At 67.6% G+C, this 93,662-nt stretch carries 88 protein-coding genes, 3 tRNA genes and 1 pseudogene (1 of these 92 cut by a window edge); 48 read left to right on the top strand and 44 right to left on the bottom strand.

Annotated features, from left to right (window positions below; genetic code table 11):
- The 9 genes and pseudogenes from tuf to ACI8U3_RS09685 all read left to right on the top strand — a co-directional run.
- Positions 1–1,191: elongation factor Tu (gene tuf / locus ACI8U3_RS09725; RefSeq protein WP_415014674.1), on the top strand; the 1,191-nt coding region annotated here is incomplete at its 5' end.
- A 346-nt stretch (positions 1,192–1,537) separates the two neighbouring features.
- Positions 1,538–1,622, top strand: a tRNA-Leu gene (locus ACI8U3_RS09720).
- Positions 1,623–1,857: 235 nt separating this feature from the next.
- Positions 1,858–3,273, top strand: a complete 1,416-nt coding sequence (gene mgtE / locus ACI8U3_RS09715; protein WP_415014673.1) for a magnesium transporter — start codon at positions 1,858–1,860, stop codon at positions 3,271–3,273.
- Positions 3,274–3,372: 99 nt separating this feature from the next.
- Positions 3,373–4,755 (top strand): glycoside hydrolase family protein, encoded by a 1,383-nt coding sequence (locus ACI8U3_RS09710; protein WP_415014672.1) that lies wholly within the window; start codon positions 3,373–3,375, stop codon positions 4,753–4,755.
- Positions 4,756–4,797: 42 nt separating this feature from the next.
- Positions 4,798–5,958, top strand: coding sequence for an isovaleryl-CoA dehydrogenase (locus ACI8U3_RS09705; protein ID WP_415014671.1), 1,161 nt, complete (start codon positions 4,798–4,800; stop codon positions 5,956–5,958).
- Positions 5,958–6,572, top strand: a complete 615-nt coding sequence (locus ACI8U3_RS09700; protein ID WP_415014670.1) for a hypothetical protein — start codon at positions 5,958–5,960, stop codon at positions 6,570–6,572. Before ACI8U3_RS09705 ends, ACI8U3_RS09700 begins: the two co-directional genes overlap by 1 nt.
- Before the next feature lie 50 nt (positions 6,573–6,622).
- A complete protein-coding gene (locus tag ACI8U3_RS09695; RefSeq protein WP_415014669.1) occupies positions 6,623–6,811 on the top strand; it encodes a DUF3008 family protein in 189 nt (62 codons plus the stop codon).
- A 75-nt stretch (positions 6,812–6,886) separates the two neighbouring features.
- Positions 6,887–7,528 carry an exopolysaccharide biosynthesis protein gene (locus ACI8U3_RS09690; RefSeq protein ID WP_415014668.1) on the top strand — a complete coding sequence of 214 codons (642 nt, stop codon included), beginning with the start codon at positions 6,887–6,889 and terminating at the stop codon, positions 7,526–7,528.
- A 253-nt stretch (positions 7,529–7,781) separates the two neighbouring features.
- Positions 7,782–8,177: pseudogene (locus tag ACI8U3_RS09685) on the top strand (methyltransferase domain-containing protein); the annotation flags it as partial.
- Positions 8,178–8,409: 232 nt separating this feature from the next.
- On the opposite strand, the gene ACI8U3_RS09680 reads toward ACI8U3_RS09685, so the two are convergent.
- The 6 genes from ACI8U3_RS09680 to ACI8U3_RS09655 form a co-directional block, all read right to left on the bottom strand.
- Positions 8,410–10,296, bottom strand: a complete 1,887-nt coding sequence (locus ACI8U3_RS09680; RefSeq protein WP_415014667.1) for a patatin-like phospholipase family protein — start codon at positions 10,294–10,296, stop codon at positions 8,410–8,412.
- A gap of 85 nt (positions 10,297–10,381) precedes the next feature.
- Complete coding sequence (locus ACI8U3_RS09675; RefSeq protein ID WP_415014666.1) at positions 10,382–11,389, bottom strand: arginine N-succinyltransferase; 1,008 nt, start codon at positions 11,387–11,389, stop codon at positions 10,382–10,384.
- A gap of 4 nt (positions 11,390–11,393) precedes the next feature.
- Positions 11,394–12,644 (bottom strand): hydrolase, encoded by a 1,251-nt coding sequence (locus tag ACI8U3_RS09670; RefSeq protein ID WP_415014665.1) that lies wholly within the window; start codon positions 12,642–12,644, stop codon positions 11,394–11,396.
- 67 nt (positions 12,645–12,711) lie between these two features.
- Complete coding sequence (locus tag ACI8U3_RS09665) at positions 12,712–16,944, bottom strand: translocation/assembly module TamB domain-containing protein (protein WP_415014664.1); 4,233 nt, start codon at positions 16,942–16,944, stop codon at positions 12,712–12,714.
- Positions 16,941–18,731: an autotransporter assembly complex protein TamA gene (locus tag ACI8U3_RS09660; RefSeq protein ID WP_415014663.1), complete on the bottom strand. Its 1,791-nt coding sequence runs from the start codon at positions 18,729–18,731 to the stop codon at positions 16,941–16,943. Before ACI8U3_RS09660 ends, ACI8U3_RS09665 begins: the two co-directional genes overlap by 4 nt.
- Before the next feature lie 82 nt (positions 18,732–18,813).
- On the bottom strand, positions 18,814–19,074 hold the full coding sequence (locus ACI8U3_RS09655) for a hypothetical protein (RefSeq protein ID WP_415014662.1): 261 nt from the start codon (positions 19,072–19,074) through the stop codon (positions 18,814–18,816).
- Positions 19,075–19,244: 170 nt separating this feature from the next.
- Here ACI8U3_RS09655 and ACI8U3_RS09650 point away from each other — a divergent pair, with 170 nt between their 5' ends.
- From ACI8U3_RS09650 to ACI8U3_RS09600, 11 genes are all read left to right on the top strand, one after another.
- Positions 19,245–20,996 carry an ATP-binding protein gene (locus ACI8U3_RS09650; RefSeq protein ID WP_415014661.1) on the top strand — a complete coding sequence of 584 codons (1,752 nt, stop codon included), beginning with the start codon at positions 19,245–19,247 and terminating at the stop codon, positions 20,994–20,996.
- A gap of 149 nt (positions 20,997–21,145) precedes the next feature.
- Positions 21,146–21,721 (top strand): hypothetical protein, encoded by a 576-nt coding sequence (locus tag ACI8U3_RS09645; protein WP_415014660.1) that lies wholly within the window; start codon positions 21,146–21,148, stop codon positions 21,719–21,721.
- A 234-nt stretch (positions 21,722–21,955) separates the two neighbouring features.
- Positions 21,956–22,579, top strand: a complete 624-nt coding sequence (locus tag ACI8U3_RS09640) for a hypothetical protein (RefSeq protein WP_415014659.1) — start codon at positions 21,956–21,958, stop codon at positions 22,577–22,579.
- 94 nt (positions 22,580–22,673) lie between these two features.
- A tRNA-Lys gene (locus tag ACI8U3_RS09635) sits at positions 22,674–22,750 on the top strand.
- Positions 22,751–22,820: 70 nt separating this feature from the next.
- A complete protein-coding gene (locus ACI8U3_RS09630; protein WP_415014658.1) occupies positions 22,821–23,570 on the top strand; it encodes an ATP12 family chaperone protein in 750 nt (249 codons plus the stop codon).
- Between the two features lie 79 nt (positions 23,571–23,649).
- Positions 23,650–24,096: a hypothetical protein gene (locus tag ACI8U3_RS09625; RefSeq protein ID WP_415014657.1), complete on the top strand. Its 447-nt coding sequence runs from the start codon at positions 23,650–23,652 to the stop codon at positions 24,094–24,096.
- A complete protein-coding gene (locus ACI8U3_RS09620) occupies positions 24,093–24,386 on the top strand; it encodes a winged helix-turn-helix domain-containing protein (protein ID WP_415014656.1) in 294 nt (97 codons plus the stop codon). The genes ACI8U3_RS09625 and ACI8U3_RS09620 overlap by 4 nt, the downstream gene beginning before the upstream one ends.
- Before the next feature lie 219 nt (positions 24,387–24,605).
- Positions 24,606–26,138 (top strand): acyl-CoA carboxylase subunit beta, encoded by a 1,533-nt coding sequence (locus ACI8U3_RS09615; RefSeq protein ID WP_415014655.1) that lies wholly within the window; start codon positions 24,606–24,608, stop codon positions 26,136–26,138.
- A gap of 4 nt (positions 26,139–26,142) precedes the next feature.
- Complete coding sequence (locus tag ACI8U3_RS09610; protein ID WP_415014654.1) at positions 26,143–26,937, top strand: hypothetical protein; 795 nt, start codon at positions 26,143–26,145, stop codon at positions 26,935–26,937.
- A gap of 561 nt (positions 26,938–27,498) precedes the next feature.
- On the top strand, positions 27,499–27,849 hold the full coding sequence (locus tag ACI8U3_RS09605) for a GIY-YIG nuclease family protein (RefSeq protein ID WP_415014653.1): 351 nt from the start codon (positions 27,499–27,501) through the stop codon (positions 27,847–27,849).
- A gap of 98 nt (positions 27,850–27,947) precedes the next feature.
- Positions 27,948–29,651, top strand: coding sequence for a bifunctional protein-serine/threonine kinase/phosphatase (locus tag ACI8U3_RS09600; RefSeq protein WP_415014652.1), 1,704 nt, complete (start codon positions 27,948–27,950; stop codon positions 29,649–29,651).
- A 54-nt stretch (positions 29,652–29,705) separates the two neighbouring features.
- Here ACI8U3_RS09600 and rpmG read toward each other — a convergent pair whose 3' ends face one another.
- Positions 29,706–29,873, bottom strand: coding sequence for a 50S ribosomal protein L33 (rpmG, locus tag ACI8U3_RS09595; protein ID WP_021695965.1), 168 nt, complete (start codon positions 29,871–29,873; stop codon positions 29,706–29,708).
- 139 nt (positions 29,874–30,012) lie between these two features.
- Between rpmG and ACI8U3_RS09590 the strand changes: the two genes are divergently transcribed.
- The gene (locus tag ACI8U3_RS09590) at positions 30,013–30,843 is read left to right on the top strand and encodes a hypothetical protein (protein WP_415014651.1); all 831 of its coding nucleotides are present in this window, start codon (positions 30,013–30,015) and stop codon (positions 30,841–30,843) included.
- 65 nt (positions 30,844–30,908) lie between these two features.
- The gene (locus ACI8U3_RS09585) at positions 30,909–31,517 is read left to right on the top strand and encodes a hypothetical protein (RefSeq protein ID WP_415014650.1); all 609 of its coding nucleotides are present in this window, start codon (positions 30,909–30,911) and stop codon (positions 31,515–31,517) included.
- Positions 31,518–31,524: 7 nt separating this feature from the next.
- Here the strand turns inward: ACI8U3_RS09585 and ACI8U3_RS09580 are convergent, their stop codons facing one another.
- The 4 genes from ACI8U3_RS09580 to ACI8U3_RS09565 all read right to left on the bottom strand — a co-directional run bounded on the left by ACI8U3_RS09580 (position 31,525) and on the right by ACI8U3_RS09565 (position 35,529).
- Positions 31,525–31,875 (bottom strand): type II toxin-antitoxin system PemK/MazF family toxin, encoded by a 351-nt coding sequence (locus ACI8U3_RS09580; RefSeq protein ID WP_415014649.1) that lies wholly within the window; start codon positions 31,873–31,875, stop codon positions 31,525–31,527.
- The gene (locus ACI8U3_RS09575) at positions 31,862–32,077 is read right to left on the bottom strand and encodes an AbrB/MazE/SpoVT family DNA-binding domain-containing protein (RefSeq protein ID WP_415014648.1); all 216 of its coding nucleotides are present in this window, start codon (positions 32,075–32,077) and stop codon (positions 31,862–31,864) included. The genes ACI8U3_RS09580 and ACI8U3_RS09575 overlap by 14 nt, the downstream gene beginning before the upstream one ends.
- A gap of 23 nt (positions 32,078–32,100) precedes the next feature.
- Complete coding sequence (parE, locus tag ACI8U3_RS09570; protein ID WP_415014647.1) at positions 32,101–34,176, bottom strand: DNA topoisomerase IV subunit B; 2,076 nt, start codon at positions 34,174–34,176, stop codon at positions 32,101–32,103.
- A 63-nt stretch (positions 34,177–34,239) separates the two neighbouring features.
- Complete coding sequence (locus tag ACI8U3_RS09565) at positions 34,240–35,529, bottom strand: O-antigen ligase family protein (RefSeq protein ID WP_415014646.1); 1,290 nt, start codon at positions 35,527–35,529, stop codon at positions 34,240–34,242.
- Positions 35,530–35,705: 176 nt separating this feature from the next.
- On the opposite strand from ACI8U3_RS09565, the gene ACI8U3_RS09560 reads away from it, so the two are divergent.
- A complete protein-coding gene (locus ACI8U3_RS09560) occupies positions 35,706–36,470 on the top strand; it encodes a hypothetical protein (protein ID WP_415014645.1) in 765 nt (254 codons plus the stop codon).
- On the opposite strand, the gene ACI8U3_RS09555 is transcribed toward ACI8U3_RS09560, so the two are convergent.
- On the bottom strand, positions 36,471–38,801 hold the full coding sequence (locus ACI8U3_RS09555) for an ATP-dependent helicase (RefSeq protein WP_415014644.1): 2,331 nt from the start codon (positions 38,799–38,801) through the stop codon (positions 36,471–36,473).
- A gap of 138 nt (positions 38,802–38,939) precedes the next feature.
- Here ACI8U3_RS09555 and ACI8U3_RS09550 point away from each other — a divergent pair, with 138 nt between their 5' ends.
- Positions 38,940–39,122, top strand: a complete 183-nt coding sequence (locus ACI8U3_RS09550; RefSeq protein ID WP_415014643.1) for a hypothetical protein — start codon at positions 38,940–38,942, stop codon at positions 39,120–39,122.
- A 12-nt stretch (positions 39,123–39,134) separates the two neighbouring features.
- Positions 39,135–39,458, top strand: coding sequence for a hypothetical protein (locus ACI8U3_RS09545; RefSeq protein ID WP_415014642.1), 324 nt, complete (start codon positions 39,135–39,137; stop codon positions 39,456–39,458).
- Between the two features lie 47 nt (positions 39,459–39,505).
- Here ACI8U3_RS09545 and ACI8U3_RS09540 read toward each other — a convergent pair whose 3' ends face one another.
- Positions 39,506–39,730, bottom strand: a complete 225-nt coding sequence (locus ACI8U3_RS09540; RefSeq protein WP_415014641.1) for a ribbon-helix-helix domain-containing protein — start codon at positions 39,728–39,730, stop codon at positions 39,506–39,508.
- A 75-nt stretch (positions 39,731–39,805) separates the two neighbouring features.
- Positions 39,806–40,684 (bottom strand): oxygen-dependent coproporphyrinogen oxidase, encoded by an 879-nt coding sequence (gene hemF / locus ACI8U3_RS09535; protein ID WP_415014640.1) that lies wholly within the window; start codon positions 40,682–40,684, stop codon positions 39,806–39,808.
- Between the two features lie 112 nt (positions 40,685–40,796).
- Between hemF and ACI8U3_RS09530 the strand changes: the two genes are divergently transcribed.
- On the top strand, positions 40,797–42,035 hold the full coding sequence (locus ACI8U3_RS09530) for a dipeptidase (RefSeq protein WP_415014639.1): 1,239 nt from the start codon (positions 40,797–40,799) through the stop codon (positions 42,033–42,035).
- Here the strand turns inward: ACI8U3_RS09530 and rsmA are convergent.
- The 6 genes from rsmA to ACI8U3_RS09500 all read right to left on the bottom strand — a co-directional run bounded on the left by rsmA (position 42,032) and on the right by ACI8U3_RS09500 (position 50,004).
- Complete coding sequence (rsmA, locus tag ACI8U3_RS09525; RefSeq protein ID WP_415014638.1) at positions 42,032–42,841, bottom strand: 16S rRNA (adenine(1518)-N(6)/adenine(1519)-N(6))-dimethyltransferase RsmA; 810 nt, start codon at positions 42,839–42,841, stop codon at positions 42,032–42,034. The two genes, ACI8U3_RS09530 and rsmA, sit on opposite strands and share 4 nt — an antisense overlap.
- Positions 42,838–43,860, bottom strand: coding sequence for a 4-hydroxythreonine-4-phosphate dehydrogenase PdxA (gene pdxA / locus ACI8U3_RS09520; protein WP_415014637.1), 1,023 nt, complete (start codon positions 43,858–43,860; stop codon positions 42,838–42,840). Before pdxA ends, rsmA begins: the two co-directional genes overlap by 4 nt.
- Positions 43,861–43,863: 3 nt before the next feature.
- Entirely contained in the window at positions 43,864–45,210 is a 1,347-nt protein-coding gene (locus ACI8U3_RS09515) for a peptidylprolyl isomerase (protein WP_415014636.1), read from the bottom strand.
- A 91-nt stretch (positions 45,211–45,301) separates the two neighbouring features.
- Complete coding sequence (locus tag ACI8U3_RS09510; RefSeq protein WP_415014635.1) at positions 45,302–47,497, bottom strand: LPS-assembly protein LptD; 2,196 nt, start codon at positions 47,495–47,497, stop codon at positions 45,302–45,304.
- A gap of 258 nt (positions 47,498–47,755) precedes the next feature.
- The gene (gene lptG, locus ACI8U3_RS09505) at positions 47,756–48,862 is read right to left on the bottom strand and encodes an LPS export ABC transporter permease LptG (RefSeq protein ID WP_415014634.1); all 1,107 of its coding nucleotides are present in this window, start codon (positions 48,860–48,862) and stop codon (positions 47,756–47,758) included.
- Complete coding sequence (locus ACI8U3_RS09500) at positions 48,859–50,004, bottom strand: LptF/LptG family permease (RefSeq protein ID WP_415014633.1); 1,146 nt, start codon at positions 50,002–50,004, stop codon at positions 48,859–48,861. The genes lptG and ACI8U3_RS09500 overlap by 4 nt, the downstream gene beginning before the upstream one ends.
- Before the next feature lie 137 nt (positions 50,005–50,141).
- Between ACI8U3_RS09500 and ACI8U3_RS09495 the strand changes: the two genes are divergently transcribed.
- Genes ACI8U3_RS09495 through ACI8U3_RS09475 form a run of 5 tightly spaced genes read left to right on the top strand, consistent with a single transcriptional unit; the run spans position 50,142 to position 53,054 of the window.
- Positions 50,142–51,617, top strand: coding sequence for a leucyl aminopeptidase (locus ACI8U3_RS09495; protein ID WP_415014632.1), 1,476 nt, complete (start codon positions 50,142–50,144; stop codon positions 51,615–51,617).
- A 1-nt stretch (position 51,618) separates the two neighbouring features.
- Entirely contained in the window at positions 51,619–52,083 is a 465-nt protein-coding gene (locus ACI8U3_RS09490; protein WP_415014631.1) for a DNA polymerase III subunit chi, read from the top strand.
- A complete protein-coding gene (locus ACI8U3_RS09485) occupies positions 52,065–52,436 on the top strand; it encodes a hypothetical protein (RefSeq protein ID WP_415014630.1) in 372 nt (123 codons plus the stop codon). Before ACI8U3_RS09490 ends, ACI8U3_RS09485 begins: the two co-directional genes overlap by 19 nt.
- Positions 52,437–52,452: 16 nt before the next feature.
- Positions 52,453–52,755 (top strand): hemolysin, encoded by a 303-nt coding sequence (locus tag ACI8U3_RS09480; RefSeq protein ID WP_415014629.1) that lies wholly within the window; start codon positions 52,453–52,455, stop codon positions 52,753–52,755.
- Positions 52,746–53,054, top strand: coding sequence for a hemolysin (locus ACI8U3_RS09475; protein ID WP_415014628.1), 309 nt, complete (start codon positions 52,746–52,748; stop codon positions 53,052–53,054). Before ACI8U3_RS09480 ends, ACI8U3_RS09475 begins: the two co-directional genes overlap by 10 nt.
- On the opposite strand, the gene ACI8U3_RS09470 is transcribed toward ACI8U3_RS09475, so the two are convergent.
- Positions 53,051–53,302: a DUF2164 family protein gene (locus ACI8U3_RS09470; protein ID WP_415014627.1), complete on the bottom strand. Its 252-nt coding sequence runs from the start codon at positions 53,300–53,302 to the stop codon at positions 53,051–53,053. The two genes, ACI8U3_RS09475 and ACI8U3_RS09470, sit on opposite strands and share 4 nt — an antisense overlap.
- A complete protein-coding gene (locus ACI8U3_RS09465) occupies positions 53,299–55,197 on the bottom strand; it encodes an ABC-F family ATP-binding cassette domain-containing protein (RefSeq protein WP_415014626.1) in 1,899 nt (632 codons plus the stop codon). Before ACI8U3_RS09465 ends, ACI8U3_RS09470 begins: the two co-directional genes overlap by 4 nt.
- 155 nt (positions 55,198–55,352) lie before the next feature.
- On the opposite strand from ACI8U3_RS09465, the gene ndk reads away from it, so the two are divergent.
- Both ndk and ACI8U3_RS09455 read left to right on the top strand, forming a co-directional pair.
- The gene (ndk, locus tag ACI8U3_RS09460) at positions 55,353–55,772 is read left to right on the top strand and encodes a nucleoside-diphosphate kinase (RefSeq protein ID WP_415014625.1); all 420 of its coding nucleotides are present in this window, start codon (positions 55,353–55,355) and stop codon (positions 55,770–55,772) included.
- Positions 55,773–55,841: 69 nt separating this feature from the next.
- Complete coding sequence (locus ACI8U3_RS09455; RefSeq protein WP_415014678.1) at positions 55,842–56,039, top strand: glycine zipper 2TM domain-containing protein; 198 nt, start codon at positions 55,842–55,844, stop codon at positions 56,037–56,039.
- Between the two features lie 38 nt (positions 56,040–56,077).
- On the opposite strand, the gene purN is transcribed toward ACI8U3_RS09455, so the two are convergent.
- A complete protein-coding gene (purN, locus tag ACI8U3_RS09450; RefSeq protein ID WP_415014624.1) occupies positions 56,078–56,710 on the bottom strand; it encodes a phosphoribosylglycinamide formyltransferase in 633 nt (210 codons plus the stop codon).
- 7 nt (positions 56,711–56,717) lie between these two features.
- Entirely contained in the window at positions 56,718–57,755 is a 1,038-nt protein-coding gene (purM, locus tag ACI8U3_RS09445; RefSeq protein ID WP_415014623.1) for a phosphoribosylformylglycinamidine cyclo-ligase, read from the bottom strand.
- An 81-nt stretch (positions 57,756–57,836) separates the two neighbouring features.
- On the opposite strand from purM, the gene rnd reads away from it, so the two are divergent.
- Positions 57,837–58,988: a ribonuclease D gene (rnd, locus tag ACI8U3_RS09440; protein WP_415014622.1), complete on the top strand. Its 1,152-nt coding sequence runs from the start codon at positions 57,837–57,839 to the stop codon at positions 58,986–58,988.
- 6 nt (positions 58,989–58,994) lie between these two features.
- On the opposite strand, the gene ACI8U3_RS09435 is transcribed toward rnd, so the two are convergent.
- Genes ACI8U3_RS09435 through topA form a run of 4 tightly spaced genes read right to left on the bottom strand, consistent with a single transcriptional unit; the run spans position 58,995 to position 65,755 of the window.
- Positions 58,995–59,357: a VOC family protein gene (locus ACI8U3_RS09435; protein ID WP_415014621.1), complete on the bottom strand. Its 363-nt coding sequence runs from the start codon at positions 59,355–59,357 to the stop codon at positions 58,995–58,997.
- Between the two features lie 13 nt (positions 59,358–59,370).
- Entirely contained in the window at positions 59,371–60,894 is a 1,524-nt protein-coding gene (locus ACI8U3_RS09430; RefSeq protein WP_415014620.1) for a Ppx/GppA family phosphatase, read from the bottom strand.
- The gene (locus ACI8U3_RS09425) at positions 60,875–63,094 is read right to left on the bottom strand and encodes an RNA degradosome polyphosphate kinase (protein WP_415014619.1); all 2,220 of its coding nucleotides are present in this window, start codon (positions 63,092–63,094) and stop codon (positions 60,875–60,877) included. The genes ACI8U3_RS09430 and ACI8U3_RS09425 overlap by 20 nt, the downstream gene beginning before the upstream one ends.
- 45 nt (positions 63,095–63,139) lie before the next feature.
- Complete coding sequence (topA, locus tag ACI8U3_RS09420) at positions 63,140–65,755, bottom strand: type I DNA topoisomerase (protein ID WP_415014618.1); 2,616 nt, start codon at positions 65,753–65,755, stop codon at positions 63,140–63,142.
- 166 nt (positions 65,756–65,921) lie between these two features.
- Here topA and ACI8U3_RS09415 point away from each other — a divergent pair, with 166 nt between their 5' ends.
- Entirely contained in the window at positions 65,922–66,128 is a 207-nt protein-coding gene (locus ACI8U3_RS09415; RefSeq protein WP_415014617.1) for a hypothetical protein, read from the top strand.
- Position 66,129: 1 nt separating this feature from the next.
- Here the strand turns inward: ACI8U3_RS09415 and dprA are convergent, their stop codons facing one another.
- The 6 genes from dprA to ruvX are packed head-to-tail and all read right to left on the bottom strand — an operon-like array spanning position 66,130 to position 71,560.
- Positions 66,130–67,215, bottom strand: a complete 1,086-nt coding sequence (dprA, locus tag ACI8U3_RS09410) for a DNA-processing protein DprA (RefSeq protein WP_415014616.1) — start codon at positions 67,213–67,215, stop codon at positions 66,130–66,132.
- Positions 67,212–67,850 carry a glycerol-3-phosphate 1-O-acyltransferase PlsY gene (gene plsY / locus ACI8U3_RS09405; protein WP_415014615.1) on the bottom strand — a complete coding sequence of 213 codons (639 nt, stop codon included), beginning with the start codon at positions 67,848–67,850 and terminating at the stop codon, positions 67,212–67,214. Before plsY ends, dprA begins: the two co-directional genes overlap by 4 nt.
- A gap of 12 nt (positions 67,851–67,862) precedes the next feature.
- Positions 67,863–69,149, bottom strand: a complete 1,287-nt coding sequence (pyrC, locus tag ACI8U3_RS09400) for a dihydroorotase (RefSeq protein ID WP_415014614.1) — start codon at positions 69,147–69,149, stop codon at positions 67,863–67,865.
- Entirely contained in the window at positions 69,146–70,120 is a 975-nt protein-coding gene (locus ACI8U3_RS09395; RefSeq protein WP_415014613.1) for an aspartate carbamoyltransferase catalytic subunit, read from the bottom strand. Before ACI8U3_RS09395 ends, pyrC begins: the two co-directional genes overlap by 4 nt.
- Positions 70,121–70,175: 55 nt before the next feature.
- Entirely contained in the window at positions 70,176–71,096 is a 921-nt protein-coding gene (locus ACI8U3_RS09390; protein WP_415014612.1) for an AEC family transporter, read from the bottom strand.
- Positions 71,093–71,560, bottom strand: a complete 468-nt coding sequence (gene ruvX / locus ACI8U3_RS09385) for a Holliday junction resolvase RuvX (protein ID WP_415014611.1) — start codon at positions 71,558–71,560, stop codon at positions 71,093–71,095. The genes ACI8U3_RS09390 and ruvX overlap by 4 nt, the downstream gene beginning before the upstream one ends.
- A 73-nt stretch (positions 71,561–71,633) precedes the next feature.
- Here ruvX and ACI8U3_RS09380 point away from each other — a divergent pair, with 73 nt between their 5' ends.
- Positions 71,634–72,170, top strand: a complete 537-nt coding sequence (locus ACI8U3_RS09380) for a hypothetical protein (RefSeq protein ID WP_415014610.1) — start codon at positions 71,634–71,636, stop codon at positions 72,168–72,170.
- Positions 72,171–72,179: 9 nt separating this feature from the next.
- Here ACI8U3_RS09380 and ACI8U3_RS09375 read toward each other — a convergent pair whose 3' ends face one another.
- Complete coding sequence (locus tag ACI8U3_RS09375; RefSeq protein ID WP_415014609.1) at positions 72,180–72,482, bottom strand: helix-turn-helix domain-containing protein; 303 nt, start codon at positions 72,480–72,482, stop codon at positions 72,180–72,182.
- 163 nt (positions 72,483–72,645) lie between these two features.
- On the opposite strand from ACI8U3_RS09375, the gene gatC reads away from it, so the two are divergent.
- The 4 genes from gatC to gatB all read left to right on the top strand — a co-directional run bounded on the left by gatC (position 72,646) and on the right by gatB (position 76,422).
- The gene (gene gatC, locus ACI8U3_RS09370; protein WP_415014608.1) at positions 72,646–72,933 is read left to right on the top strand and encodes an Asp-tRNA(Asn)/Glu-tRNA(Gln) amidotransferase subunit GatC; all 288 of its coding nucleotides are present in this window, start codon (positions 72,646–72,648) and stop codon (positions 72,931–72,933) included.
- Between the two features lie 3 nt (positions 72,934–72,936).
- Positions 72,937–74,415, top strand: a complete 1,479-nt coding sequence (gene gatA / locus ACI8U3_RS09365) for an Asp-tRNA(Asn)/Glu-tRNA(Gln) amidotransferase subunit GatA (protein WP_415014607.1) — start codon at positions 72,937–72,939, stop codon at positions 74,413–74,415.
- A gap of 72 nt (positions 74,416–74,487) precedes the next feature.
- Positions 74,488–74,874: an endonuclease domain-containing protein gene (locus ACI8U3_RS09360; protein WP_415014606.1), complete on the top strand. Its 387-nt coding sequence runs from the start codon at positions 74,488–74,490 to the stop codon at positions 74,872–74,874.
- 45 nt (positions 74,875–74,919) lie between these two features.
- A complete protein-coding gene (gene gatB / locus ACI8U3_RS09355; RefSeq protein WP_415014605.1) occupies positions 74,920–76,422 on the top strand; it encodes an Asp-tRNA(Asn)/Glu-tRNA(Gln) amidotransferase subunit GatB in 1,503 nt (500 codons plus the stop codon).
- Positions 76,423–76,528: 106 nt separating this feature from the next.
- On the opposite strand, the gene ACI8U3_RS09350 is transcribed toward gatB, so the two are convergent.
- Both ACI8U3_RS09350 and ACI8U3_RS09345 read right to left on the bottom strand, forming a co-directional pair.
- Complete coding sequence (locus ACI8U3_RS09350) at positions 76,529–77,524, bottom strand: RcnB family protein (protein ID WP_415014604.1); 996 nt, start codon at positions 77,522–77,524, stop codon at positions 76,529–76,531.
- Between the two features lie 162 nt (positions 77,525–77,686).
- A complete protein-coding gene (locus tag ACI8U3_RS09345; RefSeq protein WP_415014603.1) occupies positions 77,687–78,262 on the bottom strand; it encodes an RcnB family protein in 576 nt (191 codons plus the stop codon).
- 179 nt (positions 78,263–78,441) lie between these two features.
- Between ACI8U3_RS09345 and ACI8U3_RS09340 the strand changes: the two genes are divergently transcribed.
- Entirely contained in the window at positions 78,442–79,161 is a 720-nt protein-coding gene (locus ACI8U3_RS09340) for a glutathione S-transferase N-terminal domain-containing protein (protein WP_415014602.1), read from the top strand.
- A gap of 171 nt (positions 79,162–79,332) precedes the next feature.
- On the top strand, positions 79,333–79,641 hold the full coding sequence (locus ACI8U3_RS09335) for an SEL1-like repeat protein (RefSeq protein WP_415014601.1): 309 nt from the start codon (positions 79,333–79,335) through the stop codon (positions 79,639–79,641).
- 12 nt (positions 79,642–79,653) lie between these two features.
- On the opposite strand, the gene ACI8U3_RS09330 is transcribed toward ACI8U3_RS09335, so the two are convergent.
- A complete protein-coding gene (locus ACI8U3_RS09330; RefSeq protein ID WP_415014600.1) occupies positions 79,654–80,370 on the bottom strand; it encodes a polysaccharide biosynthesis/export family protein in 717 nt (238 codons plus the stop codon).
- Between the two features lie 114 nt (positions 80,371–80,484).
- On the opposite strand from ACI8U3_RS09330, the gene ACI8U3_RS09325 reads away from it, so the two are divergent.
- Positions 80,485–81,942 carry a GumC family protein gene (locus ACI8U3_RS09325; RefSeq protein WP_415014599.1) on the top strand — a complete coding sequence of 486 codons (1,458 nt, stop codon included), beginning with the start codon at positions 80,485–80,487 and terminating at the stop codon, positions 81,940–81,942.
- Positions 81,943–82,129: 187 nt separating this feature from the next.
- Entirely contained in the window at positions 82,130–82,831 is a 702-nt protein-coding gene (locus ACI8U3_RS09320; RefSeq protein ID WP_415014598.1) for a hfsB, read from the top strand.
- A gap of 536 nt (positions 82,832–83,367) precedes the next feature.
- Here the strand turns inward: ACI8U3_RS09320 and ACI8U3_RS09315 are convergent.
- The 5 genes from ACI8U3_RS09315 to ACI8U3_RS09295 are packed head-to-tail and all read right to left on the bottom strand — an operon-like array spanning position 83,368 to position 88,997.
- A complete protein-coding gene (locus ACI8U3_RS09315) occupies positions 83,368–84,306 on the bottom strand; it encodes a glycosyltransferase (protein ID WP_415014597.1) in 939 nt (312 codons plus the stop codon).
- Positions 84,303–85,055, bottom strand: a complete 753-nt coding sequence (locus ACI8U3_RS09310) for a polysaccharide deacetylase family protein (protein WP_415014596.1) — start codon at positions 85,053–85,055, stop codon at positions 84,303–84,305. The genes ACI8U3_RS09315 and ACI8U3_RS09310 overlap by 4 nt, the downstream gene beginning before the upstream one ends.
- The gene (locus ACI8U3_RS09305; RefSeq protein WP_415014595.1) at positions 85,055–85,984 is read right to left on the bottom strand and encodes a glycosyltransferase family 2 protein; all 930 of its coding nucleotides are present in this window, start codon (positions 85,982–85,984) and stop codon (positions 85,055–85,057) included. The genes ACI8U3_RS09310 and ACI8U3_RS09305 overlap by 1 nt, the downstream gene beginning before the upstream one ends.
- Entirely contained in the window at positions 85,981–87,432 is a 1,452-nt protein-coding gene (locus ACI8U3_RS09300; RefSeq protein ID WP_415014594.1) for a polysaccharide biosynthesis C-terminal domain-containing protein, read from the bottom strand. Before ACI8U3_RS09300 ends, ACI8U3_RS09305 begins: the two co-directional genes overlap by 4 nt.
- Positions 87,432–88,997 (bottom strand): exopolysaccharide biosynthesis polyprenyl glycosylphosphotransferase, encoded by a 1,566-nt coding sequence (locus ACI8U3_RS09295; protein ID WP_415014677.1) that lies wholly within the window; start codon positions 88,995–88,997, stop codon positions 87,432–87,434. The genes ACI8U3_RS09300 and ACI8U3_RS09295 overlap by 1 nt, the downstream gene beginning before the upstream one ends.
- 109 nt (positions 88,998–89,106) lie before the next feature.
- On the opposite strand from ACI8U3_RS09295, the gene ACI8U3_RS09290 reads away from it, so the two are divergent.
- Together ACI8U3_RS09290 and ACI8U3_RS09285 are read left to right on the top strand one after the other, a co-directional pair.
- Positions 89,107–89,198 (top strand) — tRNA-Ser (locus ACI8U3_RS09290).
- Positions 89,199–89,357: 159 nt separating this feature from the next.
- Positions 89,358–89,834 carry a hypothetical protein gene (locus ACI8U3_RS09285; protein WP_415014593.1) on the top strand — a complete coding sequence of 159 codons (477 nt, stop codon included), beginning with the start codon at positions 89,358–89,360 and terminating at the stop codon, positions 89,832–89,834.
- Between the two features lie 6 nt (positions 89,835–89,840).
- On the opposite strand, the gene ACI8U3_RS09280 is transcribed toward ACI8U3_RS09285, so the two are convergent.
- Positions 89,841–91,133 (bottom strand): dicarboxylate/amino acid:cation symporter, encoded by a 1,293-nt coding sequence (locus tag ACI8U3_RS09280; RefSeq protein ID WP_415014592.1) that lies wholly within the window; start codon positions 91,131–91,133, stop codon positions 89,841–89,843.
- 215 nt (positions 91,134–91,348) lie between these two features.
- Here ACI8U3_RS09280 and ACI8U3_RS09275 point away from each other — a divergent pair, with 215 nt between their 5' ends.
- Together ACI8U3_RS09275 and ACI8U3_RS09270 are read left to right on the top strand one after the other, a co-directional pair.
- A complete protein-coding gene (locus tag ACI8U3_RS09275) occupies positions 91,349–92,560 on the top strand; it encodes a putative DNA modification/repair radical SAM protein (protein ID WP_415014591.1) in 1,212 nt (403 codons plus the stop codon).
- Positions 92,560–93,662, top strand: partial view of a UdgX family uracil-DNA binding protein gene (locus ACI8U3_RS09270; protein ID WP_415014590.1) — the 5' portion only. It continues 286 nt past the right edge of the window; the window shows 1,103 of its 1,389 coding nt (coding positions 1–1,103); it begins with the start codon at positions 92,560–92,562; the stop codon falls past the right edge of the window. Before ACI8U3_RS09275 ends, ACI8U3_RS09270 begins: the two co-directional genes overlap by 1 nt.

The following is a 93,662-nucleotide window of genomic DNA, read 5'->3' as shown; positions in this document are numbered from 1 at the left end:
ATGGCCAAGGAAAAGTTTGAACGCACCAAGCCGCACTGCAACATCGGCACGATCGGCCACGTTGACCACGGCAAGACGACCCTGACGGCGGCGATCACGATGACGCTGGCGAAGGCCGGCGGCGCCAAGGCGATGAACTATGCGGACATCGACGCTGCGCCGGAAGAGAAGGCGCGCGGCATCACGATCAACACGGCGCACGTGGAATATGAGACGGCCAACCGTCACTACGCGCACGTGGATTGCCCGGGCCACGCCGACTACGTGAAGAACATGATCACGGGCGCGGCGCAGATGGACGGCGCGATCCTGGTGTGCTCGGCCGCCGACGGCCCGATGCCCCAGACCCGCGAGCACATCCTGCTGGCCCGTCAGGTCGGCGTGCCGGCGCTGGTGGTGTTCCTGAACAAGGTCGACATGGTCGACGACGAGGAGCTGCTGGAGCTGGTGGAGATGGAAGTGCGCGAGCTGCTTTCGTCGTACCAGTTCCCCGGGGACGACATCCCGGTGGTCAAGGGTTCGGCCCTGGCGGCGGTGGAAGGCCGTGACCCGCAGATCGGCGAGGAGCGTATCCTTGAGCTGATGGCCCAGGTGGACGCCTACATCCCGCAGCCGGAGCGTCCGGTGGACCTGCCGTTCCTGATGCCGGTGGAAGACGTGTTCTCCATCTCGGGCCGCGGCACCGTGGTGACCGGTCGTGTGGAACGCGGCATCGTCAAGGTGGGTGAAGAAGTCGAGATCGTGGGCATCCGTCCCGTTCAGAAGACCACCTGCACGGGCGTGGAAATGTTCCGCAAGCTGCTGGACCAGGGCGAGGCGGGCGACAACGTGGGCGTGCTGCTGCGCGGCACCAAGCGTGAGGACGTGGAGCGCGGCCAGGTGCTGTGCAAGCCGGGCTCGATCACCCCGCACACCAAGTTCGTGGCCGAGGCCTACATCCTGACCAAGGAAGAGGGCGGCCGTCACACGCCGTTCTTCACGAACTACCGTCCGCAGTTCTACTTCCGCACCACGGACGTGACCGGCATCGTGCACCTGAAGGAAGGTGTCGAGATGATCATGCCCGGCGACAACGCCGAGCTGAACGTCGAGCTGATCACCCCGATCGCCATGGAAGAGAAGCTGCGCTTCGCTATCCGCGAAGGCGGCCGCACGGTTGGAGCAGGTGTCGTCGCGAAGATTACGGAGTAATCTGCGCGACGAGCGCCGTGCGCGGAAACCGCACACGGAGGCGGCGCCGGTGTCGTCGCGAAGATCACCGAGTAACAAGCTCGGTCTTCTGACCAAATGAAATGCAGACCCCCGCTGGAGCAATCCGGCGGGGGTTTTGCTTTGCGGGCTCAAGTGTCTCTCTCCCGCAGGGTGAGGGTCGGAGCACGTCCCGGCAAAACACGACCCGCATAGAACGACGCCGCTTCGCGCTTTCGTGCGCGGGTTTTCCTTCTCCGGCCGGGAGAAAAGCGGAACAAGGGTCTTACCCTGTAACTGCCCCTTTCCTTTCGGGTCATCCTCGGCTATTGCCCCCGCTCCGATGCGAGCGGTCGTGGCGGAATTGGTAGACGCGCAGCGTTGAGGTCGCTGTGGGGCAACCCGTGGAAGTTCGAGTCTTCTCGACCGCACCATCACCTTGAGGGACGAGTGATCGCCCCTTGTTCCCGTATTCGTCATGCCCGGCCCTGTGCCGGGAATCCATGATCACGGAGCAGTCCGGGTTCGCCCGGCAGCGTCGGCGCGTATGGATCGCCGGGACAAGCCCGGCGATGACGGGTAGGGTGAGGGTTCGTATCGGTAAACCAGAGCTTGCAGGTTTTGCCCGGAAGCCGAAACAGGACGCCAGAGGCGAAGGGGAGGACGCTCGTGACCATTGACGACGTGCGCGACGCCCCGGCCGGTCCTGACCCGGAACACGACGAAGACGAACACCTGGGCGAGGACTACGCCCTGACGGCCGCCTTTGTGGAGAAGGTGGTTGACGCGGCCGACGCCGGCGACGGCGAGCGGCTGCACGATCTGCTGGAAGACCTACACCCCGCCGATATCGCCGACCTGATGGGCTTCCTGACGTCCGAGCACCGCTCGGTGCTGGTGCTGTGGCTGGCGCCCGACGTGCTGGCTGAGGTGCTGCCGGAGCTGGACGACAGCATCCGCGAGCAGGTGCTGGAGCGGCTGCCCTCGGGCGCCCTGGCCGAGGCGCTGCAGGAACTGGACTCCGACGACGCCGCCGCGGTGGTGGAGGAAATGGAGGACGACCAGCGCCGCGCGGTGCTGGCCGCCATGCCCGAACAGGACCGGGCCGCCATCGAGAGCTCGCTGGGCTATGAGGAGGACTCCGCCGGGCGCCTGATGCAGCGCGAGGTGATGGCGGCGCCCGAGTTCTGGAGCGTGGGCGACACCATCGACCACCTGCGGGCCCAGGGCGAGGACCTGCCGGAGCTGTTCTTCGACATCTACGTGGTGGACCCGCAGTACCGGCCCGTGGGCGGGGTGGCGGTGAGCCGCCTGCTGCGCTCGGCCCGGGACGTGAAGCTGGCCGCCCTGATGGAGCCCATCAACGAGATAGAGGTGCATCAGGACCAGGAAGAGGTGGCCTACATCTTCGAGAAGTACCACCTGATCTCGGCGCCGGTGGTGGATTTCGGCGGGCGGCTGGTGGGCCAGATCACCGTCGATGACATCGTCAACATCATTCAGGAAGAGAACCGCGAGGACATCCTGCGGCTGGCCGGCGTGTCGGACGAGGGCCGCGACGCCAGCGTCATGGGCGTGGTGCGATCGCGCATTCCCTGGCTGATCATCAATCTGGGCACGGCGGTGGCCGCCTCGCTGGTGATCGGTGTGTTCTCGGAACAGATCGAGGCGCTGGTGGCGCTGGCCATCCTGATGCCTATCGTGGCCTCCATCGGCGGCAACGCCGGGGTGCAGGCCATGACGGTGGCGGTGCGCTCGCTGGCGGCGCGCGAGCTGTCGGCGGCGAACGCCGTGCGCATCGTGCGGCGCGAGGCGCTGGTAGGCTTCATGAACGGGGCGACCATCGCGGTCCTGCTGGCGGCCATCGCGGCGGTGTGGTTCGGCATGCCCATGCTGAGCTTGGTGATCGGGTTGGCGGTGACCATCAATCTGGTGGCGGCGGCGCTGGCGGGGGCGCTGATCCCCATGATCCTGGACCGGCTGGATCGGGACCCGGCGGTGGCCTCGCCCGTATTCGTGACATGGATCACCGATACGGTGGGGTTCTTCACCTTCCTGGGACTGGCGGCGGTGATCCTGCTCTAGGAGAGCGGCCCGGAGCTTGCTGGTTCCCGCTCAGGGCGAACCCGCCCGTCTCATTCTGGGTCAGGACCGTTGCCGCAGATCGACAAGCCGAAGCTGAAGGTGTCCCGCGGGGGCCTGGAGCTCATCAAGAGCTTCGAGGGCTTCCGGTCGCGCGCCGAGCGTCTGGCGGACGGACGTTGGGTGGTGGGCCATGGACATACGCTGTCGGCCCGCGAGGGCGCCGAGGTGTCGGCGACGGACGCCGAACTGCTGCTGCAATACGATCTGCTGCCCATTCTGAACGCGATTTCCGAGCGGGTCAGCCTGCCGCTGAACCAGCATCAGGTGGACGCCCTGGCCAGTTTCGGTCAGGCGGTGGGGCTGGAGCGTTTCCTGGCGTCTGACGTGTTGGTCTGGGTCAATGCGGGGGAGCCGGAGGATGCGGCGCGGGCGCTGGGGACCTGCGACGCCGAACCGCTGACGCCAGCGCCGGATGCGGTCGCGCGCCGCAGGGCGGCCGAGAGCGCGCTGTTCCGGCATGATCCGGAACAGGAGGCGAATCTGGCGGCGCTGCTAAGTGCGCCGGCTACTGCGCCGCCGTCGACGGAAGCGGCTGTGGAGACCCCGGTCGTGGCCGCTGAAGAGAGCGGCGACGCCCGCGCCATGGCCGTGGCCCACCTGCTGGGCGAAGCGGCGGATGATGCGCCCGAAGACCGTCCGGCCGAGCCTGCGGCCGAGGCCGAGCAGGACGTGGTGGTCGAGCCCCAGCCTGACCCCGAGCCTGAACATTCTGAAGAGCCTGTGGTGACGCCCGTATTCGCGGCGCCGGTAGAGCCTGCGGTGGAACCTGACGGGCCTGAACCGGCGGTGGTGGCCGCCAACGAGAACGGCCAGGACGCGCCCGAGTCCGACCCTGACCCTCAGGTCCAGCTTGGGCCCGAGCCGGTTCCAGAGGCCGCCGTGCCCGCGCCGAAACCGTCTGCGGCCATGGTGATGGCCCTGCAGCGGTACACGCCCTACGTAGTGCCCGGCGGCGCGGTGTTCCAGCCCCTGGGGCAGACGGGGACGCAGACCGAGGCGCCGGGTGCGGGGGTCCTGGTCCTGACGCCGCCGCCGGAGGTGGAGCCGGAACCGCCAACGCGTGAGGTCTGGCCCGAGGCCGAGCGGCCCGGTCCTGCGGTGGAGGAGGAGCCGCTGTTCATCGAGGACCCCATCGTGCGCGCGGGCGGCCAGCCGGTGTTCATGCCGGAGTCGTTCGAGCCGGAACGGCGCGGGCGGCTGGACTGGAGCGAGACGGGCGCCTTTCTGGGGATGGGGGCGGTGGGCCTGACCGCGTTCGGGGCGGCGGTCGTGGGTTTCACCATGGCGGCGGATCGGCCGGTGCATTACGGCGTGGACCAGACCGCAGTCGCGTCCGGCGTGCTGGCGCTGATCGGCGCGCTGTGCGTGGGGATTTCGGCCTATAATCTGTATCTGCACTGGGCCCGGCGCGGCGAGGACTGAGCGCGGCTTTGCGAACGGGCCGGGCGGTGCTAACCCGCTGGCATGAGCATTCCCAACGCCCCCCAATCCATGAACTTCGGCCTCGGCGAGAACGCGGACATGATCCGCGAGACCACCGCCAGATGGGCCGCCGACCGGCTGGCGCCGCGCGCCGCCGAGATCGACGAGACCAACACCTTTGCTCGCGACCTGTGGCCCGAGATGGGCGAGCTGGGCCTGCACGGCATCACCGTCGAGGAAGAACACGGTGGGCTGGGCCTGGGCTACCTTGAGCATGTGGTGGCCATGGAGGAGGTGTCGCGCGCCTCGGCCTCCATCGGCCTGTCCTACGGGGCCCACTCGAACCTGTGCGTGAACCAGATCCGCCGCTGGGGCACCGAAGAGCAGAAGCGCAAATACCTGCCCGGCCTGATCAGCGGCGAGCATGTGGGCTCGCTGGCCATGTCGGAGGCGGGCTCGGGCTCGGACGTCATGTCCATGAAGACGCGGGCCGAGAAGAAGGGCGACCGCTACGTCCTGAACGGCACGAAGTTCTGGATCACCAATGCGCCGCACGCCGAGACCCTGGTGGTCTATGCCCGCACCGGCGACGGCAACGGCGGGGTCACGGCCTTCCTGATCGAGAAGGGCATGAAGGGCTTCAGCGTTTCGAAGAAGCTGGACAAGATGGGCATGCGCGGCTCGGACACGGCGGAGCTGGTGTTCGAGGACTGCGAGGTGCCGGAAGAGAACATCATGGGCGGCGAGGGACGCGGCGCGGCGGTGCTGATGAGCGGCCTGGACTATGAGCGCGCGGTGCTGGCGGCGGGGCCGCTGGGCATCATGCAGGCGGCGCTGGACGTGGTGCTGCCGTATGTGCGCGAGCGCAAGCAGTTCGGAAAGGCCATCGGCAGCTTCCAGCTGATGCAGGCCAAGGTGGCCGACATGTACGTGGCGCTGAACTCGGCGCGGACCTACGTCTATTCGGTGGCGCGGGCGTGTGACGCGGGCCAGACCACGCGATACGACGCGGCGGGCGCCATCCTGCTGGCCAGCGAGAACGCGGTGAAGGTGTCGCTGGAGGCCGTGCAGGCGCTGGGCGGCGCCGGCTATACCAAGGAATGGCCGGTGGAGCGGCTGGTGCGCGACGCCAAGCTGTACGACATCGGCGCGGGCACGAACGAGATCCGGCGCTTCCTGATCGGGCGGGAGTTGCTGGGCTAGTGGAAGAACGCGAGTACCGTCGGGCCTTCTCCAGGACAGCGAAGGACGCGCTCGATCGGGCGTGGCTCACTCGCAATTTCGAGATCGAGCTCTACTGGAAACGCGCGACCTACTTCTGGGCGACCATCGGCGTGGCTTTTGCTGGCTTCGTGGCCGCACAGTCTAACAGCGGCGCAAAGCCGCTCGCATTCCTGATCGGGATGATCGGCCTGATTTTCAGCCTCGCCTGGTACCTCGTAAACCGCGGAAGCGCAGCATGGCAGCGCAACTGGGAAAATCACGTGGATATGCTTGAAGACGGCGTCACCGGCCCGCTCCACAAGACGGTTACCGATGCGAGGGCTCTATACCGGTTTGCGGACTTGCTCGGCCCATTACCGATATCTCCGTCGCGCGTGAATGCGGTCGTTTCGCTCTATGTTGTGGTAATTTGGGTTGGACTGATTGTCTACGCCTTGCCGAACTCCATGCTGACTGCTCCTTGCAGCCATCTCGGCCACTGGCTCGCCGTGGCCGCGACTGTCGGAGCGACGGTGTGCTTGGTTGCCGGAGGGCGCTCCCGATCCACTGATGACGGCTACGCGTTCCGCAAACGGCAACGTAAATGGCGTTAGGGAACCTCACCACTGTTTTCAGGATTGCTCCTCAAAAGAGGAGCCCGCCCATGCCCGCCAAATCCGCAGCCCAACAGAAAGCCGCCGGGGCCGCCCTGTCGGCCAAGCGTGGGGACACGCCGAAGTCCGAGTTGAAGGGCGCGTCGAAGTCGATGGTCGAGTCCATGAGCGAGACGGAGCTGGAGAAGATGGCCGGCACGTCGCGCAAGGACAAACCCGAGCACAAGAGCGACAGTTGACGGCCCGCGCGGGCGCCCCATCTGTGAATCGGCGGCGGGATCGGCCCGGCGCCTCCCGCACATGATGGACGCGTGATGACGTCGACGGCCCTGACCGCTCCGCCCGAACATCGCCGGACCTTTTCGGAGGTTCTGGAGGATCTGGCGCGTGGGGACGGGGCGAAGCTGACCCTGCGCGAGATCGTCGAGGCGTTCGGGGAGCGGGGGTTCGGGGCGCTGATCCTGATCGTCGCGCTCATCAGTTTGTTTCCCTGGCCGCCGGGGTCCAAGGCGATCCTGAGCGTGCCCATCATCCTGCTGTCGCTGGAGCTGGCGCTTCAGCGGGATCGGGTGTGGCTGCCCAGCTGGACGCTGAGCCGGGGTCTGCCGCGCGAGACCTTCGCCCAGGCGTTGGCCCGGGTGAGGAAGCCGATCCGGTTCGTGGAGCGGCTGTCGCGCCCGCGCATGCCGTGGCTGACCGGCGAGGTCGCCGACGTGGTCACGGGCCTGACCTGTGTGTTCCTGGCGGTGATGATGGCCTTGCCGGTGCCGTTCGGCGATCTGTTGCCGGGGGTGACCCTGATCGTGCTGGGGCTGGGCGTGATGCAGCGGGACGGGGTGGCGATCCTGCTGGGCGCCCTGGGGGCCGTGGCCTGCGTGATCTATCTGTTTCTGGTGTGGGCGGCGGTGACGGCCGCCGTCGAGGCGGTCGGCGACTGGGCCGGGCGGCTGTTCTGAAACCCTGTTCCGAAACAATTGAGGCCGCCGGATCGCTCCGGCGGCCTCGCATTGTCGGACCGCATCGCGGCCGATCAGAGCCTTGCCTGAAAGGTCAGGCGCGGGCCTCTCTAGAGGTCCGGGTTCCGATCTCCGCTAGCGTCGAGTGACAATGAGACACCGGATCACCTCCTTTCAGCTGTTTAACAGGGACTCACGAGGTTAGAAGGCAACGGCGACTTCGCAAGGCCTTCTTCCGCATGGTGACTGTTTCGTGATCGACGCGCCCGTCTGGGACCCCGACCAGTATCAGCGGTTTCGCGCCCAGCGGGACCGGGCGGCGCTGGATCTGCTGAGCCGGTTGCCGGAGATGGCGCCGGGCGAGATCTGGGATTTGGGCTGCGGCACGGGCGAGCACGCGGCCATGTTGAAGCGGCGCTGGCCGGAGGCGGCGGTGCACGGACTGGATTCCAGCGGCGAGATGCTGGCGCGGGCGCGGGCCTTGCCCGATGAGGTGGACTGGATAGAGGGCGACGCGGGGGCGTGGGCGCCGGAGCGGCCGGCGGATCTGATCCTGGCCAATGCGTCGCTGCAGTGGCTGCCGGACCATGAGGCGCTGTTCGGGCGGATCGCGGAACAACTGGCGCCCGGCGGGGTGTTGGCGTGCCAAATGCCCATGGCGTTCGAGACGCGGCATCACACCATCATGCGCGAGGCGGCGGCCGCGGGGCCGTGGGCCGGGGCGCTCGAGGGGATAGACACGATCGCGCCGCTGCTGACGCCCGAGGGCTATTATGACGCACTGGCGGGCGTTTGCTCCGACATCGACATCTGGTCGACCACCTATCTGCAGGTGCTGGGCGGGGAGGATGCGGTGCTGGAGTGGATGAAGGGCACGGCGCTCAGGCCGTATCTGACGGCGCTTTCCGGCGAGATGCGGGACGCTTTTCTTTCGGCGCTTTCGGGGCGGCTTTCGGACGCTTTCCCGAGGCGGGCGGACGGGACGACCCTGATGCCGTTTCCGAGGCTGTTCGTGATCGCGCGGCGCTGAGGGCGGCCTTGCGGGCGCGGCGCAGGCGCAGGTGGGTGACGGGGCCCTCAAGGTCCGCCAGGGCGGTCGTGGCGGCGGTCCAGCCGGCCTTGATGGCGGGCTCGAAGGCCTTCCAGTCGCGGATCTCGACGCCGCCAAGTTCGGGCATGACCAGCATATCCGTGGCGGCGCGGGATTCGGCCAGGTCTGCGGCGCTGGTGATGGTGGCCGAGCGCATCAGGATGGAGACGATGGGCGGGCCCTGTTTCCAGTCGCCGGAGATGATCCAGCGCCACCAGGTCTTGGGATTCTCCACCACGCTGGGGTCCACGGTGTGGGTGCGCGAGACGTCCACGGCGACCACGGGGCCGGGCTGCCAGGCGCGCATGGTGTCGGCGGGCAGGTTTCGCATCACCGCGCCGTCCACCAGCACCTGACCGTCGATCACGGCGGGCGGCAGGACGCCGGGCAAGGAGATGGAAGCGCGCAGGGCCTGCCTCAGCATGCCGCGCCGGTGGACCACATAGCTGTTGGCCGTGAGGTTCGACGAGCCGCAGAAGAAGGGCAGGGGCAGGTCAGCGATGTCGATGTCGCCATAGGCGTCAATCAACAGTTGATTAACCTTACGCCCGTGGGTCATGGCGACGATGGGGAAGGCGATGTCGGACAGGGGGCTGTGTTCAACGAAGGCCTTGCGGATGCGGTCCTCCAGCTGCTCCTGAGTCCAGCCCAGGGCGACGCCGGCGCCGATCACCGCGCCCATGGACGAGCCGCCCACGAAGTCGAAGGGCACGCCTGCTTCGCGCAGGGCCGCGATGGCGCCCAGATGGGCGTAGGCGCGGGCGCCGCCGCCGGACAGGACCAGGCCGACGCAGGTGGCGGTCAGGACGCGGGCGACGCGGGCCTCGTCATCGGCCAGGCCCTCGCGGATGTGGAACCAGCGGGCCGGGTCGACGGCCTTGAGCCAGCGGGCGGTATCGCGGGGCGGCGGACCGTCGGCGGGGCGCAGCAGGATCAGGTCGGTGAGCTGGTGCTCCTCCAGCGAGCCGCTGCGCTGGACCGGGGGCATGCGGGCCGGGCCGCCCATGTCGCCGACCACGAACAGACGGTCCACCTGGCGGGCGCACAGTCCGGCCCAGGCGGCCTCGTCCTGCTCGGCGCAATACAGGACGAAATCGTGGGTCTGTTCGATCAGGGACAGCCATTCGGCGGCGGAGTTCAGGGCCGAGGAATCGATGACACGGGCGGTGAAGCCCAGGCGGCCGATCTGGTCGCGCACCCGCTCGACGAACGCGCGGATGGGCTGTTCCCGGGCCGAGACGAAGCCGAACACGCTGGGGTCTGCGGCGCGGGGCGAGGTCTCGCGTGAGCGCCGCACCATCAGACTGGCCAGTTCGACCATCACGTCGGGATGGGCGCGGGCGGCGTCGAGGAAGGCTTCGCGTGGCAGGGCCAGGATCTCGCTGTCGCGCAGGGCGACGGCGGTGGCGGTGTGGGGCGTGCCGGCGATCAGGGACATCTCGCCGGCCGGTTCGCCGGGACGAATGACGCCGAGAAACTGGCTCTCGGTCTCGCCCTCCTGATGGCGGAAGACGCCGAGGCGGCCGGAGCGGACCAGATAGAGGGTGTCGGCGGGCTGGCCGGCGGTGAACAGGCGCTCACCCCCGGTCAGGGCGAACCAGCTTGCCCGCGTCTCGCCCTCGGCGGCGAAGATATGGGCCAGGGCCGCTTCCAGACTGGCGTCGCGGGGGGTGTTCATGATCCGCGAGACTAACGGGATTCTGTTGCGGTTTGGGTAACGGCGTCGACCGCCTTAACGCCGCGCCACCCGGGCGTCCGAGGAATCAGCTTTTGACCCGAACGACAGCGCCCGGTTTGAGTTTCAGGGCGTCGGCGGCTTCCTTGCTCATGTGGGCCGTATCCCCGTCGATGGCCACCTTGGTGCGCACGGCGCGGAAGGCGGTGACGCTGTCGGTGGAGGCGAGGGAGACCAGCTCGGCGTCAACCTCGTCGGCGACGGACAGGGTCAGGGTACGGGCGTCGCGGACGGTGCGGATGTTGTCTCGCTGGCAGGCCACCGTGGGGCCGCCGTCGAAGATGTCCACCAGCCCATTGGGGCGGAAGCCCTCGGACTCCAGCAGGGCCATGGCGGGCACGCCCTGGGGGTGCACCTTGCCGATCACGGCGCGGGCTGGCTCGGGCAGCAGGTTCACATAGATGGGGTGGCGCGGGGCCAGATCGACGATGAACTGCTTGTCGGTGGAGCCGGTCATGCGGTCGGCGTCGTCGAACTCCATGGGGAAGAATTTGTGCGCCACATGATCCCAGAACGGGCAGGCGCCGTCGGGGGTGAAGACGCCGCGCAGCTCGGCCAGCACATTGTCGGCGAACAGCTCGGGGTCGGCGCCGATCAGCATGTAGCGGGACTGGGACAGCAGGCGGCCCGCACCGCCCTTGCGCCGGTCGGCCTTGAGAAACAGAGAGCCCACCTCGGTCCAGCCGGTGCATTCATTGACCAGCACCAGGGTCTGGTGATCCAGCCGCAGGTTCAGCGAGGGCGAGGACTGGGTGTGGTTGACGATGCGCAGGGAGAAGAAGGGCCGTTTCAGCCCCACCGCCGCCTTGACGCTGCCGACGCCGTCCACGTCGCCGGTGGACGTGTCCTCCAGCATCAGGGTGTACCAGCGCTCTTGCGGCTCGAGCTTGCCGGTGAAGCTGTCGCGGCTGATGTCCAGCCGTTCGGACAGGACGTCGGCGTCCTCGGGCAGGCTGGTGAAGCCGGGGCCGGAGAGGATGGCCAGTTCGAGCAGGGAGTCCAGGTCGGAGGGCCCGGCGGGGCGGACGACGAGCATGCGGTTACAGGGTCTCCAGTCGAAGGGATTTGAGGCGGTGGGCGTCGATCTCGCCCGAGGCGGTCTTGCACAGGATCAGGGCGGACAGCTGGGCGCGCTCGACGAAGCTGTCGGGCCAGGCGAACTCGTCCTCGGAATGGATGTCGCCGCCCAGCACGCCCAGGGTGTCGATATTGGGCAGGCCCGCCGCGTGCAGGTTGTTGCCTTCGCAGACGCCGCCTGATGACTTCCAGGCGATGGTCTGGCCCAAGAGGGCGCCGGTCTGGCGCACGGCCTCGAACAGTTCGGTCTGGGCCGCGTCCATGGGCTTGGGCGGGCGGGTGAAGCCGCCGTGCAGATGCAGGGTCAGGCCCTCGAACGGCGGGGCCGAGGCGATTTCGGTGACCGCGTGTTCGAGCCAGGCGGCGGACTGGGCGTCGGGCACGCGGACGTTGAAGCGGACCACGGCGTTGTCGGCGACGACGTTGAGCGCCCCGCCGCCGGAGATCTTGGCCACATTGACGCTGACGCCCTCGCGCTGGCCGTTCAGGCCGTGCAGGGCGGCGGCGAGGATGGCGGCGCCGGCCACGGCGTTGCGGCCCTCGTCGAAGGCGCGGCCCGCGTGGGCGGCCTTGCCGGTGACGATCAGGTGCCAGTTGCCGCTGCCCTTGCGGGCGCCGGCGAGGGTGCCGTCGGCCAGCGCCGGTTCATAGGTCAGACCCAGATGCCCGCGCGCGCCCATCTCGGCCAGCAGGGGCGCGGAGGCGGGCGAGCCGATCTCCTCGTCCGGGGACAGCAGGACGGTCCAGCCGACGCGGTCCTTGTCCGGGTGCGCCTCGAACGCCTCCAGCGCGCCCAGCAGGACGGAGATGCCGCCCTTCATGTCGGCCAGGCCGGGGCCGTTCAGGGCGCCGTCGGCGCGTTTGGTCACGGTCTGGAAAGCGGTCTCGGCGGGAAAGACGGTGTCGTAGTGACCGGTCAGGACCACCTGGATCGGAGCCTCGGGGCGGGCGGTGATCTTCAGGCAGTCGGCGTGAGCCTGTTCGATCACCCGGCCGTCGTCGCCGACGATGGAGGAGGGGGACGTGGGAATACGCTCGACGGCGGCGGGCAGGGTCCGGGCCTCGGCCTCCAGCACGTCCAGCATGCGCGCCAGGCCGGCGTCATTGCGACTGCCGGAGTTGATCTCGCTCCAGGCCACCGCGCGCGAGAGGATGCGGTCGCCGGCCTCGGCGACGCGATCCAGAACGACCTGATCGTGGGGGTGAATCTTCATGCGCGCGGACCCTACGCGCCCGGCGGGACAAAAGCCAAGTCGGGCAATATTCGTGCGCCGTTCGCGTCTACTCGTCCCGGTTCGGGCGACGATCACGCCGTCCGGCGCCGGGCTGGCGGGTCTGGTTCCGCCAGCGGATGGCCAGTCGCGCGTCGCCGTCGCCCTCCACGCGGGAAGTGACGGCGATATTGCGGCGGACCTGCCACTCCAACTGGACGGCGCCGCCCGCCTCGCCGCCGCCGATGACCTCGAAATAGACGTTGTCGGTGAGGTAGCGCCCCCCGGCCACGGTGAGGGCCGAGGCGTCGCCGCCGAAGGACAGACGGTCCAGCCCCGCGAACTCGCGCAGGTTGCCCAGCACGTCGAAGCCGCCGCCACCGGCCAGCGACGCCACGCCGGACGCCAGCTGGGCCGCCTCGAAGGCCGACAGCTGGGACGCCGAGCGGCCGAACAGGACCTGGGACAGGATTTCGTCCTGGGGCAGCTGGGGCGTGGAGGTCAGCTCGATCTCGGGCGAGGCGGCGGTTCCGGTGACGCGCACCTCGGCGGTCAGGGCCGGGTCGTCGCGCACGGCGCGCAGGTCCAGACGGATGCGGTCGATGTCGGTGGACAGGGTGACCGTGCCGCGCTCGTCGAACACGAAACGCTTGCCCGCGAAGTCGTAGTCGCCGCGCACCACCCGGGCCGTGCCGGTCAGCTGGGGATCGGACAGGGTTCCGCGAACCCGGGCGTTGACGTTCATCTCCACGTTCAGGCCGCGCCCGCGCACCCAGACCTGGCCGTTTGGCGAGCGCAGGTTGATGTCCAGGCCGATGGAGGGGCCGCGACGTTCGGCGTCGGTGTCTTCCTCATCCGTGTCGGGATCGCCGCCGGGGCGGTTCACCTCGATCACGTCCATGCGCACGATGCCGTTGCCGCCGACCGGATTGGCCGCGATCTCGGCCTCGTCGATGTTCAGGCGGCCGCGCAGCTCGATATTGCCGTCCTCGCCGCGGGTGACGGTGATGGGCCCCGAGGCGTCGGCGGTGGCGATCTCGTTGTCGATCAGGCGGAAGCTGGACAGATCCAGGGTGAAGCTGGAGGCCGAGCCCTGCTGCAGGTTCATGCGGCCGGACCCGGACACCGTGCCGCCGGAGCCGTCGTTGGCGGTGAAGGTCTCCACGGCGGCGGATTCGCCGTCGAAGCGTGCGGCCAGGGTCAGGTCATTCAACCGGACCCCGGTGACCGTGTCGCGGAAAGACCCCTGGCGCACATCCAACGTGCCCCGGATCTGCGGCTCGTTGATGGAGCCGGCGATGTCCGCGCGGCCCTCGACCTGCCCGGCCAGGCGCTGTTCGCCGCCCAGGAAGAGGTCCCAGATGGGCTGGATCTGGCCGCTGAGTGAGACGTCGCCGGACATGGGGCGGGTGCGGTTTATCGCCAGCCGCAGGGGCGCGGCGGACGCCTCGACCGGCAAGGTCAGTTCGGCGGTCGCCTGAACCGTATCCGCATCCACGGCGCGGGCGGTCAGTTGCAGGGTGTTGTCCATGAGGCGCGCGTCGAGGGTTCCGTCCACGGCCAGGCCTTCGGCCGCATCGACGCTGCGCAGGTCGGCCAGGGTCATGTTGGCGGAGCCGGTGAGGTCGTCGCCCGCGCCGCGCAGGGACACGCGGCCCGTGACGCGGCCGCGCAGGTCGGGGGACAGGGAGCCCAGGTTCACACTGGTCAGATTGGCCTCGATCAGGGCGGCGTTGCTGTCCTGACGCAGTTCGCCGACGAGAACGCCGCCGCCGACGCCCAGATCCACCCGGGCCACGCGGCCGTCGCCGGCGAGGGCGATCACGGCGGGACTGCGGGTGTTGAAGGCGATCTCGCGCACGCGGCCGTCGCCGGACAGGGTGACGGTCTGGGCGTCGTCGGTGCGCGCATAGACGCCCGAGCCGTCGAACTCCACCGGCGTGTCGCCCGCCACGTCGGCGGTGAGGGTGAAGGGCAGGCGGTTCAGCGTGCCCCGGCCGTTCAGGTCCAGGGTGCGGATCAGATAGCCGGAACCGGCGAAACGGACGTTGCGGCCTGTGACGTCGAGGATGGCCGTGTCGGCGCCCGCGCCCTCGGTGAGGCGCACCCGGCCGTCCGCCTCGCCCGAGGCGAGGAAGGCGCCCTGGCGAGCGGTGAAGGTCAGGTCCGCGCTGGCGGGGGCGCCGCCGACCAGGGCGATGTCGCCTTGTGCTTCTACACCGCCGGCGTTCACGTCCACGCCGGACAGGCGCACGCCGCCGTCAGCCAGGAAGAAATCGCCCGAGGCGCGGGCAGGGCCATAGTTGCTGTCGGCGGTCACAGCGACGCGGCCGTCGGACGCGTTGGCCCCGCGCCGGAAGCTCAGCACCAGATCGGCGTCGGTCAGGGAGAGGGGACCGGCGGCCACCTCGGCGAACTGGGCCGTGAGGTCGGCGCGGGGGCGCGAGAGGGTCCCGGTGAGGGCGCCGTCGCCGGTCATGGCGCCGTCGATGGCCACGGGGCCGACGCCGAAGGGACCCTCGGCGTTCCAGTCCAGAGCGAGGCGCAGGCCGCCGTCGCCGCCGATCAGGCCCCGGGCGTTGGCGCGGCCGGCTGCGCCGGTCAGGTTCGCGCGGTCGATGGCGATCCGGCCCTCGTCATAGGCGGCGGTGACGGCGAGGCGGGGGCTGGCGCCCAGCAGGCGGTCCAGCTCGGCCATGCCGGTGGCGAGGCGTCGGCCGCGACCGTCGAAGGTGACGCGCCACGGCTGACCCGGCTCGGCCTGACTGGCGCGGATGGGGCCGCCGAAGGCGCCGCGGGCGCCGGGGCGGACGAGACCGGCGTTGGTGACTTCGGCACGGCCGGAGAAGCGCAGCGAGCCGTTCATGCCGCGCGCGCCGGAGCCCTCGACGATCAGACCCTGTCCGCGCAGGTCGATGTCCTGAAGCAGGAAGGCGCCGTCTGGGGTGCGGGCGCTCTCGAACGCCAGACGGGGTTGGGCGCCCAGCAGGCCGCCGATGACGCCCGAGCGTGATCCGCCCTGCACAGCCAGATCGCCGTCCAGCGCCATATGACCGCCCCGCACCTGTACATTCAGCGGGCCGGCGAGACGGGCTGCGCTGTAACTGGCGGCCGAGAGGTTGCGGACGCTGACCGCGCCCTCCAGCGACCAGGCGCCGCCGTCGCCCTGGAACACGCCCACATAGGCGGCCGGTCCGGCCAGACTGGTTCCGGTCAGCCGGGTGAGGGAGGGGGTGGCGACGCTGAGGCGGATGCCGTCCGGCACCGCGCGGTCGGTGGAGCGGACGAAGCCGCGGGCGGTGGAGGTGAAGTTCTCGGCCCGCAGGTCCCAGGCCATGGCCTCGAAGTCGGGCCGGGTCGGATCAGCGACGGTGGCCAGGCCGAAGCGGGCGGTGCGGCCTATACGGCGCACGAACGGCTCCAGCAGGTCCGAGCCGGAGAAGTCGGCATAACCGGAGATTCGCGTGCCGCCGCCCTGGCGGAAGCGGCCATCAATGGTCAGGGGGGTGAAATCGCCGGTGCGGACCATGGCGTCGACGCCCTCGCCGTCGATGCGGGCGCGCAGGCGGAAAGGTTCGTCAGGCGAATAGCCCAGCGCGCCGGCCAGCGGTCCGCCGCCGGCTTCCTGGGCCAGGGCGTTGACGCGCAGTTCGTCGATGCGGTCGCCCCATCGCACGTCGCCATAGAGGAAATCGCCCCGGCGCGAGAGGCTGAAGGCCGTCACCTCGGCCGACTTCAGGCCGATGCGCCCGATGTGGGTCTGACCGGCCAGGGTCCAGCGGCCGTATTCCTGGCTGAAACCTTCCTCCAGATCGATGTTGGCCGCGAAACGGTCGATGTCGATGGTCAGGGGCAGGCCGCCGCCGGGCGCGTCGTCCGACGCCTCGACCAGAGGACGACGGATCAGGCGGATCCGTTCGGCCTCGATCTCGCTGGCGTGAAAACGACGGGTGATCAGGGGCCAGTAGGTCCAGTCGACCCGCACGTTCGTGGCTTCCAGCCAGACGCCTTCCGCGTCGGTGACGGTGACGCGGGCGATGGTGAAGTCATCCCACAGGTCGCCGGACAGCCCCTCCACATTGATGGCGCCGTAGTCGCCCAGCTGCTTGCCCGAGACGAAGCCCACCACCAGATCGCGTCCTGCGGGCGACAGCACGAACAGGCGTCCGCCCACCAGCACCAGCAGAACCACCGCGATCAGGCAACCGGCGACCATGCCCGCGATCAGGGCGGCCCACTGGCGGCGCGTGCGGCGGGCCTTCGCCTCTTTCGGGGTTTCTGATTCCGGGGGCGTGTCGGTCAAAACGCCTGTCCGATGCTGATGTAGAGCTGGAAGTCGGCGTCGCCGTCGCGCTTGTTCAGGGGGAAGGCCACGTCGGCGCGGATGGGGCCGAAGGGCAGGCGATAGCGCACGCCGAAGCCGGCGCCGTAGCGCATGTTGCTGAGGTCCGGGGTCTCCTCGAAGCCCACCGCGCCGCCGTCAACGAAGACCACTGCGCCGAAATTCTCGCCAATGTCGCGGCGCACCTCGATGGAGGTTTCGAACAGGGACAGGCCGCCGCGCGGGGTGTTGTCTGTGAGGCGCGGGCCGACGCCCTGATAGGAATAGCCGCGCACAGAGCCGCCGCCGCCGGAATAGAACAGCCGGTCTGACGGAACGAGGAATTCCTCGGCGCCGATGATCGAGCCGATGCGAACGCGGCCCGCCAGCACCGTGCGGCCTTCGTCCTGAAGCGGCAGATAGCCTGTGCCTGTCACGTCAGCGCGCAGAAAATAGACGTCTTCGTCGCCGGTCACGGCCGTGGGCTGGGCCGATCCGGACAGGCGCCAGCCCCGGCGTGGGTCCAGCGGGTCGTTGGAGCGGTCCAGATAGACCCCGCTGCGGCCGGTCAGGATCACCAGATCGCGCTCCACATCCAGCGGGCCCCGGGTGACCGGATCGAAGCGGGTCTCGTTGTACAGGCCGCCGTCCAGGGCGACGCCGTAGCTGTACCAGGAGGTGCGGTCGAAACGCTGACGCAGGTCGGCGTTCAGGGTGATGGCGGTTCGCTCGTAGGCGTCGGTGTCTTCGTAGAGGGCCGCTCCGCCGAGGCTGAGCGTCTGACCGGCCCGGCGCCAGTGCGGCAGGGACAGGTCGGCGCCGATGCGGCTGTCGATGCGCGCGGCGCGGGCCAGGAAACGCAGGGTGTCGGCCCGGCCGAAGCGGTTGTGCCAGGTCCAGATGCCGTCGACGCCCGGGCCCTCGGTGGTGGAATAGCTGACGCCCGCTTCCAGAATTCGGCGGGGGCGGTCGGTCAGGGTGACGATGACGGGGCGCAGGCCCTGCTCGTCCGTCTGTTCGGTCGGGGCCAGGGCGACACCGACGCCGTCATAGACCCCGGTCTCCAGAAGCCGACGTTCCAGCTCGGCGACGTCATCGGGGTCGTAGACATCGCCCTGGGGCCATGGCGAGAGGCCGGCGACCCACTCGGCCCGGGTCGGTCCGCGCGTTCGTACGCGGACGCCGTCCAGGCGCACTAGTTCGCCGGCGTTGATGCGGTAGGTGGGCTGGACCTGCAGCACGGCGTGGTCGACCACCACGCGGCGGGGCTCTGTGGCCGCGTCGGCGTAGCCCCGGCGGTTGAGGTCCGAGACGATGCGCCCTTCCATGGCGATGACGTCGGTTGCGCGGCCGGGGGCGTCGGGCTTGACCTGAAGGTCCGTCTGGACGTCGCGGAGGGTGTCTTCGTCGGGCGGATTGTCCAGCCAGTCGACGCGGGGCTCGCTGAGCACGAAGCGGGGGCCGGGCGTCACCACGATGACGGCGCTGGGCGGGCTTTCGCCCTCCACCACTTCCTCGATTACGGACTGATAATAGCCTTCGGAGCGGAGCAGGGCCTCGGCGTGCTCGGCGGCTGCGGCGGCGCGGCGGCGGGCGTGGAAGCGGTTCTCGATGGGAGCGTCGGTTTCGCCCACAGCGGTTTCGATGGCCTCGCGCAGACCGCCTTCCATTTCGCCGCGAACCAGGGCGCGCGGTTCAGCGTGAACGGCCGTCGCCGCCAAGGCCGAAACGGCGGCAGTCATCAAGGCCAGCGGGCGTCTCAAGCGCACATTACTCCGATCCGCCACGCGGGGTCAGGTGTTCGCGAACAGCCTCAACCACCGCCGTGTGGCGGCTTCGAGGCCGCGCGCATCAATAGAACAGCGTCTCGCTTTCGGGCTGCACGGTCTCTTCCGAGCTTTCCGGCGGCGGGGGCAGCTGCGAGTAGTCGGTCGGCGGCGTATCCGGGCTCGTGGCGGCGGCGTCCTCGCCCGAGTCCTCGGCTGCCGGGGCGGTTTCCATCGCCGGCGGCGGCGGCATGTCCGCGTCCACGGGCTCGCGATAGGCCTCATCGTCACAGGCGGCCACAGCCGCCAAAGCCCCCACGATCGCGATCAGCTTGAATTTGTTCATCTTAGAGTCCCCAACCCACGCTGGCTTTCTTCAGGCCAGCAACGCTTGATATGCCAACGCTTGATATGCAGGCTCGTTCCATCTGGCAGGGCCGCGCCCGCGTCAAGCTGCGGAAACCATTCGTTTGCACAGTCCAGCTAGTCTTCCACGCAAAGGGAGGCGGATGGACCATGGTCACGTCCGGGTACGCTGCGGTCGCCGCCGTGCGTCACAGGGAATTGCCGACGCGGATCGGTCTGGCGCTGTTCATCGGCGCCGCCGCCATGCTGATGGCGCCGTCGGCATGGCCGGTGATCTGGTTCTGCGCTGTTCTGGCGGGCCAGGCCTTCGACTGGTTGGCGTTCCGGCCCCTGAGACTGGCGCCGAAAAGGGCCGCCGGATGGGTTCGCGGCCTGTGCATCACGTCGGCCGCGCTGAACACCGCCATCTATTCGGCGATCTCGGTTTACCTCTGGACGCGGGGCGGCGAGTTCGGGCCGCTGTTCGCCCTGGTGCAGGTGGCCGGAGGCCTGCTTCATGTCAGTCTGCACATGCATCATGTGCGAGGCCTGCTGTTCGCCTCGGTCATCCCCCATGCTGCCTATTTTCTGGGTTTGCCGATCCTGACTCTGGTGGTGACGCGCAATCCGGCGGTCCTGGCGGTGGTTCTGGCGGCGCTCCTTTACGTGATCCATCTGGTGGTGGCGGTGCGTCAGTCCATGACAACGACCCGCGAGCTGCGCGAGGCCGAACTGGAAGCCGTGACGCTGAGAAAACGCGCGGAGAACGCCAGCGCGGCCAAGTCCGAGTTTCTGGCCGTCATCAGCCACGAGATCAGGACGCCCATGAACGCGGTGATTTCCGCTGCGAACATGCTGCGTCGGACCCGCCTGGACACGCAGCAGCGCGAACATGTGTCCATGCTGCTGGATGGCGGGGACATGCTGCTGGGTCTGCTGAACGACGTGCTGGACTTCTCCAAGATCGAAGCCGGCAAGATGCGGCTGGAATCCGCCGAGATGAATGTGCGCAACAAGCTGGGGGCCCTGCGCCGCCTGTGGGAGCCCAAGGCGGCGTCGCGCGGCGTTCGCCTGAGCGTGGGGGTGCATGAGGCCGTGCCCGAAACGGTGCTGACCGATCCCCTGCGGTTCCAGCAGATCCTGTTCAATCTGCTGTCCAATGCGGTGAAGTTCACGAAAGACGGGGCCATTCGCGTGGACGTTTGCTGGGACGAGGCGACATCCACACTGACCGCAGAGGTTCACGACACGGGATGCGGTATCCCGGCGGACCAGATCGACAGCATCTTCGACAGTTTCGAACAGGTGTCGGCGGGGGACACGCGGCGATACGGCGGCACGGGCCTGGGCCTGGCCATCAGCCGTCGCCTGGCCCAGGCCATGGGCGGCGACCTGACCGTGACCAGCGCGCCGGGCGAGGGGTCAACCTTCACCCTGACGGTGCGGGTCGAGGCGGTCGAGGACGCCGTTGTCGAGGCGGCGCCTGCCGCCCGGGCGGCGGCGGTGACATTGCAGGGTCGCAGCATTCTGGCGGTGGACGATCACGAGGTGAACCGGCGAATCCTGGCGCTGTTGCTGGAGCCGCACGGCTGTCGCCTGACCCTGGTGGAGAACGGCGCCGAGGCGGTTGAGGCGGCGGGGGCGGAGACTTTCGACGCCATCCTGATGGACATGCAGATGCCGGTCATGGACGGGCTGGAGGCCACGCGGCGCATTCGCACCGGGGCGGGCCCCAACGCCGACACGCCGATCATCGCCCTGACCGCCAACGCCATGGACGTGCACAAGGCCGCCTGGGACACAGCGGGCGTCCACGCCTTTCTCACCAAGCCCATCGATGCGCCGCTTCTGGCCCGCACCCTGGGCGAGGCCTGCACGGAGCGGAGCCCTGGCGGGCAGGAGAAGGCTCACGCGGCGGCCTGAGAACAGAATCTTCAACCGCAGAGCGCAGCGCTTTCCTGTGCCGTTACAGCGTCGACTTCTAAAGCACTCAACACGACTTGACCGTGTATGAGCAGGTCCGCCAAACTAATCCCGTAAATGAAAGATTTTGCGGCCCGGAGACGGATCAAGTGAAGACGCTCATAGGAATAGCCGCAGCTGTATTGCTGCTCAGCGGATGTGCCAGGCCGTTCCCGGAACGGCTTGATTGGTATGGGCATCATCCGTCACTTTATTCCATGGCGTTTCGCGCTGCCGCAGAAGAAGCCCTGGTTCGGTCTATGACCGGGCTTGGCTACTACGAACACATGGGGGATGCGGCATACACCCTGATCAGGGGCGGCGTTTGTGATCGGCGGGCGCTTGAAGCCTATTTGGTCCGCAAGGAGCGGGCGTGCCGCTTGATCGGGGGTCCTCCAGCGCCAGACTGCGCCAACGCCGACGCCTGCGCGAGTTTTCACTACAATCGGGAGCTGTTCGCCGATCCTGCTATTCGCAGCGTTGTGGAGGCCGCATTGCGGCGTCCATGCGATTTTTTGACGCGACCGAGCGAAGTTACGCATTGGAATGCTCCAGCCCGCTTCGGCATGTCAGCCAGTGAGAACTGGCGAATTTTTCAATGCAATGGAACGGGCGTGGTTGGTCGATCTATTGTTTTCGACAACAACGATGCGGTTCTTCGTGTGAATTTTGAGATGGAAAGTTAGTGTGGGCGAATACACAGTTACAGTAAATGTATTTGATGGATCATGGACTGGGCATGTCAATGTGACGCTCACTGGCCCTGACGGTTGGAGTATTACAGTCGGGAATAATACAAGTGATGGAATTTGGGGGGGGTAAGAGAAGAGGATAATGCAGAGAGAAGTGATATTCACAGTACGAGTTATGATGTCACTTACGAGCAGATGACGGCCATATATGATTGGGTTACCGGGATCATGAACGATTCTGGCAACTCTTATGGTCTTCTGGGGCGCAACTGCGTGGATTTTGTTCGGGACATATTCAACGTCGCTGGGTTGGGAAATCAGATTTCTCACATGATGCAATGGCTGAGTGCGCCGGTTAATTTCTATGCTCAGATTACCGATTGGCTTGAGATGAACGGATTCGCCGGGATCATGGACGGGATCGGGGAGGTGCTCGGATTCTTTGGCGAGGTCGCTGAATTGACCATGGACGCAGCGGAGGCCGCTTGGGACTGGACGGGCGACATGGCCAATGCGGCCTGGGATTTTGTGGGGTACCTGGGCGACGTGGTCGGCGGCTTTGTCGGTGATCTGGCGCAATCCATAGCGGACTTCTTCAAACCCTTCGGCAAGGGGAACGACGCGGGTGATGGCGACATGGGTACAGTGGATCAACTGGCGTTCGTGTCCGGTGACGACTTCGTCCTTGGACCGGACATGCATATCGCGCCGCCGCAGGAGGTGGCCGCGAATCCCGTGTTCGACATCGGCCAGCGGTCCGACGGCATCAAGTTTCTCCTGCCGCTGAATCCCATGGAGGAGGCGCAGTTCACTCTGTTCGATCCACCGATCGAGGACTATCTCTTTGCCTGAGGCCGCGGCCTGATCCGGTGTGAAAAAAGAGCGCGCGGACCGTCTTGCCCCGGCGAGGCGACATCCGTATGGTCCGCGCCGCTTCAAGGTGTGGGAGCCCCTAGCTCAGTTGGTTAGAGCATCTGACTTTTAATCAGAGGGTCCTCGGTTCGAACCCGAGGGGGCTCACCATTCCCACGGCGCCGATTTTTCAGGGCGCGCGTTACCGAAGCGAGATCATCCTTTTCGATTGGACTGGCCGATGGCCGATACGCCGTCAAAGCGCCCCACGGGCTTCGTGGATTTCGCCCCGGACCAGGTGCGCCGGTTCTGGAAGACCGTCAGCGTAGAGCCCGACGGCCAGGGCTGGGCCGTCAGGCTGGACGGCAAGATGCCCAAGTCCCCGGCGGGCCACAGCCTGGTGCTGCCGACCCGGGCCGCCGCGCAGCTGGTGGCTGAGGAATGGGCCGGGCAGGGCGAGGCCCTGATCCCCGCCACCATGCCGGCCACGCGGCTGGCCTTCACCGCCATCGACCGGGTTCGCGAGGCGCGCCGCGCGGTGGCCGACGAGATCGCCGCCTACGCCGGCTCGGACGTGATCTGCTATCTGGCCGAAACCCCGGACACCCTGGTGCAGCGGCAGGCGCGGGACTGGACGCCGTGGCGGGACTGGGCCGAGCGGGAGCTGGGCTGTGTGCTGGTTCCGGTGGCGGGGATCGTCCATCGGCCACAGGCGGATGACGCCCTGACGGCGGTGCGCGAGGCGGCGCTGAAGCTGGACGACTACGCCCTGACCGGCCTGGCCATGGCCACGCCGCTGTTCGGATCGGCGGTGCTGGCCTTTGCGGTGCAGCGGGGCGCGCTGTCCGGGGCGGAGGCGTACGACCTGTCGCGGCTGGACGAGGCCTTCACCGAGGAGCGCTGGGGTGTGGACGCCGAGGCGGCCGAGCGCGCCGAGGGCCTGCGCGCCGAGGCGGTGATGCTGGAGCGGTGGTTCGCGGCGCTGCGCTGATTTTCCAATCTGGAAAATAATGACTTGACGATGTGGAAAGTCACGCTCATTTTCCGATCTGGAAAGTGAGGAGTTCGCCATGACCAACCAACCGGACCCGCGAGAGGCGCTGGACGCCATCGCAAGCGCCCGCCAGGCCGTGCCCGGCGAGATGAAATACCCTGTCGGCTATGACCTGATGTACGGGACGGTGTGCGGTCTGCTGGTGGCGGGGCAGGGGATGCCTCAGCCCTGGTCGGCCCTGGTGCTGGTCGTGTCCATGCTGGGGCTGGTGCTGATGATCAACTGGTGGAAGCAGAAGTTCGGCTGGTGGGTCAGCGGCTATTCGCCGAAGCGCGCCCGATGGATCGCCATCGGGCTGGCCGTGGTGCTGATCGGGCTGATGGGCCTGTCCATCTGGGGCAAGGCGGCCGGGATCGCCTGGACGCCGCTGGCCACCGGGGCGGCGGGCTTCGTCGCCGCCATCGTCGGCGGGCGCATCTGGATGGCGGTGTGGAAGCGGGAATTGGCGGAGGCGGCGGGATGACCGCCGTTCCCGTCTTCGATCCGGTGATCCACGCGCCGGGGCGACTGCAGATCTGCGCCATCCTGTCCCGCATCGACGAGGCCGAGTTCGCCATGATCCGCGACGCCATCAAGGTGTCGGACTCGGTGCTGTCCAAGCATCTGAAGCAGCTGGAGGAGGCCGGCTATCTGAAGCCCCGCAAGGCGGCGGTGGACGGGCGCCAGCGCACCTGGCTGTCGCTGACGCCTGCCGGCCGCAAGGCCTTCGCCGCCCATGTGGCGGAACTGACCCGGCTGGCGGGGATGGCGTAATCCTCCCCCGCCGGGGGAGGGGGACCATGCGCAGCATGGTGGAGGGGGTCTGTCCGCTTCGCCCCTCTGAAACCTCAACAGCAAGCAAGCCAGTACTGCGCGGCGGAAACACCCCCTCCACCGCTTCGCGGTCCCCCTCCCCCGATGGGGAGGATTGCTTGCCACCGCCCGCGTCGGCTCCTAAGCCTTCCCGCAAGGAAAACGCTCAGGAGCCCGCCCATGCAAGACATCCTCGAACAGCTGGAAAAGCGCCGCGAAGCCGCCAAGCTCGGTGGTGGTGAAAAGCGGATCGCGGCCCAGCACGCCAAGGGCAAGCTGACGGCGCGCGAGCGCATCGACGTGCTGCTGGACGAGGGCTCGTTCGAGGAGACCGACATGTTCGTGGAGCACCGCTCCCACGACTTCGGCATGCAGGATCAGCGCATCCCCGGCGACGGGGTGGTGACGGGGCGCGGCACCATCGGCGGGCGGCTGGTCTATGTGTTCTCCAAGGACTTCACGGTGTTCGGCGGCAGCCTGTCGGGCGCCCACGCGGCCAAGATCGTCAAGCTGCAGACCATGGCCCTGACCAACGGGGCGCCCATCATCGGCATCTTCGACGCCGGCGGGGCGCGCATTCAGGAGGGTGTCGAGAGTCTGGCGGGCTATGCGGACATCTTCCTGCAGAACACGCTTGCCAGCGGCGTCATTCCCCAGGTCAGCGTCATCATGGGCCCGTGCGCGGGGGGCGACGTCTATTCGCCCGCCATCACCGACTTCATCTTCATGGTGAAGGACACCTCCTACATGTACGTCACCGGCCCCGACGTGGTGAAGACGGTGACCAATGAGGTGGTCAGCCACGAGGATCTGGGCGGGGCCCGGGTCCACGCCAGCAAGTCCGGCGTGGCGGACGGGGCGTTCGAGAACGATCTGGAGGCGCTGTCGGAAGTGCGCCGTCTGGTGGGCTTCCTGCCCCTGTCGAACCGCGAGAAGCCGCCGGTGCGCGACAGCTATGACGAGCCCCAGCGCGACGAGCCCAGCCTGGACACCCTGGTGCCCGCCAATCCGAACCAGCCCTATGACATGAAGGAGCTGATCCTGAAGGTGGTGGACGAGGCGGAGTTCTTCGAGATCTCCGAAGGCTTCGCCCGCAACATCATCACCGGCTTCGGCCGGCTGGACGGCCAGACCGTGGGCGTGGTGGCGAACCAGCCTCAGGTGCTGGCGGGGGTGCTGGACATCGATGCGTCGCGCAAGGCCGCGCGCTTCGTGCGGTTCTGCGACGCGTTCGGCATTCCGCTGCTGACCTTCGTGGATGTGCCCGGTTTCATGCCCGGCACGCGCCAGGAATACGGCGGCCTGATCAAGCACGGCGCCAAGCTGCTGTTCGCCTATGCCGAGGCCACGGTGCCCAAGCTGACCGTGATCACCCGCAAGGCCTACGGCGGCGCCTATGACGTCATGAGCAGCAAGCACCTGCGCGGCGACGTCAACTACGCCTGGCCCACCGCCGAGATCGCGGTCATGGGCGCCAAGGGGGCGGTGGAGATCATCTTCCGCAAGGAGGCCGGCGACCCGGAGGCGCTGGCCGCGCGCGAGGCCGAGTACAAGGAGCGCTTCGCCAACCCGTTTGTCGCGGCGTCACGGGGCTATATCGACGACGTGATCATGCCGCACGGGACGCGGAGACGGCTGATCCGGGCGCTGGGGACGCTGGCCAACAAGCGTCAGGAGAACCCGTGGAAGAAGCACGATAATATTCCGTTGTGAGTGGATGCTGAAGCTCACGCCCCTCCATTTCGACAAGGCAGAACTGGATTTGGTGCCAGCTGAGCATCGGCTCGCCTACTTTGGTTTGGGTCAGCTAGCGAATGAAACCGCGATCCTGCTCCGAACGGCGATTAGCGCGATCAACTGCCTTGAGGGCACCCCCGCCTTGCATGTGAAAGACATGGCCAACGCAACGGCCTTGTTCGCCACCAGAATGTTGGCAGGGCGTCTGCACGAAGGAAGGCTTTTTATAAACAGTCGAGAGGTTGCAGCGGCATTCCGCGAAGTGACTGCTGTTGCAGTTCAGAAAAACCCGATGTTCCAGAAGGATTATGCCGATGCCGTTCAAGGGCGGGCTCGGCTGGCCCAACTCATCGATCAATCCCAGCTGATTGAACCCATTCGGAACCGAGCCGCTTTTCATGCGGAGGCACGGTTGATTGCCGAGGCCTACGACCATCTTCCCGATCAGGTTGATTTCGTTGACCATATCGCTCCGACTAGCGGAAACTCAATATTTGGAGCAGCTGAGAGCCTACATTTGACAGCACTGTCGGCGTTGTTGGGGCAGCAGCCCAATGAGCTGGACTATGAAAGTGCACTGGCGCAGGCGATCACGGAGATTGGTGAAGGAGTCGGCTATCTGAGTGATTTCGGCTCGGGTTACATGATCGGGTTTGTGATCGCGTACTTCGGCGTAGAACGTCTTCAGGGTGAGGGGATCGAGGTCCCAGAAGCGGTGCCAATCGACGAGATGAAGCTTCCACTATTTTCCATTCCTCCCGTCGAGCCAAACTGACCAACCTCCTCTTCCTCTGTTCCCGCAACCGTCTGCGCTCGCCCACGGCCGAGCAGGTGTTCGCGAACCGGCCCGGCGTGGAGACCGCCTCTGCCGGTCCCGGATCAAGTCCGGGATGACAAGGTGGAATGGGCCGACATTATCTTCGTGATGGAGCGCGCCCACCGCGCGAAGCTCCAGCGCCGTCCCGGATAGCGCCTGGCGGCGCTTCCGGGATGACAAGGTGCTTCGATTGGCAGGGATCACGGCGTTTGACCAAGGGCCCTCCTTGTCATCCCGGCCGAAGCGAAGCGGAGAGCCGGGACGGGTGGGGCGCTGAGCCCTCCGCCCGGACAGCCGGGAGGCTGAGCCGGGCGACAGGTGCGGGCTGCCGGCGTTGGCCCGGATCGGCGCGTGGCGCCGTCCGGGCCTCCTGACGAGGAGTGCGTGCTGTCCCGTCCCGGATAGCGCCTTCGGCGCTTCCGGGATGACAAGGGGTGGTTCTGCGCCGCCGTCGCGTTGCACGACGGGCTTTTCATCCAACAATGTTCTTTGTATGTTCCTGCGACACGGGAGGCGGACATGCGGGCGCACGGCTACTGGGTTTACATCCTCGCGAGCGGGCCGTGCGGGTGGCTGTATGTGGGGATGACCAATGATCTGGTGCGGCGGGTGGAGGAGCATAGGCGCGGGCAGGTCGATGGCTATACGCGGGAGAAGGGCATCGACGGGCTGGTCTGGTACGAGGCGCACCAGTACGTCGATCAGGCGATCCTGAGGGAGAAGCGAATCAAGCGGTGGCGGCGGCCGTGGAAGTTCGCGCTGGTGGAGGCGGGGAATCCGCAGTGGGTGGATCTTTACCCTGCCCTAGTGGCGCGCGGCGTCCCGTCCCGGATAGCGCCTTGCGGCGCTTCCGGGATGACAAGGGGGTAGCTTGGCGCCGACCGCGCAATGGCCCCCATTGCCATCCCGCACTGCACAATCCATGCTCGCTCCCCTGACTTCTCCAGCGAGGGGGCCAGCGAGGGGATATGCCGGACGACAGGCTGGAGGTCGCGGCAGGGTTCGCTACGGAGCGGGGGCCGCGGGCGGATAATCAGGACTTCGGCGGGGTGCATCTGGGTTCGCCCGAGGAGCAGCGCCTGCATGGGGTGATCGCGGCCATCGCCGACGGGGTCGGCGGGGCCCGGGGCGGGCGCGTGGCGGCCGAGCTGGCGGTGCGCAGCTTCATCGACGGCTATCTGGACCAGAAGCCCCTGTCGGGGGTGGCGGCGTCGGCGACGGCGGCCCTGCGCGGGTTCAACCGCTGGCTCCATTCCACCGGGCGCAGCGATCCGAAGATGGAGGGCGCGGCGGCCACCTTCACGGCCATGATCCTGCGCGGGCGCGAGGCCACGGTGGTCCATGTGGGCGACAGTCGGGCGTGGCACTGGCGCGACGGGGTTCTGACCCGGCTGACCGACGACCATGTGCTGAACCGGCCGGGGCAGGACCACATGCTGTTCCGGGCCGTGGGCATCGAGGCCGACGTGAAACTGGACGTGCGGGTGCAGGCGCTGGAGCCGCACGACCGGCTGCTGCTGACCACCGACGGGGCGCACCGGGCGCTGAACGAGGGGGAGATCGGCCGCATCCTGGCCCGCCGCGCCTCGCCCGACGCCGACGCCCAGGCTATCGTGCAGGCGGCGCTGGACGCCGACGGGCAGGACAACACCACCGCCATCGTCATCGACGTGATCCGAACGGGGGCGCTCGACTGGGCGTCGCTGGGGGCGCAGAGCGAGGCCCTGCCCATGCCGCCGCCGCCCAGGGCCGGCGAGATCGTGGACGACTGGCGGCTGGAGCGGCAGCTGGCGGACGGGCGGCACACGCGGCTGTTTCTGGCCCGCGACGCGGGGCAGGGAGGCGACCCCGTGGTGCTGAAGTTTCCCAAGCCCGGAAAACTGCCCGAGGCGGACCTGCGGGCCATCCTGCTGCGCGAGGCCTTCATCGGCCAGCATGTGGACAGCCCCCATCTGGGGCGGACGTTGCCGGTGGACCCGGCGCGCCAGAGCCGGCTGTACAACGTCCAGCCGTTCTATGAGGGCGGCACCCTGCACGGGCGCCTGTCGCGGGGCGAGCCGATCCCCATGGCCGAGGGTGTGGGGATCGCCGCCTGCATCGCGCGGGCGGTCATGGCCCTGCACCGGCAGGGGGTGATCCACCGGGACATCAAGCCGGACAATGTGATCCTGACGGTCGACGGCGGGGTCAAGCTGATCGATCTGGGCGTGGCGAAGGTGGAGCGGGTGGAGGAGACCGGTGCGCGGGCGCCCGGCACGCCGGGCTTCGTGGCGCCGGAGATGTTCGCGGGCGACAGCGACGGGGACGAGAAGACCGACCAGTTCGCCCTGGGGGTGACGCTGTACCGGCTGTTCGCGGACGAGGCGCCGTGGGGCCAGGTGGACCCGGACAGTCGCCCGCCCTACGAGCGGCCCACGCCCCTGACGCGGCGCCGGCCGGACGCGCCGGCCTGGCTGGAGGCGGCCATCATGCGGGCCATCGCGCCGGACCCTGCCCACCGCTGGGCCGACGTGCAGGATCTGGTGCAGGCGCTGGAGAGCGGCGGGGCGCTGGCGGTTGAGCCGCCGCGCGAGATGTCGCTGCTGGAGCGGGACCCGGTGCGCTTCTGGCAGGGGGTCAGCCTGGTCCTGCTCATCGCCCTGATCGTGTCGCTGGCGCTGGGCCAGGCATAGAAAAACGCCCGGTCGGGCGACCGGGCGCTTTCAATTCGTCAGCAGATCAAGGGATTACTTGATCTTGCCTTCCTTGAATTCCACGTGCTTTTTCGCGACCGGATCGTACTTACGAACGACCATCTTCTCGGTCATGGTGCGGGCGTTCTTCTTGGTGACGTAGAAGAAGCCGGTGTCCGCCGTGGAGTTCAGGCGGATCTTGATGGATGCCGGTTTGGCCATCGGAGGACTACCTTAGTGCAAACGGCCGGAACGGATCGGTCCCGGCCGCGGAAATCGGAGCGGCGGAACATACTCAGGCGCGCGCCAAAGTCAACGGCGCGAAGCCGAACCGTCATCCAAGGAGAAAGGAGGCTCTTGAATGCGCTCTCGACACATCGGGATATGCACCTGGCTGACAGCGACTTTCGGGTGGCTTGTGCTGGTCATCGCTGCTGGACCGGCCAACGCCCAGTGGGAGCATCGCACAAGTCGGGGAGCGACGGGAGACGCCTTCGCCCGCCTGGACGCCGGACGCATTCTCGAGGAGACGGGCATGGCCTGCGATATCTCCGGGGCCGAGTTTCGGGGGCGAGATCATCGTGGCGTGGGCCAGTATGAGGTCTCGTGCAACGGCGCCCCCGGCTATCTGTTGATCGACGAGAGCCCGCCGCGCGCTCTCGACTGCTTCGCTCTGGCCGGTTCCCGTATGCGCAATCCCAACCGGGGCGCACCCGCCTGCGGGCTGTCGGGCAACCAGAACCCCGCGCCCTATGTGATCGGCCTTGCGCGAAAGGCCGGGATCATGTGCGCCATGGACGAAGGCGCCGTCATCGGCCGGACGTTCACGGGCTCCATGCTGTACGAAGTCGGGTGTGAGGGGGAGGAAGGTTACTGGCTGGAGCGGTCCCGATCTCGATGGAGCGTGAAGGGCTGCATGAGGATCAACACCGAGGGCCAGGAGTGCCTGTTCACCAGCGAGGCCGAAAACGTGGCGACCGTCCAGGCCTGGCTACCTCCGGAACAGGGCTGTCAGGTGGACCGCGCGCGTTACATGGGCGCCAATGCTCGCGGCGCATTCTACGAAGCGCTGTGTCGGTCCGGCGATGGCTACGCCGTCCGCGTCGATGCGCAGAGGGCGGTGCAGGGCGTGGTCCCATGCGACGAGGCTCGGAGGTTAGGCGACGGCTGTCGGTGGACGGGCGGCGAATAGTCGGCCGCAGGCGGCCGCGATCGGTTTTCCTTGTGCCGGCCAGCTTGGCCGCTACGCTGTCCGGTATGGAAAACACCCTGAAGGCGTTCAGCGCCCCCGTCGCCATCCTGTCCGCCCTGGCCCTCGCCGCGTGCTCGCAGCCCGCCAATGACGCGGCCCCGGCGACGGAAACCGAAACCGCCGACGCCCAGGACGCCTTCTTCGCCAATCTGACCGAGCTGTGCGGCCAGCGGTTCGAGGGCGAGGTGGTCACGGACGACCCCGTGGACGACGATTTCCGCGCCCAGCGCCTGCTGATGCACGTGCGCGACTGTTCGGACACGGAGATCCGCATCCCGTTCTGGGTGGGCGAGGACCACAGCCGCACCTGGGTCATCACCCGCAACGACGACGGCGGCCTGACCCTGAAGCACGACCACCGCGACCCCGACGGCACGGAGCACACTTTGCACTGGTACGGCGGCGACACCGAGACCGAGGGCACGGCCACCCGGCAGGCGTTCCCGGTGGATCAGTTCTCCATCGACCTGTTCAACGCCAATGACGCGGCCGTCTCGACCACCAACGTCTGGGCCGTCGAGGTGAACCCCGGCGATACCTATGTCTACGAACTGGCCCGCGAGAACCGCCTGCTGCGCGTCGCCTTCGACCTGACCGAGCCGCTGGAGGAGTAGGGGAGGGTCAAGGCGCTGAAGCTCTCAGCGCCTTTTCCATTTCCGTCCTGACTGCGACGAGCAGATCACCCGGCAAACGGCCTATGGGCGACACCTTGTTCGTTTCGACAGTGGCGATCTTGGCCGTACGCACAAGCGAAGGGGATGGCAGACCGGCTTCTTGATGCCTGCCGTCCATATCAATATCTCCGGGCCACCTGCGGTGCTCGGCGCTGGTAATCATCAGCGCCCATAGGAACCGCTCACCGTCGCCCATTGGACCGTTCGAAATGATCAAAGCTGGCCGGTATTGGCGAACATCACGGTCAGTATAGGGAAACGGAACCCTGACGATGTCGCCAGCTCTATAGGTCGGCATAGGCTCGCCGGTCAGCGTCGCTGTCCCACTCATCAAAAGTGGCGAAGGGATCGTCTTGAACCGGCGCTCGCGCCTTGATCAGGGTGACGCGCCCATCGGTGATCTCATAGGCCAGTTCATCGCCCTCCTTCAGACCCAGAGCGTTGCGAACGGCCTGTGGAATGGTTGTCTGGGCCTTGCTGGTGAGACGGCTCGTGATCATGATGTAAGGATAATCCTTACACGCTATACGTCAAGCTCCGCCACGGCGAAGCGGGCGTTCTGCTGGATGAAGTCGAAGCGGGCTTCGGCCTTGCGGCCCATCAGGCGCTCGACCAGGTCCATGATTTCGTCCTCGCTCTCGGGCAGGGTGACGCGGGCCAGGGTGCGCTTCTTCGGGTCCATGGTGGTCTCCTTGAGCTGGGCGGCCATCATCTCGCCCAGGCCCTTGAAGCGCCCGATCTCGACCTTCTTGCCCTTGAAGGTGGTGGCCAGCAGCTCGTCCCGGTGCGCGTCGTCGCGGGCGTAGTCGCTGAGCGGCCCGGCGCTGATCCGGTAAAGCGGCGGCAGGGCCATGAACAGGCGCCCCTGGCGGATCAGGTCCGGCATGGAGCGGTAGAAGAAGGTGATCAGCAGGGCGGCGATGTGGGCCCCGTCCACGTCGGCGTCGGTCATGATGACGATGCGCTCGTAGCGCAGATCATCGACGCTGAACCGGCTGCCCGCCTGCACCCCGAGCGCCAGCATCAGGTCGGTCAGCTCCACGTTCTGGCGCAGCTTGTCGGCGGTGGCCGAGGCGACGTTCAGGATCTTGCCGCGCAGGGGCAGGATGGCCTGGGTGGTGCGGTCCCGCGCCTGCTTGGCCGAGCCGCCGGCCGAGTCGCCCTCGACAATGAACAGCTCGGTGCCGGCCGCCGCCTGGCGGGAACAGTCCGACAGCTTGCCGGGTAGGCGCAGCTTGCGGGTGGCGGCGGCGCGCTGGACTTCCTTGTCCTTGCGGCGGCGCAGGCGATCCTCGGCCCGGTCGATGACGAATCCCAGCAGGGTCGAGGCCTGTTTGGGGCTTTCGGTCAGCCAGTGGTCGAACGGATCGCGCACCAGCTGTTCGGTCAGGCGCTGGCCCTCGGGCGAGGACAGACGGTCCTTGGTCTGGCCCTGGAACTCTGGATTGCGGATAAACACCGAAACCATGGCCCCAGCGTTGGCGATCACATCCTCGGCGGTGATCAGGTTCGCGCGCTTCTCGCCCGACATCTCGCCGTAGGCCTTCAGGCCCTTGACCAGGGCGGCGCGGAAGCCCGCCTCGTGCGTCCCGCCGTCCGGCGTCGGTACCGTGTTGCAGTAGGACGAGACGAAGCTGTCGGCGTCGCCGAAGCCGATGGGCGACCAGGTCACGGCCCATTCCACGGCCCCGGCCTCACCCTTCTTCTCTACCCGGCCCGCGAAGGCGGGGGTGACGGTGTCGATCTCGCCGATGCGCTCGGCCAGGGCGTCGGCCAGACCGCCGGGGAAGTGCAGGGTCGCCTCGGCGGGCGTGGCGTCAGTGATCCGCTCCGGCGCGCAGGTCCATTTGATCTCCACGCCCCGGAACAGATAGGCCTTGGACCGGGCCATGCGGTACAGGCGCGCGGGCTTGAACGCCGCCCCGTGGCCGAAGATTTCCTCGTCCGGCCGAAAGCGGATCAGGGTGCCCTTCTTGCGGCTGGTCCCGATCTGTTCGATGGGCCCCAGCGGGTGCCCCCGGCTGAAAGACTGACGCCATTCGTGCCCGTCGCGCCAGACGGTGACATCCAGCCGTTCCGACAGGGCGTTGACCACCGACACGCCCACGCCGTGCAGTCCGCCGGAGGTTTCATAGGCCTTGCCGGAAAACTTGCCGCCCGAGTGCAGCACGGTCATGACCACTTCCAGCGCCGACTTGCCCGGATGCTTGGGGTGCGGGTCCACCGGAATGCCCCGGCCGTCGTCGCGCACCGACAGGAAGCCCTCGGCGTCCAGATCCACGGTGATCAGCTTGGCGTGGCGGGCCACCGCCTCGTCCATGGCGTTGTCCAGCACCTCGGCGAACAGGTGGTGCAGGGCCCGTTCGTCGGTGCCGCCGATGTACATGCCGGGCCGCTTGCGCACTGGCTCCAGCCCTTCCAGCACCTCGATGGACGAGGCGGAATAGGCGTTGGCCGCCCCGCCTGTCGGGGCCGGATGCGTCTCCACCGGCGCGGCCACAGCCTCGGGCGCGGCGGGGGCCTGCACCTTCAGTTCGGGCGTGTCCGCCTTGGGGGCGGGCTCGGGGAGATCGTCAAACAGGGAAGCAGAAGAAGCCATGCGCCAGTCTTGCCGCGATTCGGGGAGCGATCAGCTAAGCCTCGACGCCGCCCGTAGCAAGCGTCAGCGGTTCAGCATACGGGCATGGGCGGGCAGGGGCCTCGCCGTAGGCCGTCGTGCGGGTGCTCGACGCCTTGGCTCGTCGATGACTTCCGGCGGCGTCAACGGCGCAAAGGCCCGCGCCAGCACCGCCATGAACAGCACCCACGGCAGGTCCTGGTGCCGCAGCAGCACGCTTTCCGACAGGCTCAGCAGCAGGAACGCCGCCAGGTAGCCCGCCGCCCAGAAGCCTTCCTGACGGCCCGCCACCGGCAGGCGCAGGAAGCTGCCCATGACCCCGACCACCACCACGGCCCCCACCGACCACACCCCGATCCAGCCCAGCTGGATCAGCACCTCCAGCCAGCCCTGGTGCGCCGAGGGCACGTCCCACTGGTTCTGCACGCGGATATAGTTGGCCGGGTCCGAATGCAGGCCCCAGAAGGCGGCGTAGCCATAGCCGGTCATGGGCCGCTGCTCGCTGAACCGGCCGATGGCCTCCCAGATTTCGGTCCGCCCGGTCAGGGAAGGGTCCTTGCCGAGCGCTTCGAGAATGAACTCCGGCGCGGCGAACAGCACGCCCACCAGCGCCGCCACCGCCACCACGCCGGTCCAGACCCCGGCGACGGCCAGGGCCGGTCCGATCTTTCGCAGCACCCACAGCCCGCCGATCACCGCGCATGCGGCCATCAGGCAAAGCAGGGCGGTCTTGGACTGGGTGCCCAGGATCATCAGCACGCAGAACGGAAAGGCGATCATGGCCAGCAGGCGGTGCGGTCCCGGCGAGGCCAGCACGGCAGCGGCCGCCACGGCCCCGGCCACCATGACCCAGCCCATGGTGTTCTTCTCGTACCAGACCCCGCGCCACAGGCCGGCGTTGACGTCCTGGTGAATGCCGATGGAGGGCAGGGCGACGACGAAGATCAGGCTCAGCACCGCCAGGATCAACGCCGTCTGGGTCAGCAGGATCGGCAAGCGCCGACCCGGCCAGGCGGCGGCCAGATAGACCGCGAAAAAGGTGCTCATCACCAAGGCGATCACCCGCCGGATGGTGATGTCCGGCGCCAGCGACCAGTAGCGCGACGCATAGGCCAGCAGGGCCAGCAGAAGCAGCAGCAACAGCGGAAACCACAGCCGCGCCATGGCTTCGTATCGGCTGGCCATCAGGCCCAGGATCGCCGCATAGGCCGGCAGCCAGGCCAGCCTCAGGATCGCCGAATCCGCGCCCCCGCCGCTGGACGGCGCGAACACCGGCCCCAGAATGGCGCCCGACAGCATGATCAGCAGGATGATCGACGCCACGCGCTCCCACATGGCCGGCTCCCGATAGCCGGGCGGCGGCGTCCTGTGCGGGGGCTGGGCGGGTGCGTGAGTCACGCGGTGGAGGTTGCGCGCGGGGCGTTAAGGATTGGCTTACCGGGAAAGCGTGGCCGCTGGTCGGCGGTAGCCACCTGTGCAACTCTTCACAGGTTCAGGAGGGGAGGGGCTTCATGCTGAAGCGGCTGTTTGGCAAGGGCACGTTTCTCGACCCTGACGTGGAGGACTGGCACCTCCAGACGTGGGGGCTTTTGCTCCAACGGCTCGGTGCGCAGGTTTCTCTGGCGGAAACGCCCGTCGCCCTGCCCACGCGCGAGTACTTTCCGCCGACTGAAGCAACCGGCCATGCCCGCGCCGAGCACGTGTTCGCCTGTGTGAAATCCGTCATGGGCATGGAGGCGTGGCCGGTTTCACTTGAATCCCAGACGGAACGACGGGGAGGCGAGCGGATCGCCGAGTTCGCGTCTACGGAGGCGGTTGACGCGCCGGCGGGAACATTCCGTATCGAGGCGGACGGACGGGTGGTGATCACCTACTCACCGGAGCTCGTTGATCGGCCCGGTGATCTGGTTGCGACCCTGGCTCATGAACTGGCTCACTACCTGCTCGCCAGCCACGAGGAACTTGTCGAGGACGAGACCCACGAGCTTATGACCGACCTTGCGGTCGCCTATGCCGGCCTGGGTCTGTTCGGGGCCAATGCGGCGTTCAGCTTCGGCCAGCACGGTGACGCCTTCAGTCAGGGATGGTCCTCGCAATCTTCGGGCTATCTCTCACCACGAAGCTGGGCCTTCGCCCTGGCTGTGTTCGCGCGGCTGCGCGGCGACGATGGCGGCATCGAGCCGTACCTGAAGCCGGAGATCGCGTCGCTGCGCCGGGATGCCTTGCGGTATCTCGACAAGCATCCCGATTTGCTGGCCACCTTGCGCCCGGCCTGATCAGGTCTTCTCCACGAACGTATCGATCACCTTCTTCTCGCCGGCCTTTTCGAAGTCCACCACCAGCTTGTTGCCCTCGATGGCGCGGATGGCGCCGTAGCCGAATTTCTGGTGGAACACGCGCTCGCCTCGTGACCAGTCGGACGAGGCCTTGGGATCGGCGGTGGCGATCAGGCGGCCCTTGCCCTCGATGACGGCGTTGCGGGCCATGCGGTCACGGGGTGTGGTCGAGGCGGTGAAGCTCTGGGCGCGCTTCCAGCCGGGACTGGAGTATCCGGCGCCGAACACCGGCGTGTCGTCCCAGCGGGATTTCGCCTCTTTCAGGCCCGGCCCGGCGCCGTAGTAGCCGGTGTCGCTCTCGGCCTGCACATGGTCGATGGGCAGTTCGTCCACGAAGCGGCTGGGCAGCTGGCTGGTCCAGCGACCGTAAACGAGACGGTTGGCGGCGAAGCTGATGCGCGCGTCCTCGCGGGCCCGGGTGACGCCCACATAGGCCAGCCGCCGTTCCTCCTCCAGACCCTTCTCGCCCTTCTCGTCGATACTGCGCTGGGACGGGAACACCCCTTCCTCCCAGCCGGGCAGGAACACCAGCGGGAACTCCAGCCCCTTGGCGGCGTGCAGGGTCATGATCTGCACCGCATCCTCGCCTGCGCCCCGGTCCAGATCCATGACCAGAGAGACGTGCTCCAGATAGGCCTGCAGGCTGTCGAACGCCTGCATGGACTGGGTCAGCTCCTTGAGGTTGTCCAGCCGCGTCTGCCCGCTGGCCCGGTCGGCGCGCTGCATGTCGGTGTAGCCGCTTTCCTCAAGGATGGTCTCGGTCAGCTCCCAGTAAGGCACGGTCGCCGCCATGGCGCGCCAGCGGTCCACATCGCGCACGAAATTGGACAGGGCCGTGCGGGTGCGGGCCTGAAGCTCATCGGTGTTGATCAGGCCGCGCACGGCGGTCAGGGCGGACAGGTTGTGCTGGCGCGCGATGGCCAGAATCTTCTGCACCGAGGTGTCGCCGATGCCGCGCTTGGGCGTGTTGACGATGCGCTCGAACGCCAGATCGTCGTCCTCGGACTGGATCAGCCGCAGATAGGCGTGGGCGTCGCGAATCTCGGCCCGTTCAAAGAAGCGCGGCCCGCCCACCACGGTGTAGGGAATGGCCAGCAGGACGAAGCGCTCCTCGAACGCCCGCATCTGGAACGAGGCGCGCACCAGAATGGCGATGTCGCTGTATTTGCGGCCCGCGCGGCGCTGGGTCTCGATCTCGTCGGCGATCAGGCGGCTTTCGGCCTCGCCGTCCCAGACGCCCTGCACCCGCACCTTCTCGCCGCCGTCGGCCTCGGTCCACAGGGTCTTGCCCAGACGCCCCTTGTTGGCCTCGATCAGGCCCGAGGCGGCGCCCAGGATGTGCGAGGTGGAGCGATAGTTCCGCTCCAGCCGGATCACCTTCGCGCCCGGGAAATCCCGTTCGAAGCGCAGGATGTTGTCCACCTCGGCGCCGCGCCAGCCATAGATGGACTGGTCGTCGTCGCCCACGCAGCAGACGTTGCCGGTGGAGGACGACAGCAGCCGCAGCCACAGGTACTGGGCCACGTTGGTGTCCTGATACTCGTCCACCAGAATGTATTTGAAACGCCGCCGGTACTCCTCGGCCAGATCCGGGTTTTTGCCCAGAATGGTCAGATTGTGCAGCAGCAGGTCGCCGAAATCGCAGGCGTTCAGCGAGACCAGCCGCGCCTGATAGGCGGCGTACAGGCCCTTGCCCTTGCCGTTGGCGAAGTCCTCGCCGGACGGCAGGGTGTCAGGCGTCCAGCCCCGGTTCTTCCAGTGGTCGATCATCCCGGACAGGGACCGGGGCGTCCAGCGCTTGGTGTCGATGTTGGCCGCTTCCAGCAGCTGCTTCAGCACCCGCTCCTGATCGTCCATGTCCAGGATGGTGAAGCTGGACTTCAGGCCCACCAGCTCCGCATGGCGGCGCAGGATCTGGGCGGCGACGCTGTGGAAGGTGCCCAGCCATCGCAGGCCCTCGGCCGACGGACCGATCAGATGGGTGATCCGCTCGCGCATCTCGCGCGCCGCCTTGTTGGTGAAGGTGACCACCAACAGTTCCCACGGCCGCGCTTTTCCTGTCGCCAGGATGTGCGCCAGCCGCGTGGTCAGAACCCGCGTCTTGCCGGTGCCCGCGCCTGCCAGAACAAGCACCGGCCCCTCGGTGGTCTCGACCGCCAGTCGCTGTTCGGGATTGAGCCCGGCCATGTAGTCGCCGGCGCCTTGCGGGGCGCCCTCGGGCGGACGGGCGCGGGCCAGGTCGGAAATGCGGGGAGACGGAAGATCGGTCACGAAACGAAGGGCTGCCTGATGCGGATTCGAAAGGGGAGAACATAAGTAGCACGCGCCGACGCGCCAGCGCGACCGCAGGGAACCGCAAGGCTTCGATTCCGTTTCGGCTCCATCGGAAATCAATGGGAGGACTCAATCATGGCGGAAGACGGCAAGGGAGGCGGTAACTCCGGCCTGGCGTTCATCGTCGGCGGACTGGTCGTGGTGGTGATTGTCATCGCCTGGTTCCTGTTCGCGGGCGGCGGCATGCCGGGCGGCGAAAAGGACGTGGATATCGATGTCAGCATGCCAGAGGCGCCCGCCGCGCCCGGCGGCGAATAAGGAATACGCTTCATGACCGACCCCAATCTGCCCCCGACCTCGGCCCCGCCGCCGGAAGAGCCCCGGTCCCAGACCACCATCCACAACAACGCGCCCCCGCCCCAGAAGTCGGGTGGGAGCAGCGGCTGGCTGATCTTCATCGTCGGCGGCCTGGTTGTGCTGGTGGCGATCCTGGCCTGGGTGTTCTGGTCCGGCGGCGCCATGACCCCGACGCCGGAGGACCGCGACGTGGACATCAGCATCGAGGCGCCCGATCTGCCCGACATGCCCGAGCCCCCGGCCAACCCGCTGCCGGACGCCCCGGCCCCGGAACCGGCCCCCGCCCCGGCAGAGTAAGTCTGATATGAAGATGACGCCCCGGCCCCAGCGGCCGGGGCGTTTTTCTATGGCGCGATCGGATGACGCCCGCGCCAGTCCAGCGCCGTCAGCCGACAGGCTGAGGCCAGCGGCCGCCGCCCCCGCTGCGTATCGATGCGCGCCACCAGCCCTGCGGCGGTGAGGCCGTCATGGGCCGCGATCTCGTCCAGCACCGCCCAGAACTCCGGCTCCAGCGCCACAGAGGTGGCGTGGCCGGCGAGCAGGACGGAGCGTTTCTTCAGGGTCGACACGTCAGGCTTCCATCCACGCGGGCCAGTGGCGGCAGGTTAGACTGCAAGTCCGCGCTGGTCATCACCGCAGGCCGGTCAGGGCCACTTCACCTCGGGCGGCATGGAGCTGAGGATGGAGTCCACATTGCCCCCGGTCTTGAGGCCGAAAGTGGTGCCCCGGTCGTAGAGCAAGTTGAATTCCACATATCGTCCACGCCTTACCAACTGCTCCTCGCGTTCGGCCTCCGTCCAGGGTTCGCCCATCCGCCCGCGCACCAGGCGGGGATAGACGTCCAGAAACGCCAGGCCCACGTCGCGGGTGAAGGCGAAATCCCGATCCCAGTCGCCGCTGTCGTGGTGGTCGTAGAAAATGCCGCCGATGCCACGTTGTTCGTTGCGGTGGGGCAGGAAGAAATACTCCTCACACCAGGCCTTGTACTTGGCGTGCCAGTCCGGGTCGTGGGCGTCGCAGGCGGCCTGCATGGCGGCATGGAAATCCGCCGCGTCGGGGAAGTCTTGTTGTCGCTGATACGCCAGCAGCGGGGTCAGGTCGGCGCCGCCGCCGAACCAGCTTTTGGTCGTGGCGATGAAGCGGGTGTTCATGTGCACGGCGGGCACGCGCGGATTGCGCATATGGGCGATCAGGCTGATTCCCGTGGCGAAGAAGCGGGGATCGTCCGCCGCGCCCGGCACCTGTTTCGCGTAGTCGGCGGGGAACTCGCCGTGGACGGTGGAGACATGCACGCCCACCTTTTCGAACAGGCGGCCGTGCATCATGCCCATGACGCCGCCGCCGCCCGCCTCGCGCGTCCACGGGGTGCGGACGAACCGGCCCGGTTCGCCCGGATAGAGGTCGGCGGGGGCTTCGTCCTCCAGCGCCTCGAAGGCGGCGCAGATGCGATCGCGCAGCTCTTCGAACCAGGCGCGGGCGCGGGACTTGCGGTCTTCCATGACGGGATCGGTGGTGTCGGTCATGGGCCGATTGAAACCACGGTTGAGGTGCGCGCAACAGACCCAGCGTTCGCGGGCGCTTGTGTCGCAGGGACGAGGCGGACACTCTGGCGCCGTCCGAACAGGGAGTCGCGTCATGAACCGTTTCGCCGCCGCCGCCGTTCTCAGCCTCATGATGGCTGTACCCGCCGCATCCCAGACGCCTGAACAGGCGCGCGCGATCCTTGCGACCACGCCGCTGATCGACGGCCATAACGACCTGCCCTGGGCCCTGCGCCAGCGGTTCGGCTCGAATGTTCACGCGGTTGATCTGACGCAGGATCAGTCGGGACTGACGCCGCCGCTGCATACGGACATCCCCCGCCTGCGATCCGGCGGGGTGGGGGCCCAGTTCTGGTCCGTTTATGTGCCCGCAAGCATGGAGCCGCTGGAGGCCGCGCGCGCCACCTTCGAACAGATCGACGTGGTCAACCGCATGCTGGCCGCGCATCCGGACGCCTTCGAATTCGCCGCCACCGCTGACGATGTTGAGCGCATCCATCGTGAGGGCCGTATCGCGTCGATGATCGGCATCGAGGGCGGATATTCCATCGCGGAGTCCATGGGCCTGCTGCGCCAGTTCTTCGAGGCGGGCGTGCGCTACATGACCCTCACTCATTCGGCGACGATCAGCTGGGCCGACTCGGCCACCGACGCGCCGCAGCATGACGGCCTGACGCCCTTCGGCGAAGAGGTGGTTCGCGAGATGAACCGGCTGGGCATGCTGGTGGACCTGAGCCATGTGTCCGAGGCCACCATGATGGACGCCATGCGCGCATCCGCGGCGCCGGTGATCTTTTCCCATTCCTCGGCCCGCGCCGTGACCGATCATCCGCGTAATGTGCCCGACAGCGTGCTGCGCCTGATGCCCGAGGACGGCGGGGTGGTGATGGTGACCTTCGTGCCCAGCTTCGTGAACGAGGACGTGCGCGCCCACGGGGCGGCCATGACGGCGGAGCGCGCGCGGCTGCAGTCGCTCAACCCCGGCGACCCGGATGCCGTGACGGCGGGTCTGGAGGCGTGGCGAGATGCGAACCCGGCGCCGGTCGCCACCATTTCCGACGTGGCGGATCACATCGACCATATTCGCCAGATGGCGGGCGTGGATCATGTGGGCCTGGGCGGTGATTTCGACGGGGTCGGCTCGCTGCCCGAGGGCCTGACCGGTGTGGAGACCTATCCCGCCCTGCTGGCGGAACTGATGCGGCGCGGGTGGTCGGAGGCGGACATCCGCAAGCTGGCGGGCGAGAACGTGCTGCGTGTCATGCGGGCGGCGGAGGCGACGGCGGCCAGCATGGCGGACCAGCTCCCATCCCTGGCGCGCATCGACGGCTAGATTTCGGCCCGGGCCAGACGCAGGAAGCCGGCCACATCCACGGTCTCGGCCCGCGCGTCAGGCTCGATCCCCGCGGCTTCGCACAGAGTTGCGCCGCCAAGGGATTTCAGGCTGGATCTCAGCATCTTGCGGCGCTGGCCGAAGGCGGCGGCGGTGACCTGTTCCAGGCGTTTCAGCACTGCCGGCTCGGGCCGATCGGCGCGCGGCGTCAGATGGACCACAGCCGAATCCACGCGGGGCGGCGGGGTGAAGGCGCGGGCCGGCAGATCCATGACCACGCGCGCCTCGCACACCGCCTGGCTGATCACCGCCAGACGGCCATAGGCGTCGTCGCCCGCGTCGGCGGCGACCCGCTCGGCCACCTCCTTCTGGAACATCAGGGTCAGGGCGTGGGGCGTCCACGGGCCCGTCAGCCACTTGATCAGCAGGGGCGTGCCCACATTGTAGGGCAGGTTCGAGACCAGATGCGCCGGACCATCGACCAGTTCGGTCTCCCTCACCTTCAGGGCGTCGGCCTGGATGATCTGCAGCCTGCCCGATCCGTCGTCCAGCTCGGTCAGCAGCGGGACGAAGCGCGGATCCTTCTCGACCAGAACCACCTTGCCCGCATCGCTCTCAAGCAGGGCGCGGGTCAGGCCGCCGGGGCCGGGGCCGACCTCGATCACCGTGCGACCCTCGAACGGCCCGGCCAGACGCACGATCTTCCGCGTGACGTTCAGGTCCAGCAGGAAATGCTGGCCGAAGCTCTTCTTGGCCGAAAGCCCGTGGGCGTCCAGCGTTTCGCGCAGGGAAGGAAGGTTGGTCATGACGCGGTGCGGCGGGCGTCGGCCATTTGAGCCGCCAACCGAATGGCGGCGATCAGGCTGTCGGGCCGGGCGACGCCCTTGCCCGCGATATCGAAGCCCGTGCCGTGGTCCGGCGAGGTGCGGATGATCGGCAGGCCCAGGGTGGCGTTCACCCCGCCCCAGAAGTCCAGCGTCTTCACCGGGATCAGGGCTTGATCGTGATACATACAGATGGCCGCGTCATAGCCGCGCCGCGCCTCATCATGGAACAGGGTGTCGGCGGGCAGGGGGTCGGTGATGTGAATCCCTTCGGCGCGCAGGGCCTCCGCCGCAGGTTTCAGGATTTCGACTTCCTGCAGACCCAGGGCGCCGCTTTCACCCGCGTGCGGGTTCAGGGCCGCCATGGCCAGGCGGGGCCGTGCAATGCCGAAGTCCCGCTTCAGGCACTCATGCACCACCGTCGCCGTGCGGCGGATGCGAGCGGCGGTCACCAGTTCCGGAACCTCGTCCAGCGACACGTGGATCGTGACCAGGCAGGCACGCAGGTCCCTGGCCGTCAGCATCATGACCGGACCGCGTGTGCCCTTGTAGGGACTGTCTGCGGTCAGTTCGGCGATGAACTCGGTATGGCCCGGAAACCGGAATCCGGCGGCGTACAGCGGCGCCTTGGCGACGGGGGCGGTCACCAGTCCGGAGACGTCCCCGGCCAGCGCCAGATTGACCGCCTGTTCGATCCAGTCGGCCACGGCGCCGGCGTTGGCCGCATCCGGGACGCCGGGGCGCACCTTTACGGGCAGGGGGTGATCGATCACCGGGATCCGGGTTTCAAAAACCTTCGCGGCGCTTTCCGGTGAAGCGATCACCTCCACCGGGGCATGGGCGCCGAGCAGTTGTGCGTCTCCGATGACCGCGAAGGTCATGTCGTGCTGTCCGCGAAGGCTGTCCCACGCCCTGGCGATGATCTCGGGGCCGACGCCCGCCGGTTCACCGAGGGTCAGGGCCAGCGGCGGGCGCACCGTCGTGGCGGGCCCTCCGCTCATGACTCAGCTCTTGAAATCGATATGCGCGTCTTCCCGGAGATCGCGGATATAGCGACGCGCCAGCATGGAGAGTTGCTGTCCGCGCAGGCGGTTCTGGATCTCGTTGAAGTTGGGCGTCTCGGTCCCACCGGCGCGGCGACCGCAAACCGCGAGAAGATGCACGCCGAGCGGCGTCCTGACCGGAGCACTGATCGTGTTGACCTCCGCCGAGCGCGCCACCTGCTGGAACTGGGGCGCCAGATCGTCCACGTCCGACTCACCGAGATCAGCGCCCAGCAGGCCGTCTTCCTGCCGCGAGCGTTCGATGATGTTGTCGCAGGTCAGTTCGGAGCGAAGGGCGTTGAGGCGCTCGGTCGCGGCGGCGACGGCCTCATCGGAGGCGTCTGCGTCGGCCTCGATCATGACCTGCCGAAGGTTGACGAGACTGGTCGAGGAACCGTCCCGCTTGTCCCGCAGGTAGATGATGTACACCCCGCCTTCCACCGGTATGGGTCGCGAGAGCTGGCCGGGCTCCATGTTGTTCAAGGCGGTCTGCAAGCCCTGGGGAACCTCGCCTTCGATCAGCCAGCCGGCGTCGCCGCCGCTGGCGGCCGACGGGGCGGCCGAGAACTGGCGGGCCACCGCCATGAAGGGCGCGCCCTGGATGATCTGCTGCACCAGTTGGTTGGCGCCGTTCATGGCCTCCTGCTGCCCACCCACACGCGATGCGTCGATGAAAATCTCGCCCACGAGATACTGCGGGCGACTGGCGGCGGCGGAAATCCGTTGAATGGTCTGTTCGACCTGATTGCGGCCGACACGGGCGCGGGGGCCGAAGCGGCCGCTGACCAGCGCCTGCCAGCCGGTCTCGACGCGAATCTGTTCGCGGACTGTTTCGGGGCGAACGCCGGCCTCCGAGAGATAGCCGAGATAGGCGTCGGGGGTGATGCCGACCGACTGGGCGACGAGCGCCAGTTCGGAGTCCACATCCGCGTCGGGAATCTCGACCTCATAGCGGGCCAGTTCCTGCCGCTGCAGCTTTTCGTCGATGAGGTTGTTCAGCGCCTGCTGCTGAATGGCCGGCAGGTTCTCCGCCGTGGGCTCAACCTGCGTCATGGCGATGAGCAACAGCATGCGCTGGCGCAGTTCGAAGCTGGTGATCGGATCGTCGTTGACAAGGACCACCAGGCCCTCCGCCAGATCGAAATCCGGCGCCGCGGCGGGTCTTTGCGGCGACTGTTCGGAGGACGGGTTGACCTGGCCCGCAACGGGCGTATCCGGCGCGGTCTGCGCCGAAGCCTGTTGAACCGGCGCCGCCGAAACCAGAATGGCCGCGACCGCGACCCCCGCCGTGTAACGCTTGAAAGGCATGTCTCGTCTTTATCCCTGGATCCGCTCGATGCTCATTTGGCCGAGCGTAGCGATGAATGGCGCCCATATCATGGTTCGGAAGTTGATCCGATCACCACATGTCATCGCCTTGATAGCCTGTACCGCCCAATGTGGCGAGGGTTAGGCGCACATAGGCCCCCGTGCTGGGGCCCGACGGGTCCACGCGCGTGTTGTCGCGGCGATAGCCGATCTCGAAACGAATGCAGTCGTCCTCGAACAGCAGGCCGACCTCCGCCCGCGTGAATCGATCTTCACGCAGATCCATGATGCCGCGTCCCGCGACGCCCCAGTTTCCGGCGACGAATTGCTGACCGCTGAACTGGACGAATTCATAGTTGCGGTAGCTGCGGCCGGCGGCGGACGATGGGTCCGGGTCCAGGGGATTGGAGCGGTCGATGATATAGCTGACCGTCGCCAGATTTCGCTCGCCCCAGGCCCCATCCATCATGATCTCCGCACGCCGGACGTCCCCGTCGTCGTCGATCTGGGCGTGAGCCCATCCCCGAATCTGCCGTCCCGGAGAGAAGGTCGCCGAGACGACCCAGTCGGAAGCCCGATCCGCCAGGCCGGTCGGATCAAACAGGCTTTGCGCGTCGTCGTCGGCCGGGACGAGATAGCGGTCCTCGCGTTCGTCACGCCAGCTCCGGCCCAGAAACAGGCTGGCGGTACGGTCGTTGCCCCACCGCAAGCTGGCCCTGCCGCCCGCCACGAGGCGCAGGCCGCCCTCATAAAGGTCACCACCGGTGAAACGGTCGATGGCGAACAGGGAGGTCTCGTCCAGGTCGGTCACCTGGCTGTCCTCATTGGGAAGGCGAGGATCAAGATCGGCGCGATTGGAGATCGACACCTGGGCCAGAGGCTCCAGCACGAGATCGGCGCCGTTCTCGAAGCGCCGGATCAGCGGATAGCTGACATCGACGCCAGCGGTGGCCCGGACCCTTGTCGTAGTGACTGCATCGTCATCGGCAGAGGGCAGATCCTCCACCGCATAGGCGTCGGCGCGCAGATTGACGAAGGGCTCCCACCTCAAGCCGATGGGCGAGGTCATCACGCGTCGCCAGTCCGCCGTCACCACAATGCGTGCGCTGTCCACGCCCGGGTACCCGGAGAAATCGGGGTCCGTGGGATCGGCGGGTGGGCGTTGATCCGGCGCCAGGACCGGCGCGCCCACATAGTTTTCCCTGATCAAGACAGCGGCGTTTGCGTTCAGACGGAGGCGACCGTTCAGGATATCCTGCCGGGGCTCCCACATGGCCTCTATGACCGGCGCCGCGACCGGCGTGACCCCATCGCGTTCAAACAGGTTGTTGGCGGGATTGGCCCGATCAACCTGCAGCACCCGCAGGCTCTGGATCGTGAAGGCGGCCGCCGACACATAGGATCGTTCCGTCTGGTGTTCGGCGTAAAGCTGGGAAATCAGGCGTCGGCGATCGCCGTAATACAGACCGTTGTCCTGATAGGGATCGTCCGTGCCATAGCGATCAAACAGGGTCTTGTCTGAAGCGCGCTCGGCCGTGAAACCCCAGCGCCACGGGCCGGCGGGATCAAAGACGCCGTGGGCCAGCAGATAGGCGCGGTGATCCTCGTCCTCGACGCCCGGGATATCGTCATAGCCGTAACCGGCTCTCGCCTCGACGACCCCCACGCCGAAATGGCGGCGCCATTGCACGTTGAGGAACGGGTTCACCTCGGTGTTTATCTGGGGGCTGACGACCCAATCCTCGGACGGCGAAACCACGATCAGATAAGGCTGCTCATAAGACAGGCCGCGGGCTTCGTCATATTCGATGCGCGGGACCAGAAAGCCCGAAGCCCGCTCCACCGTGGGATCAGGGTGCGCGAAGAAGGGCAGCCACAGCACCGGCACGCCGCCCACGCGGAACAGGGCGTTCTGGTACAGAATGGCGCGAAGATTCTCGTCCTGAACGACCTTCTGGGCCTGGATGGACCAGGTGGGTTCCTTGCGCTGGCCATCGTCATCACAGATGGGGCAGGGCGTGAACAAGGCGTAGTTCAACTCGTTCACGGTCGCCGAGCGCCGGACAGCGGTGGCGGCCATCAGATGACTGCCGTCTGCCCCGCGCAACGCCAGGTTCACCGCCACCCCGGTCTGGAGGTTCTCATCCAGCTCCAGCAGGTCGGCGTTCACGACCGTGCCGTCCGGATCGACCAGCTCCACATCGCCGGAGGCGGTCGCGACGCCGGTGTTGAGATTATAGGTGACTTCGCGGCCCCGCAGGTTGCGGCCCTCGAAACGCGCAAGCACTCTTTCTTCATCGCCACGCGCTGAAATCTGTCCGCTTTCGTCGCGAACGACATCTTCGGCTTCGATGTAAAGAGCGCGCGGGGGGACGCCGCCCGAGGCCGAGTCCTGGGCAAGGCAGACCGCCGGGCTGAAAAGAAGGACCGCGGCGCCGGCAAGCAAACGCAAGCGCGTGGATCCGCTGTTCAAACCCCAGGCCTGTGGCATGCTCACCAAGTCTCGCTCCAGACCAATCGAAGACGCTTTCGTTCCGTCGTCCGGTTACCCGTCTTCGGTATAGAAGAGCAAGGTAAAGGCGGACAGCGCCGTCAGGATCGGCGGCAACCAGGCGGCGAAGAAGGCCGGAATCGCCTCGGCCGCGCCCAGGGCCGCAGTGAACTGATTGATGAAGAAGAAGGCGAAACCGAGGACCACCGCCGCGACGCTCATGCGGGCGAGATCGCCGAGCCTCATGAGCCTGAGGGAGAAAGCCGCCGCCAGGATCGACATGGCCGCGAACATGAGGGGCGTGGCCAGCAGTTGCTGAAACTTGAGTCGATGGGCCGTCGCCGAGAATCCGGCCGACTCGATTCGCGAAACCTGAGCCGGCAGCGACCAGAAGGGTGTGGAGTCCGGATCGGCGAACTGGTTGAACGCGTCATCATCCGCGATGCTGGAGGGAAGATCGAGCGATGCGTAGGCGCGCGCGCGCTGCCCCACGGACGCGCCGCGCGCGTCATCCAACCGCCAGCTTCCCGAAGAGAGCGTCGCCATGTCGGCATCGATCCGCTCGGAGAAACGTCGACTGCCGTCCTCGCCCACGGTGTAGATGAAGAACGACACGTCGTTCAGTCGCCCGGTTGCGCGATCGCGACCTTCCGCCCTGATCACGATCTGGCGATTGTCATCGCCTTCCCGCAGCCAGACGACGGATTGCTCAGCATCCGGCGTTCCGCCCCTGATTCTGGCCCTTTCCCGCTCATAGGCGCCGTCCAGCGAGGCGGCGATCGGGTGCAGAAGCGTGACGCTGATCACACCGATCAACAGAGCTGCCCCCGCGGCGGGAAACACGAACCGCCAGGCCGACACCCCGGCCGCGCGCATGGCCACCAGCTCGCTGCGTCGATTTAAGCCGACGAACGAGGCGAGCGTTCCGAACAGGAACACGAAAGGCAGCAGCTGGAGGATCACGGCTGGAGACTTCATCGCGGTCAGGCCGACCAGACGCATGGCGCCGAGATCAGCATGGCCGCTGACCGAGCGGGACACCTCGACGAAATCGATGAGCAGAACGAGGCTGGCGATGACGGCCAGCGACATGCCGAGCGACTTCAGCGTCTGAAACAGTACGTACCGCTCGATGCGCGTTATCCGGAATGCGCCGATCATGAGCCGCTTCCGACCATGCGCGGGCGGGGCAGGGCGGTGACCGCGCGCTTGACACGAGCGATGGGGCTCGACTGGCGAAACACCATGCGCAGCGCCAGGACCGTCACGCCCAGGGGGATCAGATACTGCAAGGGGGCCAGCCAGACGTTCCAGGCCGAGGCGGCCACCACGCCATAGCCTGCCACGCGCGCCACAAGAAAGGCGGCAGCGGCGCTCGCGACCCGGCCGCCGTAGCCGGTGCGGCGGAACTGCCCCCCCAGAACGGCCGCCAGGGCCAAGGCCATGGCCGTCAGCGCGTAAAGCGGTGATGCGATGCGCGCGTGCGCCTCGGCCAGCAATTCCGGACCACTGCCGGTGCGCTCCAGCATGTCGGCGCTGGGCCGAAGCAGCTCCGACAACCACAGGTCCGATTCCCTGAAGGCCAGAACCTCCTCGGAGCCGGTGAAGGGGGTCAGGTCGAAGGCGTACTCATCGAAGGACAGGAAATTGAGCACATCCCGGTTCGAGAACTGCTGCATCGAGCCGGGCCCCATCAGAAGGGCGGGCGCGCCGTCGATGCGGGTGAATCTCGCGGTGGTGGCGTCCCAGGTCGTGACCTCGTCGCCATCCTTGATGTGCACGAACAGGTTTCGAATGAGGCCGCTTTGCTCGATCTGCTGAACATAGACCGTCAGACCGCCTCCCGCCTGGACGAACTGACCTTCCTGAACGAGCAGGGACGCCAGGTCGGTGCGGATGGCGAAGGCCGTTTCTCGCGCTTCACGTTGGGCGGCGGGCTGGATGTAGAGCGACACGAACAGGCTGAACACAGCCACCATCACCGCCAATCGCATGGCCGGCGCGATCACTCGCCACCGCGAAAGTCCGCCGGCGAAACACGCGGTCAGCTCCTGTTCCCGCTGAAGACGGGTCAGCGCCATCAGCCCGCCCACGAGTACGCCGATGGGCAGAACCACGCCCAGCAGCTGAGGCGTCGCCAGCAGGGTCAGTTTCATCATGACCCAGGCGCTTTGACCGCGCTCGACGATCACCTCGAGCTGATTCAGGCTCTGGCTCAGGATGCCTATGCCGCACAGGGCCGCGCACGCCGCCGCAACGGGCAGGGCGATCTGGCGGAAGAGGTAACGGCTGATAAGGTTCATTTGCAGGATCAGCGCCGGTTGCGGCCCGGCGGTTTGGGGGGCATGTAATACAGCATCCTTGCGCGCCGGGAAGCTCAGCCGGTGCGTGTTCGCTTATCCCAAGACCGGGACTGGAACCCGGCCAGGAGTTCGTTTCCATGAAAGTAGAGTTCGTCGCCGACACCGGCGCCGCCGAGATCGTCGCGCTTCTCGTCCATGAGGGCCGCGTGTTCTCGGGCGACACCGCCGGATACGACACGGCGTCATCGGGCGCCCTGACCAAGGCCATGAAAGCCAGCCGTTTCACCGGCGGTGCGCTCAGCCATCTGGCCGTCGCGGCCCCGGCGGGCGTGGATGCCGGTCAGGTGCTGCTGGTCGGCGCAGGCGACGAGGCCAAGCTGGACGACCAGGCCATCGAGAAGGCGGCGGCCCAGGCCTATTCCGCCGTCAAGATGTCCGGCGCCGAGGCCCTGACCCTGGACCTGAAGCACCTGTCGGCCGAACAGGCCGCCCGCGCCGCCTTCGGCGCGGTGCTGGGCGCCTACCGATTCGACAAGTACCGCACGACCCTGAAGCCCGAGAAGATCCCGTCCATCAAGACGGTGCGCGTCGTCGCGGCCGATCCCAAGGCCGCCGAGACCGCGTTCGAGCCCATGTCCGCGGTCGCCGACGCGGTGATGTTCGCCCGCGATCTGGTCAGCGAGCCGGCCAACGTCCTTTATCCCGCCGAGTTCGCGCGCCGGGTCAAGGAACTGGAAAAGCTGGGCCTCGAAGTCGAGATCCTTGGCGAGGCCGAGCTTGAGAAGATCGGCATGCGCACCCTGCTGGCCGTGGGCCATGGCAGCGAGCGGGAAAGCCAGGTCGCCATCATGAAGTGGAACGGCGGCAAGTCCGGCGACCAGCCCCTGGCCTTCATCGGCAAGGGCGTCTGCTTTGACACCGGCGGCATCTCGCTCAAGCCCGCCGACGGCATGGAAGAGATGAAGTGGGACATGGGCGGCGCCGCCGCCGTCTCGGGCCTCATGCACGCCTTGGCCGGACGCAAGGCCAAGGTGAACGCCATCGGGGTCATCGGCCTGGTCGAGAACATGCCCGACGGCAAGGCCCAGCGCCCCGGCGACGTGGTGAAGTCCCTGTCGGGCCAGACGGTGGAGGTGATCAACACCGACGCCGAGGGTCGCCTCGTGCTGGGCGACTGCCTCTGGTACGTGCAGGAGCAGTTCAAGCCGAAGTTCATGATCGATCTGGCCACCCTGACGGGGGCCATGATCGTCGCCCTGGGCCATGAATATGCGGGCGTCTTCGCCAATGACGACGCGGTGGCCGACGCCATTCTGGCCGCCGGTCCCAAGGTGGACGAGCCGGTGTGGCGTATGCCGCTGCCGGACCGTTACGACCGCCACGTGGACAGCCAGATCGCCGACATGCGCAATGTCGGCAACGGCCGCGCCGGCGGCTCGATCACGGCGGCCCTGTATCTGCAGCGTCACGTGAACAAGACGCCGTGGGCCCACATCGACATCGCGCCCACCGCCTGGGTGAAGGATTCGAAGAACCCGGTGGTGCCGGACGGCGGCGTCGGCTTCGGCGTGCGCCTGCTGGACCGCATGGTCGCGGATTCCTACGAAGGCTGACGTGAGCGAGGCGGGGTCCGGCGAAATCTGGTTCTATCATCTGGAGCGGTCCACGCTCGATCAGGTGCTGCCGGAGTTGCTGGACCGGACCCTGCAACGGGGCTGGCGGGCGCTGGTGCGCGTCGGCGATCCGGGCCTTATGGAGAATCTGGACGAACGGCTGTGGGCGTGGCGGGAAGACGCCTTCCTCGCCCACGGCCGCGCGGACCAGTCCCATGCGGATCGTCAGCCCATCCTGCTGACCTCGGACGCCGCCAACGGCAACGGTGCTCAGGCCCTGTTCATCGTCGATCGCTCAGACATGGATGCATCCGAACCGTTCGAGCGGTGTTTCATCATCTTCGACGGCCGGGACGAGGAATCGCTCCAGCATGCTCGGGGGCGTTGGAAAACCTTGAAGGAGGCCGGGGCGAACTTGGCCTACTGGAAACAGACGGAGCAGGGACGATGGGAAAAGGCGGCCTAGGAATGGTCATCGGCGCGATTATGGTGCTGGCGTCCTGCTCATCAGCTCCGACCCCCGACGCGCCTGTTCAGACCCCCGTGGCCTCGCCCCCGGCTAGCGAGGTGGTCGACTACGCCGCGGCGACCCAGCCGATCGGCACCCGCATGCCCCAGATCGATGGGGACCTCTGCCACGCGGCCGAACTTCAGACCCTGGTCGGGCAACCCCGGACCGAGATTCCCGTTCCTGTGGATGTGATCAATCGGCGAGTGACCTGCACCACATGCCCGATCACCGAGGATTATTCGCCTTACCGCCTCAACATCTTCTACGACCAGGACACCGGCATCGTGGAAGAGGTCCGGTGCGGCTGAACCTGAAAGGGACGCCATGAGAACCGCCTTCGTCGCCGCGCTGATCGTCGCCGGCTCCGCCGTATTCGCCGCCTGCTCCGCACTGCCCGAGCATGAGGGCGGTTCGGGCCTGCCGCCCTCGACCGAGGACCAGTGCCGCGCCAGCGAGTATCAGAACCTGGTCGGACAGAACCGCAGCGCGATTCCCGAAGCGCCCGCCGGCGCGACCTGGCGTGTGACCTGCACCCGCTGCCCCGTCACCATGGATCACCGACCCGACCGCCTGAACATTCTCTTTGATCAGGACACGGGCGTGGTGGAGGATGTGAAATGCGGCTGATCCGCTCGGCGATCATCGGCGGCGCCCTGGCTGTCATGACGGCCTGCGCCCAGCAACCGGCCACGGCGCCTGAGGCTCCCGTCTCGGCGCCGGAGGGCGACCCGCCCGCGTGGCGCTGTGACGCCGAAGACGCGCGCTCGCTGATCGGATCGCACGTCGGGGCGGTGACCTTCCCGCAGAACTCCAATGTTCGTATCGCCTGCACCACCTGTGCGGTGACCCAGGACTATCAGGAGAACCGCCTGAACCTCTTCTTCGATCAGGAGACAGGGATCATCGAACGGGTCAGCTGCGGCTAACGCAGGCCAGTCTCACGCTCGAGACCGTACAAGGCTTCGTCCAGGTCTTCCGCCCGCGCTGCGACGACGGCGCGAGCGTCAGCCACACCCCGATTGTAGAAGAGCGGGCCGATCTCCGCCGACAGCGCATCCAGCAGGGTTTCGGCCTGGAGTCCGCCGATGTCCTGGTCCAGCTCATCGCTGAGCCAGGTCCTCAGACGGGCGGTCGCGGCCGCTCGCGCTTCTCGCGAAAGCTCCACGGGTTTCATGCCGACGCCTCAACCAGCGCTTCTTCGGTCCGCAGCCATTCGGCCTCGGCGGCGTCCAGATCGGACTGAGCTTTGGCGCGGGCGCGGGTCAGGCCCTCCAGCCGGGCCGGCTCGCTGACCGCCGCATTGGCCAGATCGTCGTCGATGCGCGCCAGTTGCTCGGTCAGGGCGGCCATACGCTCCTCGGCCTTCTTCGCCGCGTGACGCAGGGTGGAAGGGGAGGGGCCGCCCTTTTTCTGGCCCTTGCCACTCGCGCCGGGAGCGCTCGCTGCTTGAGGGGTAGGCTCAGGCTCGGGTTCATCGCGCTTCTGGGCCGGTTTGGCGCCCTGTTTCGCTCGCTCCAGCACGAAGGCGGCGTAGTCGTCCATGTCGCCCTCGAAGGGCTTCACCGTACCGTCTGCGGCCAGCCAGAGACGGTCGGCGACCAGCTCCATCAGCGAGCGGTCGTGGGTGATCAGGATCACGGCGCCGGTGTATTCGTTCAAGGCGTCCAGCAAGGCGCGGCGGCTGTCGATGTCCAGGTGGTTGGTTGGTTCGTCCAGGATCAGGATGTGCGGCGCATCCATGGCCACCAGATTCAGCAGCAGGCGCGCCCGCTCGCCGCCGGAAAGAGCGGCCACCTTGGTTTCCTGTTTCTCGAACGGCAGGCCGAACTGAGCCAGTCGCGAACGGCGGCTGGATTCCGACGCGTCGGGCATCTCGCGCCGGATGATCTCCAGCGGGGTGTCGTCGGGGTCCATGGCCTCGATCTGGTGCTGGTGGAACCAGCCCACACGCATCTTGCCGTCGCGGTGAAACTCGCCGGTCTCAATTTTCAGGGCCTTGGCGATCAGCTTGGCGAAGGTGGATTTGCCCGCGCCGTTGACGCCCAGCAGACCAATGCGATCGTCCAGATCCATGCGCAGGTTCAGGTTTCGCAGCACCGGCTTGCCCGGCTCATAGCCCACATTGGCCTTCTCCAACCGGATCAGGGGCGGGGGGAGGGGGCGGTCGGGAGACACCAGGGTGAAGGGGGCCACGCGCTCTTCGGGCGGAAGATCGATGCGCTGCATCTTCTCCAGCTTCTTGACCCGGGACTGGGCCTGGGTGGCCTTGGAGGCCTTGGCCTTGAAGCGGTCGATGAACTTCTGCAGGTGGGCGCGCTCCGTATCCTGCTTGGCCTTGTTGGCCTCCATCAGGCGCAGCTTCTCGGCGCGGGTCTTTTCGAAGGTGTCGTAGTTGCCGGTGTACAGCTCCAGCTTGCGGTTCGACAGGTGCAGGATGTGGGTGCAGACCTCGTTCAGCATCTCGCGGTCGTGGGAGATGATGAGGGCGGTGGCCGGGTATTTCTTCAGCCGCGCCTCAAGCCACAGGGCGCCTTCCAGATCCAGATAGTTGGTGGGTTCGTCCAGCAGCAGCATGTCCGGCTCGGCGAACAGGGCCGCGGCCAGGGCCACGCGCATGCGCCAGCCGCCCGAGAAGTGGGACATGGGGCGCTGGATGTCGTCCTGGCTGAACCCGAGGCCGACCAGGATTTCCGACGCCCGCGCCGGCGCGCTCTCGGCGTCGATGTCGATAAGACGGGCCCAGATTTCGCCCATCTCCTCCGGATCGGCGGTTTCGAGGCGCGTCATCAGGTCGTGGCGCTCGGTGTCGGCTTCCAGGATGGTTTCCAGCACGCTGACAGGCGTGGCCGGATGCTCCTGATCCACCGAACCGATGCGGGCCTGTTTCGGCAGGGTGATTTCGTCGCCGTTGCCCGCCAGCTCACCCAGGATCAGCTTGAACAGGGTCGATTTTCCGATGCCGTTGCGGCCCACCAGCCCCACCTTGGCGCCGGGCGGCAGGCTGACCGAGGCGTGCTCCAGAAAGGAACGGCCCCAGGCGTTGAAGGTCAGGTCGTTGATCTGGAGCATTGGCTGGGTCAGTCACGCGAAACGCCCTCAAGCAGCGAGGCGCAGCGCGCCGAGCGTCAGGGCAGAAAAATGGAAAAACGCGCCAGTTGGAAACCGGCGGCGGCGCGTCTATAAGCCCGCGACCCTCAAACCACCAAACCCAAGAAGTCACTCCCATGACCGAACGCACCTTCTCGATCATCAAGCCGGACGCCACCCGCCGCAATCTGACCGGCAAGGTCAACGCCGTGATCGAGGACGCCGGCCTGCGCATCGTCGCCCAGCGCCGCATCCAGATGACCGAAGACCAAGCCAAGAAATTCTATGAAGTCCACGCCGAGCGGCCGTTCTACGGCGAACTGGTGGAATTCATGACCTCCGCCCCGGTGGTGGTGCAGGTTCTGGAAGGCGAGAACGCCGTGGCCCGCTACCGCGAAATCATGGGCGCCACCAACCCCAAGGACGCCGCGCCCGGCACCATCCGCGCCCTGTACGCCGAGAGCGTCGGCGAGAACTCTGTGCACGGTTCGGACAGCCAGGAGAACGCCAAGCTCGAGATCGCGCAGTTCTTCACGGACGCCGACATCGTCGGCTGATCGCCGGTTTTCGAGGAACCGTCGCGGCGGAGGATCGTTTTTGTGGCCTCTCTCACGGAGGACTACGCCATGAAGACGATCATCAAGTTCATCCCCGTCGCGGGCGCCGTGGCGCTTCTGGCCGCCTGCGGCGCGACGATGGAACAGCGCGCCGCTACCGGCGCCATCGCGGGCGCTGCGGCTGGTCAGGCCATCGGCGGCGATACTGAGGCCACCGTGGCCGGCGCCGTCATCGGCGGTGCGGCGGGCGCGGCCCGTCCCGACTAAGCGTCGGACAAACCTTCAGAAGGGAAGCGGCGCCGGTTTCAGACCGGCGCCGTTTTTCTTTGCCGGATGAAGGCGGCCAGGGCTTCGGGATAAAGGCGATGCTCCGCAACGCGGACCCGCGCCGACAGGGTTTCCGGCGTGTCCCCGGCTTCCACCGGGACGCGGGCCTGACCCAGAACCGGACCTTCATCCACGCCCTCGGTCACCAGATGCACGGTGCAGCCCGCTTCCGCATCCCCTGCCGCGATGGCTCGGGCATGGGTGTCCAGGCCGGGGTATTTTGGAAGCAGGCTGGGGTGGATGTTCAGCATCCGCCCTTCCCAGGCGCGAACCAGATGGGCGGTCAGGATGCGCATATAACCGGCCAGAACCACCACCTCGACGCCGTGCGTGCGCAGGGCCGAGTCGATGGCCAGCTCGTGGGCGTGGCGGTCCTTGCCGAACGGCCGGTGGTCGATGGCCAGCGCCTCGACAGCCGCCGCCCGGGCCAGCGCCAGACCGGGCGCTTCCGGATTGTTGGAGATGACCAAGGCGACATCAGCCGGATAGTCCGTCGCCTTTGCCGCCTCGATGATCGCAGCCATGTTGGAGCCGGCGCCCGAAATCAGGATGCCGACCCGCGCCTTGCCCTGCCGCGTGGCAGCCGGATGAACATGGTCACCGCCGGACATGCCAGGGTCAGGCCGCTTCCAGCTGGCCGCAGATGAAAGCGGTCTCGCCTGCGTTCAGCAGCGACGCGAGAACGGGCTCGGCGTTTTCGGGGCTGACGATCAGGATGAAGCCCACGCCGCAGTTGAAGGTGCGGCGCATCTCGTGGTCGCTGATGCCGCCGGTCTCGGCCAGCCACTGGAACACGTGGGGCAGGGGCCAGGCGTCCCAGTCGAACGCGGCCTTCAGACCTTCGGCGATGCAGCGGGGCGGGTTCTCGATCAGCCCGCCGCCGGTGATGTGGGCGCCGCCCTTGATCAGCCCGGCCTTCATCAGCGGCACGATGGACTTCACATAGATGCGCGTGGGCGCCATCAGGGCCTCGGCCAGGGTATGGCCTGGCGAGAAGGGGGCGTCGTCGCTCCACTTCAGACCCGACTTCTCCACCACCTTGCGGACCAGCGAATAGCCGTTGGAGTGCGGACCGGACGAGCCTAGGGCGATGATCACATCGCCGGTGTTCTGTAGATCAAGCCGCGGCAGCACCTGTCCCCGCTCCACCGCGCCCATGGAGAATCCCGCCAGATCATAGTCGCCGTCGCCGTACATGCCTGGCATCTCGGCCGTCTCGCCGCCCACGAGGGCGCATCCGGCCTGACGACAGCCCTCGGCTATGCCCGCCACCACCTGGGTCGCGGCGTCCACGTCCAGCTTGCCGGTGGCGAAATAGTCCAGGAACAGCAGTGGCTCCGCGCCCTGGGCCAACAGGTCGTTGACGCACATGGCCACCAGATCGACGCCCACGCCGCCGTGCAGCCCGGTTTCGATGGCGATTTTCAGCTTGGTCCCGACTCCGTCCGTGGTCGAAACGATCAACGGATCAACGAATCCGGCCGCCTTCAGGTCGAACAGCGCCCCGAAGCCGCCCAGCGAGGGCTCCGCGCCCGGCCGCGCCGTGGATTTGGCCAGCGGCTTGATGGCCTGGACCAGACGCTCGCCCGCGTCGATGTCCACCCCCGCCTCCGCATAGGTCAGGCCGTTGGGGCGGGTGTCGTTCGATGCGCTCATGTCACGCGGGCCTTCGAATTCGTGTCGGAATGTGGGTCGCGCTCTTGCCACGACCGGCTAGCGCCGGGCTATAGCATCCCCATGACGCCAATCACCACAAATGAGGCGCTGGCCGAGTTCTGCGACCAGCTGTCCGGTTCCGAATTCATCACGGTCGACACCGAGTTCATGCGGGAAACGACCTATTGGCCCAGGCTCTGCCTGATCCAGGCGGCGACGCCCACCGTGGCCGGCATCATCGATCCGATGGCGGAGGGTCTGGACCTGACGCCGTTCCTGGACCTGCTGCGCGACCCGAAGATCATCAAGGTTTTCCACGCGGCGCGGCAGGACGTGGAAATCTTCAACAAGCTGGGCGCCATGCCCAGGCCGCTGTTCGACACCCAGGTGGCGGGCATGGCGGCGGGCTTCGGCGATCAGGTGGCTTATGATTCGCTGGTCCGGCAGATGCTCAAGAAGGACGTGGACAAGGGCAGCCGCTTCACCGACTGGGCGCGCCGTCCGCTGTCGGACTCGCAGCTGACCTATGCGCTGGGCGACGTGACCCATCTGGCGGCGCTTTATCCGCGTCTGCGCGACCGTCTGGCGCGTGAGGGCCGGCTGGACTGGGTGTCGCAGGAAATGGAGGCGCTGACCGATCCGGCGCTTTACGACACCAATCCGGATAATGCGTGGAAACGACTGAAGCCAAAGCGCTTCTCCGCCAAATACCTCGCGGCGTTCCAGGCGACCGCCGCCTGGCGCGAGCGCGCGGCGCAGGAACGGGACCAGCCGCGCGGTCGCATCCTCAAGGACGACGCCATCGACGAGATCGCCACCCAGGCGCCGACCGATGCGGACGCCTTCAACCGCCTGCGAGCGCCGCCCAAGGGATTCGGCGGGTCGCGGCTGGGTCAGGACCTGATCGAAGTGCTGCGGGAGGTTTTGAAGAACCCTGAGGAGCACGCGCCCGACATCCAGAAGCCCGCCGGCCGCGAACCGGCCCCGGCTTCGGTGGTGGAACTGCTGAAGGTGCTGCTCAAGGCCAAGTCGGAACAGGCCAATGTGGCCACCAAGCTGCTGGCCAACGTCTCGGATCTGGAGAAGATCGCGCTCAGCGACGACGCCGACGTGGATGCGCTGAAGGGCTGGCGGCGCCAGTTGTTCGGCGAGGACGCGCTCAAGCTCAAGCGCGGCGAGATCGCCCTGGTGCTGAACGGCGCCAAGGTCGAGGTGGTCGAGATCGAGGGCTGACACCCTCTATTCGGCCGCCGGCTCCCACAGCTCGATCGGATTGCCTTCCGGATCGTGGATGCGGGCGAATCGCCCCACCTCCGGCGCGTCCCACTCCGCCTTCGTCAGCACCTCGATGCCGGCCGACTTCAGCGAGGCGATCAGGCCGTCCAGGTCGTCGACCCGGAAATTGATCATCCACTGGCGGTCGGCGGGGAAATAGTCGCTGTCGGCCTTGAAGGGCGCGAACACCGTCGGTCCGGCCTGTTGCGGCCAGATCCACGGATTGTCTGCGGTCGGGCCCACGCCCAGATGTTTCACATACCAGTCGGCCAGCGCCTTCGGATCCTTCGACCGGAAGAACACGCCGCCTATGCCCGTCACCGCCATGATCTTTCCTTCGTCAGCCGATTTCGAGCGTCGCGTTCAGCAATTCAGCCAGCGCCTTGGCGCGCCTTCTTGTCTGCTCACCCAGCAGGGCGTCGGCGTGATCGGTTGATGCTTTCAATTTCAAGACGCCGCCCTTCAGGCTGACGACTGTACTGGCCAGAATCTGGGGTGATCGCACCGACATGTCGCTGCCCAGCCGCATCGCCAGGCCGAGCGCGCGGGCCCGCAGGCGCTGGTCGTCATTCAGCAGACGATCCATGACATGCGGCGCCGGGGTCTCGTTCGAGCCGCCGTATCGGGCGTTGATGGCGCAGGCCAGGAAGGCTCGCTCCGCGTGGGTCTGGCCCGGCGCCGGCGCCCGCAGCACCTGATCGAACGCCAGCTCGACCCTGTGGTCGGGATGCAGTCGGGCGCCCACGTCGGCCAGCCGACAGGCCGCGGCGGTGATTACGCCGTCGCGCTCCTCTCCGAAGGCGGCGGGCAGGGCGGCCATGACGCCTGTCAGCCAGCCCTCCAGAGCGCCAGGCAGGCCCGGGGACACCCCTTGACGCAGGCCGATGGCCTCGCAACTGGCCAGCAGGGGATCCGCCGACACCAGCGACGGCGCCAGGCTTTCGAACAACAGGCCTTCGCGCAGGCCCCAGGCGGAGAACTCGACCCGCTCGAAACCGCAATGTTCCAGCAGGCCCTCCAGCACCAGAGCGGCGTAGGGCAGGGTTTCCACCCGCCGCTTGGACACGCCCGGCGTGCGCGCCAGCGAGGCCGGCGACTGGTGCGCCACCAGATGCGCGGTGTCGCGGGCCTGCTGGGCGGTCATGGCGTACTGATGAACGATCCGCAGGGGGTGATCGACCATGGCCATGTGGATCTGGGCCAGGCTGCGCCAGCCGCCGCCAACCGCATGCAGCACGGCGCCGGAATACTCCTTCGCCATGGGCTTCAGGCGCTCGGCGATCAGGGCCCGGGCGTGATCGGCGTCAAAGCCGTCGGGCGTGGACAGCGAGAACGGGCCCAGGGGCAATGTGACGCCGCCTTCGACCTTGCCGTCACCCACCCGGCACAGCTCAAGGCTTGCTCCGCCAAGGTCCGCGGCGATCCCTTCGGAATCAGGCGCGCCCGCCAGAACGCCGAGGGCGGCGTAGCGGGCTTCCTCCTCGCCCGTCAGCACGCGTACCTGCAGGCTGGTTTCGGCAGCCACCCGCTGGCGGAACTCCTCGCCGTCCTCGGCGTCGCGGACGGCGGCGGTGGCGGCGGTGAGGACGGCGGCGGGACGAACGCCCTCCACGATCGCCGCGAAGCGGCGCAGCGCGGGCAGGGCCATCTTGACGCCTTCCGGCGACAGGCGGCCGGTGGCGGCGATGTCGCGGCCGAGGCCCGCCAGAACCTTCTCGTTATAGACCGTCCAGATTGCCCGGCCCTCCAGCCGGTACATGACCAGGCGCACCGAGTTGGAGCCCACGTCGATGACGGCCACGTCGTCGCGGCCGTCGCGCCCGTCCACCTTGCCCGGCGGGGGCCTATCGATAGGGACGGTCAAACGTGATCACCTTGGGCAGCACCTTCACCTTGCGTCCCCGGCCCGACAGGCTGGGATTCTTGATGAAATAGTCGTGGGCCGAGAAGGGCCGTTCCGGGTCAGCGGGTTTCACCCGGTGATAGTTCCCATCGGCGTCCAGCACCCAGCTCTGGGCGTCGTCCTTCAGATTGGCGACCATGATCTGGTCCAGCACCTGATCGTGCACCGTTGCGTTGGTCACGGGGGCCATCACCTCGACCCGGCGATCCAGATTGCGGGTCATCCAATCGGCCGACGAGATATAGACCCGGGCCTTGTCGCTGGGCAGGGCGTGGCCGTTGGCGAAGGCCACGATGCGGCTGTGTTCCAGGAACCGGCCGATGATCGACTTGACCCGGATGTTCTCCGACAGGCCCGGCACGCCGGGGCGCAGGCAGCAGATGCCCCGGATGACCATGTCGATGCTGACCCCGGCCTGGCTGGCGCGATAGAGAGCGTCGATGATCTGGGGATCGACCAGCGAGTTCATCTTGACCCAGATGGCGGCGGGTTTGCCGGCGCCGGCTGCCTCGACCTCCTGCTCGATCATGCGGATCAGCGACGGCTTCATCCGCAGCGGCGAGACGATCAGGCGCTCCATCTCGCCGGGCTGGGCATAGCCGGTGATGTAGTTGAATACCTTGACCGCATCGCGCCCGATGCCCGGGTCGGTCGAGAACAGGGACAGGTCCGTGTAAACCTTGGCCGTCACCGGGTGATAATTGCCCGTGCCCGCATGGACGTAGGTCTTCAGCCCGTCGGCCTCGCGCCGCACCACCACGCTCAGCTTGGCGTGGGTCTTGTACTCCACGAAGCCGAAGACCACGTGGACGCCCGCCCGTTCCATGGCGCGAGCCCAGCGAAGGTTGGCTTCCTCATCGAAGCGCGCCTTGATCTCCACCAGGGCGGTGACGTTCTTGCCGTTCTCCGCCGCCTCGATCAGGGCCGCCACGATGGGGCTGTCCTTGGAGGTGCGGTACAGGGTCTGCTTGATGGCGATGACGTTGGGGTCGCGGGCGGCCTGACGCAGGAACTGGACCACCACATCGAAGCTCTCGAAGGGGTGGTGGATCAGGATGTCCTTTTCGCGGATGGCCGCGAAAACGTCGCCGCCCTGATCCCGGACCCGCTCGGGATAGCGCGGCTCGAACGGCGGGAATTTCAGCTCGGGCCGGTCGCTGGGGATCAGTTCCGACAGCTGGGCCAGACCCAGCATGCCGTCCACCATCACCACGTCCTGCGGCGCGGCGTCCAGTTCGCGGATGATGAAGTTCTTGAGGTCCTCCGGCATGGACGCCTCGATCTTGACCCGCACCACCGAGCCCAGACGGCGCTGCTTCAGCGCCTCCTCGAATTCCAGCACCAGATCCTCGGCCTCTTCCTCGATCTCGATGTCGGAGTCGCGGATGAGGCGCAGCACGCCTTTTTCAAGGACTTCGCAGCCAGGGAACAGGTGATCGATGAACAGCAGAAGCAGCGCTTCCAGCGTCACGAAGCGCCGCCGCCCTTTCACTGACCGTCCGTCGGTGGCCAGTTCCCAGAACCGCCGCACCTGCGTCGGCACCGGGACGAGGGCGTAGAGGATGCGGTTGTCCCGTTCCCGACGCAGCTTTAGCGCCAACGAGAATCCCAGGTTGGGCAGGAAGGGGAAGGGATGCGCCGGGTCGATGGCCAAGGGCGTCAGGACTGCGAACAACTGGTTCAGGAACTCGGGCTCCAGCCGCTCGCGTTCGGTCTTGGTGATCTTCGACGGATCGACCAGCTCGATGCCGGCGTCTTTCAACTCCCGCCACAGCGCGCGCCACTGGGCCTGCTGTTCGGCCATCAGGGCTCCGGCGGCGGTGTTGATGCGCTCCAGCGTCTCGGCAGGGGTCAGGCCGTCGGCGGAGACCACGCGCAGTCGCTGCCGCACCTGACCCTTCAGACCCGCCACCCGGACCATGTAGAACTCGTCCAGGTTGTTGGCCGAGATGGACAGGAACCGCACCCGCTCCAGCAGGGGGTGAGCGGGGTTTGCCGCTTCCTCCAGAACCCGGGCGTTGAATGCCAGCCATGACAGTTCGCGGTTGAAGAACCGCTCGGGCGAAGCCAGCAGCGCCTCATCCAGCTCAAGCGGGCGAGCGTGGGAGGAGGGGACCTCCTGGCCGGTGGTGCGGTCGGCGATGGGAGAGGCGTCACTCATGCCGCTGGTTGTGGCAAGTCGGTGTGACGGCTGCAAGGCGAAGCGTCAGTCGCCGCCGGCCTTCTTCTTCGCCGCGGGCTTTTTAGCCGCCGTTTTCTTGGCCGGAGCCTTCTTCGCCGCAGTCTTTTTAGGGGCCGCCTTCTTCTTGGCCGGCGCGCTTGCCGCCTTGGCGGCCAGCAGAGGCAGGGCGGCCTCCAGCGTCAGGTCCTCGGGCGCGGTTCCCTTGGGCAGGGTCGCATTGATCTTGCCCGACTTCACATAGGGGCCGTAGCGGCCCGCCATGACATGGATTGGATCGCCCGTCTCAGGGTGCGCGCCCAGATCCTTCAGCGGCGCCATGGCCCCGCCGCGTCCTGCGCCCCGGCTGGCGCGCTTCTCGGCCAAAAGGGCGACGGCGCGGTTTAGACCCACGTCGAACACCTCCTCAATGTCCGACAGGTTCGCATAGGTGCCGTCGTGCGCCACGAAGGGCCCGTAGCGGCCCAGACCAGCCGTGATCAGCTTGCCGTCTTCCGGGTGCGCCCCGACCTCGCGCGGCAGGCGCAGCAGGCGCAAGGCCTTCTCCAGATCGACGGAGGCGGGCGACCATCCCTTGGGCAGGGACGAGCGCTTGGGCTTCTCGGCCTCCGGCGGCGTGGTCTCCACATAGGGACCGAAGCGCCCGATCTTCAGGTGCACCGGCTGGCCGGTCTCGGGATCGAGACCCAGTTCGCGGTCGCCGCCGGCCTCGCCGTTCTCGCCCGCGTCGGGGGAGGCGACGGGGCGGGTGTAGCGGCAATCCGGATAGTTCGAGCAGCCGATGAAGGCGCCGAACCGGCTGGTCTTCAGGCTCAGGCGGCCGTCGGCGCAGGACGGGCAGGCGCGCGGGTCGGTCCCGTCGCCCTTGTCCGGGAAGATGTGCGGCCCCAGGGCGTCGTTCAGATGATCCAGAATGGCGGTGGTGCGCAGTTCACCGGCCGCCTGGGTGGCGGCGTGGAAGTCATCCCAGAACCGGCGCAGCAGCAGCTTCCAGTTCAGTTCACCGGCGGACACCTCGTCCAGCTGGGTCTCCAGCGCGGCGGTGAAGTCGTACTCCACCCAGCGTGCGAAGAACTGCTCAAGGAACGCTGTGACCAGCCGTCCCTTGTCCTCGGGATAGAACCGGTTCTTGTCCATGCGGACATATTCGCGGTCGCGCAGGGTGGTCAGGATCGAGGCGTAGGTGGACGGGCGCCCGATGCCCAGCTCCTCCAGCTTCTTGACCAGGGTGGCCTCGGAATAGCGCGGCGGCGGCTCGGTGAAATGCTGTTCCGTGCGGATGGCTTCGGGTTTGGCCGCGGCGCCTTCCTTCAGCGCGGGCAGGCGACCGCCGTCGTCGTCCTCGTCCTCGGCGCCCTTGACCCGCTCGTCGCGGCCTTCCTCATAGACGGCGATGAAGCCGTCGAAGGCCACCACCTGACCGGTGGCGCGCAGGCCGGTCAGGCCGTCGGGCGTCTCGATATCCACCGTGGTGCGGTCCAGCCGCGCCTGCTCCATCTGGCTGGCGACCATGCGCTTCCAGATCAGTTCGTACAGCCGCTGCAGATCGCCATCCAGACGCAGGGTCTCCGGCGCGCGGGCGATGTTGGTGGGGCGAATGGCCTCGTGCGCTTCCTGGGCGTTCTTGGCCTTGGTCTTGTAGTAGCGCGGCTCGGACGGGACATAGGCGGGGCCGAAGCGTTCGCCGATGACCTCGCGCGCCTGGGCGATGCCCTCGGGGGTCACATAGACGCCGTCGGTCCGCATATAGGTGATCAGGCCGCCCTGATCGTCCACGCCTTCGTACAGCTTCTGGGCCGCCTGCATGGTGCGCTGGGCGGTGAAGCCCAGCTTGCGCGAGGCTTCCTGTTGCAGGGTCGAGGTGGTGAACGGCGGCGACGGGTTGCGCTTGACCGGCTTCTTCTCGATCGAGCTGATAGTGAAGGCGCCGGTTTCGATGGCGGCGCGGGCGGCCTGGGCCGTGGCCTCGTCGGTGATGTCCAGACGCTGCACCCGCTTTCCGGCATGCTTCACCAGACGGGCGGTGAACGGCGGGCTGTCGGCGACCAGATCCGCCTCGACTGACCAGTATTCCTGCGCCTTGAACCGCTCGATCTCCATCTCGCGGTCCACGACGATGCGCAGCGCCACGGACTGCACCCGGCCGGCCGAGCGCGCGCCCGGCAGCTTGCGCCATAGAACCGGCGACAGGGTGAAGCCCACCAGATAGTCCAGGGCGCGGCGGGCCAGATAGGCCTCGACCAGCTCCATGTCGATGTCGCGCGGCTGGGCCATGGCCTCGAGCACTGCGGACTTGGTGATGGCGTTGAAGGTGACGCGCTGGACGACGGCGTCCTTCACGGCCTTCTTCTTCTGAAGGATCTCCAGCACGTGCCAGCTGATGGCCTCGCCCTCGCGGTCGGGGTCGGTGGCCAGGATGATGCGGTCGGAGGACTTGGCGGCCTCGGCGATCTCGCTCAGACGCTTGGACGCCTTGGCGTCCACCTCCCACGACATGGCGAAGTCCTCGTCCGGCTTCACCGATCCGTCCTTGGACGGCAGGTCGCGCACATGGCCGTAGGAGGCCAGCACATGGAAGTCCGGCCCCAGGTATTTGTTGATGGTTTTGGCCTTGGCCGGGCTTTCGACGATGACGAGGTTCATGAAGTCGCAGTCTGGGAGGAGGGGAGCGCGAACGTGGTGGGGTCCGGGTCCGGTGTCAATCGCCAAGCCGCAGCGGCCGCCGGGCCCAGAACAAATCGTTGTCAATCGCGTTAATGGTGCATTATCCTAATTTTGACTACTTAAACGAGTGTCATGGGAGGGGCCGATGCAAAACCATCAGGGGCAAGTCGGAGTCGGCGAACGCGCGAATCCAAGGCGACACGACCGCAGCACCGCTGACTTTCCGGTCCGGGAGTATGTGGGGGCGATGGCCGCCGAACTGGCCCAGATGGCCCGTTGGGACGGCGACGAGCATCTTGGCGAATTGCTGGATGCGGCGGCGGAAGCAGCCAGCCGCGTTCCTGGAAAATAGATCACCCTGAGGCGACCATGCCGCCGGGAAGCAGGGCGGCCCGTCCAGCAAGACTTAGTTCCAGCAGCGCCGCATTCGCCTCGCCGATGGAGGCCCCGGCGGCCCGGGCCAGTTCATCCCGAGGCGCCGGAACGGGCGAGAGCAGGGCGGCCAGGCGCTCGATCAGGTCCAGATCCGCGTCCACGGCGCCCGGCTCCCAGGCGGGAACCTCGGGTTCGAACAGGGTCCGCAGTCCGCCGAGCGCGTTCAGCACGTCCTCGACGCCCTCGCACAGAATGGCGCCCTGGCGCAGCAGTTCGTTCGGGCCCTTTGAACGGGGATCGAGCGGCGAGCCGGGGACGGCGAACACGTCGCGGCCCTGTTCGCCCGCCAGCCGTGCGGTGATCAGCGAGCCGGACCGCAGTTCGGCTTCCACCACGATCACGCCCTTGGCCAGACCGGAAATAATGCGGTTGCGGCGAGGAAAATCGCGGGCCTGCGCTCGGGCGCCCATGGGGCTTTCCGAGACGACGCAGCCCTGATCGATCAGGCGCTCATAGAGGCTGGCGTGCTCCGCCGGATAGATGTCGTCCACCCCGCCGCCCAGAACGGCGATGGTTCCGGTGGGTAGGGCGCCTTCGTGCGCGGCGCCGTCGATGCCCCGCGCCATGCCGGACGCGACGACGAACCCTGCCTGTCCCAGACCGGCCGCCAGTCCGCGCGCGATCCGTTGACCGCCCGCCGAGGCGATGCGCGCACCGACGATGGCCAGGCTGTCGCGGTTGAGCAGGGCGGGGTCCCCCCGCGTCCACAGCAACGGCGGCGGCGGATCCAGCGCGGCCAGTTGCGGCGGATAGTCCGGATCACCGAGCAGGAGCAGTCGCGCGCCTGCCGCTTCGCCCGCTTCAAGTTCGGCGTGGATGACGCCCTCGTCGGGCAAGACGTGTCCGCCGCCGCCGCGCCGCGCCAGATCCGGCAGGGCCTCCAGCGCCTCGCGGGCCGTGCCGTATCGCTGCATCAACTGGGAGAAGGCGACCGGGCCGACGCGGTCGGCGCGGGCCAGACGCAGGCGGGCGAAGCGTTCGGCCTCGTCCGCCGCCGGGATCACTTGGACTTCGACCCGATGCGGGACTCCGTCCCCTTCAGCAGGCGGCCGATGTTCTCGTGGTGCCGGATCCAGATCAGCACGGCGGTGAACACGCTCAGGAACAGCACAGGCGCCGGGGCCGGCAGACCCAAAAGCGCGAGTGGCAACAGGGCATAGAGCGGCGTGGCGGCCGAGGCGATCAGGGCCGCCAGTGACGAATATCTCAGGGCGAAGGCCACGATCAGCCAGGTGGCACCCGCCATCAGCCCCAGCGGCCAGGCGGCGGCGATGATCAGGCCGAAGAAGGTGGCGACGCCCTTTCCGCCCTTGAAGCCGAGCCAGATGGGGAACAGGTGGCCCAGAAACGCCGCGCCGCCCGCGATGACCGCCGCCACATCATTGTCGAACAGCCAGCGCGCGATCAGCAGCGCTGCCGCGCCCTTGCCCGCGTCCAGCAGCAGGGTGGCCAAGGCCAGATCCTTGCGGCCGGTGCGCAGCACATTGGTCGCGCCAATGTTGCCCGAGCCGATATTGCGCACGTCTCCGGCGCCCGCCGCACGGGTGATGATCACACCAAACGGAATGGAGCCCAGCAGATATCCGCCAAGGGCCGTGAGCCCCAGCGTCAGCATCGCCGGTCCGACCAGATCCTGCACCCGAATGCCCCTTTAACGTGCGTCGTGCACGATGCGCCCGCCGACGACGGTGAGCAAGACCTTGCCCTGCAAGACGCGCCCGTCGAACGGCGAATTTTTGGACTTGGAGCGGAGCTTGTCGGCGTCGACCACCACCGGCGCGCCGGGGTCGAACAGCACCAGATCAGCCGGGGCGTCCGCCTCCAGCCCGCCCGCGTCCAGCCCCAGCAGGGCGGCCGGGCCGCTGGTCAGGGGCCGCAGGATGTCGATCAGGTCCAGCCCCGCCTCGTGGTGCAGGCTGAGCGCGGCGGGCAGCAGGGTCTCAAGCCCCACGGCGCCGGGCGCCGCTTCGCTGAACGGACGCCGCTTGTCCTCGGCCGGGGCGGGCGTGTGGGCCGAGGTGATGACGTCGATCAGCCCCTCGCGCACCGCCTCGATCATGGCCTGCCGGTCGCTTTCCGCCCGCAGGGGCGGGTCCAGCCGGTAGAAGGTGCGGTAGTCGCCGATGTCCACCTCGTTGAAGCACAGGTGATTGATCGACACGCTGGCGGCGACTTCCAGTCCCCGGGCGCGGGCGCGGGCGAGGCAATCCAGCGCCGCCTCGGTGGAGATCTGGTCGGCCAGGAACCGGGCGCCGGTCTGTTCGACCAGGGCCAGGTCGCGCTCCAACTGGATGCGTTCGGCGATGGCGGGCGCGCCCGACAGGCCAAGCCGCGTGGCTAACTCGCCCGACGTGGCGCAGGCGCCTTCCGACAGCCATGGGTCCGCCGGGCGGTGCGCGATCAGGGCGTTGAAGGCCGAGGCGTAGCTCATCACCCGCTGCAGGGTGCGGCTGTTGGCGATGACCCGGTCGCCGTCGGTGAAATACAGGGCGCCGGCTTCGGCCATCAGGCCGATCTCGGCCATGCGCTCGCCGTCCAGCCCGCGCGTGGCGGCGCCGGCCGCGCGCACATTGACCAGGTTGAGGGCCGCGCCCCGCCGCTGGATGAAGTCGATCATGGCCGGGTCGTCCACCGCCGGATCGGTGTCCGGCTGAATGACGATGGTGGTCACGCCGCCCGCCGCCGCCGACAGGCTGGCCGACTTCAGCGTCTCCTTTGGCTCTGCGCCCGGCTCGCCGGTCTTGACCCGAATGTCGATCAGGCCGGGGGCCAGAACCATGCCGCCCGCGTCGATGACCTCGACCCCCTCCGGCGTCCGGGTGGCGGCGCCGTGGATGACCTCGACGATGCGGCCGTCCTGGATCAGCACCGCGCCGGGGCCGTCATAGTCGCCCGCCGGGTCGACTAGCCGGGCGTTGATGATAGCGAGGCCGCTCATCGCTCCGCCTCCTGCCGTGCGGACAGCGAGGCCAGCACCGCCATGCGGACAGCCACGCCCATCTCCACCTGATCCTGGATCAGGGAGACGGCCGGGTCGTCGGCCACGCCGGAGTCTATCTCGACGCCCCGGTTCATGGGGCCGGGGTGCATGACCTTGGCGCCGGGCGCGGCCCAGGCCAGCTTCTCGGCGTCCAGCCCCCAGAAGCGGTAGTATTCGCGGGTCGAGGGGGCCAGGGCGCCGTCCATGCGCTCCAGCTGCAGGCGCAGCATCATGACCACGTCGCAGCCCTTCAGCCCCTCACGCATGTCGTGAAACACCTCGCAGCCCCAGCGGTCGGCGTCGCCGGGCACCAGCGTCGGCGGGCCGATCAGGCGCACTCGCACCCCCATCATGGACAGCAAGGCCACATTGGAGCGCGCCACACGGCTGTGGGCCACGTCGCCGCAGATGGCCACCGTCAGCCCGCCCACCTCGCCGAAGGCCCGGCGCAGGGAAAGCATGTCCAGCAGGGCCTGGGTCGGATGCTCGTGACGGCCGTCGCCCGCGTTGACCACGGCGCAGCCCACCTTCTGGGACAGCAGTTCCGCCGCGCCCGACGCCGAGTGGCGCACCACCAGAATGTCCGGCTTCATGGCGTTCAGGGTCATGGCCGTGTCGATCAGGGTCTCGCCCTTGGCCACCGACGAGGTGCGCGGGTTCATGCTGACCACGTCGGCGCCCAGCCGCCGGGCCGCGATCTCGAACGAGGCCGAGGTGCGGGTGGAGTTCTCGAAGAACAGATTGACCACCGTGCGCCCGCGCATCAGGTCCAGCGCCTTGGCCCCCTGACGGTTCACATCCACGCAGGCGTCGGCCAGATCCAGCAGCGCGGTCAGCGTCACGGGATTCAGATCGCCGGCGGAATTGAAGTGGGCCCGGGGAAACGGCGTCAGCCGTGAACGGACAAGATCGGTGACAGCCTGGGTCATCGAGGCCTCGCTATAGGGCTGAGTCCCGCCGAACGCCAGCGCTGCGACGCGCAGGTCACAGGAATCCGAACAGGAACAGCATCAGCGGCATGGTGAACAGGGCGCCCAGGGTGGTGAAGGCCACCACCGCCGCCATCAGGGGCGCGTCGCCGCCCATCTGGCGCGCCAGCACGTATGAGGCCGCAGCGCCCGGCGCCGATCCGGCCAGCAACACGATGCCCAGCGCCGTGCGGTCAGCGCCCAGCAGGATGGCGAAACCGGCCATGATCAGGGGCAGGACCAGCAGCTTGGCCGCCGTCACCAGTCCCACCACCACCGGCCGTCCCGCCGCATCGCGGAAGCTTAGCCCCGCGCCGGCCACCATCAGCCCCAGCACGATGGCCGCGCCGCCCAGCATGTCGAAGGGCGTCATAAGGATGTCCGGCAGACGCAGGCCGGTCAGGTTCAGGGCCGTGCCGATGACGCAGGACCAGATGATCGGATTGACCCACAGCGAGCGTCCCACCATGCGCCAGCCGCCGCCCTGACCCACGCCCCACTTGGCCAGCACCAGCACGCAGACGATGTTGATGGACGGGATCAGCGCCCCCAGCGCCACGGCCGCCAGCCCGACGGACTCCTGACCGAAGATGGACGCGGCCACCGGCAGGAAGACGAAACCGTTCCAGCGGATCACGCCCTGGAACACGCTGGTGTAGGCGGCGTCGGACACCCTGATCAGCGGCTTGGCCAGGAAGGTGATCAGGGCCATCAGCATGGCGCCGGCCAGGGTCGCCAGCGCCACCACCCCCGCGCCGCCGCCAGTGAAGTCTGCGTTCCAGATGCCGGGGATCAGAAAGGCCGGATAGAAGACGAAATAGGTCAGCCGCTCCACCGGCCGCCAGCCGTCCTCGGGCAGGAAGCGGGCCACCTTCAGGCCCCACCCCAGGGCGATCAGCGAGAAGACCGGCAGGAAGCCGGACAGCAAGGCGTTCATGCGGGCCTCAGCCGGTCCAGCGCCCCTTGCAGGATCCAAGCGGCGGCCGTGCGGTCGATCACCCCGGCGCGCCGTTTCCGGTTCAGGTCCAGATCCTCGATCAGGAACCGCTCCACCGCCGAGGTGGACAGCCGCTCGTCCCAGAAGGCCACATTGACCGGCCGGATGCGCTCCAGATTACGGGCGAAGGCGCGGACCGACTGGACGCGCGGCCCCTCGGTCCCGTCCATGTTCACCGGCAGGCCGATGATCAGGGCGGACACCTTGCGGTGGTCCATGATCTTGAACAGATGCGCCGCGTCGGCGGTGAACTTCGTCTTGCGGATCAGCTCCAGCGGGCTGGCGATCATGCGGGTGGCGTCGGACGCGGCCACGCCGATGGTCTTCTCGCCCAAGTCCAGCCCCAGCCACGGAGTGTCGGGCGGGCAGGCGGCGGGCAGGTCGGAAAGGTCAAAAACAGGCACGAAACGGGCGGTAGGACTGGCGTAAGGCCGTGTCAAAGGCGAAACTGATTTCCACTGGCTGACGGAGGGACTGATGATGAGCAGAAATCTGGCGATTGCGGCGGCCCTGGGCCTGATGATTTCGGCCTGTGACGCCTTGCCCGAGGAAGAACACGCGGTGGACCGCGCGCGCGAACCGGCGACCGCCTCAACCGTGCCCACGCCCGAGCCGGCGGACACGCGGGCTGAGCCGGCCGGCGAGCCGGAGACCATCGAGATCGCCGAAGACGAAGACCTGCAGTGGGCCGCCTCGGTCATGCAGATTCATCCCATGGAAAACCAGAACGCCAAGCTGTTCGCGGTGTCCGGCGGCGATCCGGCCATCAACGGTCTGGTCACCTATCTGGGCCTGTTCGCGGGCCCGGCCGAGGGCTGGCGCGTTTACCGGATCGGCGACTTCGAGGAATGGACTGTGTCCGAGGAGGGCCGCCGCCGCGTGGTGCTGGACGCCCGTGAAAGCCGCATGGGTGAAGAGGACGACATCGTCACCGAAGACCGCCGCCTGATCGTGGAGTTCCGCATGGGCGAGGACGGCGAGTCCGACCGTGTGACCGTCACGCCGGCGCGCTGACCGGTTCCGTCAGACGTCGTCGTCGCCGACGGGACCGCCCTCGCTTTCCAGACGGTTGATCTGTTTGGCGTCCTTCTTCGTGAACTTCAGCCGCACGCCGGCGCCCTGTCGGCTATCCTCGGGAATGAAGACCGCGCCGCCGCTTTCCAGCGCAGCCTTTATCGCCGTGCGCGTCGTGTCGCCGGGGTCGATCTTGCCGCGCTCGAAGGCCGCCAGAGTGTTTAAGTCTACGCCGGACAGCCGGGCCACGTGATCGCGGGGCCATTCCACAAGGACGCGGGCGGCGAGGGCCTGGGGGCCGGTGATGGGCATGGCGGTTTCCTCATGGTCAGGCGTTGGCGCAGCCTAGTCCGGCCCGCTCGGGAATACAGCCGTCGCGATGACCTGAACGGCTGGACGCGCGCCGCTTGTGCAACCGCGAAGGGGCGGCTAATCCCGACGTGACATTCACTTTTCTCGTGATTTGGAGGGCCGCATGGCCATCGACGCCGCGACGGTGAGGCGCGTCGCCCACCTCGCCCGCATCAAGACGCCGGAAGATCGGCTTGAGCCGCTGGCCCAGGAGCTGAACGGCATCCTCGGTTGGATCGAGCAGTTGAACGAGGTGGATGTGGACGGCGTGGAGCCCATGACCTCCAACGTGCACCAGCCCCTGCGCTTGCGCGAGGACGTGGTCACCGACGGCGGCAAGGTGGATATGGTGCTGTCCAACGCCCCCAAATCCGCCGACGGCTTCTTTGTCGTGCCCAAGGTGGTCGAGTAAGCCATGACCGACCTGACCAAACTGACCCTCAAGGCCGCGGTGGACGGCCTTAAGGCCCGCGACTTCTCCTCCGAGGAGATTACCGGCGCCTTCCTCAAGACCATCGAGGCCGCCAACCCGGCCCTGAACGCCTATGTCCAGATCACGGGCGACAAGGCGCTGGAGATGGCGCGGGCGTCCGACGCGAAGCTGGCCAAGGGCGAGGGCAGTGCGCTGGAAGGCGCGCCGCTGGGGATCAAGGACCTGTTCTGCACCGACGGGGTCCAGACCACGGCCGGCTCCAACATGCTCAAGGGCTTCGTGCCGCCGTATGAGTCCACCGTCACCGCCAATCTGTGGCGGGACGGGGCGGTGATGCTGGGCAAGCTGAACATGGACGAGTTCGCCATGGGCTCGTCCAATGAGACCAGCGCCTTCGGTCCGGTGGTGAACCCCTGGAAATCCAGCGGCTCCAATGCGGAACTGACGCCGGGCGGGTCTTCGGGCGGCTCGGCCTCGGCGGTGGCGGCTGATCTGTGTCTGGCGGCCACGGCGTCGGACACTGGCGGCTCGATCCGCCAGCCCGCGGCCTTCACCGGCACGGTGGGCATCAAGCCCACCTATGGCCGCGCCAGCCGCTTCGGCATGGTGGCCTTCGCCTCGTCGCTGGATCAGGCCGGGCCGATCACGAAGACGGTGGAGGATGCGGCCATCCTGCTGCGGTCCATGTGCTCGTTCGACACGAAGGATTCCACGAGCCTGGACGTGGAGACGCCGGACTGGACCGCCAACCTCGGCAAGGGCGTGAAGGGCCTGCGCATCGGAATTCCGAAGGAATACGTAGTCGACGGCATGCCCGCCGAACAGCTGGAGCTGTGGGAGAAGGGCAAGGCCTGGCTGAAGGACGCCGGCGCCGAGATGGTCGAGATCAGCCTGCCGCACACCAAATACGCCCTGCCAGCCTATTACATCATCGCCCCGGCCGAGGCGTCTTCGAACCTGGCCCGCTATGACGGCATGCGCTTCGGCCACCGGGCGACCGAGGCCAAATCCCTGACGGACCTGTACGAGACGAGCCGCGCCGAGGGCTTCGGCAAGGAAGTTCAGCGCCGCCTGACCATTGGCGCCTATGTGCTGTCGGCCGGATTCTATGACGCCTATTACGTCCGGGCCCTGAAGGTGCGCCGCCGCATCGCCCAGGACTTCGACGATGTCTGGGGCAAGGTCGACGCCATCCTGACGCCGTCCACGCCCTCGGCCGCCTTCGCCATCGGCGACAAGCAGATCGACCCGGTGACCATGTACCTGAACGACGTGTTCACGGTGACCGCCAATCTGGCCGGCCTGCCGGGCATCTCGGTCCCCGCCGGCCTGGACAAGGGCGGCCTGCCGCTGGGCCTCCAGGTCATAGGCAAGGCGCTGGACGAGGCGACGGTGTTTCAGGTGGCCGACACTCTGGAACAGGCCGCCGGGTTTGTGGCGCGGCCGGACAAGTGGTGGTGATCTCAACCCTCTCCCATCGGGAGAGGGAGGGGCCCGACCGCGCAGCGGGCGGGAGGGTGAGGGGTTACGCTCGTGGATAGCGAAGCCCGCACCGAACGCGCCCGCACCCTTCGTCAGCGCGAGACCCGCGCCGAAGCGATACTGTGGACCGCGCTGCGGAGCCGCCGCCTCGATGGCCTGAAGTTTCGTCGCCAGCAGCCCATTGGTCGCTACTTCGCGGACTTCGCCTGTGAGGATCTGCGGCTCGTGATCGAGTTGGACGGCGAGGTCCATGATGACGATGACCAGATGCTGTATGACCATCACCGGCAGGCGGAAATCGAAGCCCTCGGTTGGTCGGTCATCCGCTTTCGCAACGACGAGGTGACGGCCTCGCTTTCCAGGGTTATGGACGCGGTCCGGGCTCAGGCCAGGCTGGCCGGCGCCGTAACCCCTCACCCTCCCGCTCAACTTCGTTGATCGGGCCCCTCCCTCTCCCGACGGGAGAGGGGTAGAGCTATGTCCATGACCGACACCAAACCGAACTCGAAGCTGATTGAGGGTCGCACCGGCCCTTGGGAAATCGTCATGGGGCTGGAGATCCACGCCCAGGTGGCGTCGAAGGCCAAGCTGTTTTCCGGCGCGGCCGTGGGCTTCGGGGCGGGGCCGAACGAGCAGGTGTCGCTGGTGGACGCCGGCTTCCCCGGCATGCTGCCGACCCTGAACAAGTTCTGCGTGGAGCAGGCGGTGCGCACGGGGCTGGGGCTCAATGCCCGGATCAACACCTTCAGCCAGTTCGACCGGAAGAACTATTTCTATCCCGACCTGCCCACCGGCTATCAGATCAGCCAGCTGTATCACCCCATCGTGGGCGAGGGCGTGGTGGAGGTTGAGGCCGAGGACGGCGGTTTCTTCAATGTGGGTATCGAGCGCCTGCACCTGGAGCAGGACGCCGGCAAGCTGATCCACGACCTGTCGCCGACGGAATCCTATGTGGACCTGAACCGCTCGGGCACGGCCCTGATGGAGATCGTCTCCCGCCCGGACCTGCGCAGCCCTGAGGAGGCGGTGGCCTACGTCAAGAAGATCCGGACCATCCTGATCTATCTGGGCACCTGCGACGGGGACATGGAGAAGGGCAACCTGCGGGCCGACGTGAACGTCTCGGTCTGTCGCGCCGGGAACTATGAAAAGTTCAAGGCTACGGGCGATTTCAGCCACCTGGGCACCCGCTGCGAGATCAAGAACGTCAACTCGTTCCGCTTCATCTCCCAGGCCATCCAGTACGAGGCGCGCCGCCAGATCGAGATCCTCGAGGACGGCGGATCCATCGTTCAGGAAACCCGTCTGTTCGACCCGGTGAAGGGCGAGACGCGGTCCATGCGCTCCAAGGAAGAGGCGCACGATTACCGCTACTTCCCCGACCCGGATCTGCTGCCGCTTGAGATCGAGCAGGCCTGGATCGACGAGATCAAGGCGTCCCTGCCGGAACTGCCCGACGAGAAGCGCAAGCGGCTGATGAGCCAGTACGGCCTGTCGCAGTACGACGCCGTGGTGCTGATCTCGGAACAGGCCAAGGCGGACTATTTCGAGGCGGCGGCGAAGGGGCGCGACGCCAAGCTGGTCGCCAACTGGGTGACCAACGAGCTGTCCGCCCGGCTGGCCGCCGACCATCTGGACTTCGACCAGAGCCCGGTCCCGGCCGCCCATGTGGCCGAGCTGGTGGAGTTGATCGAAAACGGGACCATCTCGTCAAAGATCGCCAAGGAGGTCTTCGACCACGTCTGGAACGGCGAGGGCTCGCCGTCCGAAGTGGTGGACAAGCATGGCCTGAAGCAGGTCACCGACACCGGCGCCATTGAGAAAGCCATCGACGAGATCATCGCCGCCAATCCCGACAAGGCCGAAGCGGTGAAGGACAAGCCCCAGGCCCTGGGCTGGTTCGTCGGCCAGGTCATGAAGGCTACCGGCGGCAAGGCCAACCCGGCGGCGGTCAACGAGATCCTGAAGGCCAAGCTGGGGGTTTGATTTTTAGCGCGCTATCACTCGGCGCGCGGCGCCTCGCTGCTTGAGCGCAGATGTGAAAAGGCCCCGGCGGATCGCTCCGCCGGGGCCTTTTTTCGTCTGAACGGATCTACCAGTTCCAGGCGTCGTAGATCACCTCGATGATGTAGCCGTCGGTCTGGTCGATCAGATAGATGTGGTTGTCCACGTGCACCCACATGGTTCCGGCCGGCGGATAACCCAGGCCATAGAACCGGTAGTCGTTCACCTGATAGCGCCAGAACACGCTGGGCAGATAGTCGCCCTCGGACCAGCGGCGGCCCCAGTACTGGCGGGGGACCTGATAGTAGCCGTAGCTGGGGGCGTAGTAGAACCCCACCCGCAGGCCTGAATAGCCCCGGAACCAGCTGTTGCTCCGCCACCAGTCGGCGCGATAACGACGGTTCCAGTCCCGGCGCCAGTGGTCGCGGTTCCAACGCTGGCGGAACTCGCGATATTCGCGGCGATCCCGGCGGGCTTCGCGCCGGTCATCACGACGGTCCTCGCGCCAATCCCGGCGATCTTCACGCCTGTCGCGGCGGTCTTCGCGCCGGTCGTCTCGCCGGTCATCGCGACGGTCGCGCCAATCCTGGCGACGGTCCGGCGTCCAGTCGCGCCGGTCCTCCCGTCGATCCTCCCTGCGGTCGCGTCGGTCTTCGCGCCGGTCCGTGCGGCGATCCTGGCGATCCTCCCGGCGATCCGCTCGCGTATCGGGCGACGGTCGGTTGGGACGATCCGTCCGCCTGTCAGGGGTCGGTCGATTGGGGCGGTTCGGGCGTGTGTCGGGAGCCGGACGGTTGGGGCGGTCCGGGCGTGTGTCGGGCGTCGGCCGGTTGGGGCGTTCCGCCCGTCGATCGTCCCGACGTTCGCGCCGCTCCTGTCGTCGCTCCTGGCGGCGCTCCTGACGTGCTTCGCGTCTCTGGGGCGCGGGCCGCATCGAGCCGGAGGGGTCAGGACGACGCGCCTGTTCCCTGCTCATTTCCGCCTGCCGGTTCGGGCGCTCTTGCGCCAGGGCCTGACCCGCCGGGGCCAGGATCGGCACGACGAGCGACGCGATCGCCGTGGCCACGATGATGGAGCGTTTCATTTCTTGTTTCCTCGGTCCGCCTTTCGCGGCGACATGGATATCAGTGTGTTGCGTCCAGCATGAACCTTGACTGAACGTGGACGTCAGGAATGGGCGTGCCCCTTGTAATCAAAGAAAAACCCCCCCCCGCTGGCGACGGGGTTTTCTCGGGATTTTGCGTGATCAATAGACGTTCAGGACAATGTCCGCGATCAGGCCGGTCGCCAGGGCGACCAGGACGATGTCGTTGTTTGCGTGCACCCAACGATGTCCCCGCGGCGCGGGCCTCAGGCCATAGAAATAGGGATCACGCACATAATAGCTGCGATAGGCGTAGGGCAGGGTGTGACCCCGCTGCCAGCGATAGCCGTAATAGCGCGGCTCGACCCGGTAGTAGCCGTAGCTGGGGGCGTAGTAGTAGCCGCGGCGCGCCCCGCGATAGTCGCGGAAGTCGGCCCGGCCGCGCCACCAGTCGCGGTTGTTGCGATCCCAGCGATCGGCGCGGCGGTCGTGACGGAAGTCCCGGCGGTCGTGACGGTTTTCCCGGCGCCAGTCGCGACGGTCCTCGCGGCGGTCCCGCCGCCATTCCCGGCGGTCCTGACGGTTGTCACGACGGTAGTCGCGCCGATCCTGACGCGACTCGCGGCGGTCTTCGCGCCATTCGCGGCGGTCTTGGCGGGACTGGGCCTCGGCGGCCAGCGGCGTGGAGACGGTGATCAGGCCGATGGCGACGGCGGCGGCCTTGACGAGGGTTTTCATGGCGATCCTCTCGAAGGGGCCGCGACGGATTTCGCGTGAGCGGCCGTTGAACTGTGTGGCCAAAGTCTCGCCATCCACATGAATTCACCCTGAACGGACGGTTCAGGTTAATTCCGCGCGCCTGTTGCGAGGGCGCCTCGTCCTTCCCAGATCGAACCGTGACGCTGGAAAGGATGATCATGAGCAAGCCCCTGGAACTCTGGTACTGGCCCACGCCCAACGGCTGGAAGGTCTCCATCGCCCTGGAAGAGATGGGGCTGCCCTATGAGGTGAAGCCGGTGAACATCGGCGCGGGCGAACAGTTCACGCCCGAGTTCCTGGCCATCAGCCCCAACAACCGCATGCCGGCGCTAGTCGATCCCGAGGGGCCGGAGGGCAAGCCGCTGTCGATCTTCGAGTCCGGCGCGATCCTGCAGTATCTGGGGAACAAGAGCGGCCAGTTCTATCCCACGGATATCCGGGCGCGGGCCGAGGTGGATCAGTGGCTGTTCTGGCAGGTGGGCGGCCTCGGGCCCATGGCGGGTCAGACCCACCACTTCCGCCAGTACGCCCCCGCCCTGATCAAGGACCAGCGCCAGATCGCCTACGGGGTGCGCCGCTACACCGACGAGACCAACCGGCTGTATGGCGTGCTGAACAAGCGGCTGGCGGATCGGGATTATGTGGCGGGCGACTACTCCATCGCCGACATGGCCATCTGGCCGTGGATTCTGCCCGGACCGCAGGGGCAGGACCTGGTGACGTTCCCGCATCTGAAGGCCTGGATGGAGCGGGTCGGCGCGCGCCCGGCGGTTCAGGCGGGCAGGGCGGTCGGAAATGAGCTGCGCGGCGATCTGGGCGCCGCCGGAAAACAGGCTGAACAGGCCCGAAAGATGCTGTTCGGCCAGCGCGCCCGGTAAACGAGACCTTTCAACCAGATTGAGGAGTTCTGAATCACGCTCTCAGTATTCAGAACTCCTTTACTGAAAAGATTTTGCGGCCGGCGCGGCGTTAACTTTAACTTCAATAGCGCGGGTATTTCATCACCTCACACGACGAGGCCAGAACGGCCTTCGCAAGGAGATACGGTGATGATCGCGCAAGAACTGGCGCACGACTGTGAGCCCCAACAGGACGGCGGCCTGCCGCTGCCGACTCCGGACATGGACGGCGACGCCCTGTTCCGGCTGGGCGTGATGTATTCGACCGGCCAGGGCGGCGCTCCCGTCGATCTGGTCAGCGCCCACATGATCTTCAACCTGGCGGCCATGAAGGGCTCCGAAGAAGCCCGCATCTACCGCAAGGAACTCTCGTCCGAAATGGAGCGTGAGGATCTGGCCGAGGCCCAGCGCGCGGCCCGTCGCTGGATCGATCAGGGCGTGGTCAATCTGGCCGCCTGATACCTGCGCTGGTCAGAACTGCGTGTAGGCGCGGTCGTTGATCGAATAGCTGAAACTGACCGGCAGGCTTTCGCGAACCTGGGTGAAGAACACCGCCAGCTCCGCCAGGGTGGTGCGGGGCACATAGATGATGTCCGACCGTCGCAGGGCCACCGCCGCAGTGCGCGGTCCACTGAGATCCACCACCCGCATCATGCGCACATTGCCCGGTCCCCGCCGGATCAGCGCCACCTGAGAGCGCCGCGCCGTAGGCAGGAAGCCGCCGGCCATGATGACAGCCTGCCAGGCCTCGATGTCGCCGGGCATGTCATAGACGCCGGGGGTCCGCACCTCGCCGTCCACCCAGACCTTCAATGGCCCGGCCTGGGTCAGGGTGACCTCCACCATCGGATGGCGCAGCTGGCTGGCGTAGGCCGTGGCCAGCGACGCCTCCAACTCGGGCAGGGAGCGGTCCGCCGCCATGACCTGTCCAACCAGCGGCATGGAGATTCGCCCGTCCGGCCCCACGCGCACCGCGCGGTTCAGTTCGGGCGCCGTCGGCGTCTGGATGTCCAGTTCGTCGCCGGGATAAATCAGATACTCCGGCTCGGCGTCGGTCCAGTCGGCGAAGGCGATATCTGGAAAGTCTGGGGTCTGCGCCGACCGGCCCAGACCCGCGCCGCCGGAACAGGCCGTCAGGGCGCCGGCGGAGGCCAGGGCGAACAGCAGATGGCGGCGATCCATGGACATCAACGACTCGTTCGGCGGCTTCGGCGTCAGGCTGGCCCTGCAATCGTAACCGATGGTTAACGCGCAGGGGCGAAGTGTGGACCTGTTAACCCTGTTTGCCGGGATTCGCCGTTCATGCGCACGACCGCCTACATGTCGTCCCGCCCGCGTTACGGGTTGCTGGACCTGGCGGCCCTGCTGTTCCGCGAGCTGTGGGTGATGGTGGCGGTGTTTCTGGCCATCTGCATCCTGGGCCTGATCCTCATCCTGACCACGGTCAGCAAGACCTATACGGCGCGGGCCGGGATCGTCGCTACGGTGGGGCAGGAGTACGTCTATCAGCCCACGGTCGGTCCTGAGCGCAACAGCACCAATGTGCCCCAGGTCAACGAGATCGCCCAGGCCGAGGCGGCGATCCTGAACAGCAGCGAACTGAAGCGCCGGGTGGTTCAGGCCGTCGGCGTGGAGACGGTGCTGGGCGAACGGGCTGCGGAGCGAGCGGTCAGCGCCGAGGCGGCGGAGCGCAGCGCCCTGCGCACCATGATCCGCGATCTGGAGGTCTCCACGGCGCCCCTCAGCGGTGTGATCCAGTTGAGCTATGAGGCGCGGGACGCGGAGACGGCGGCGGCGGTGCTGAACGGCCTGCTGGACCAGTATCTGATCTATCGCCGCGAGGTGTTTCAGGACCGCATGACGCCGGCCCTGCAGGAACAGCGCGAGGTGTTCGAGGACGAGCTGATGGACGCGGATAACGCCTATGAGGCCTTCCTGCGCACCAATGACATCGGCGACTTCAACACGGCCCGCGAGAGCCTGGGCGCGTCCTATCAGACCGTCTTCGCCGAGCGGCTGGGGGTGGACGCCCAGCTGGCCCAGGTTTCGAACCGGCTGGCGCGGCTGCGGGTCGAGCTGGGGGCCGTGCCGGCCGAGATCGTGCTGAACCAGCAGCTGAACGTGGCGGCCCAGGACCAGATCCTGCAACTGCGCACCGAGCGGGAGAACCTGCTGGCCCGCTATCAGCCCGACGCCCAGCCGGTGCGGGACATCGAGGAGCGGATCGCCCAGTTGCAGACCTTTGTGAACACGGGCACGGCCGTGGGGCCGCGCGAGGTGCAGACCGGGCCGAACCCCATCTGGGTGTCGTTGGACACCGAGCGCATCCAGCTGACCGCCGAGCGGGATTCCCTGATCGCGCGGCGTTCGGTGCTGGAGGCGCAGCTGAACGACCTGCGGGACCGGCAGGCGCGTCTGACAGAGCTGGAATCTCGCAACGCCACCCTGTCGGCGGACCGGGAGGTGCTGACCAGCAATATCCGCGAGTTCGCCCTGCGCGAAAGCCAGAGCCGCGCGGCCACCTCGCTGGCGCAGAGCGGGGCGGACAACATCCGCATCGTGGAGCGCGCCTCGCCGCCCACGCGGGGCTCCAGCCTACGCATGCCCAGCATGCTGCTGGTGATCCTGTTCGCCGGGTTCACGGCCCTGTGCGTGGGGCTGATCCGCATCTTCCTGCGACCCGGCTTCACCACGCCGGGATCGGCGGGGCGGACGCTGGAGTTGCCGGTGCTGGCGGTGGCGCCCATGAAGGCCCGCTGAACTCATCCGTTCCCCTGAGAGCCTGATCGGTTGAGGTGGAATCGCTTCGCGATTCCGCCGATGCCGTGAATCAGGCTCCCAGTTTAAACTGGACCGAAATCTGAGCCTAGTTGGACTGCGTCCAACCAAGCCGATTTCGGTCGGGGGTTGTGATAGCTTCGGCCAAACAGGTGCGCGTAACGATTCGATGGTCGACCTCACTGCGGAAATGGCGGGACTTTGGGCGGCGCTGGGTCCGGCGTCGGGCCATCGTGGGCGCGTGATCCAGTTTGTCTCCGCCAACCACGGGGAGGGGACATCCACTGTGGCGCGCGAGTTCGCCCGTCTGGCCGCCGTGCGAGCCCGCCGTCCGGTCTGGCTGGTGGACGCCGACCTGACCGCCCAGCAGCAGCTTGAGGCCGTCGGCGCCCAGCCGGACCGCTTCGGCAAGCTGGGCAAGACCGCCTACGCATCGCCCGACGGATCGTGCTTCTTCACCGTATCGCCGCGCCTGACGTCCAGCGACGGACGCCCGGTGGCGCCGGCCCGGCTGCTGATCGCCCAGCCGTGTCTCGGGGGACGGCTGTGGGTCACCCGGTTCCGGGGCGAGGTGCTGAAGTCCGGCCAGCGGGTCGAGGCCCTGCACGACGCCCGCTATTGGGACGCCATGCGCAAGCACGCCGAGACGGTGGTGGTGGACGCGCCGTCTTCCGACCGCTCGGACATGGCCGTCAACCTGGCCCCCTATGTGGACGCCACCGTGCTGGTGGTCGCCGCCGAGACCACCCGCGCCTCCGAACCCATCGCTCTGCGCGACGAGATCGAGGCCGTGGGCGGCCGCATCGCCGGGGTCGTCATGAACCGCTCGACCTACCAGCCGCCGGGCTTCCTGAAGAAGGTGCTGGGTTAGGCTGTTGGACGAAAAACAGTCTAACGGGAGTCTAACTGCCGCGAATTGTTAAGCGAAAACAGTAGTGGGCTTGCACCTTGTCATCCCGGCCGAAGCGAAGCGGAGAGCCGGGACGCGGTGCGTTGCACGATCCGCCCGGACAGCCGTCAGGCTGAGCCGGGCGACTGGCGGGGGCTTTTCAGCCCTTGGCCCGGATCGTCGCCCTGCGCCGTCCGGGCCACCTCAAGAGAGATTTGCCGTCTCGTCCCGGATAGCGCCTGCGGCGCTTCCGGGATGACAAGGTGGGCCGTTGGCGGGGGCTGGTGATTAGACTCTTGGGTGAAAAAACAGTCCAAGTGGAGTCTAACTCAAGCGAGATTGTTCAGCGAAACAGTGGCCGTTGAAGTTCGAGTCTAATGAGGCGCCTCCCTTCCGTTTCGCGGCCCAAGGCCGATGGGGAGGCATCCTAAGGGCGCTCAGGGCAGGGGGATGAAATCGGGGGCGCTGGAGCGCCGTTCCCTTGTGGCGCAAGGAATTGGTGACGGGAAACGCGGGACTCACCCCCGTTCCAGCCGCTTGAGCTCGCTAGCGCCGTAGAACTGCGGTTCGAGGCCGGGCATCCAGGCGAGCTTGCCGAGGCCGCGGACGGCGCGGTCCATCCAGAAGGCGCGGCGGGAGTGGCCGATGAGGGTCATGAGCACGGCGGCGGCGCCGAACACGGCGGCCTGACCGGCGCCGACGATCATCCAGCGGGCGAGCGCTGGCCAGTTCTTCTCCTTCGCCGCCGTCTGGGACGGGCCCTGGCCATAGGCGAAGGCGCGGGTCAGGGCGTAGCGCAGGGTGGCGCGGTGGGGCGGGGCGAACTCCTCGACCCAGGCGTCGGCGGCCCAGCCGAAGCGGCCGGCGCGCGCGGCCAGACTCGCGAACAGGGCGTCGTCCTCGCCGCCGGATTGATCCGCCGATGTGTCAAAGGGCGCAGCGCCGGGCAGGGCGGTCGCCCGTTTCATCAGCGAGGCGCCGCAGCCGTATGCGTGATCGATCAGGCCGCTTTTGGCCGGGCCCTCGCGGCCGAAGAATCGTTCCAGATAGGGTTTGAGCCAGACCGGCGCGCCCTCGGCCCGGCCGTGGATAGGGCTGAAGGTCACGTCGGCGCCGCTGGCTTCGTGGGCCGCGAGGATGCGCGCCAACCAGTCGGGGGCGGCGGCCTCGTCATCGTCCAGGAAGGCGATCAGGGAGGCGTCGGTGGCGGCGAGGGCGGCGTTGCGCGCCGTGGCCACGCCGGGCGTGGGCACGTGGATGTAGACCAGCGGCCAGGGACTGTGGGCGCGCAGGGCCTCGACCCGGTCGCGGGCCGAGCCCTCGGGGTCGTTGTCAGCGATGACGATCTCGCACACCCGGTCGGCCACCCGCTCCTGGGCGAACAGGGACCGCAGGGCGCGCTCCAGACTGTCCGGGCGACGCAAAGTGGGAACGATGACGGCGAGGTCGTGGGTCATGCCAGCACCTCGCCCACCGTCCGGATGGCCGCGCCGCGCGCCTGTGCGTGGGCGACGATGCGCGCCAGCGCGGCGGGGGTGCAGCCGTATTTCGAGGGATTGTCGCGCACGTCGTGGGTGTAGAGGATGACCCAGGCGCCGCGCTCCACTGCCCGGTCGATCCAGCGCATGGCCTCGGCCTCGCCGTCCGGCCCCTCGATGCCCACGGCGGGCAGCTGGTTCAGGTCCGAGCCGTCTGTCACGATGCCTGAATGCACGGCGCGCAGGGAGCCGTAGCGGCCCTTGAGCGCCTTCTTGGCCTGGGGCGAGACCTCGCCGTATGGATAGGCGAAATGGGCCGGGCGGGCGCCGAAGGCGGTGAGGGCCAGGGCGTTGCGGTCGGCGTCGGCGCCGATGGCGCCTTCATCGGCCAGGCCGCAGTCCAGATGGGAATGGGTGTGACAGGCGATCTCATGGCCCGCTTCGGACAGCCGTCCGATCTCGGCGGCGTTGGCGTAGCGGCCCATGTCGCCCGGCTGATCGAACAGGCCGGCGCAGACATAGTATGTGCCGCGCGCCCCGGCCTTTTGGAGAATGGCGGCGCCCGCCTCGGCGCCCGAGATCGGCACGTCGTCGAAGGTGAAGCTGACCACCGGGCCGTTATGGGACAGGCGGGCGGGGCGGCGATGCATGAGGCGCACCACGCGGCGGCGCACCTTGCCCAGCAGGCTGGAGTCCGCGTTGTAAGGCTGGGCCTGGTTTTCCTGCATCAGACGGCCTCCGCATAGAGGGCGGCCCGGTAGAGCCGCAGCGAGAAGGCGCGCGGCCCGGCGGGCAGCCAGTCGGTCATCGCCACGGTCTTCAGCAAGGGCCGGGCCAAACCCATGCCCGGCGCGCGCTTGAGCAGGCGGGCGGCCTTGTAGCTGGGGTAGGTGGAGACGATGTCGGGGTGGCGGGCCACCACGCGGGCGAAATTGGGCGCGGACTGTTCGTACTTGGCCGCCAGCGCCCCGGTGGTGTCCAGACCCATGTGGGTGGCCGGATTGTCCAGATGGACCACGCGGAACCGGCGTGAGACGCGCATGGCCCATTCCACGTCCTCCCAGCCCCAGCCGGTGAAGGCGCTGTCGAAGGCCTCGGCGGCGAACACGTCGCGGCGAACGAGCAGGTTGGAGGTGTAGACGTATTTCTCCGGCTGGCGGGCGCGTTCTTGATAGGGGACGCACTCGGAGCGGGTGGCCAGGGCGCGGTGGACGGCGAAGCGCGGCTCGTCCGGGGCCTGCAAGAGGGAGAAACCGCCGAACGCGACGGCGGGATCTTCCTGCGCGACCAGATCCGTCCAGGCCTGAAGAAACCGGCGATGATCCGGCCGCATGTCGCTGTCCAGAAACAGGAAACTGCCGCCCCGGGCGGCGGCAGCCAGACGGTTGCGGCCCTTTGAGCGGCCCTCGTTCTTCTTCAGGTCGATCAGGCGGGCGGGCAGGGCCATGGTCTTGATGACCGCCTCGACGCGGGCCACCAGATCGGCGTCGCCGCCACCGTCGGACAGGACGATGACCTCCACCGAGCGGCCCACCTGACCGGCCTCGTCATTGAGGTTGCGCAGAAGGTCGCAGGGGTCGTCCCGGTAGAAGGGGATCAGCACCGACAGAGCCGGGCGCTTGCCCCGCCAGCGGGTGTTGGCGACGGTGCGGCTCATGCTTCGGCTCCGCGGGCTCTGTAATCGTTGATGAGGCGGCGGCCGGTGTCGCGCACCCCGGCGGCGTTCACGGTCAGGGCGACGGCGGCATAGACCGCGCCGCCGATGGCCGCCTTGGCGATCAGCTCCACGGGGCCGCCCACGGCGGGGATCAGGGACACCACGCCCGCCATGACGGCGCAGGCGACGCCGCAGCGGATCAGGGCCTCCCAGGGAATGGGCAGGCGCATGACGGTGCGGCCGATCAAGATGGAGGCGGCGAGGCCCAGGGCGAAGCTGGCCGCCGTGGCCCAGGCCGCGCCCAGCACGCCGAAGCGTGGGATCAGGACCAGGTTCAGGACCACATTGGCGACGGCCGGGACCGCCATGGTCAGCAGCATGCGGTCGGTGCGGTGGCCGAGGGTGAAGACCTGGTTGAAATAATAGACCGTGACGCCCGACAGGGCCGCGCCCAGGGCGATCCAGGGGGTGATGAGGGCGGCGGCGGAGCGCAGGTCCTGACCGATCAGCACCTCGGCCAGCGGGCGGGCCACCAGAATGACGCCCACGGCGGCGGGCAGGCCGACGAGGACGAACAGGCCCGCCTGTTCCCGGGCGGCGTCCTGAAGGGCGGCGCGGCCGCCGCGCTCCAGCGCCATGACCATGGCGGGCGCCCCGGCGGCGCCCAGCCAGATGAACATGACGTCCAGGGTGCGGTTGGCGATGGAATAGCCGGCGTGATAGGCGCCCACCGCCGCTTCATCCATGAACACCGCCAGCAGGAAGCGGTCGGTGGAGGCCAGCACCAGCGACAGGATCAGGGACGCGGCGATGGGATAGCCGAAGCTCGCGTATCGCTTCAGCCGGGCCGGGTCGGGCCGTCCGCCGCGGGCGTGCTTCAGCTCTCCCGGCAGGATGAAGGGCAGGGCGAACAGAGGGGCGATCAGCAAGCCGAGCAGGGGCGCCGCGCCGCCGAGGCCGGCGAGGGCGAAGACCACGCCGATGATGAAGCCGCCGATGACGGTGGCCATGTCGAGTCCGGCGGCCTTTGCCACTTCGCCCGAGGCGCGGAACCGCTCCTGCGCCAGCTTGGCGAGGCTGCGCACCGGCACGCCGATCAGGGCGACGCCCAGGGCCAGGCGGAAGGCGGGCTCCACCGGCCAAAGCATGACGCCGAGGATCACCAGCGGGATGAAGGCGGCGGACAGCCAGAAGGCGGCGCGGTACAGGCTGGCGAAATGGTCGGCGAGGCCGGTTTCGGGCGTCTCGGCGGCCCAGTAGCGGGCCATGGCCGCCTCCAGCCAGGTGAACACCGCCACATGGGCCAGGGTGAACACCGAATAGGCCAGGGCGTAGCGGCCGAAATCCTCGGGGCTGAGCAGGCGGGTGAAGACCACGATGGCCAGAAAGCCCACCACGCCCTGCACGATGTTGGCGGGCAGATAGCCCCAGACGCCGCGCCAGAACATCAGCGCACCGCGACCCGGTCGCCCAGCAGCACGGGCACTGTGACAGCCATGATCCACAGGTCCAGCCAGAACGACTGGCGCTCCACATAGTCCACGTCCAGCTGCACCCGGCGGCGCACCTCGGCGGCGGTGTGCAGGGGGCCGCGCGACCCCTTGATGGCGGCCCAGCCGGTCATGCCCGGCTTGATGCGGTGGCGGTGGGCGTATTCGGCCACCAGACGGGCGGACTCGATCTGGCCGGTCTTCATGCCGATGGCGTGGGGGCGGGGGCCGACCAGCGACATCTCGCCCCTCAGCACATTGATCAGCTGAGGCAGCTCATCGAGGCTGGTGGCGCGCAGAAAGCGGCCCACGCGGGTGATGCGGTCGTCGTCGGCGGTGACCTGGCGCGAGGCGGTGGCGTCGGCGGCCTCGTGGCGCATGGAGCGGAATTTCCACACCACGATCTCTTCATTGTTGAAGCCGTGGCGGCGCTGGCGGAACAGGATCGGGCCGGGGCTGTCCAGACGCACCATAAGGGCGACGACGGCGAACACGGGCATCAGGCCGACCAGCATCAGCCCGCCGATGATCAGGTCCTGCAGCCGCTTGTTGAAGGCGGCGCGGTCGGGATCCGGGTTGTTGAGGGAGGCCAGCGGCGCGCGGGCCAGCTTCTCCAGTGCGGCGTTGCGATCTTCCTCGGCCCGGGGGTCCACCAGCAGGGTGACTTCATTGGGCAGGCCGCCGAGGCGGCGCATCAGGTCGCGAACCCGCTCGCGCGCAGTGGGGTCCACGGCCAGAACGATGTGATCCACATACGGCGTCATGCGGTGGGTCAGCAGGGCCTCGGTGTCACCCAACACCGGCACCCCCTCGACGCTGTCCGGCGCGCGGGCCAGGCGGTCGTCGAACACGCCCAGCACGTTCAGGTCGCGGCGTTTCAGGGCCTCGCGGATCAGCTTTTCGGCGTGTTTCGTGGCGCCCACCACCACCACATTTGGGGTCAGGGTTCCGTCGGCGCGCCAGCGGCGGACCCGGTCGCTCCAGGCCATGTGCAGAGCGTACAGCACGATCAGGTTCAGACCGCTCCACACCAGCACCGGGCCGATCAGGGGGGCGGGGGACAGCATGGCCAGCAGGACAGCGATCACGCCGGCGCCGACCACCGAGGCGCTGACCAGACCCATGTGAACCGCCAGCCGCCGGTCGCGGGAGAAGCCATAAGCGCCGGACGCCTTCAGGGCAGCCAGCAGGACCACCGCGCCGACCGCGAACGGCAGGATGGCGGCCAAGGGCGCACCCAGCAGGCCAGACGGGCTGGCGGCGGCGGCGCACAGCAGGGTCAGGGCGATCACCACCAGGGCGTCGATGGCGTGGAACCAGTGGGCGGCGAGGCGCGAGGCGTGACGCTGGCGCGCGTTCAGCCAGACCTCGGGCCGGAAGGGACCGCGCCGGGCGCGGCCGTCCGCCCTGGTCGCCCCACGCGCCACAGCGCCCGAGGCCAGGGCCTGAAGCCCGGCGGCGTCGAGGGTCGCGGGCGCGTCCTCGGCGGACGCGTCATCGGGTCTGGTCTGGATCGAGATCATGGCGGCCATTCTGGTCTGACCGCCATCCAACCATTCCGCCGTGGATTTCGCGTTAACGTCGCAAACCCGGATTGCGTCAGCGCGCGCGAGCCGCTATCGGAGCCGGACCGGAGACGTGGCCGAGTGGCTGAAGGCAACGGTTTGCTAAATCGTCGTACCCTGTAAGGGGTACCGAGGGTTCGAATCCCTCCGTCTCCGCCACCTCACGCCTTCGGCTTCGGGCGGCAGGCCACCAAGTGGTTTGCCGTGCGAAGGCGATCTCATGCGCAGGCGTGTTCCCCGAAGCCTTGGCCGAAAACGCTTCTGGTGAACATGGCAGGAGGAAAGTGAACCTCCCGGGCTCGCCGCAGTTGAAGCGGCATGACCATTCTCAACCTTCTCCCCTCCGTTCTCATCGGCGCGGTCGCCAGCGCGCGCTCCATGACGCCCATGGCGGCCATCGCCGGCGTGCGGCTGGCCCATCGCGAGACGCCCGGGCGGCTGTTTTTGCTGGATCATCCGTTGTTCAAGGCGGGCGCCCTGTTCATGGGGGTGGGCGAACTGGTGGGCGACAAGATGAAGTCGGCGCCGGACCGCACTGTTTTCCTCGGCCTGCTGGCGCGGGTGATGAGCGCGGGCATCGCCGGCGCCGCCTTGGCGCCGCGCGGGCATGAGCGGCTGGGCGCCGGGCTGGCGGTGGGGACCGCCGTACCGCTGGCCTACGCCACTCTTAACGGGCGCAAGGCCGGCATGCGGCGCATCGGGCAGACCCGCAGCGGGCTGATCGAGGACGCGCTGATCGTCACCGCCGGCTTGGCCACCGTGGCGCTGGCGGTGCGCGGCAGGCGGGGAGAGTAGGCGCGCCTACTTCACCGGCGGGGCGATATAGGCCTCCAGGTCGATTTCCTTTTCCCACTTGCCCACGACGGTGGCCACGGCCAGGTCGCTGATGACGTTGGTCACGGTGCGGGTCATGTCGAGGATGCGGTCGAACGGCAGCACGAAGCCCACCAGCAGGGCGGTCTGCATCGGATCAACGCCGATGCCCTGAAGCACCGCCGCCAGCATGAACAGCGAGGCGGAGGGCACCGGGGCGGTGCCGATGGACACCAGCAGGGTGGTGACCACGATCAGGGCGTAGTCGGACGGGCTGAGGCTGATGCCGAAGGCCTGGGCGGCGAAGACGGCCAGGATGCCGATGTAAAGGGCGGTGCCGTCCATGGACACGGTCATGCCCAGCGGCAAGACGGTGGAGAAGACCGGCTTCTTGATGCCGAGATTCTTCTCGGCCACCGCCATGGTCACCGGCAGGGTCGCCGAGGACGAGGAGGTGGAGAAGGCCACCAGCCCCGCATCGGTCACATCGCGGAAGAAGGGCCAGACGGGCAGACGAGCGAACAGCTTGATGATGCCGCCCTGGAATATGAGGATCTGCAAGACGCAGCCGACCACCACGCACAGGGCCAGCAGGGCCACATTGACGAAGGCGGACAGGCCGGTGGTGCCCATGACCCATGCGATCAGGGCGAACACGCCGAAGGGCGCCACCTCCATGATGAAGCCCACCAGCTTGAGCATGGCTTCGGACGCGGAGTTGAACACATCGGCCATGGGCTTGCCCGCCTCGCCGGACATCAGGATGGCCGCGCCCAGAAGCAGGGCGAAGAAGATCACCGCCAGAATCTGGCCCGAGGCCAGGGCGGCGATGGGATTGGTGGGCACGATCATTTCGATCAGGCCGGCGAACGGCTGGGCCGCCTCCAGACCCTCACGGGGTGTCGCGCCGGAGAAGTCCACGCCCGCGCCGGGCTGGATCAGAAGGGCCAGAGCCAGGCCGAGACCGACGGCGGTCAGGCTGGTCAGCACATAGAGAAACACAGCCTTGACCCCGATAGAGCCCAGACGTTTGGGGTCGCTGAGGCTGATCACGCCGGACACGATGGTGACGAACACCAGCGGCGCCACCACCATCTGGATCAGGCGCACGAACAGGTCGCCCAGCCAGCGAATCTGTCCGGCGCCTTCGCCCCAGATCAGACCGACGATCACGCCCAGGACCAGCGCCAGCAGGATGCGCTTCCACAGCACAACCCCGAACCAGTAGCGGTGCAGAACGCCGCGCGGGCGGTCTTCGGCGGAGTCGCTGTCCAGAGTCATGCAGTGGTCCTGAGCCTTGAAAAACCATGGTGAGGAACGGGCGGCGCGCCACAGCCCCCTGGCTGTCGCCCCGCCTCCACGAATGCACCGACGTCAGCAAGGACGACGGCCCCCGAACGCATTCGATGCGGTCATGAAGCAGATGTGAGCGCCCGAACGCAAGACGGTCTATACGATGACTGGAACAAAAACAGAACACGTGCCATTGTCCCGACATGGACGAGAAGCTCTCGAAAAAACTCAGGATTCTGGCGGATGCCGCCAAGTACGACGCCTCCTGCGCCTCGTCGGGCGCGAAGAAACGCAAGGCGCCGCCGGGCGGGCTGGGGTCAACGACGGGGGCGGGGATCTGCCACGCCTATACGCCGGACGGACGGTGCGTCTCGCTGCTCAAGGTGCTGCTGACCAACTACTGCCTGTTCGACTGCGCCTATTGCATCAATCGGCGATCCTCCAACACGCCCCGGGCGCGGTTCACGGTGGAGGAGGTGGTCCGGCTGACGGTGGAGTTCTATCGCCGGAACTACATCGAGGGCCTGTTCCTGTCGTCGGGCATCATCCGCTCGCCGGACCACACCATGGAGGAGCTGGTGCGCGTGGCGAAGTCGCTGCGCCAGGACCACGGATTTGCCGGATACATCCACCTCAAGACCATTCCCGAGGCCAGTCCCTGGCTGATCGAACAGGCGGGGCTGTGGGCGGACCGGCTGTCCATCAATGTGGAGTTGCCCACTGATGCGGGGCTGAAGGCCTTCGCGCCGGAGAAGGACAGCGGGACCATCCGCCGGGCCATGGGCCAGATGCGCGAGCGGATTTTCGAGGCGAAGGAAGAGAAGCGGCGTTTTTCGCCAGCGGGGCAGAGCACCCAGGTGATCGTGGGCGCTGACGCGGCGACGGATGCGGACGTGCTGACATCCTCGGCGCGCATGTACGGGGATTACGGGCTCAAGCGGGTCTATTATTCGGCCTTCAGCCCCATTCCGGAGGCCAGCGCCTCCCTGCCCATCAAGGCGCCGCCATTGCAGCGTGAGAACCGGCTGTATCAGGCGGACTGGCTGCTGCGTTTCTATGGCTTCACGCCGCTGGAGGTGGCGGAAGGCGGCGACGGCGGCATGCTGGACCTGGAGATCGATCCCAAGCTGGCCTGGGCGTTGAAGAACCGGGACCGGTTTCCCGCCGATGTGAATACGGCGGACCGGGAACTGCTGCTGCGCGTGCCCGGGCTGGGCGTGCGGGCGGTGGATCGCATTCTGAAGGCGCGGCGGCACACGCGGCTGGGCATGGCGGATCTGGCGCGCTTGTCGCCGGCGTTGAAACGGGCGCGGCCGTTCCTGATCGCCTCGGATCACAGCCCGCTGAAGCTGACCGACCGGGCGGACCTGCGCCAGATGCTGACGCCGCCGGCGCGGCAGCTGAGCCTGTTCTGATGGACTGGGCGGTCGCCCTGGCGCCGGGGGCTGATCTGGACGGATTTCGCCGGGCGGCGCGGGGGTTGATTGCGGCGGATGCGGCGCCCGGGGCGGTGGACTGGAGCGGGCAGGGTCTGTTCGGCCAGGCGCCGCCGAACGGGCCGCCGCTGGCCCTGCCGCGCCGGGCCGGAGCGCTGATCCAGTCATGCGTGCGGCACGTGGACCCGGAGCGGTTCGCCCTCTTGTACCAGCTGGTCTGGCGCATCCATCGGGGCGAGCGGGCCCTGGCCGAGATCGCCAGCGATCCGCTGGTCCACAGGCTGGAGCAGATGGACAAGGCGGTGCGGCGCGAGATTCACAAGATGCACGCCTTCGTCCGGTTTCGCCGCGTGGAGGGGGAGGGGGACGAACGGTTCGTCGCCTGGTTCGAGCCGGAGCATTTCGTGCTGGAGTCCGCAGCGCCGTTCTTCGTGGACCGGTTTCGCTCCATGCACTGGTCGATCCTGACGCCGCTGGGATCGGTTTTCTGGGACGGGACGACGCTGGGCTTCGGCCCGCCCGGACGGCGGGAGGATGCCCCGGAGGGCGACCCGTTCGAGGACGGCTGGCGCGCCTATTACGAGAGCACCTTCAACCCGGCGCGGGTCAATCCGCGCATGATGGCCTCGGAAATGCCGCGCCGCTACTGGCGCAACCTGCCGGAGGCGCAGTGCATTCCGGACATGATCCGGGGCGCGCCGGCGCGGGTCCGCGAGATGATCGAGCGGGAGGCGTCCACGCCCATGAAGCGCAATCCTGAAAAGGCGGTCGCCGCCATGGCGGACCAGACGCCGACGACGCTGGATGAGCTGAACCGCATCATCGCGGCGGCCGATCCCTTCGTCAGCGGCGGGACGCGGGCGGTGCTGGGGGAGGGGCCGTTGACCCCCACCATCGCGCTGATAGGCGAACAGCCGGGTGATCAGGAGGATGTTCAGGGGCGGCCCTTCGTGGGACCGGCGGGTCAGCTGCTGGACCGGGCGCTGGCCGAGGCCGGGCTGGACCGCGCGGACCTGTACGTCACCAATGCGGTGAAGCATTTCAAGTTCGTGCAGCAGGGCAAGCGGCGGCTGCACAAGTC

Source organism: Brevundimonas sp. (genome assembly GCF_047617075.1).
Lineage (GTDB): Bacteria > Pseudomonadota > Alphaproteobacteria > Caulobacterales > Caulobacteraceae > Brevundimonas.
Note: the sequence above shows the minus strand (reverse complement) of the source record. Positions and strands in the feature narration are given on the sequence as shown.

Coding starts and splice junctions, on each gene's coding strand:
- ACI8U3_RS09705 (WP_415014671.1), top strand. CDS start 4,798: ATGAGCATTCCCAACGCCCCCCAATCCATGAACTTCGGCCTCGGCGAG.
- ACI8U3_RS09695 (WP_415014669.1), top strand. CDS start 6,623: ATGCCCGCCAAATCCGCAGCCCAACAGAAAGCCGCCGGGGCCGCCCTG.
- ACI8U3_RS09690 (WP_415014668.1), top strand. CDS start 6,887: ATGACGTCGACGGCCCTGACCGCTCCGCCCGAACATCGCCGGACCTTT.
- ACI8U3_RS09680 (WP_415014667.1), bottom strand. CDS start 10,296: ATGAACACCCCCCGCGACGCCAGTCTGGAAGCGGCCCTGGCCCATATC.
- ACI8U3_RS09675 (WP_415014666.1), bottom strand. CDS start 11,389: ATGCTCGTCGTCCGCCCCGCCGGGCCCTCCGACCTGGACTCCCTGCTC.
- ACI8U3_RS09670 (WP_415014665.1), bottom strand. CDS start 12,644: ATGAAGATTCACCCCCACGATCAGGTCGTTCTGGATCGCGTCGCCGAG.
- ACI8U3_RS09655 (WP_415014662.1), bottom strand. CDS start 19,074: ATGAACAAATTCAAGCTGATCGCGATCGTGGGGGCTTTGGCGGCTGTG.
- ACI8U3_RS09650 (WP_415014661.1), top strand. CDS start 19,245: ATGGTCACGTCCGGGTACGCTGCGGTCGCCGCCGTGCGTCACAGGGAA.
- ACI8U3_RS09640 (WP_415014659.1), top strand. CDS start 21,956: ATGAACGATTCTGGCAACTCTTATGGTCTTCTGGGGCGCAACTGCGTG.
- ACI8U3_RS09630 (WP_415014658.1), top strand. CDS start 22,821: ATGGCCGATACGCCGTCAAAGCGCCCCACGGGCTTCGTGGATTTCGCC.
- ACI8U3_RS09625 (WP_415014657.1), top strand. CDS start 23,650: ATGACCAACCAACCGGACCCGCGAGAGGCGCTGGACGCCATCGCAAGC.
- ACI8U3_RS09620 (WP_415014656.1), top strand. CDS start 24,093: ATGACCGCCGTTCCCGTCTTCGATCCGGTGATCCACGCGCCGGGGCGA.
- ACI8U3_RS09615 (WP_415014655.1), top strand. CDS start 24,606: ATGCAAGACATCCTCGAACAGCTGGAAAAGCGCCGCGAAGCCGCCAAG.
- ACI8U3_RS09610 (WP_415014654.1), top strand. CDS start 26,143: ATGCTGAAGCTCACGCCCCTCCATTTCGACAAGGCAGAACTGGATTTG.
- ACI8U3_RS09605 (WP_415014653.1), top strand. CDS start 27,499: ATGCGGGCGCACGGCTACTGGGTTTACATCCTCGCGAGCGGGCCGTGC.
- ACI8U3_RS09600 (WP_415014652.1), top strand. CDS start 27,948: ATGCCGGACGACAGGCTGGAGGTCGCGGCAGGGTTCGCTACGGAGCGG.
- rpmG (WP_021695965.1), bottom strand. CDS start 29,873: ATGGCCAAACCGGCATCCATCAAGATCCGCCTGAACTCCACGGCGGAC.
- ACI8U3_RS09590 (WP_415014651.1), top strand. CDS start 30,013: ATGCGCTCTCGACACATCGGGATATGCACCTGGCTGACAGCGACTTTC.
- ACI8U3_RS09585 (WP_415014650.1), top strand. CDS start 30,909: ATGGAAAACACCCTGAAGGCGTTCAGCGCCCCCGTCGCCATCCTGTCC.
- ACI8U3_RS09580 (WP_415014649.1), bottom strand. CDS start 31,875: ATGCCGACCTATAGAGCTGGCGACATCGTCAGGGTTCCGTTTCCCTAT.
- ACI8U3_RS09575 (WP_415014648.1), bottom strand. CDS start 32,077: ATGATCACGAGCCGTCTCACCAGCAAGGCCCAGACAACCATTCCACAG.
- parE (WP_415014647.1), bottom strand. CDS start 34,176: ATGGCTTCTTCTGCTTCCCTGTTTGACGATCTCCCCGAGCCCGCCCCC.
- ACI8U3_RS09565 (WP_415014646.1), bottom strand. CDS start 35,529: ATGTGGGAGCGCGTGGCGTCGATCATCCTGCTGATCATGCTGTCGGGC.
- ACI8U3_RS09560 (WP_415014645.1), top strand. CDS start 35,706: ATGCTGAAGCGGCTGTTTGGCAAGGGCACGTTTCTCGACCCTGACGTG.
- ACI8U3_RS09550 (WP_415014643.1), top strand. CDS start 38,940: ATGGCGGAAGACGGCAAGGGAGGCGGTAACTCCGGCCTGGCGTTCATC.
- ACI8U3_RS09545 (WP_415014642.1), top strand. CDS start 39,135: ATGACCGACCCCAATCTGCCCCCGACCTCGGCCCCGCCGCCGGAAGAG.
- hemF (WP_415014640.1), bottom strand. CDS start 40,684: ATGACCGACACCACCGATCCCGTCATGGAAGACCGCAAGTCCCGCGCC.
- ACI8U3_RS09530 (WP_415014639.1), top strand. CDS start 40,797: ATGAACCGTTTCGCCGCCGCCGCCGTTCTCAGCCTCATGATGGCTGTA.
- rsmA (WP_415014638.1), bottom strand. CDS start 42,841: ATGACCAACCTTCCTTCCCTGCGCGAAACGCTGGACGCCCACGGGCTT.
- pdxA (WP_415014637.1), bottom strand. CDS start 43,860: ATGAGCGGAGGGCCCGCCACGACGGTGCGCCCGCCGCTGGCCCTGACC.
- ACI8U3_RS09515 (WP_415014636.1), bottom strand. CDS start 45,210: ATGCCTTTCAAGCGTTACACGGCGGGGGTCGCGGTCGCGGCCATTCTG.
- lptG (WP_415014634.1), bottom strand. CDS start 48,862: ATGATCGGCGCATTCCGGATAACGCGCATCGAGCGGTACGTACTGTTT.
- ACI8U3_RS09500 (WP_415014633.1), bottom strand. CDS start 50,004: ATGAACCTTATCAGCCGTTACCTCTTCCGCCAGATCGCCCTGCCCGTT.
- ACI8U3_RS09495 (WP_415014632.1), top strand. CDS start 50,142: ATGAAAGTAGAGTTCGTCGCCGACACCGGCGCCGCCGAGATCGTCGCG.
- ACI8U3_RS09485 (WP_415014630.1), top strand. CDS start 52,065: ATGGGAAAAGGCGGCCTAGGAATGGTCATCGGCGCGATTATGGTGCTG.
- ACI8U3_RS09480 (WP_415014629.1), top strand. CDS start 52,453: ATGAGAACCGCCTTCGTCGCCGCGCTGATCGTCGCCGGCTCCGCCGTA.
- ACI8U3_RS09475 (WP_415014628.1), top strand. CDS start 52,746: ATGCGGCTGATCCGCTCGGCGATCATCGGCGGCGCCCTGGCTGTCATG.
- ACI8U3_RS09470 (WP_415014627.1), bottom strand. CDS start 53,302: ATGAAACCCGTGGAGCTTTCGCGAGAAGCGCGAGCGGCCGCGACCGCC.
- ACI8U3_RS09465 (WP_415014626.1), bottom strand. CDS start 55,197: ATGCTCCAGATCAACGACCTGACCTTCAACGCCTGGGGCCGTTCCTTT.
- ndk (WP_415014625.1), top strand. CDS start 55,353: ATGACCGAACGCACCTTCTCGATCATCAAGCCGGACGCCACCCGCCGC.
- ACI8U3_RS09455 (WP_415014678.1), top strand. CDS start 55,842: ATGAAGACGATCATCAAGTTCATCCCCGTCGCGGGCGCCGTGGCGCTT.
- purN (WP_415014624.1), bottom strand. CDS start 56,710: ATGTCCGGCGGTGACCATGTTCATCCGGCTGCCACGCGGCAGGGCAAG.
- purM (WP_415014623.1), bottom strand. CDS start 57,755: ATGAGCGCATCGAACGACACCCGCCCCAACGGCCTGACCTATGCGGAG.
- rnd (WP_415014622.1), top strand. CDS start 57,837: ATGACGCCAATCACCACAAATGAGGCGCTGGCCGAGTTCTGCGACCAG.
- ACI8U3_RS09435 (WP_415014621.1), bottom strand. CDS start 59,357: ATGGCGGTGACGGGCATAGGCGGCGTGTTCTTCCGGTCGAAGGATCCG.
- ACI8U3_RS09425 (WP_415014619.1), bottom strand. CDS start 63,094: ATGAGTGACGCCTCTCCCATCGCCGACCGCACCACCGGCCAGGAGGTC.
- topA (WP_415014618.1), bottom strand. CDS start 65,755: ATGAACCTCGTCATCGTCGAAAGCCCGGCCAAGGCCAAAACCATCAAC.
- ACI8U3_RS09415 (WP_415014617.1), top strand. CDS start 65,922: ATGCAAAACCATCAGGGGCAAGTCGGAGTCGGCGAACGCGCGAATCCA.
- pyrC (WP_415014614.1), bottom strand. CDS start 69,149: ATGAGCGGCCTCGCTATCATCAACGCCCGGCTAGTCGACCCGGCGGGC.
- ACI8U3_RS09395 (WP_415014613.1), bottom strand. CDS start 70,120: ATGACCCAGGCTGTCACCGATCTTGTCCGTTCACGGCTGACGCCGTTT.
- ACI8U3_RS09390 (WP_415014612.1), bottom strand. CDS start 71,096: ATGAACGCCTTGCTGTCCGGCTTCCTGCCGGTCTTCTCGCTGATCGCC.
- ACI8U3_RS09380 (WP_415014610.1), top strand. CDS start 71,634: ATGATGAGCAGAAATCTGGCGATTGCGGCGGCCCTGGGCCTGATGATT.
- ACI8U3_RS09375 (WP_415014609.1), bottom strand. CDS start 72,482: ATGCCCATCACCGGCCCCCAGGCCCTCGCCGCCCGCGTCCTTGTGGAA.
- gatC (WP_415014608.1), top strand. CDS start 72,646: ATGGCCATCGACGCCGCGACGGTGAGGCGCGTCGCCCACCTCGCCCGC.
- gatA (WP_415014607.1), top strand. CDS start 72,937: ATGACCGACCTGACCAAACTGACCCTCAAGGCCGCGGTGGACGGCCTT.
- gatB (WP_415014605.1), top strand. CDS start 74,920: ATGACCGACACCAAACCGAACTCGAAGCTGATTGAGGGTCGCACCGGC.
- ACI8U3_RS09350 (WP_415014604.1), bottom strand. CDS start 77,524: ATGAAACGCTCCATCATCGTGGCCACGGCGATCGCGTCGCTCGTCGTG.
- ACI8U3_RS09345 (WP_415014603.1), bottom strand. CDS start 78,262: ATGAAAACCCTCGTCAAGGCCGCCGCCGTCGCCATCGGCCTGATCACC.
- ACI8U3_RS09340 (WP_415014602.1), top strand. CDS start 78,442: ATGAGCAAGCCCCTGGAACTCTGGTACTGGCCCACGCCCAACGGCTGG.
- ACI8U3_RS09335 (WP_415014601.1), top strand. CDS start 79,333: ATGATCGCGCAAGAACTGGCGCACGACTGTGAGCCCCAACAGGACGGC.
- ACI8U3_RS09330 (WP_415014600.1), bottom strand. CDS start 80,370: ATGTCCATGGATCGCCGCCATCTGCTGTTCGCCCTGGCCTCCGCCGGC.
- ACI8U3_RS09325 (WP_415014599.1), top strand. CDS start 80,485: ATGCGCACGACCGCCTACATGTCGTCCCGCCCGCGTTACGGGTTGCTG.
- ACI8U3_RS09320 (WP_415014598.1), top strand. CDS start 82,130: ATGGTCGACCTCACTGCGGAAATGGCGGGACTTTGGGCGGCGCTGGGT.
- ACI8U3_RS09315 (WP_415014597.1), bottom strand. CDS start 84,306: ATGACCCACGACCTCGCCGTCATCGTTCCCACTTTGCGTCGCCCGGAC.
- ACI8U3_RS09310 (WP_415014596.1), bottom strand. CDS start 85,055: ATGCAGGAAAACCAGGCCCAGCCTTACAACGCGGACTCCAGCCTGCTG.
- ACI8U3_RS09305 (WP_415014595.1), bottom strand. CDS start 85,984: ATGAGCCGCACCGTCGCCAACACCCGCTGGCGGGGCAAGCGCCCGGCT.
- ACI8U3_RS09300 (WP_415014594.1), bottom strand. CDS start 87,432: ATGTTCTGGCGCGGCGTCTGGGGCTATCTGCCCGCCAACATCGTGCAG.
- ACI8U3_RS09295 (WP_415014677.1), bottom strand. CDS start 88,997: ATGATCTCGATCCAGACCAGACCCGATGACGCGTCCGCCGAGGACGCG.
- ACI8U3_RS09285 (WP_415014593.1), top strand. CDS start 89,358: ATGACCATTCTCAACCTTCTCCCCTCCGTTCTCATCGGCGCGGTCGCC.
- ACI8U3_RS09280 (WP_415014592.1), bottom strand. CDS start 91,133: ATGACTCTGGACAGCGACTCCGCCGAAGACCGCCCGCGCGGCGTTCTG.
- ACI8U3_RS09275 (WP_415014591.1), top strand. CDS start 91,349: ATGGACGAGAAGCTCTCGAAAAAACTCAGGATTCTGGCGGATGCCGCC.